At 63.3% G+C, this 114,086-nt stretch carries 105 protein-coding genes, 1 tRNA gene and 1 pseudogene (1 of these 107 running past the window's edge); 56 read left to right on the top strand and 51 right to left on the bottom strand.

What is annotated here, in order from left to right:
* The 8 genes from nuoG to IAE37_RS12940 all read right to left on the bottom strand — a co-directional run.
* A protein-coding gene (nuoG, locus tag IAE37_RS12975; protein ID WP_201174202.1) for an NADH-quinone oxidoreductase subunit NuoG crosses the window boundary here: on the bottom strand, positions 1-1,864 show its 5' portion. 851 nt of this gene lie to the left of the window's left edge; 1,864 of the gene's 2,715 nt are visible here — the first part of the coding sequence; the start codon lies at positions 1,862-1,864; its stop codon lies beyond the left edge, outside the window.
* A gap of 132 nt (positions 1,865-1,996) precedes the next feature.
* The gene (gene nuoF, locus IAE37_RS12970) at positions 1,997-3,358 is read right to left on the bottom strand and encodes an NADH-quinone oxidoreductase subunit NuoF (RefSeq protein ID WP_201174199.1); all 1,362 of its coding nucleotides are present in this window, start codon (positions 3,356-3,358) and stop codon (positions 1,997-1,999) included.
* On the bottom strand, positions 3,355-3,852 hold the full coding sequence (nuoE, locus tag IAE37_RS12965; RefSeq protein WP_003251433.1) for an NADH-quinone oxidoreductase subunit NuoE: 498 nt from the start codon (positions 3,850-3,852) through the stop codon (positions 3,355-3,357). The genes nuoF and nuoE overlap by 4 nt, the downstream gene beginning before the upstream one ends.
* A gap of 2 nt (positions 3,853-3,854) precedes the next feature.
* Positions 3,855-5,636 (bottom strand): NADH-quinone oxidoreductase subunit C/D, encoded by a 1,782-nt coding sequence (gene nuoC, locus IAE37_RS12960; protein ID WP_166883157.1) that lies wholly within the window; start codon positions 5,634-5,636, stop codon positions 3,855-3,857.
* Positions 5,637-5,714: 78 nt separating this feature from the next.
* Positions 5,715-6,392, bottom strand: a complete 678-nt coding sequence (locus tag IAE37_RS12955; RefSeq protein WP_201174197.1) for a NuoB/complex I 20 kDa subunit family protein — start codon at positions 6,390-6,392, stop codon at positions 5,715-5,717.
* A 9-nt stretch (positions 6,393-6,401) separates the two neighbouring features.
* Entirely contained in the window at positions 6,402-6,815 is a 414-nt protein-coding gene (locus IAE37_RS12950) for an NADH-quinone oxidoreductase subunit A (RefSeq protein ID WP_011534614.1), read from the bottom strand.
* Between the two features lie 726 nt (positions 6,816-7,541).
* Positions 7,542-8,867, bottom strand: a complete 1,326-nt coding sequence (gene aceA, locus IAE37_RS12945) for an isocitrate lyase (RefSeq protein ID WP_201174196.1) — start codon at positions 8,865-8,867, stop codon at positions 7,542-7,544.
* Between the two features lie 491 nt (positions 8,868-9,358).
* The gene (locus tag IAE37_RS12940; RefSeq protein WP_236409940.1) at positions 9,359-10,093 is read right to left on the bottom strand and encodes a secretin N-terminal domain-containing protein; all 735 of its coding nucleotides are present in this window, start codon (positions 10,091-10,093) and stop codon (positions 9,359-9,361) included.
* Positions 10,094-10,233: 140 nt separating this feature from the next.
* Here IAE37_RS12940 and IAE37_RS12935 point away from each other — a divergent pair, with 140 nt between their 5' ends.
* A complete protein-coding gene (locus tag IAE37_RS12935) occupies positions 10,234-11,403 on the top strand; it encodes a hypothetical protein (RefSeq protein ID WP_201174192.1) in 1,170 nt (389 codons plus the stop codon).
* 122 nt (positions 11,404-11,525) lie between these two features.
* Positions 11,526-12,968, top strand: coding sequence for a SulP family inorganic anion transporter (locus tag IAE37_RS12930; protein ID WP_201174190.1), 1,443 nt, complete (start codon positions 11,526-11,528; stop codon positions 12,966-12,968).
* Between the two features lie 111 nt (positions 12,969-13,079).
* Here the strand turns inward: IAE37_RS12930 and fusA are convergent, their stop codons facing one another.
* Together fusA and IAE37_RS12920 are read right to left on the bottom strand one after the other, a co-directional pair.
* Positions 13,080-15,191 carry an elongation factor G gene (gene fusA, locus IAE37_RS12925; RefSeq protein WP_201174188.1) on the bottom strand — a complete coding sequence of 704 codons (2,112 nt, stop codon included), beginning with the start codon at positions 15,189-15,191 and terminating at the stop codon, positions 13,080-13,082.
* Between the two features lie 74 nt (positions 15,192-15,265).
* Complete coding sequence (locus IAE37_RS12920; protein WP_201174253.1) at positions 15,266-15,691, bottom strand: hypothetical protein; 426 nt, start codon at positions 15,689-15,691, stop codon at positions 15,266-15,268.
* Between the two features lie 182 nt (positions 15,692-15,873).
* Between IAE37_RS12920 and IAE37_RS12915 the strand changes: the two genes are divergently transcribed.
* Positions 15,874-16,176 carry a hypothetical protein gene (locus tag IAE37_RS12915; protein WP_201174186.1) on the top strand — a complete coding sequence of 101 codons (303 nt, stop codon included), beginning with the start codon at positions 15,874-15,876 and terminating at the stop codon, positions 16,174-16,176.
* Between the two features lie 3 nt (positions 16,177-16,179).
* On the opposite strand, the gene IAE37_RS12910 is transcribed toward IAE37_RS12915, so the two are convergent.
* The gene (locus IAE37_RS12910; RefSeq protein WP_201174184.1) at positions 16,180-17,430 is read right to left on the bottom strand and encodes a 2-aminoadipate transaminase; all 1,251 of its coding nucleotides are present in this window, start codon (positions 17,428-17,430) and stop codon (positions 16,180-16,182) included.
* A gap of 135 nt (positions 17,431-17,565) precedes the next feature.
* Positions 17,566-18,462 (bottom strand): transcriptional regulator GcvA, encoded by an 897-nt coding sequence (gene gcvA, locus IAE37_RS12905; protein ID WP_201174182.1) that lies wholly within the window; start codon positions 18,460-18,462, stop codon positions 17,566-17,568.
* A 254-nt stretch (positions 18,463-18,716) separates the two neighbouring features.
* Between gcvA and IAE37_RS12900 the strand changes: the two genes are divergently transcribed.
* The 3 genes from IAE37_RS12900 to IAE37_RS12890 all read left to right on the top strand — a co-directional run bounded on the left by IAE37_RS12900 (position 18,717) and on the right by IAE37_RS12890 (position 21,434).
* The gene (locus IAE37_RS12900; RefSeq protein WP_201174180.1) at positions 18,717-20,099 is read left to right on the top strand and encodes an amino acid permease; all 1,383 of its coding nucleotides are present in this window, start codon (positions 18,717-18,719) and stop codon (positions 20,097-20,099) included.
* Between the two features lie 57 nt (positions 20,100-20,156).
* Positions 20,157-20,654, top strand: a complete 498-nt coding sequence (locus IAE37_RS12895) for a PaaI family thioesterase (protein WP_201174177.1) — start codon at positions 20,157-20,159, stop codon at positions 20,652-20,654.
* Between the two features lie 84 nt (positions 20,655-20,738).
* Positions 20,739-21,434: a glutathione S-transferase N-terminal domain-containing protein gene (locus IAE37_RS12890; RefSeq protein ID WP_201174175.1), complete on the top strand. Its 696-nt coding sequence runs from the start codon at positions 20,739-20,741 to the stop codon at positions 21,432-21,434.
* A 56-nt stretch (positions 21,435-21,490) separates the two neighbouring features.
* On the opposite strand, the gene IAE37_RS12885 is transcribed toward IAE37_RS12890, so the two are convergent.
* Positions 21,491-21,874, bottom strand: coding sequence for a hypothetical protein (locus tag IAE37_RS12885; RefSeq protein WP_201174173.1), 384 nt, complete (start codon positions 21,872-21,874; stop codon positions 21,491-21,493).
* 100 nt (positions 21,875-21,974) lie between these two features.
* Positions 21,975-23,591, bottom strand: a complete 1,617-nt coding sequence (locus tag IAE37_RS12880) for an inorganic phosphate transporter (protein WP_201174171.1) — start codon at positions 23,589-23,591, stop codon at positions 21,975-21,977.
* Positions 23,592-23,718: 127 nt separating this feature from the next.
* On the opposite strand from IAE37_RS12880, the gene IAE37_RS12875 reads away from it, so the two are divergent.
* The 7 genes from IAE37_RS12875 to IAE37_RS12845 all read left to right on the top strand — a co-directional run bounded on the left by IAE37_RS12875 (position 23,719) and on the right by IAE37_RS12845 (position 28,338).
* Positions 23,719-24,105, top strand: a complete 387-nt coding sequence (locus IAE37_RS12875) for a DUF488 domain-containing protein (RefSeq protein ID WP_201174169.1) — start codon at positions 23,719-23,721, stop codon at positions 24,103-24,105.
* Positions 24,106-24,141: 36 nt separating this feature from the next.
* Positions 24,142-24,612 carry a GNAT family N-acetyltransferase gene (locus tag IAE37_RS12870; RefSeq protein WP_201174167.1) on the top strand — a complete coding sequence of 157 codons (471 nt, stop codon included), beginning with the start codon at positions 24,142-24,144 and terminating at the stop codon, positions 24,610-24,612.
* Between the two features lie 75 nt (positions 24,613-24,687).
* Positions 24,688-25,044, top strand: coding sequence for a helix-turn-helix domain-containing protein (locus IAE37_RS12865; RefSeq protein ID WP_201174165.1), 357 nt, complete (start codon positions 24,688-24,690; stop codon positions 25,042-25,044).
* A gap of 96 nt (positions 25,045-25,140) precedes the next feature.
* Positions 25,141-25,779: a response regulator transcription factor GacA gene (gene gacA / locus IAE37_RS12860; protein WP_027916239.1), complete on the top strand. Its 639-nt coding sequence runs from the start codon at positions 25,141-25,143 to the stop codon at positions 25,777-25,779.
* Between the two features lie 3 nt (positions 25,780-25,782).
* Positions 25,783-27,606 carry an excinuclease ABC subunit UvrC gene (uvrC, locus tag IAE37_RS12855; RefSeq protein WP_201174163.1) on the top strand — a complete coding sequence of 608 codons (1,824 nt, stop codon included), beginning with the start codon at positions 25,783-25,785 and terminating at the stop codon, positions 27,604-27,606.
* Positions 27,607-27,639: 33 nt separating this feature from the next.
* Complete coding sequence (gene pgsA / locus IAE37_RS12850) at positions 27,640-28,200, top strand: CDP-diacylglycerol--glycerol-3-phosphate 3-phosphatidyltransferase (protein WP_201174161.1); 561 nt, start codon at positions 27,640-27,642, stop codon at positions 28,198-28,200.
* A gap of 62 nt (positions 28,201-28,262) precedes the next feature.
* Positions 28,263-28,338: transfer RNA gene (locus IAE37_RS12845), tRNA-Gly, on the top strand.
* A 284-nt stretch (positions 28,339-28,622) separates the two neighbouring features.
* Here the strand turns inward: IAE37_RS12845 and IAE37_RS12840 are convergent.
* The 8 genes and pseudogenes from IAE37_RS12840 to tssG all read right to left on the bottom strand — a co-directional run.
* Entirely contained in the window at positions 28,623-28,886 is a 264-nt protein-coding gene (locus tag IAE37_RS12840; RefSeq protein ID WP_201174159.1) for a PAAR domain-containing protein, read from the bottom strand.
* A complete protein-coding gene (locus IAE37_RS12835) occupies positions 28,883-29,620 on the bottom strand; it encodes a hypothetical protein (RefSeq protein WP_201174157.1) in 738 nt (245 codons plus the stop codon). The genes IAE37_RS12840 and IAE37_RS12835 overlap by 4 nt, the downstream gene beginning before the upstream one ends.
* Before the next feature lie 276 nt (positions 29,621-29,896).
* Positions 29,897-30,616 (bottom strand): hypothetical protein, encoded by a 720-nt coding sequence (locus IAE37_RS12830; RefSeq protein WP_201174155.1) that lies wholly within the window; start codon positions 30,614-30,616, stop codon positions 29,897-29,899.
* A complete protein-coding gene (locus IAE37_RS29075) occupies positions 30,613-31,749 on the bottom strand; it encodes an RHS repeat domain-containing protein (RefSeq protein WP_328822727.1) in 1,137 nt (378 codons plus the stop codon). Before IAE37_RS29075 ends, IAE37_RS12830 begins: the two co-directional genes overlap by 4 nt.
* A 49-nt stretch (positions 31,750-31,798) precedes the next feature.
* Positions 31,799-32,062, bottom strand: a complete 264-nt coding sequence (locus IAE37_RS12820; RefSeq protein ID WP_201174152.1) for a PAAR domain-containing protein — start codon at positions 32,060-32,062, stop codon at positions 31,799-31,801.
* A 12-nt stretch (positions 32,063-32,074) separates the two neighbouring features.
* Positions 32,075-32,542, bottom strand: a complete 468-nt coding sequence (locus IAE37_RS12815; RefSeq protein ID WP_201174149.1) for a hypothetical protein — start codon at positions 32,540-32,542, stop codon at positions 32,075-32,077.
* Positions 32,543-32,667: 125 nt separating this feature from the next.
* Positions 32,668-33,582, bottom strand: a complete 915-nt coding sequence (locus IAE37_RS12810; RefSeq protein ID WP_236409938.1) for an RHS repeat-associated core domain-containing protein — start codon at positions 33,580-33,582, stop codon at positions 32,668-32,670.
* A gap of 145 nt (positions 33,583-33,727) precedes the next feature.
* A pseudogene (gene tssG / locus IAE37_RS12805) lies at positions 33,728-34,381 on the bottom strand (type VI secretion system baseplate subunit TssG); the annotation flags it as partial.
* 469 nt (positions 34,382-34,850) lie between these two features.
* Between tssG and IAE37_RS12800 the strand changes: the two are divergent.
* The 12 genes from IAE37_RS12800 to IAE37_RS12745 all read left to right on the top strand — a co-directional run bounded on the left by IAE37_RS12800 (position 34,851) and on the right by IAE37_RS12745 (position 52,279).
* Positions 34,851-36,002, top strand: coding sequence for an MFS transporter (locus tag IAE37_RS12800; protein WP_201174146.1), 1,152 nt, complete (start codon positions 34,851-34,853; stop codon positions 36,000-36,002).
* A gap of 23 nt (positions 36,003-36,025) precedes the next feature.
* Positions 36,026-37,135 carry a class II histone deacetylase gene (locus IAE37_RS12795; protein ID WP_201174144.1) on the top strand — a complete coding sequence of 370 codons (1,110 nt, stop codon included), beginning with the start codon at positions 36,026-36,028 and terminating at the stop codon, positions 37,133-37,135.
* A gap of 157 nt (positions 37,136-37,292) precedes the next feature.
* Positions 37,293-38,273 carry a helix-turn-helix transcriptional regulator gene (locus IAE37_RS12790; RefSeq protein WP_201174142.1) on the top strand — a complete coding sequence of 327 codons (981 nt, stop codon included), beginning with the start codon at positions 37,293-37,295 and terminating at the stop codon, positions 38,271-38,273.
* Between the two features lie 88 nt (positions 38,274-38,361).
* Positions 38,362-40,014: an arylsulfatase gene (locus IAE37_RS12785; RefSeq protein WP_201174140.1), complete on the top strand. Its 1,653-nt coding sequence runs from the start codon at positions 38,362-38,364 to the stop codon at positions 40,012-40,014.
* Positions 40,015-40,071: 57 nt separating this feature from the next.
* Positions 40,072-41,394 carry a hypothetical protein gene (locus tag IAE37_RS12780; RefSeq protein ID WP_201174138.1) on the top strand — a complete coding sequence of 441 codons (1,323 nt, stop codon included), beginning with the start codon at positions 40,072-40,074 and terminating at the stop codon, positions 41,392-41,394.
* The gene (locus tag IAE37_RS12775; protein WP_201174136.1) at positions 41,394-43,415 is read left to right on the top strand and encodes a multiheme c-type cytochrome; all 2,022 of its coding nucleotides are present in this window, start codon (positions 41,394-41,396) and stop codon (positions 43,413-43,415) included. The genes IAE37_RS12780 and IAE37_RS12775 overlap by 1 nt, the downstream gene beginning before the upstream one ends.
* A 292-nt stretch (positions 43,416-43,707) precedes the next feature.
* Positions 43,708-44,595, top strand: a complete 888-nt coding sequence (locus tag IAE37_RS12770) for a LysR substrate-binding domain-containing protein (RefSeq protein ID WP_201174134.1) — start codon at positions 43,708-43,710, stop codon at positions 44,593-44,595.
* 148 nt (positions 44,596-44,743) lie between these two features.
* Positions 44,744-47,422: an aconitate hydratase AcnA gene (acnA, locus tag IAE37_RS12765; RefSeq protein ID WP_201174133.1), complete on the top strand. Its 2,679-nt coding sequence runs from the start codon at positions 44,744-44,746 to the stop codon at positions 47,420-47,422.
* 254 nt (positions 47,423-47,676) lie between these two features.
* Positions 47,677-48,729, top strand: a complete 1,053-nt coding sequence (locus IAE37_RS12760) for a lactonase family protein (protein WP_201174247.1) — start codon at positions 47,677-47,679, stop codon at positions 48,727-48,729.
* 62 nt (positions 48,730-48,791) lie between these two features.
* Positions 48,792-50,108, top strand: a complete 1,317-nt coding sequence (locus IAE37_RS12755) for an MFS transporter (protein ID WP_201174131.1) — start codon at positions 48,792-48,794, stop codon at positions 50,106-50,108.
* A 113-nt stretch (positions 50,109-50,221) separates the two neighbouring features.
* Positions 50,222-51,475 carry an OprD family porin gene (locus tag IAE37_RS12750; protein ID WP_201174128.1) on the top strand — a complete coding sequence of 418 codons (1,254 nt, stop codon included), beginning with the start codon at positions 50,222-50,224 and terminating at the stop codon, positions 51,473-51,475.
* Positions 51,476-51,550: 75 nt separating this feature from the next.
* A complete protein-coding gene (locus IAE37_RS12745; RefSeq protein WP_201174126.1) occupies positions 51,551-52,279 on the top strand; it encodes a transporter substrate-binding domain-containing protein in 729 nt (242 codons plus the stop codon).
* Positions 52,280-52,386: 107 nt separating this feature from the next.
* Here the strand turns inward: IAE37_RS12745 and IAE37_RS12740 are convergent, their stop codons facing one another.
* From IAE37_RS12740 to IAE37_RS12730, 3 genes are all read right to left on the bottom strand, one after another.
* A complete protein-coding gene (locus IAE37_RS12740) occupies positions 52,387-53,253 on the bottom strand; it encodes an amidohydrolase family protein (protein ID WP_328822725.1) in 867 nt (288 codons plus the stop codon).
* A gap of 130 nt (positions 53,254-53,383) precedes the next feature.
* Positions 53,384-54,733, bottom strand: coding sequence for a 2-hydroxycarboxylate transporter family protein (locus IAE37_RS12735; protein WP_201174121.1), 1,350 nt, complete (start codon positions 54,731-54,733; stop codon positions 53,384-53,386).
* Positions 54,734-54,797: 64 nt separating this feature from the next.
* Positions 54,798-55,661 (bottom strand): HpcH/HpaI aldolase/citrate lyase family protein, encoded by an 864-nt coding sequence (locus IAE37_RS12730; protein WP_201174118.1) that lies wholly within the window; start codon positions 55,659-55,661, stop codon positions 54,798-54,800.
* A 186-nt stretch (positions 55,662-55,847) separates the two neighbouring features.
* On the opposite strand from IAE37_RS12730, the gene IAE37_RS12725 reads away from it, so the two are divergent.
* Positions 55,848-56,723: a LysR family transcriptional regulator gene (locus tag IAE37_RS12725; RefSeq protein WP_201174115.1), complete on the top strand. Its 876-nt coding sequence runs from the start codon at positions 55,848-55,850 to the stop codon at positions 56,721-56,723.
* A 137-nt stretch (positions 56,724-56,860) separates the two neighbouring features.
* A complete protein-coding gene (locus tag IAE37_RS12720; RefSeq protein WP_201174114.1) occupies positions 56,861-58,066 on the top strand; it encodes a CaiB/BaiF CoA transferase family protein in 1,206 nt (401 codons plus the stop codon).
* A gap of 302 nt (positions 58,067-58,368) precedes the next feature.
* On the opposite strand, the gene IAE37_RS12715 is transcribed toward IAE37_RS12720, so the two are convergent.
* On the bottom strand, positions 58,369-59,769 hold the full coding sequence (locus tag IAE37_RS12715; RefSeq protein WP_201174113.1) for an aminotransferase-like domain-containing protein: 1,401 nt from the start codon (positions 59,767-59,769) through the stop codon (positions 58,369-58,371).
* A gap of 103 nt (positions 59,770-59,872) precedes the next feature.
* Between IAE37_RS12715 and IAE37_RS12710 the strand changes: the two genes are divergently transcribed.
* The 3 genes from IAE37_RS12710 to IAE37_RS12700 are packed head-to-tail and all read left to right on the top strand — an operon-like array spanning position 59,873 to position 62,223.
* Positions 59,873-61,087 carry an NAD(P)/FAD-dependent oxidoreductase gene (locus IAE37_RS12710; RefSeq protein ID WP_201174112.1) on the top strand — a complete coding sequence of 405 codons (1,215 nt, stop codon included), beginning with the start codon at positions 59,873-59,875 and terminating at the stop codon, positions 61,085-61,087.
* Between the two features lie 22 nt (positions 61,088-61,109).
* Entirely contained in the window at positions 61,110-61,427 is a 318-nt protein-coding gene (gene nirD, locus IAE37_RS12705) for a nitrite reductase small subunit NirD (RefSeq protein ID WP_201174111.1), read from the top strand.
* 28 nt (positions 61,428-61,455) lie between these two features.
* Entirely contained in the window at positions 61,456-62,223 is a 768-nt protein-coding gene (locus IAE37_RS12700) for a hypothetical protein (protein ID WP_201174110.1), read from the top strand.
* Here the strand turns inward: IAE37_RS12700 and IAE37_RS12695 are convergent.
* From IAE37_RS12695 to IAE37_RS12685, 3 genes are all read right to left on the bottom strand, one after another.
* Positions 62,210-63,538, bottom strand: coding sequence for an MFS transporter (locus IAE37_RS12695; protein WP_201174108.1), 1,329 nt, complete (start codon positions 63,536-63,538; stop codon positions 62,210-62,212). The two genes, IAE37_RS12700 and IAE37_RS12695, sit on opposite strands and share 14 nt — an antisense overlap.
* A gap of 72 nt (positions 63,539-63,610) precedes the next feature.
* Positions 63,611-64,411, bottom strand: a complete 801-nt coding sequence (locus IAE37_RS12690) for an IclR family transcriptional regulator (RefSeq protein WP_201174104.1) — start codon at positions 64,409-64,411, stop codon at positions 63,611-63,613.
* Between the two features lie 147 nt (positions 64,412-64,558).
* Positions 64,559-64,942: a RidA family protein gene (locus IAE37_RS12685; RefSeq protein WP_201174101.1), complete on the bottom strand. Its 384-nt coding sequence runs from the start codon at positions 64,940-64,942 to the stop codon at positions 64,559-64,561.
* 170 nt (positions 64,943-65,112) lie between these two features.
* Between IAE37_RS12685 and IAE37_RS12680 the strand changes: the two genes are divergently transcribed.
* Genes IAE37_RS12680 through hpaI form a run of 4 tightly spaced genes read left to right on the top strand, consistent with a single transcriptional unit; the run spans position 65,113 to position 68,502 of the window.
* Positions 65,113-66,000, top strand: coding sequence for an amidohydrolase family protein (locus tag IAE37_RS12680; protein WP_201174098.1), 888 nt, complete (start codon positions 65,113-65,115; stop codon positions 65,998-66,000).
* Positions 65,997-66,863 carry a fumarylacetoacetate hydrolase family protein gene (locus tag IAE37_RS12675; RefSeq protein ID WP_201174095.1) on the top strand — a complete coding sequence of 289 codons (867 nt, stop codon included), beginning with the start codon at positions 65,997-65,999 and terminating at the stop codon, positions 66,861-66,863. Before IAE37_RS12680 ends, IAE37_RS12675 begins: the two co-directional genes overlap by 4 nt.
* Entirely contained in the window at positions 66,860-67,678 is an 819-nt protein-coding gene (gene hpaH / locus IAE37_RS12670) for a 2-oxo-hept-4-ene-1,7-dioate hydratase (RefSeq protein WP_201174092.1), read from the top strand. The genes IAE37_RS12675 and hpaH overlap by 4 nt, the downstream gene beginning before the upstream one ends.
* A gap of 32 nt (positions 67,679-67,710) precedes the next feature.
* Positions 67,711-68,502, top strand: a complete 792-nt coding sequence (hpaI, locus tag IAE37_RS12665; RefSeq protein WP_201174089.1) for a 4-hydroxy-2-oxoheptanedioate aldolase — start codon at positions 67,711-67,713, stop codon at positions 68,500-68,502.
* A gap of 8 nt (positions 68,503-68,510) precedes the next feature.
* Here the strand turns inward: hpaI and IAE37_RS12660 are convergent, their stop codons facing one another.
* The gene (locus IAE37_RS12660) at positions 68,511-69,113 is read right to left on the bottom strand and encodes a TetR/AcrR family transcriptional regulator (protein ID WP_201174086.1); all 603 of its coding nucleotides are present in this window, start codon (positions 69,111-69,113) and stop codon (positions 68,511-68,513) included.
* A 36-nt stretch (positions 69,114-69,149) separates the two neighbouring features.
* Entirely contained in the window at positions 69,150-69,806 is a 657-nt protein-coding gene (locus IAE37_RS12655) for a helix-turn-helix domain-containing protein (RefSeq protein ID WP_201174083.1), read from the bottom strand.
* 337 nt (positions 69,807-70,143) lie between these two features.
* Here IAE37_RS12655 and IAE37_RS12650 point away from each other — a divergent pair, with 337 nt between their 5' ends.
* From IAE37_RS12650 to IAE37_RS12620, 7 genes are all read left to right on the top strand, one after another.
* Entirely contained in the window at positions 70,144-71,205 is a 1,062-nt protein-coding gene (locus IAE37_RS12650; RefSeq protein WP_201174080.1) for an ABC transporter substrate-binding protein, read from the top strand.
* Between the two features lie 48 nt (positions 71,206-71,253).
* On the top strand, positions 71,254-72,081 hold the full coding sequence (locus tag IAE37_RS12645; protein WP_201174077.1) for an ABC transporter permease: 828 nt from the start codon (positions 71,254-71,256) through the stop codon (positions 72,079-72,081).
* Positions 72,081-72,902, top strand: coding sequence for an ABC transporter permease (locus tag IAE37_RS12640; RefSeq protein ID WP_201174075.1), 822 nt, complete (start codon positions 72,081-72,083; stop codon positions 72,900-72,902). The genes IAE37_RS12645 and IAE37_RS12640 overlap by 1 nt, the downstream gene beginning before the upstream one ends.
* A gap of 32 nt (positions 72,903-72,934) precedes the next feature.
* A complete protein-coding gene (locus IAE37_RS12635; protein ID WP_201174074.1) occupies positions 72,935-74,074 on the top strand; it encodes an ABC transporter ATP-binding protein in 1,140 nt (379 codons plus the stop codon).
* A gap of 2 nt (positions 74,075-74,076) precedes the next feature.
* A complete protein-coding gene (locus IAE37_RS12630; RefSeq protein ID WP_201174073.1) occupies positions 74,077-74,976 on the top strand; it encodes a dihydrodipicolinate synthase family protein in 900 nt (299 codons plus the stop codon).
* Positions 74,977-75,046: 70 nt separating this feature from the next.
* Positions 75,047-76,468 carry an FAD-binding oxidoreductase gene (locus IAE37_RS12625; protein WP_201174072.1) on the top strand — a complete coding sequence of 474 codons (1,422 nt, stop codon included), beginning with the start codon at positions 75,047-75,049 and terminating at the stop codon, positions 76,466-76,468.
* A 13-nt stretch (positions 76,469-76,481) separates the two neighbouring features.
* Positions 76,482-77,651 (top strand): alpha-hydroxy acid oxidase, encoded by a 1,170-nt coding sequence (locus IAE37_RS12620; protein ID WP_201174071.1) that lies wholly within the window; start codon positions 76,482-76,484, stop codon positions 77,649-77,651.
* On the opposite strand, the gene IAE37_RS12615 is transcribed toward IAE37_RS12620, so the two are convergent.
* Positions 77,638-78,252 (bottom strand): helix-turn-helix domain-containing protein, encoded by a 615-nt coding sequence (locus IAE37_RS12615; RefSeq protein WP_201174070.1) that lies wholly within the window; start codon positions 78,250-78,252, stop codon positions 77,638-77,640. The two genes, IAE37_RS12620 and IAE37_RS12615, sit on opposite strands and share 14 nt — an antisense overlap.
* Positions 78,253-78,467: 215 nt before the next feature.
* Here IAE37_RS12615 and IAE37_RS12610 point away from each other — a divergent pair, with 215 nt between their 5' ends.
* The 6 genes from IAE37_RS12610 to IAE37_RS12585 all read left to right on the top strand — a co-directional run bounded on the left by IAE37_RS12610 (position 78,468) and on the right by IAE37_RS12585 (position 83,942).
* Complete coding sequence (locus IAE37_RS12610) at positions 78,468-79,265, top strand: substrate-binding periplasmic protein (protein ID WP_201174068.1); 798 nt, start codon at positions 78,468-78,470, stop codon at positions 79,263-79,265.
* Between the two features lie 41 nt (positions 79,266-79,306).
* Positions 79,307-80,212 carry a dihydrodipicolinate synthase family protein gene (locus IAE37_RS12605; protein ID WP_201174067.1) on the top strand — a complete coding sequence of 302 codons (906 nt, stop codon included), beginning with the start codon at positions 79,307-79,309 and terminating at the stop codon, positions 80,210-80,212.
* A gap of 9 nt (positions 80,213-80,221) precedes the next feature.
* Positions 80,222-80,947 (top strand): amino acid ABC transporter permease, encoded by a 726-nt coding sequence (locus IAE37_RS12600; protein WP_201174065.1) that lies wholly within the window; start codon positions 80,222-80,224, stop codon positions 80,945-80,947.
* Positions 80,940-81,752 (top strand): amino acid ABC transporter ATP-binding protein, encoded by an 813-nt coding sequence (locus IAE37_RS12595; protein WP_201174064.1) that lies wholly within the window; start codon positions 80,940-80,942, stop codon positions 81,750-81,752. The genes IAE37_RS12600 and IAE37_RS12595 overlap by 8 nt, the downstream gene beginning before the upstream one ends.
* Positions 81,742-82,548: a pyrroline-5-carboxylate reductase family protein gene (locus IAE37_RS12590; protein WP_201174062.1), complete on the top strand. Its 807-nt coding sequence runs from the start codon at positions 81,742-81,744 to the stop codon at positions 82,546-82,548. Before IAE37_RS12595 ends, IAE37_RS12590 begins: the two co-directional genes overlap by 11 nt.
* A gap of 161 nt (positions 82,549-82,709) precedes the next feature.
* A complete protein-coding gene (locus IAE37_RS12585; RefSeq protein WP_328822724.1) occupies positions 82,710-83,942 on the top strand; it encodes an OprD family porin in 1,233 nt (410 codons plus the stop codon).
* Positions 83,943-83,985: 43 nt separating this feature from the next.
* Here the strand turns inward: IAE37_RS12585 and IAE37_RS12580 are convergent, their stop codons facing one another.
* From IAE37_RS12580 to IAE37_RS12545, 8 genes are all read right to left on the bottom strand, one after another.
* The gene (locus tag IAE37_RS12580) at positions 83,986-85,950 is read right to left on the bottom strand and encodes a DNA topoisomerase III (RefSeq protein WP_201174245.1); all 1,965 of its coding nucleotides are present in this window, start codon (positions 85,948-85,950) and stop codon (positions 83,986-83,988) included.
* 199 nt (positions 85,951-86,149) lie between these two features.
* Positions 86,150-86,578 carry a GNAT family N-acetyltransferase gene (locus IAE37_RS12575; RefSeq protein ID WP_201174059.1) on the bottom strand — a complete coding sequence of 143 codons (429 nt, stop codon included), beginning with the start codon at positions 86,576-86,578 and terminating at the stop codon, positions 86,150-86,152.
* Positions 86,571-87,737, bottom strand: coding sequence for a ribosomal protein uL16 3-hydroxylase (locus IAE37_RS12570; RefSeq protein ID WP_201174057.1), 1,167 nt, complete (start codon positions 87,735-87,737; stop codon positions 86,571-86,573). The genes IAE37_RS12575 and IAE37_RS12570 overlap by 8 nt, the downstream gene beginning before the upstream one ends.
* 81 nt (positions 87,738-87,818) lie before the next feature.
* A complete protein-coding gene (gene purB / locus IAE37_RS12565; RefSeq protein ID WP_201174055.1) occupies positions 87,819-89,189 on the bottom strand; it encodes an adenylosuccinate lyase in 1,371 nt (456 codons plus the stop codon).
* Positions 89,190-89,390: 201 nt separating this feature from the next.
* A complete protein-coding gene (gene hflD / locus IAE37_RS12560) occupies positions 89,391-90,017 on the bottom strand; it encodes a high frequency lysogenization protein HflD (RefSeq protein WP_201174052.1) in 627 nt (208 codons plus the stop codon).
* The gene (mnmA, locus tag IAE37_RS12555) at positions 90,014-91,138 is read right to left on the bottom strand and encodes a tRNA 2-thiouridine(34) synthase MnmA (RefSeq protein WP_201174050.1); all 1,125 of its coding nucleotides are present in this window, start codon (positions 91,136-91,138) and stop codon (positions 90,014-90,016) included. Before mnmA ends, hflD begins: the two co-directional genes overlap by 4 nt.
* Before the next feature lie 59 nt (positions 91,139-91,197).
* Entirely contained in the window at positions 91,198-91,638 is a 441-nt protein-coding gene (locus IAE37_RS12550; protein WP_201174047.1) for an NUDIX hydrolase, read from the bottom strand.
* Between the two features lie 196 nt (positions 91,639-91,834).
* Positions 91,835-94,060 (bottom strand): NADP-dependent isocitrate dehydrogenase, encoded by a 2,226-nt coding sequence (locus IAE37_RS12545; RefSeq protein WP_201174044.1) that lies wholly within the window; start codon positions 94,058-94,060, stop codon positions 91,835-91,837.
* Between the two features lie 426 nt (positions 94,061-94,486).
* Here IAE37_RS12545 and icd point away from each other — a divergent pair, with 426 nt between their 5' ends.
* A complete protein-coding gene (icd, locus tag IAE37_RS12540) occupies positions 94,487-95,743 on the top strand; it encodes an NADP-dependent isocitrate dehydrogenase (RefSeq protein WP_201174041.1) in 1,257 nt (418 codons plus the stop codon).
* A 66-nt stretch (positions 95,744-95,809) separates the two neighbouring features.
* Here the strand turns inward: icd and cspD are convergent, their stop codons facing one another.
* On the bottom strand, positions 95,810-96,076 hold the full coding sequence (gene cspD / locus IAE37_RS12535) for a cold shock domain-containing protein CspD (protein WP_201174040.1): 267 nt from the start codon (positions 96,074-96,076) through the stop codon (positions 95,810-95,812).
* A gap of 230 nt (positions 96,077-96,306) precedes the next feature.
* Between cspD and clpS the strand changes: the two genes are divergently transcribed.
* Both clpS and clpA read left to right on the top strand, forming a co-directional pair.
* A complete protein-coding gene (gene clpS / locus IAE37_RS12530; protein WP_003251220.1) occupies positions 96,307-96,669 on the top strand; it encodes an ATP-dependent Clp protease adapter ClpS in 363 nt (120 codons plus the stop codon).
* Between the two features lie 30 nt (positions 96,670-96,699).
* Entirely contained in the window at positions 96,700-98,970 is a 2,271-nt protein-coding gene (gene clpA / locus IAE37_RS12525; protein ID WP_201174039.1) for an ATP-dependent Clp protease ATP-binding subunit ClpA, read from the top strand.
* Positions 98,971-99,050: 80 nt separating this feature from the next.
* Here clpA and infA read toward each other — a convergent pair whose 3' ends face one another.
* The 3 genes from infA to aat all read right to left on the bottom strand — a co-directional run bounded on the left by infA (position 99,051) and on the right by aat (position 100,819).
* On the bottom strand, positions 99,051-99,269 hold the full coding sequence (gene infA / locus IAE37_RS12520) for a translation initiation factor IF-1 (protein ID WP_002553999.1): 219 nt from the start codon (positions 99,267-99,269) through the stop codon (positions 99,051-99,053).
* 104 nt (positions 99,270-99,373) lie between these two features.
* Positions 99,374-100,081 (bottom strand): arginyltransferase, encoded by a 708-nt coding sequence (locus IAE37_RS12515; protein WP_201174038.1) that lies wholly within the window; start codon positions 100,079-100,081, stop codon positions 99,374-99,376.
* 57 nt (positions 100,082-100,138) lie between these two features.
* The gene (aat, locus tag IAE37_RS12510; RefSeq protein ID WP_201174036.1) at positions 100,139-100,819 is read right to left on the bottom strand and encodes a leucyl/phenylalanyl-tRNA--protein transferase; all 681 of its coding nucleotides are present in this window, start codon (positions 100,817-100,819) and stop codon (positions 100,139-100,141) included.
* Between the two features lie 304 nt (positions 100,820-101,123).
* On the opposite strand from aat, the gene IAE37_RS12505 reads away from it, so the two are divergent.
* The 6 genes from IAE37_RS12505 to cysG all read left to right on the top strand — a co-directional run bounded on the left by IAE37_RS12505 (position 101,124) and on the right by cysG (position 108,779).
* Positions 101,124-103,682: a DNA translocase FtsK gene (locus IAE37_RS12505; RefSeq protein WP_442967817.1), complete on the top strand. Its 2,559-nt coding sequence runs from the start codon at positions 101,124-101,126 to the stop codon at positions 103,680-103,682.
* A gap of 61 nt (positions 103,683-103,743) precedes the next feature.
* Positions 103,744-104,367 (top strand): outer membrane lipoprotein chaperone LolA, encoded by a 624-nt coding sequence (gene lolA / locus IAE37_RS12500; protein ID WP_201174031.1) that lies wholly within the window; start codon positions 103,744-103,746, stop codon positions 104,365-104,367.
* 12 nt (positions 104,368-104,379) lie between these two features.
* Positions 104,380-105,705, top strand: a complete 1,326-nt coding sequence (locus tag IAE37_RS12495; protein WP_201174028.1) for a replication-associated recombination protein A — start codon at positions 104,380-104,382, stop codon at positions 105,703-105,705.
* A complete protein-coding gene (gene crcB, locus IAE37_RS12490) occupies positions 105,702-106,076 on the top strand; it encodes a fluoride efflux transporter CrcB (RefSeq protein WP_201174026.1) in 375 nt (124 codons plus the stop codon). The genes IAE37_RS12495 and crcB overlap by 4 nt, the downstream gene beginning before the upstream one ends.
* A gap of 30 nt (positions 106,077-106,106) precedes the next feature.
* Positions 106,107-107,387 (top strand): serine--tRNA ligase, encoded by a 1,281-nt coding sequence (serS, locus tag IAE37_RS12485; RefSeq protein WP_201174024.1) that lies wholly within the window; start codon positions 106,107-106,109, stop codon positions 107,385-107,387.
* Complete coding sequence (cysG, locus tag IAE37_RS12480) at positions 107,388-108,779, top strand: siroheme synthase CysG (protein WP_201174023.1); 1,392 nt, start codon at positions 107,388-107,390, stop codon at positions 108,777-108,779. It abuts the gene before it with no gap.
* Between the two features lie 136 nt (positions 108,780-108,915).
* Here cysG and IAE37_RS12475 read toward each other — a convergent pair whose 3' ends face one another.
* The 7 genes from IAE37_RS12475 to IAE37_RS12445 all read right to left on the bottom strand — a co-directional run bounded on the left by IAE37_RS12475 (position 108,916) and on the right by IAE37_RS12445 (position 113,819).
* Positions 108,916-109,875, bottom strand: a complete 960-nt coding sequence (locus tag IAE37_RS12475) for a glutathione S-transferase family protein (protein ID WP_201174022.1) — start codon at positions 109,873-109,875, stop codon at positions 108,916-108,918.
* Between the two features lie 94 nt (positions 109,876-109,969).
* Positions 109,970-110,974 carry a glycosyl transferase family protein gene (locus IAE37_RS12470; RefSeq protein ID WP_201174021.1) on the bottom strand — a complete coding sequence of 335 codons (1,005 nt, stop codon included), beginning with the start codon at positions 110,972-110,974 and terminating at the stop codon, positions 109,970-109,972.
* Complete coding sequence (locus IAE37_RS12465; RefSeq protein ID WP_201174020.1) at positions 110,971-111,306, bottom strand: TusE/DsrC/DsvC family sulfur relay protein; 336 nt, start codon at positions 111,304-111,306, stop codon at positions 110,971-110,973. Before IAE37_RS12465 ends, IAE37_RS12470 begins: the two co-directional genes overlap by 4 nt.
* The gene (gene tusB, locus IAE37_RS12460) at positions 111,303-111,599 is read right to left on the bottom strand and encodes a sulfurtransferase complex subunit TusB (RefSeq protein ID WP_201174019.1); all 297 of its coding nucleotides are present in this window, start codon (positions 111,597-111,599) and stop codon (positions 111,303-111,305) included. The genes IAE37_RS12465 and tusB overlap by 4 nt, the downstream gene beginning before the upstream one ends.
* Entirely contained in the window at positions 111,599-111,958 is a 360-nt protein-coding gene (tusC, locus tag IAE37_RS12455; protein ID WP_201174016.1) for a sulfurtransferase complex subunit TusC, read from the bottom strand. The genes tusB and tusC overlap by 1 nt, the downstream gene beginning before the upstream one ends.
* A 1-nt stretch (position 111,959) precedes the next feature.
* The gene (gene tusD, locus IAE37_RS12450; protein ID WP_201174013.1) at positions 111,960-112,352 is read right to left on the bottom strand and encodes a sulfurtransferase complex subunit TusD; all 393 of its coding nucleotides are present in this window, start codon (positions 112,350-112,352) and stop codon (positions 111,960-111,962) included.
* An 87-nt stretch (positions 112,353-112,439) separates the two neighbouring features.
* Positions 112,440-113,819: a nucleobase:cation symporter-2 family protein gene (locus tag IAE37_RS12445; RefSeq protein WP_201174010.1), complete on the bottom strand. Its 1,380-nt coding sequence runs from the start codon at positions 113,817-113,819 to the stop codon at positions 112,440-112,442.
* Positions 113,820-114,086: the final 267 nt, after the last annotated feature.

Genomic DNA, 114,086 nt, shown 5'->3' with positions numbered 1-114,086 from the left:
GGCCTTCCTGGCTGATCAGGGTGCCGTCGCCTTCGGCGAACGAGGCCGCTGGCAGCACCAGGTGGGCGCGGTCGACGGTCGGGGTCTTGGAGTGGTCGGCAACGATCACCACCTTGGCCGCGGCCAGGGCAGCGTCGACCTTGGCGGCCGGTACGCGGGCGTACAGGTCGTTCTCCAGCACCACGATGGCGTCGGCTTTGCCGCTGATCACCGCGTCCAGCGCGGCATCCACCGACTCGCCACCCATCATGGCCATGCCCAGGCTGTTGGCCTCGGGGACCACCAGGCTCAGCGAGCCGTTCTTCTCGCGCAGCTTCAGGGCCTTGGCGATGTTGGCGGCGGCTTCGATCAAGGCCGGGTCGGCCAGGGAGGTACCGGCGATCACCAGTGGGCGCTTGGCCGCGACCAGGGCATCGGCGATGCGCTGGGCCAGGGCCTTGGCCTCTGCGTCCAGGCCTTCGACGGCCGGGGCGCTTGGATCGATGGCGTTGGCTACGGCGAAACCGATACGGGCGAGGTCGGCCGGGGCGGCGTGCACGCATTCTTCGGCGACGTCGTCGAGCTTGGTTTCAGCCAGCGAAGCGATGAACAGCGGGTACAGCGCGTGCTGGCCGATGTTCTTCACCGCGGCGTCGAGCCACGGTTGTACCTTCATGCCTTCGGCCATGGCCGCGGCCTTGCCCTTGGTGGCCTGGCGTACGGCCAGGGCGACGCGGGCGGCGGTCTGGGTCAGGTCTTCGCCGAGCACGAACACCGCGTCGTGGTCTTCGATGTCGCGCAGGGTCGGCACCGGCAGCGGGCTGTTGTTCAGTACGTCGAGCACCAGGCGTACGCGGGCCAGTTCACCGGCCTCCATGCCCGAGTAGAAGTACTCGGCGCCGACCAGTTCACGCAGGCCATAGTTGCTCTCGAGGCTGGCGCGAGGCGAACCGATGCCGACGATGGTACGGCCGCGCAGCAGGTCGGCGGCCTTGTCCAGGGCAGCGTCCAGGCTCAGCTTGGTGCCGTCGGCCAGCAGCGGCTGGCGTGGGCGGTCCTTGCGGTTGACGTAGCCATAGCCGAAACGGCCACGGTCGCACAGGAAGTACTGGTTGACCGAGCCGTTGAAGCGGTTCTCGATACGACGCAGTTCGCCGTACCGCTCACCCGGGCTGATGTTGCAGCCGCTGGAGCAGCCGTGGCAGATGCTCGGGGCGAACTGCATGTCCCACTTGCGGTTGTAGCGCTCGGAGTGGGTCTTGTCGGTGAACACGCCGGTCGGGCAGACCTCGGTCAGGTTGCCGGAGAACTCGCTCTCCAGCACGCCGTCCTCGACGCGGCCGAAGTACACGTTGTCGTGGGCGCCGTATACGCCCAGGTCGGTGCCACCGGCATAGTCCTTGTAGTAGCGCACGCAGCGGTAGCAGGCGATGCAGCGGTTCATCTCGTGGGCGATGAACGGGCCGAGGTCCTGGTTCTGGTGGGTACGCTTGGTGAAACGGTAGCGGCGCTCGTTGTGGCCGGTCATCACCGTCATGTCCTGCAGGTGGCAGTGACCGCCTTCCTCGCACACCGGGCAGTCGTGCGGGTGGTTGGTCATCAGCCATTCGACGACGCTGGCGCGGAACGCCTTGGACTCGTCATCGTCGATGGAGATCCAGGTGCCGTCGGAGGCAGGGGTCATGCAGGACATGACGATACGACCACGGGTGTCGTTCTCGTCGGTGTACTGCTTGACCGCACACTGCCGGCAGGCACCGACGCTACCGAGCGCCGGGTGCCAGCAGAAATAGGGGATATCGAGGCCTAGTGACAGACATGCCTGTAACAGGTTGTCCGCACCGTTGACTTCGAGCGCTTTGCCGTCTACGTGGATAGTGGCCATTGTTCAAAGTTCTTCGTTGGCCCGCGTGAGCGGGCGTGGCTAATGGAAATCTGTAAGCCTGCGGCACGCCACGCGTCATGCGGGCCGGCCGGCAGGCTGGCGGGTGGCACGGACCACCCGCGCTGCATCTTGTTATGCGCCTACCACAATGGGCTTCGCCAGGTTCGGGCGCAGGGTGCCAGCGCTTTCAGGCGCCACACCGGCCTCGAACTCCGAGCGGAAGTACTTGATGGCACTGCCCAACGGCTCTACCGCCCCCGGTGCATGAGCACAGAAGGTACGGCCTGGGCCGAGGAAGTTGACCAGCCCCAGCAGCGTCTCGATGTCTTCGGCGCGGCCCTGGCCTTTCTCCAGTGCGCGCAGCATCTTCACGCTCCACGGCAAACCGTCGCGGCATGGGGTGCACCAACCGCACGACTCGCGGGCGAAGAACTCTTCCATGTTGCGCAGCAGCGAGACCATGTTGATGCTGTCGTCGACCGCCATGGCCAGGCCAGTGCCCATCCGGGTGCCGACCTTGGCGATGCCACCGGCGTACATCTGGGCGTCGAGGTGCTCGGGCAGCAGGAAGCCGGTACCGGCACCACCAGGCTGCCAGCACTTGAGCTTGAAGCCGTCGCGCATGCCGCCGGCGTAGTCCTCGAACAGCTCGCGGGCGGTCACGCCGAATGGCAGCTCCCACAGGCCCGGGTTCTTCACCTTGCCAGAGAAGCCCATCAGCTTGGTGCCGTGGTCCTCGCTGCCTTCGCGGGCCAGCGACTTGTACCAATCGTTGCCGTTGGCGACGATGGCCGGCACGTTGCACAGCGTCTCGACGTTGTTCACGCAGGTCGGCTTGCCCCACACGCCCACGGCGGCAGGGAAGGGCGGCTTGGAACGCGGGTTGGCGCGGCGGCCTTCCAGCGAGTTGATCAGTGCGGTTTCTTCACCGCAGATGTAGCGCCCGGCACCGGTGTGAACGAACAGCTCGAAGTCGAAGCCCGAACCGAGGATGTTCTTGCCCAGCAGGCCCGCAGCCTTGGCTTCATCGATGGCGCGATTGAGGTTCTTCGCCGCGGTGGTGTACTCGCCACGCAGGAAGATGTAGCCACGGTAGGCCTTCAGGGCGCGGGCGCTGATCAGCATGCCCTCGACCAGCAGATGGGGCTGTTGCTCCATCAGCATGCGGTCCTTCCAGGTGTTGGGCTCCATTTCGTCCGCGTTGCACAGCAGGTAGCGGATGTTCATGGATTCGTCTTTGGGCATCAGGCCCCACTTCACACCAGTGGGGAAGCCTGCACCGCCCCGGCCCTTGAGGCCGGAATCCTTGACGCTCTGCACGATGTCGTCGGCGGACATGTCTGCCAGTGCCTTGCGGGCAGCGGCGTAGCCGTTCTTCGACTCGTACTCGGCGAGCCACACCGGCTCGCCGTCGTCACGCAGGCGCCAGGTCAGCGGGTGGGTTTCGGCCGTCCGCGCGATGCGGTTGGCCGGGCCGAAGGAAGTAATGGTCATACGTAACCCTCCAGCAGCTTGGAGACGCCAGCGGGCTGCACGTCACCAAAGGTATCGTCGTCGATCATCAGCGCCGGGGCCTTGTCGCAGTTGCCCAGGCAGCACACCGGCAGCAGGGTGAAACGCCCGTCCGCGGTGGTCTGGCCGAGGCCGATGCCCAGCTCGCTCTGGATCTGGCTGACCACCGATTCGTGGCCGCCGATGTAGCAGACCATGCTGTCGCACACGCGGATGATGTGACGGCCAACGGGCTGGCGGAAGATCTGGCTGTAGAAGGTGGCGACACCCTCGACGTCGCTGGCCGGGATGCCCAGCACTTCGCCGATGGCGTGGATGGCGCCGTCCGGCACCCATCCACGTTCCTTCTGGACGATCTTCAAGGCTTCGATGGACGCCGCGCGCGGGTCCTCGTAGTGATGCATTTCGTGCTCGATGGCCGAGCGCTCGGTCTCGCTCAGGGCGAAACGGTCTGTCTGGATAAGCGTGCTGTTCATGCTTAGCGGTCCACGTCAGCCATAACGAAGTCGATACTGCCCAGGTACGCAATGAGGTCGGCGACCATGCTGCCTTTGATCACCGAAGGGATCTGCTGCAGGTGCGGGTAGCTCGGGGTACGGATCCGGGTGCGGTAGCTCATGGTGCCGCCATCGCTCGTCAGGTAGTAACTGTTGATGCCCTTGGTCGCCTCGATCATCTGGAACGACTCGTTGGCCGGCATGACCGGGCCCCACGAGACTTGCAGGAAGTGCGTGATCAGGGTCTCGATGTGCTGCAGGGTGCGCTCTTTCGGTGGCGGCGTGGTCAGCGGGTGGTCCGCCTTGTACGGGCCTTCCGGCATGTTGCGCAGGCACTGGTCGATGATGCGGATACTCTGGCGCATCTCTTCGACACGGACCATGCAGCGATCGTAGGCATCGCCGTTGTGGGCCAGTGGTACTTCGAACTCGAAGTTCTCGTAGCCGGAGTACGGGCGCGCTTTACGCAGGTCGAAGTCGCAACCGGTGGCACGCAGGCCGGCACCGGTGGTACCCCATTCCAGGGCTTCCTTGGTGTTGTACGCGGCGACGCCGATGGTACGACCCTTGAGGATGCTGTTCTGCAAGGCAGCCTTGGTGTACTCGTCGAGGCGCTTGGGCAGCCATTCGACGAAGTCCTTGACCAGCTTGTCCCAGCCGCGCGGCAGGTCGTGGGCGACGCCACCGATGCGATACCAGGCCGGGTGCAGGCGGAAGCCGGTGATCGCCTCGATCACGGTGTAGGCGCGCTGGCGGTCGGTGAAGGTGAAGAACACCGGGGTCATGGCGCCGACGTCCTGGATGTAGGTACCCAGGAACAGCAGGTGGCTGGTGATGCGGAAGAACTCGGCCAGCATGATGCGGATCACGTCGACCTTCTGCGGCACCTGGATGCCAGCCAGCTTCTCGACCGCGAGTACGTACGGCAGGTTGTTCATCACCCCGCCGAGGTAGTCGATACGGTCGGTGTAGGGGATGAAGCTGTGCCAGGACTGGCGCTCGGCCATTTTCTCGGCGCCACGGTGGTGGTAGCCGATGTCCGGTACGCAGTCGACGATCTCTTCACCGTCCAGCTGCAGGACGATACGGAAGGCACCGTGAGCCGACGGGTGGTTGGGGCCGAGGTTGAGGAACATGTAGTCCTCGTTGGCGCCCTGGCGCTTCATGCCCCAGGCTTCAGGGTTGAAGCGTGCCGATTCCTCTTCGAGCTGCTGCTTGGCCAGGGTCAGGCTGTAGGGGTCGAACTCGGTGGCTCGGGCCGGGTAGTCCTTGCGCAGCGGGTGACCTTCCCAGGTCGGCGGCATCATGATGCGGCTGAGGTGCGGGTGGCCGGCGAAGTCGATGCCGAACATGTCCCAGACTTCGCGCTCGTACCAGTTGGCGTTCGGCCAGATGCCGGTCACCGATGGCAGGTTCAGGTCGCCTTCGCTGAGCGACACCTTGATCATCACGTCGCTGTTACGCTCGATCGACAGCAGGTGGTAGAACACACTGAAGTCGGCGGCCGGCAGGCCACGGCGCTGGGTGCGCAGGCGTTCGTCGACGCCGTGCAGGTCGTACAGCATGCTGTACGGCTTGGCGACGCCACGCAGGAAGCTGAGCACTTCCTTCAGTTGGGCGCGCTTGACCCACAGCACGGGCATGCCGGTGCGGGTTTCCTGGGCGACGAATGCGTCGGCGCCAAAACGGTTATGCAGTTCGACGACCACATCCTGGTCGTCTGCCTTGTAGGGCGGAATGAAAATAGCGTTGTCCGCTGTCATGGTCTCGGTCGCTTTGGGTCAGCGTTAAGAATGAAGCCAGGCCGCCGGCTCCTTCGGGAGCGGCGGCAGGTCGCTGGATCAGACTTCGTCGGGGCTGCGCAGGTTGGTTACCGCAATGCGCTGTTCACGACGCAAGTCCTTCTGGGCAGGCATCTCGGCACGGTAGATGCCTTGATCACCAACCACCCAGGAGAGCGGGCGTCGTTCTTGGCCGATCGATTCCTGCAACAGCATCAAGCCTTGCAGGAATGCCTCGGGGCGCGGCGGGCAGCCAGGCACGTAGACGTCCACGGGGAGGAACTTGTCGACCCCCTGAACGACCGAGTAGATGTCGTACATGCCGCCGGAGTTGGCGCACGAACCCATGGAGATGACCCATTTCGGCTCGAGCATCTGCTCGTACAGGCGCTGGATGATCGGCGCCATCTTCACGAAGCAGGTACCGGCGATGACCATGAAGTCGGCCTGACGCGGCGAGGCCCGGATGACTTCGGCGCCGAAGCGGGCGATGTCGTGGGGTGCCGTGAAGGCCGTGGTCATTTCCACGTAGCAGCAGGACAGGCCGAAGTTGTACGGCCAGAGGGAGTTCTTGCGACCCCAGTTGACCGCGCCACTGAGCACATCTTCGAGCTTACCCATGAAGATGTTCTTGTGGACCTGGTCCTCTAGCAGTTGATCGGTGACGGTTTCCCGTTCACCGATCGGGTACTGCTCGTTGGGCGCATCCGGATCGATTCTGGTGAGATTGTATTGCATGCCAAAGCCTCATTGTTTCAGCTTCGCTTGCCGCTTGCGGCGACCTTCGGGAGCCCAGTCAAGGGCCCCGACGCGCCATAGGTAGACAAGACCTGCCAACAGAATTGCTATGAAAACGAGAGCTTCGACGAATCCGGTCCAGCCGCTTTCGCGGACGGACACAGACCATGCATACAGGAATAGGGCTTCGATATCGAAGATCACGAACAGCATCGCGACCAGATAGAATTTGGCGGACAGGCGCAGGCGGGCGCTGCCGACGGGCAGCATGCCGGATTCGAAGGGTTCGTTCTTGGCGCGACCCCAGGCCTTGCTACCGAGCAGGCTGGAGAGGCCGAGCATGAAGGCGCACAGGCCGACGACACCCAGGAGGAAGATGGCAAAGCCCCAGTTGTGGGCGATGAGTCCTGCCGAATCGGACATGCTAGAAATCCTTATACAGAGACCCAGCTCTGCAGTCTGAAATAAGTAGAGCGGCGACGTGGTGTCGCAGGTGCAGTGACCAAATGTCGCAGCTGAATCAATCGCGCTGATTTTATGGGTAAACCCGAAGCAAGTAAAATTTCTGTGGCAACTTTATTCGTAGGATTAAGAACAAAAACCGCGCCTAACTGGCTGAAACCCTTGAGTTTCGGGGATTGCGTACGGTTTTGTTAATTATGTTTCTTGCCCGCCGTAACGAAATGCAAGTTTCGGAATGATAATTAATATCATTTGAGGGTGCCGGTTTAAGTTGGATATTCGGCGGGGTAATGAAGTTCATGCACGTACCTCCCTACTTGCAAATGAGAAAAACTCTCGTTCTACCAGCATGCGACAGGGAGCGTACGGTCCTGGATCAATGTTTTGTCGATCAAGAGGGTGCGCGTGCCTATATAAGGAAGGCCGGCGGGTGTGAAGGGGCAGGTGGCTTGGACTAGGCATGGGCGGTCCTTGCTGCTGTGCTGTGACAAGCATAGACCTGATCTGCAGGATTGCCGTCAACCTCGCGGGCCCTTTCGCGGGCAAGCCCGCTCCTACAGGATCTGCACCGTAGCTGATGTCGGTGCGGTACCTGTGGGAGCGGGCTTGTCCCGCGAAGAGGCCCGCGCAGAAATAAAAAAAGCCCGGGGCTCTGTCGAACCCCGGGCCTCGCTCAGCACCCCACTATCAGTGGAACTGCTCTTCCTCGGTCGAACCCGTCAGCGCAGTCACCGACGAAGCCCCACCCTGAATCACGGTGGTCATGTCGTCGAAGTAGCCAGTGCCCACTTCCTGCTGGTGCGCCACGAAGGTGTAGCCCTTGCTGGCGTCGGCGAATTCCTGCTCCTGCAGCTTCACGTAGGCGGTCATGTCGTTGCGGGCGTAGTCGTGCGCCAGGTTGAACATGCCGTGCCACATGTTGTGGATGCCGGCCAGGGTGATGAACTGGTGCTTGTAGCCCATGGCCGACAGCTCGCGCTGGAACTTGGCGATGGTCGCGTCGTCCAGGTTCTTCTTCCAGTTGAAGGAAGGCGAGCAGTTGTACGACAGCAGTTGGTCCGGGTACTCCTTCTTGATCGCCTCGGCGAAGCGACGGGCTTCGTCCAGGTCCGGTTTGGCGGTTTCACACCAGATCAGGTCGGCGTACGGCGCGTAGGCCAGGCCGCGGGCGATGGCCTGGTCGAGGCCGGCACGCACTTTATAGAAGCCTTCGCGGGTACGGTCGCCAATCACGAACGGCTGGTCGTATGGGTCGCAGTCGCTGGTCAACAAGTCGGCGGCGTTGGCGTCGGTGCGGGCCAGGATGATGGTCGGCACGCCCGCCACGTCAGCTGCCAGGCGCGCGGCCACCAGCTTCTGTACGGCTTCCTGGGTCGGTACCAGTACCTTGCCGCCCATGTGGCCGCATTTTTTCACCGAGGCCAGCTGGTCTTCGAAGTGCACGCCGGCGGCGCCTGCTTCGATCATGTTCTTCATCAGTTCGTAGGCGTTGAGTACGCCACCGAAGCCGGCTTCGGCGTCGGCCACGATCGGCGCGAAGTAGTCGATGTAGCCGTCGTCACCCGGGTTCTTGCCGGCCTTCCACTGGATCTGGTCGGCGCGGCGGAACGAGTTGTTGATGCGCTTGACCACGGTCGGGACCGAGTCCACCGGGTACAGCGATTGGTCGGGGTACATCGACTCGGCCGAGTTGTTGTCGGCGGCAACCTGCCAGCCGGACAGGTAGATGGCCTGGATGCCAGCTTTTACCTGCTGTACCGCCTGGCCCCCAGTCAGGGCGCCCATGCAGTTGACGAAATCTTTTTCTGGGCGGAAGGAGGGGTGGGCACCTTGGGTGACCAGCTTCCACAGTTTTTCTGCGCCTTGGCGAGCCAGGGTGTGCTCTGGCTGCAGGGAGCCACGCAGGCGAACGACATCGGCGGCGGTGTAGGTACGGGTCACGCCTTTCCAGCGCGGGTTCTCGGCCCAGTCTTTTTCGAGGGCTGCAATTTGCTGTTCGCGTGTCAGTGCCATGGAAATAAACCTCGTCGCATCGATCTTGGGTTAATTGTGCTGATGCTCGGAATGCCGATCAGGGTGCCAGGCGGCTGTCCTGTTCGCAGGCTTGCGGTGCGACGTGAAGGCTCGAAGGGGAAGGAGGTACAGACTCGGCCAGGGTGTGCCCGTGCAGGTCGGCTCGTGGTTGCCTTGCTGCGGTGCGACGCGATTGCCGGTGCTGTAGTGATGCGCTTCCGTCCCTCGGGACAACTTCTTCGTTGCAGTCGCAATCCCGTCGAACCGCCTTGTGGGCCGTATAGACACGAGGCGCCTCCAGGGGTGGGAGGAGGGCGCTTCGAAGGCCCTTGCCAGGGCCCCTGATTAGCGGGAGCGAGGCCATCATGCCCTCGGTAAAAAGACCCTGTCAAATGTTTTGTAGTGCTTTTTTAGTCGTACTACATATTTGTTCCAATGCGACTTGCCGGTCAGTTTCGAGGCCCTTGGTCGAGGCCTCGGATTGCCTGGGATCAGTCCAGAAGGTCGACTTTTACCCGCAAAGTCATGTTCTCACCCCGTTGGGTGCTGTAGGTGAGGGTGGAAGAGGCCTGGTCGGCCTGGCTCTGCTGGTTGTAACCGGCCAGGGTGATCCACTCGCCGAGCTCTCCCGTGATTGTCGTGTCGGTACTTTGCACTTTCACTACATCTGCGCGTTCGTTGCTGATCCTATCGTTATTGCTGCTTATTTGCAGACGAACGGTGTTTCCGCTCAGGCTCGGCGTGACGTAGAAACCTTGGGTGACATTACGGTATTCGGTGTTGCTCTGGATGCGCCCGTAGCCGTCGGTGCTGGTACTGGTGATGGGGATGCTCTGCCCGACCTGGATCAATGCCGGCTGACCCTCGCTGGCCTGGATCTGCTGCAGGCCGCCGTCGCGATTGGAGGTGCCGTAGTTGATGATTCGCGCGTTACCGCGGTTGTCCTGGAAGTTGCTGTCACTGTTGTCGACGCTGATCAGCAGGCGCTTCGGCGCGGTATCGAGCTGTTGCAGCAGGGCGCGCAAGTCGTCGATGCGTTCGGGGCTGGCATTGACGATCAGCTTGTTCTCGAAGGCACTGACCGTGCCGTCCTTGCCCAGGAAGCCCTGGGCGGTCGGCAGCAGTTCGGCGCTGGTACGGTGCTGCAGGGGCAGCACCTCGGTGGCGGCCTGGGTCACCAGGCTGGTCGCCAACAGCAGGGCGGCGACGAGAGGGCGTAGCGGCATGGGGGGGATCTCCGCGGGTAGAATCATCATGATGGCAAATTTGTCGGGCTCGTGCCGGCTGTGCATCACAGGCTGTCTTTTATCTTCGATTATCCTATAGGCTATAAATTATAGTGATGCAGATAAACGAGGATATTGACATGACTCCATCACGCCCGATGTTTCGCCGCGAGCAGTTGGCTCAGGCCCTGGCGCGCGACTTGGCTGGCGAGTCGCTGGTCGACTTCAGCTCCGGCATGTTCCTCGCGGCGCCCCGGCGTACCGGCAAGAGCACCTTCCTCAACAACGACTTCATTCCCGAGTGCGTGCGGCGCGGCTGGCTGCCGGTGTATGTCGATCTGTGGTCGGACCGTGACGCCGACCCGGCGACGTTGATCAGTGGCGCTATCGGCACTGCATTGGCGGGTTTCGAGAGCGCACTGGCGCGCACCGCGAAGAAGGCTGGCATCGACAAGATCAACCTGTTGCGCACCCTGAGCTGGGATTTTACCCGGCCACAACTGCCGGCCGGCACCACCCTGGCCCAGGCGCTCGCCGTGCTGCACCAGGTGTGTGGGCAGATGCTGGTGCTGATCGTCGACGAAGCCCAGCATGCGCTGAACAGCGAGGAAGGGGTCAATGCCATGTTCGCCCTCAAGGCCGCGCGCGACCACCTCAATCGGGGCGATCGGCCCGATGGCCTGCGCCTGGTGTTCACCGGGTCCAGCCGCGACAAGCTGGCCAACCTGGTACTCAAGAGCAAGCAGCCGTTCTATGGCGCCAGCATCACCCCGTTTCCGCTGCTGGGCCGGGATTTCGTCGAATTCATCACCGCGTTGTGGAACGGCCGCCTGGCCGCCAGCAACCAGTTCAAGGTCGAGGACCTGGAGTACGCCTTCGAGCGCGTCGGCCGGCGCCCGGAAATGCTCGGCAAGTTGCTCACCGAAGTGAGCCTTGGCCTGGGCGAGGCCGGCAACCTGGGTGAACTGTTGCGTACCGGCGCGCTCAATCACCAGGCGGGCGTATGGAGCGACTACGAAAGTGCCTGGAACGACCTGTCGCCCCTGCAGCAGGCCGTACTCCAGGTGATGGCCGAGCGTACCCTGGGGCGCCAGCCGTTCTCGCCGTTTACCGAGCACACCCTGCTTGCGGTCAACCGCAGGCTGGAGCAGGCCCAGGCGCAAGCCACTGCCAGCACCGCCAATGTGCAGAAGGCCCTGGATGCCCTGCGGGACAAGGAGCTGATATGGAAGGCCAACCGTGGCGAGTACGCCCTGGAGGATGGGGCCATGGCCGAGTGGCTGGGCCGGGACGGGCGCTCGGGGTCATAGCGGTGGTGGCTGTTAGACAAATTCCGTAACATCTCGCCCTTCGATTTTTATCCGGTTCCCGGACCCGACCCTGTGCGCGCAGTCGCACAGGGCCTCGGGGCGGGTGTCGTCACAGGAAGCCCATGAAAACAGCCAGACTCCGCGCCGACCTGCTCGCCGGTCTCACCACGTCCTTCGCCCTGGTGCCCGAGTGCATCGCCTTTGCCCTGGTGGCGCACCTCAATCCACTGATGGGCTTGTATGGCGCTTTCATCATCTGCACGCTCACCGCGCTGTTCGGCGGCCGTCCAGGGATGATCTCGGGTGCCGCTGGCTCCATGGCTGTGGTGATCGTCGCCCTGGTGGTGCAGCACGGCGTCCAGTACCTGCTGGCCACGGTGCTCCTCGGCGGGGTGGTGATGATCCTGTTTGGCGCCTTGCGCCTGGGCAAGCTGGTGCGCCTGGTGCCTTATCCGGTGATGCTCGGCTTCGTCAATGGCTTGGCGATCGTCATCGCCATGGCCCAGCTCGAACACTTCAAGGACGGTCAAGCCTGGCTCAGTGGCACGCCGCTGTACCTGATGATCGGCCTGGTGGCCCTGACCATGCTGGTGGTGTATGTGCTGCCCAGGCTCACCCGTGCGGTGCCACCGGCACTGGTGGCGATCCTCGGCGTGGGGTTGCTGGTGTACCTGCTGGGCCTGCCGACGCGCACCCTGGGCGACATGGCGCACATTGCCGGCGGCCTGCCGCAGTTGGCCCTGCCCGAGGTGCCCTGGAGCCTCGAGACGCTGAAGGTCATTGCGCCATACGCATTTTTGATGGCCATGGTCGGCCTGCTGGAAACCCTGCTCACCCTCAACCTTACCGACGAGATCACCGAGAGCCGCGGTTTTCCCGATCGAGAATGCGTGGCCTTGGGGGCCGCCAACATGGTCTCGGGCCTGTGCGGCGGCATGGGTGGCTGCGCGATGATCGGCCAGACCGTGATCAACCTCAGCTCCAATGGCCGTGGGCGGCTGTCGGGCGTGGTCGCTGGCGTGATGATCCTGCTGTTCGTGCTGTTTTTGTCGCCGCTGATCGAGCGCATTCCGCTGGCGGCGCTGGTCGGGGTGATGTTCGTGGTGGCGCAGCAGACCTTCGCCTGGGCCTCGCTGCGGGTGCTGCACAAGGTGCCGGCCAGCGACGTGCTGGCTATCATCGCCGTGACCGTGGTCACGGTGTTCACCGACTTGGCCACAGCGGTGCTGTTCGGCATCGTCATCGCCGCAGTGAACTTTGCCTGGCAGCATGCGCGCGAGCTGTACGCCGACAGCCATGAAGACGCCGAGGGCAGCAAGCACTACCAGGTGCATGGCACCTTGTTCTTCGCCTCGACCACGCCGTTTCTCAACCAGTTCGACCCCGCCAGCGATCCGGCCAAAGTGACCCTGGACTGCCAACACCTGCGCTTCGTCGATTATTCGGCGATCGCGGCGTTGAAGACCCTGCGTGAGCGCTATGCCAAGGCGGGCAAGCAGCTGCGCGTGGTGCATCTGTCGGAGCGCTGCAAGAAGCTGTTGCGCAGGGCAGGGGAGCAGCACTGAAGTTGCTTGCTGCCTGTGCCGGCCTCTTCGCGGGTAAACCCGCTCCTACAGGTTTCACCGCCCCCTGTAGGAGCGGGTTTACCCGCGAAGAGGCCGGCACAGGGTTATCGCTTACTCCCCGCGGCTTTTCTTCACGATCGAATCGGCAATGCTGGCCGGGGCCTCGGCATAGCGGGTGAACTCCATCGAGAAGCTGGCCCGTCCCTGGGTCATCGAGCGCATCGAGGTGGCATAGCCAAACATCTCGCCCAGCGGCACCTCGGCACGGATCACCTTGCCCGCCGGCGTCTCGTCGCCATCCTGGATGATCCCCCGGCGCCGGCTCAGGTCGCCGAGAATATCGCCCTGGTACTCCTCGGGCGTCACCACCTCGACCTTCATCACCGGCTCCAGCAACACCGCGCCACCTTTCTGCGACAGCTGCTTGGTGGCCATGGATGCAGCGATCTTGTAGGCCATTTCGTTGGAGTCGACGTCGTGGTAGGAGCCGTCGAACACCGCGGCCTTGAGGTTGATCAGCGGGTAGCCGGCGAGCACGCCGTTCTTCATCTGCTCCTCGATGCCTTTCTGGATGGCCGGGATGTACTCGCGAGGCACCACGCCGCCGACGATCTCGTTGATGAACTCCAGGCCTTCCTTGCCCTCGTCACCCGGGGCGAAGCGGATCCAGCAATGGCCATACTGGCCGCGCCCGCCGGACTGGCGGACGAAGCGGCCTTCGATCTCGCAGGTGTTGCGGATCTTCTCGCGGTAGGCCACCTGCGGTTTGCCGATATTGGCTTCGACGTTGAACTCGCGGCGCATGCGGTCGACGATGATGTCCAGGTGCAGCTCGCCCATGCCGGAGATGATCGTCTGGCCGGTTTCTTCGTCGGTGCGCACCCGGAACGAGGGGTCCTCCTGGGCCAGTTTGCCCAGGGCGATGCCCATCTTTTCCTGGTCGGCCTTGGTCTTGGGTTCCACCGCTACAGAGATCACCGGATCGGGGAAGTCCATGCGTTCGAGGATGATCGGTTTTTCGATGTCGCAGAGGGTGTCGCCAGTGGTGACGTCCTTCATGCCGATCAGTGCGGCGATATCGCCGGCGCACACGTCCTTGATCTCGGCGCGCTGGTTGGCGTGCATCTGCACCATGCGGCCAATGCGCTCCTTCTTGCCCTTGACCGAGTTGAGCACGGCATTGCCGGAACTGAGCACGCCGGAGTACACACGGGCGAAGGTCAGGGTGCCGACGAAGGGGTCGGTGGCTATCTTGAAGGCCAGCGCCGAGAACGGCTCGTTGTCGTCGGCGTGGCGCTCCAGGTGCTTGTCTTCGTGGTTCGGGTCGGTGCCCTTGATCGCTGGGATTTCCGACGGTGCGGGCAGGTAGTCGATCACCGCGTCGAGCATCAGCGGCACGCCTTTGTTCTTGAACGACGAGCCGAGGATGGTCGGGACGATTTCGTTGGCGATGGTGCGTTGGCGCAAGGCGGCCTTGATTTCATCGACGCTCAGCTCCTCGCCTTCGAGAAACTTCATGGTCAGCTCATCATTGGCCTCGGCGGCGGCCTCGATCATGTGCGCTCGCCATTCGTCGGCCAGCGCCTGCAGTTCGGCGGGAATCTCTTCTTCGCGGTAGCTGGTGCCCTGGTCGTTCTCGTTCCAGTAGATGGCCTTCATCTTCACCAGGTCGATCTGGCCGATGAAGTTTTCCTCGCTGCCGATGGCCAGCTGGATCGGCACCGGATGGTGGCCCAGGCGCTGGTCGATCTGCTTCACCACGCGCAGGAAGTCGGCACCCTGGCGGTCCATCTTGTTGACGTAGGCCAGGCGCGGCACATGGTACTTGTTGGCCTGGCGCCACACCGTCTCGGATTGCGGCTCGACGCCGTCGGCGCCGCTGAACACCACCACCGCGCCATCGAGCACGCGTAGCGAGCGTTCCACCTCGATGGTGAAGTCGACGTGGCCAGGGGTATCGATGATGTTGAAGCGGTACTTGTCGGCGAACTGCTTGGTCGAGCCTTGCCAGAAGGCCGTGGTCGCCGCCGAGGTGATGGTGATGCCGCGTTCCTGCTCCTGGGCCATCCAGTCCATGGTCGCGGCGCCATCGTGGACCTCGCCCATCTTGTGGTTGACCCCGGTGTAGAACAGGATGCGCTCGGTGGTGGTGGTCTTGCCGGCGTCCACGTGGGCGACGATGCCGATGTTGCGGTACAGCTCGATAGGTGTTGTGCGGGCCATGGTCGACTACCTGTGGCGGTGCGGGGATTCTCCCAAGGTAGCAGACCGGGAAAATCCTGCCGCGCCGCCGGGCGTCAGTCAGCCTGGGCTTGCAGCATCCATTGGCCGTCCACTTCGCGGGCCAGCCCGCTGGCCGGCAACAGGGCCAGCAAGCGCGGATGCAGGGCGGCTTCGGTGAAGGTCTTGAGGGTGGCCAGGTCGAGCGTGCCGACCGGGTTGAGGTCGGCCTTGGTGTACGACAACCAGGCTTTTTTCAGTGCCTGCAGCACATCGCTGCCGGCGGTGCTGGCGAAGCGGCGGTGCAGCTGGCGGCCTTCGAGGGTGAAGCTGTGCTGATGGCTGTAGCTGGCCGGGTCAGTGCCTTCGCTGCAGCGGTGGCAGGTGCACGGGCCGTCGCCGAAGGCGTTGCGCAGGTAGTTGTTGAAGTCCACGACAGGCTTGAGGGTCAGGCGTTTGTCGACCTCGAACAGGTCGGCGATCAGGGGTTCTTCGGCGCTCACTCGGGTGTCCTCGTGTGGTGTGGCGTACATCGGCGGGCACCCTAACAGATCGGGGCATCTTTTGCAGGCCCGGCCTCCTCGCGGGACAAGTCGGGTCGCGAAGAGGCCAGTAGAGACAACAGAGACCGCCTACCGTACTCTACGCGCCCATATACCCAGACACCCTTTTGAGGTAACCCCGCTTGAGCACCAAGTACCCGTACACCGCCACCGTCACCATCAGCGCCGAAGACCGTGGCGGCGACACCGAAGCCTCGGAAAATCCGAGCATGCGTGTCGGCCTCGAGGCGGTGACCGAAACCCTGAAGAAGGTGCATTTCGTCGGTACGCTCGCGGCCCCGGAGAAGTCCGCCACGCACATCTGCGTGACCCTGGAGAACGGCCTGACCTACTACGGCCCGATCGTCAACGGCCACGCCGAGCTCGAAGGTGGCTGGATCGCCTTCGAGTCCGACATGCTCACCCCCGAGGAGCTGGGTCTGTAAGGCTCACTCCAGCTCCGCCAGGCACTGCTCGAGGATATCCAGGCCTTCCTCGAGCACCTCGGCCTCGATGGTCAGGGGCGCCAACAGGCGGATGATGTGGCGGGCCTTGCCGCTGGGCATCAACAGCAGGCCTTTGCCGCGCGCCGCTTCCAATACCTTGGCCAGTTGCGCTGGCGCGGGACTGCCGTCGGCATTGACGAACTCGATGCCGCGCATGGCGCCGACACCGGTCAGGCGGCCGATGAACGCGCTCAGCCCGCCTGCTTTCCAGCGCGCATGGCGGCGGACGATGGCCTGCTCCTGGCGTTCACCCCAGGTGGCGATGTTCTCGTCGCTCATCTGCGCCAGGCTGGCCAGCGCCGCCGCGCAGGCGATCGGGTTGCCTGAGTAGGTACCGCCCAGGCCACCCTTGGGCAACGCGCCCATCAGCGCCTTGCGACCGACCACCGCACCGAGCGGCATGCCGCCGGCAATGCTCTTGGCCAGCAGCAGCAGGTCCGGCTCGATGCCCAGGCGTGGGAAGGCGAAGCGCTGGCCGGTGCGGCCGAAGCCAGACTGGATCTCGTCGACGATCAGCAGGATCCCGTGCTCGTCGCAGAAGCGCCGCAGAGCCTGGGCGAAGCCCCGGTCCAGGGCCAGGAAGCCGCCTTCGCCCTGCACCGGTTCGAGGATGAACGCCGCCACGTCCTCCACCGCCAACTCCACGCTGAACAGGCGGTCCATGGCCCGGAGCGCCTGCTCGCAGGTAATGCCGGTGTCGGCGCTGGGGTAGGGCAGGTGGTACACCGGCCCTGGCAGGTCGCCGACACGCTGCTTGTACGGAGCGACCTTGCCGTTGAGGTTCAGGGTGGCCAGGGTGCGGCCATGAAAGCCGCCGTCGAAGGCGATGATCGCGCGCTTGCCTGTTGCGCCTCGGGCCACCTTCAGGGCGTTTTCCGCAGCTTCCGCGCCGCTGTTGGTGAGCATGCCGGCCAGTGGGTAGCTGACCGGCACGAACTGACCCAGGCGTTCCATCAGCTCCAGGTACGGGCCATGGGGCGCGGCATTGAAGGCGTAATGGGTGAGGCGGTTGGCCTGGGCCTGGATGGCCGCGACCACGGCCGGGTTGCAATGGCCCAGGTTGAGTACGCCGATGCCGCCGACGAAGTCTATGTAACGTTGGCCGTCGGTATCCCAGACTTCGGCATTGCGGCCATGGGAAAGTGTGATCGGGTGAACGATGGCGATGGACTGACTGATACTTTCCTGATTCATGGGCACGCGTGACCTTGTTCGAGTTTCTTAATATCCAAGCGCGCCGGGGGATTATTCCGCAAACGAATTATTGGATTGCAATCATTCCCTGGATTCATGAAGTTGCCAGGATTTTTATCTGCCGTACAGGCGCCATCAATTGCCTTCGGCCACCCGCTCGCGGATCCACTGCACGAACGCCCGGACCTTGGGCACCTCCGCCGCATGCTCGGCATGGGCGATGAAATGCCGGCCGTTGCTCGCCACCGGGTGGTCCCAGGCCACCACCAGCTTGCCCTCGCTCAGCTCCTCGGCCACCAGGTAGCGCGGGATCAGGGCGATCCCGCAGCCGGCGATGGCTGCGCGGATGCACAGATAGAACGTGTCGAAGCGCGGCCCGTGATAGCTGTTCTGGCTGTGCAACCCGAGGCCGAGAAACCACTCGTGCCAGGCCTCGGGCCGCGACGCGCATTGCAGCAGCCGGTGCTCGGTGAGCGCTTCGGCACTGTCGAAGCGGTACTGCGCCTGCAATTGCGGGGCGCACACCGGAACCACCTCCTCGCTGAACAGCTCGATGCAGGTCGCCCCCGGCCAGGTGCCTTGGCCGAAGAAGAAGGCGACATCGGCCTTGGCCTGCACCAGGTCGAACGGCTCCAGTTCGTTGCGGATGTCGAGGTGGATGCGTGGGTAGCGTTCGCCGAAACCCTTGAGCCGGGGCACCAGCCAACGGGCGCCGAATGTGGGCTGGGTAGCGATGCGCAGCACCTCGGTTTCGTCGCCGTAGCTGAGGATGTAGCGGCTGGAGATGTCGATCTGGGTGAGGATCTTGTTCACCTCGGCCAGGTACAGCGCGCCTGCCGGTGTCAGGTGCAGGCGCCGGCGAATCCGCTGGAACAGCGAGTGCGAGAGCATTTCCTCGAGCTGCGCCACCTGCTTGCTGACGGCGCTCTGGGTCAGGTGCAGCTCTTGCGCCGCACGGGTGAAGCTCAAGTGGCGGGCAGCGGCTTCGAAGCACTGCAAGGCCGTTGTGGAGGGCATCAAGCGTTTGGACATGGCGGGCGCGTACCGAGCAAAAAAGTCAGGAGTTCATTCCGTATTGGAATCATGTGCGTCGAAAAGGTCGTTTGTTGAGCCGGGCCTATAGATTAATACTGACCTCGATCAATGATTACAACCGGTGTTGCGAAGTAGCAGGAAAGTGCGCATCACCGCGATCAGAACAACAAAAAGAGCAACAAGACTTACCCGTATTCTGCTCCAACTCTTCAGCCGTCCAAGGTGGCGGCCGACCCATTCGAGGGTTCTCCATGGCTTCGCTAGACAATAAGAAACAGCGTTCCCTGCAGCACGGCCTTACCTCCCGTCAGGTCTCCATGATTTCCATCGCCGGCATCATTGGCGCCGGGCTGTTCATCGGCTCGTCGAACGCCATCGCCACCGCCGGCCCGGCCATTCTCATCTCCTATGCCATGACCGGCTTGCTGGTGCTGCTGGTGATGCGCATGCTTGGCGAAATGGCCATCGCCAACCCCAACAGCGGTTCGTTCTCGACTTACGCCAGCGAGGCCATCGGCCCTTGGGCGGGCTTTACCATCGGCTGGTTGTACTGGTGGTTCTGGGTGCTGATCATCCCGGTCGAGGCCATCGCCGGCGCCGATATCCTGCATGCGTACTTCCCGGCGGTGCCGTCCTGGCTGTTCGCCTTCCTGATCATGCTGGTGCTGTCGGGCACCAACCTGGTCAGCGTGAAGAACTTCGGCGCGTTCGAATACTGGTTCGCGCTGGTCAAGGTCATCGCGATCCTGGCCTTCATCATCGTCTGCAGCCTGGCCGTGTTCGGCGTCTGGCCGCTGGCCGAGGTGTCCGGGGTGAGCCGCCTGTGGGACAGCGGCGGCTTCATGCCCAATGGCTTCGGCACCGTGCTCGGCGGCGTGCTGATCACCATCTTCTCGTTCTTCGGCGCCGAGATCGTCACCATCGCCGCCGACGAGACCGCCAACCCCAAGGACAAGATCCGCCGGGCCACCAACCTGGTGGTATACCGCATCGCCATCTTCTACCTGGCGTCGATCTTCCTGGTGGTGTCGCTGGTGGCCTGGAACGACCCGGGCCTGAAAGCGGTGGGTTCGTTCCAGCGCGTTCTGGAGGTACTCAACGTGCCGGGCGCCAAGCTGCTGGTCGACCTGGTGGTGCTGGTGGCGGTCACCAGCTGCATGAACTCGGGCCTGTATACCGCCTCGCGCATGCTGTATTCGCTCGGTGCCCGCGGCCAGGCGCTGAGCATGACCAAACGGATCTCTGGCGCTGGCGTGCCCACCGTGGCGGTGATCCTCTCCACCCTGGCAGGCTTCGTCGGCTGCTTCGTCAACTACGTGTTGCCGGGCAAGGTGTTCGGCTTCCTGCTCTCGACAACAGGCGCCATCGCCTTGCTGGTGTATCTGGTGATCGCCGTGTCGCAACTGCGCATGCGCGCCCGCGCCGAGCGCGAAGGCCGGATGCTGGAGCTGAAGATGTGGCTGTTCCCCTGGCTGACCTGGCTGGTGATCGGCACTATCGTGATGGTCCTGGGCTACATGCTGTTCAGCCCCGCCTACCGGTACGAAACGCTGATGACCGCCGGGGTGACCCTGTTCATCCTGCTGGTCTCGCTGACCCAGCGTGGCACCAAGGTGGTTGCCCAGCCGGCCTGAGGTTTCTGCTTTAATGGGGGCGTTTCGAGCCCCCATTCCAATAAGCACAGGCAGCGTATGAACGACCAGACCCTTTCCCTCCAGGCGCTCGCCGCCCCCGAAGGTGCCTGCTACGGCTGTGGCATTGCCCACCCCAGCGGCCTGCACCTGCAAAGCCACTGGGATGCCGATGGCGTTCACCTGGTGTGCCGCCATGCCCCCGACAGCACCTTCATCGGCTGGCCCGGCCTGGTCTACGGCGGCCTCCTGGCGATGTTGGTCGACTGCCACTCCAACTGGACCGCCATGGCCTACCACTACCGCGCCGAAGGCCGTGAGCCGGGGAGCCTGCCACGCATCGACTGCGTCACCGGCACGCTCGGCATCACCTACCTCAAGCCCACGCCCATGGGGGTCGAGTTACTGCTCAAGGCGCGGGTGGAGGGCGAGGTCGGGCGCAAGAGCCGGGTGATCTGCGAGGTCTGGGCCGGCGCCGTGCTCACGGTGAGCGCCGATTCGGTGTTCGTGCGGGTCGACACCGAGAAGCTCAAGCTCAAGGCGCACGGGCAGGCCTAGTGTGGTGATCGGTCGCTGAGCAGTGATGGCCAGGATGCGCCATTGTCCTTAAAGTGACGGTTCACTCACTGACTAGGCGAGCCCATGAGCGATCTTTCCGCATTTCCGATCACCCGCAAATGGCCAGCGCAACACCCCGAGCGCCTGCAACTGTATTCGCTGCCCACCCCCAACGGCGTCAAGGTCTCGATCATGCTCGAAGAGATCGGCCTGGCCTATGAGGCGCACAAGGTCAGCTTCGACAGCAATGACCAGCTCAGCCCCGAGTTCATCTCGCTCAGCGCCAACAACAAGATCCCGGCGATCCTCGACCCGGATGGGCCAGGTGGCGAGCCGCTGCCGTTGTTCGAATCGGGAGCGATCTTGCAGTACCTGGCCGAGAAGAGCGGGCAGTTGTTGAGCCAGGATCCTGCCCAGCGTTACCAGACCCTGCAGTGGTTGATGTTCCAGATGGGCGGCATCGGGCCGATGTTCGGCCAGGTCGGCTTCTTCCACTTCTTCGCTGGCAAGGAATACGAGGACAAGCGTCCGCGTGACCGCTACGTCAATGAGTCCAAGCGCTTGCTCGGTGTGCTCGACCGTCACCTGGAAGGGCGCCAGTGGATGGTCGATGAGTACAGCATCGCCGACATCGCCATCTTCCCCTGGGTGCGCAACCTGGTGGAGCGCTACAACGCCCGAGAGCTTGTGGGGTTCGATGCGTTCAAGGAAGTTCAGCGCGTGCTGGCCAGCTTCCTCGCGCGGCCGGCGGTGCAGCGTGGGCTGAAGATTCCAGGCTGAAGGCGGTAGGGGGCGAGGCCGGGCAGGGTAGCCGCCTGGCCTCGACCTGCGCTGGCTCAGTGCAGCTCGTCGGTCGCGAAACCCAGGCAGTTCACGCTCAACTGCTGGGTACCGCGGCTGCAGCTGAAGTTGAATTCGCCTGATAACCAATGAAAGCGGTAATTGATGTGGGTGAGCAGGAAATCGCCTTCATCTATGGGCTCGGCTTGCTGGTCACGGGCACCGAATTCGACCTGTAAGCGGTTATCCCAGTCGTCGTCGCTTTCCAGTATGTAGAAACCGGGCTCAGGGCCCTGTTGCCCGATCAGGTGCATCCAATAGCCCATGCCTTCGGCTTCAATGCGAAAACCGTCGCTCCACCATTCCTGGCGGCGAACCTTGAGGCTTCCAGGCGATGTGCCCGCGTGGGTGTCGATCGTGAGTCGAATTTCGTTGAGCATCCTTTCCCTCCCTACTGGCGCTTCACTGCGCGAAGGGCCATCACGCTAGGGCGGAAATGGACAACCGTCTACTGGTAAAAATGATAGGTAACGGCCGTAGTCAAAAGACGTGACTCAGTAGCCAATAAAGGCTGCCCGCCAGCAACATGGCGGCCGGCAGAGTCAATACCCAGGCCAGCAGCAAGTTGATCAACGTGCGCTTCTGAATGCCCGATCCATTGGCAACCATGGTCCCGGCCACACCTGAGCTGAGCACATGGGTGGTCGAGACCGGCAGCCCGAACATATCCGCTGCGCCGATGGTGCACATCGCCACTACTTCGGCAGAGGCGCCCTGGGCGTAGCTCAGGTGGGTCTTGCCGATCTTCTCGCCCACCGTCACCACGATGCGCTTCCAACCGACCATGGTGCCCAGGCCCAGGGCGATGGCCACCGCCACCTTGACCCACAGAGGAATGTAGCGGGTGGCGTCGTCGAGCTCGTCCTTGAACGACGACAGTTGGCTACGGGTGCCGGCGTCGAACACCAGCAGGCGGTGCTTTTCGATCAAGCGAATGGACTCGCTGGCCAGGTACATGTCGTTACGCACGTTGGCCATCGCTTCGCCAGGCACGGCCTTGAGCGAGCCGTATCCCTCCACCTGCGCGCCAATCTCGCCGGTCAGTTGGGCCAGGGCAGGGAGCAATTCGGGGCCGGCTTTGGGCGCGGCAATGAACACGGTCAGCGTCTGGCGCACGTCAGCCGGCGGTGCCTGCGGGGCGCTGCGCACCAGCGCTTGCCGTGTGGCTTCGGCCACGGAGGAAAACTGCAGCGCCTGTTCGTTGGGCATGGTCTTGTTCAGCGCGTAGGCCATGGGCAGCGTGCCCACCAGAATCAGCATGATCAGGCCCATGCCTTTCTGGCCGTCGTTGGAACCATGGGCGAACGATACACCGGTGCAGGTCAGGATCAGCACGCCGCGGATCCACCAGGGTGGCGGGGTTCGGTCCTCCGGCGCCTGATACAGCTCCCTGCGTTTTACCAGTGCCCGCAGCGCCAGCAGCAACAGGGCCGCGCAGGCGAAACCGACTACGGGCGACAGCAGCAAGGCGTAGCCGACCTTGCTGGCCTGGCTCCAGTCGACCCCGCTGGTGCCTTCGCGCCCGTGCATCAGCGCATTGGCCACGCCCACACCGATGATCGAGCCGATCAACGTATGCGAGGAGGAGGCGGGCAAGCCCAGCCACCAGGTACCGAGGTTCCAGATGATCGCTGCCAGCAGGAGGGCGAAGACCATGGCGAAGCCGGCCGAAGAGCCGACCTTGAGGATCAGCTCGACCGGTAGCAGGGCGATGATGCCGAAGGCCACCGCGCCGCTGGAGAGCAGCACACCGAGGAAGTTGCACAACCCCGACCACACCACCGCGACCGGCGCCGGCAGCGAGTGGGTGTAGATCACCGTGGCGACGGCGTTGGCCGTGTCGTGGAAGCCGTTGACGAACTCGAAGCCCAGGGCGATCAGCAAGGCCAGGCCGAGCAGCAGGAATGGCGTGACCGTGGTGACCACCGTGCCGCTGGCGCTGACGTCCTGCTTGAGGCTCCAGGCGGTGTAGGCGATGCCGGCCAGCAACAGGCCAACGAACATGAAGAGCGTGGCACGCCCGGGTTTGTGCGAGAGTTCCGGGCGGGAATCACGTTCGGCCAGCTGTTGCTGGCTGGCCAGTGACGGGGTTGCCATGATGGCTCCGAGTGACGGTGGCAAAGGTGCCAAGGGCCTTGAGCATAGAAACAATTGCCCGCCGCGGCGTGACCTCGGTCAATGAATTGCCTAGTCTCAAGACAGGCGGTCAGGAGGAAAAACCAGCATGATCCGATGCAAACGTGTCTACCAAGCGGCAGAGCTGAGTGATGGCCAGCGCGTGCTGGTCGACCGCCTGTGGCCGCGCAACCTGCGCAAGGAAGCCCTGGACGGGGAGTGGCTGCGCGAAGTGGCGCCGTCGTCCGAACTGCGTAAGGCGTTCCACCACGGCGAAGTGGATTTCGCCGGCTTCACCCAGCGCTACCACGCCGAGCTGGCCGCGCATCCCGAGCACTGGTACCCGCTGCTGGACCTGGCGGCCAAGGGTAATCTGACCCTGCTTTACGCTGGCAAGGACACCGAGCACAACAACGCCCGGGTGCTCGCCGACTGGCTGGAGGATGAGCAGGAGCGGCGTGGGCCCGGTAGTTCGCCAGTATGTTATGGGCAATGACCGGCCCCTTATCTGTCAACCTGAGCCCCACACGCGATGCCAATTGCCCTTCTGCCTGCAGACCTTAGCCACCGCACCTTCGCCCGGGACCTCACCCGTCGGGCCATGCTGCCTTACTACCGCGAGTTCGACCTGCTGTGGATCGAAGAGGCCTTCGATGAGGCCTGGGGCTGGCGAGAACAGTGGCTGGTGACCGAAGGTGACACGCTGTTGGGGTATTGCAGCCTGAGCCAGGACCGCCAGGCCCTGTTCATCCGTGAACTGCACCTGTTGCCCGAGCACCGCGGCCGTGGCGTCGGCGGCTGGGTGTTGGAGCAGCTGGCGCAATGGGCGCAGCAGCGCCGGCTGCCGCTGGTCAGGTTGATGGTGTTCAGCAGCAATCCCGCCCGGCGCCTGTACCTGCGCCACGGCTTCGTGGAAATGGGCACCGATGCTTGTTTCGTGCGTATGCAACGCGACCTCGGCAAGCCTGGTGGCGTAATAGTGGCTTGCGACGGACAGTCTTGATCGGCATAGTGGCCGATGATCGCCCACTGGACAGTGGGCCAGCCCGACGTCGCAGCAAGCTAGGAGAGGTTTGGTATGAATGGACTCGGTTCACGCCTGAGGGAGGAGCGTGAGCGCCTGGGGATGACCCAACGGGTGTTTGGCGATATCGGCGGCGTCGAACCCAATGCCCAGGGCAAATACGAAAGCGGCGAGCGCACGCCCCGGCTCGATTACCTGGCAGCCCTGGCCCAGCGTGGCGTCGATGCACTCTATGTGCTCAGTGGTGCGCGTACTCCGATACCGCTGGGTAACCTTTCCGATGAGGAAGTAGGCCTGTTGGGCGCGTTCCGCCAGTTGCCGGCAGCGGACCAGGCCGCGTTGCTGCATGTGTCCGCACGCTTGGCCGGCGAGGGTGAGAGCGCTCAAGTACCGTGCTTGCAACGGGTTTGATGTCAGACGTTTCTGAAGGCAGCATTGCGCTAGGCCGATCCTGAAAAATTTTGTTAAGGTGGCGGGATCCAATCGCCCTGTTGACGAGGTGTCTGTTTGATTAGGGTCCTAGTGGTCGACGATCACGATCTGGTACGAACCGGTATTACCCGCATGCTCGCCGACATCGATGGCCTGCAGGTGGTGGGCGAGGGAGACTCGGGGGAATCGGCGCTCAAGCTGGCCCGTGAACTCAAGCCGGATGTCGTGCTGATGGACGTCAAGATGCCTGGGATCGGTGGCTTGGAGGCGACCCGCAAATTGCTGCGCAGCCATCCGGACATCAAGGTGGTGGCCGTCACCGTGTGCGAGGAAGACCCGTTCCCCACCCGATTGTTGCAGGCGGGTGCTGCCGGCTACCTGACCAAGGGCGCCGGCCTCGACGAGATGGTCCAGGCCATCCGCCTGGCCTTCGCCGGCCAGCGCTACATCAGCCCGCAGATCGCCCAGCAGCTCGCGCTGAAATCGTTCCAGCCACAGGGTTCGCCGTTCGATGCATTGTCGGAGCGGGAAATCCAGATCGCCCTGATGATCGTCGGCTGCCAGAAAGTGCAGATCATCTCCGACAAGTTGTGTCTGTCGCCCAAGACCGTCAATACTTACCGTTATCGGATCTTCGAAAAACTCTCGGTTACCAGCGACGTCGAGCTGACGTTGCTGGCCGTTCGCCACGGTATGGTCGACGCAAGCCTCTAATTCATGTCCCAAGCTTTCGATGCCAGCGCTTTCCTGGCGACCTGCAGCGGCCGTCCAGGCGTCTACCGGATGTTCGATGCCGAGGCGCGGCTGCTCTATGTCGGCAAGGCCAAGAACCTCAAGAAGCGCCTGGCCAGCTATTTTCGCAAGACCGGGCTGGCGCCCAAGACCGCCGCACTGGTGGCCCGCATCGCCCAGGTCGAGACGACCATCACCGGTAACGAGACCGAGGCCCTGCTGCTCGAGCAGACGCTGATCAAGGAATGGCGTCCGCCCTACAATATCCTGCTGCGCGACGACAAATCCTACCCCTACGTGTTTCTTTCCGATGGTCAGTTTCCGCGGCTGGGTATTCACCGTGGCGCCAAGAAGGCCAAGGGGCGCTACTTCGGCCCCTATCCCAGCGCCGGTGCCATTCGCGAGAGCCTGAGCCTGCTGCAGAAGGCGTTTTCGGTGCGCCAGTGCGAGGACAGCTACTACGCCAACCGCACTCGGCCCTGCCTGCAATACCAGATCAAGCGCTGCAAGGGGCCGTGCACCGACCTGGTCTCGGCCGAGGAATATGCCGAGGACGTGCGCCACTCGGTGATGTTCCTCGAAGGCCGCAGCCAGCAACTGGGCAATGAGCTCAACGCCGAGATGGAAAAGGCCGCCATGGCCCTGAACTTCGAGAAGGCCGCCGAGCTGCGCGACCAGATCGCCCTGCTGCGCCGTGTGCAGGACCAGCAATACATGGAAGGCGGGTCGGGCGATGTCGATGTGGTCGCGGCCTTCGTCAACCCAGGCGGCGCCTGCGTGCACCTGATCAGCGTGCGCGGCGGCCGCGTGCTGGGCAGCAAGAACTTCTTCCCACAGGTGGGCATCGAGGAGGAGGTGAGCGAAGTCATGGCCGCGTTCCTCTCCCAGTACTACCTGGGCAATGCCGAGCGCGAGCTGCCGGGCGAGCTGATCGTCAACGTGGTCCACGAAGACTTCGCCGCCCTCAGCGAGGCGGTGCAGACCCTGCGCGGCCGCGAACTGCAGATCAGCCACCGGGTACGCGGCACCCGCGCACGCTGGCAGCAATTGGCCGTGACCAACGCCGAGCAGGCGCTCAACGCGCGCCTGGCCAACCGTCAGCACATGGCGGCGCGCTTCGAGGCGCTGGCCGAGGTCCTGGGCCTGGACGAGGTTCCGCAGCGCCTGGAGTGCTACGACATCAGCCATTCCAGCGGCGAGGCCACGGTGGCCAGTTGCGTGGTGTTCGGCCCTGAGGGGCCGATCAAGTCCGACTACCGCCGCTTCAATATCGAAGGCGTCACCGCTGGCGACGACTACGCCGCCATGCACCAAGCGCTGACGCGCCGCTATGGGCGGATCAAGGACGGCGAGGGCAAGCTGCCCGATGTGCTGCTGGTGGACGGCGGCAAGGGCCAGCTGAACATGGCCCGCGAAGTGATGCAGGAGCTGGCCTTCACCGACCTGACCCTGCTCGGGGTGGCCAAGGGCGTGACCCGCAAGGCCGGCTTCGAAACCCTGTACCTCAACGACGTGGCCCACGAGTTCACCCTCAAGGGCGACAACCCGGCACTGCACCTGATCCAGCAGATCCGCGACGAGGCCCACCGCTTCGCCATCACCGGCCACCGCGCGCGCCGCGGCAAGGCCCGGCGCGTGTCGAGCCTGGAGGATGTGGCGGGGGTCGGGCCCAAGCGCCGGCGTGACCTGCTCAAGCACTTCGGCGGCCTGCAAGAGCTCAACCGCGCCAGCATCGACGAGATCGCCAAGGCGCCGGGGATCAGTAAAAAGCTTGCCGAGTCGATTTATGCCAGCCTGCATAGCGAGTAGAATGTCGGGTTCAACCTGCAGCCAGTCGTGCCGATGAATATTCCAAACCTGCTCACCGTACTACGCGTCCTGCTCATTCCGATCTTCATCCTGCTGTTCTATATGCCCTACCACTGGAGCTACATGGCTGCCAGCAGCGTGTTCGCCATCGCCGCCGCGACCGACTGGCTGGATGGCTACCTGGCTCGTCGGCTACAGCAGAGCACCCCGTTCGGCGCCTTCCTCGACCCGGTCGCCGACAAGCTGATGGTGGCCGTTGCCTTGGTCCTGCTGGTGCAGGTGCACGCCAACTTCTGGCTGACCTTGCCGGCGGCGGTGATCATCGGCCGCGAGATCGTGGTTTCGGCGCTGCGCGAGTGGATGGCCGAACTTGGGGCGAGGGCGCATGTGGCCGTATCGAACCTGGGTAAATGGAAAACCGCGGCGCAGATGCTGGCGCTGGTGATCCTGCTGGCCAATCCGCCGCTGCTGACCTTCTGGGTTGTGCTGGGTTACGGCCTGCTGCTGGTGGCGGCGGCGCTGACCTTGTGGTCGATGTTCCACTATCTGCTTGCTGCCTGGCCGCACCTGCGTGAAGGCTCCGAACAGAAATAAAGTTTTTTGAATCAAGGGGTTGACGTCGTTTGCCAGATCGCTAGAATGGCACCCATCACGACGCGGGAATAGCTCAGTTGGTAGAGCACGACCTTGCCAAGGTCGGGGTCGCGAGTTCGAGTCTCGTTTCCCGCTCCAAATATAGATCTACAGAGTTCAATGGAAGTCTGTAAATCGTCGAAAAAGGGCCTTCGGGCCCTTTTTTCGTTTCTGTGGGCGTACTGGGTTTGGTTCTCCAGAGGGGCCATGGTCTTGATGATGTTGCCGCGTTGATCGTAGTCGTACGCCCACAAACCGCCCTCGGTGTCGTGTGTCTTGAAGCGGTGGCTCTGATCATCATTGGCATGGTCAATCGTAGAGAGGCGGCTGTGGGCATTCGTAGCGATGCCCGGTGCGTGCCTGCTCCTCGCAATGTCATGATTTCAACGATGAACGCTGCCGTGTGAGGCACTGGCGATCAAGCTGGCCCCGCAGGCGGTTTTCATGCCGTCGAGTGCAACAGGCACGCCGTTGACTTGGTAGGTGGCGCTACCCTCCGTGATTGGAAAAGTCCCTTTGCATAAGGGACAAAAAACCATGCATCCTTTGCCGGCTATCGGCCGGCCATTAAGGCTTGTGTGCGCTATAGCATCAATCACTTGCCCGCCATGGTTGGTTGTGTCGCCTATTCGCACAATCGCTTTCATGAATTCCCCTGTGCTTGTTGTTCAACGGTATCTCGTAAAGTCAGGCCTGCTGTAATCTGGTTTATGAACTCTGAATGAGAGTCGGGGAGTTGAAGCGACTTCAATGTTAGGTGATCAATGATTGCATTAGTCTCTTGTTGGTTGCATATAAAATTCGTACTTCCGATAAATGATAGCAGTGGAAAATAATCGAGAACATCAAGTACAATATTTTCAAGTGCGTCCTCTATTCCGTCAAACATGAGTGGGTTGTGCATTTTCTTTGTCCAGCTTGAGGCATCTTTGAAAATACTATCCAATGCCCACTGGTTGTTGATTGATGAGTGAGTATATATATGATTCTCATGCAGTTTTTCTATGGCGCTATAAATTGTCGGGTTTGATATCACGCTACCTAATATCAGGGTTTGATCGATTAGTTTGGCAAAGCAAACATTGATTGGTTCTAGGATTTTATTTTCTGTATCAAATAGGTCTAGCATGGTGGTGATGTAAGAAATGGCAGTTGGGTGTAGTGAGTCTTTTCGTATGCCTGAAGTTAGGCGTGCTTTTGACAGACTTAATCGTTCTGTGCTGAGGTCTGTTTTATAGTAGTTTTCGTGCCCTTTTAATATGGCTAATATTTCTTGTTTTGCACAAGTTGATATCTGTTTGTGCAGTTTGGCGGAGGACTTGGGCAGCATGCAAGCTACAAAATAGTCCAGGCTTAGTGAAAACAAAAACTTGTCAAGCATGACATCGGGCTCCGGATGGTTTCTGAGACTACTCGGTTCTGTCTATAGAGAGTCCTGGGTTTCGATATAGTTGCCGCGCTGATCGTAGTCGTACTTCTACAGCCAACCTTCGGCGTCGGGTGTCTTGTAGCGTTGGCCATCAGCATTGGGTAGTTTCTGCATATAGCAACCCGTGTGAAGTGAAGCGGCTTAGTGTGCGAATTTAGTAGCGTATTAATTTTTGCAAAAGACCTTAATTTCTTCGGTTGCATAGAACATCTACTGCGCTTCACTTAGTTATACTTCGTTAATTAATGCATCTATCTTTGCGGCTGCGGCTGCATTTGCGTTGTCAAGCTCATGGTGTGCCTCAGTCTGGATGAATTTTTTAATGTGGGAAAATTTTTTATGCCCGAGATGAGCGCTCCACTTGCGAAGAAAGTCAAGATGAAATAAATTTTCCTTTAATTTCAGAAATGTCAGATAGGGGGCTTCATCTATCCCGTCCATAAGCGACATTATGTATAGGTCCCACTCGGATTTGCTTTCAAGCCATACATCCTGCCATGAAAGCTGAGGGTGCTCGACATCAAGTCCGAGATGCTCAATTTCAGCTATTAGTTCTACTAGTTCCAATGTGACCGGTGTGTTGAAATCGTCGATCGCAAGCCAATAGAGTCTACTTGCAATTGAGTTGATTACATAGGAGGCAGTGTTTAAATCGTCGGTGCTGCCTTTAAGAGTTTCACGGAGATTTACTATTGTTTTTAACGTTTGCTTGGAAACGCTGCTTTCTTTTATGGCTTGAAGGAAGTTGTTCTCGGTTTCTTGTATTCTGTGGCTGGAGAAATTTGCGAAAATGTAATAATTGTTGCCGCCATTAATGATTGTAGGGATGGTTCTGCGTGCTATTTTCTTTATCTCAAGGCAGTCGCTATCTGATGTGTTAGCAAGTATTTCTCCGCAAAAACAGTCTGTGCTCAGAAGAAAAATTATGTCGTCAAAAATTGGCTTCATTCTTGCTCTCTCGCGGGGCTGGATGGGATCTCTAATGTGGCAATGTTGCGTATTGAGGCAGGTATTTTATAGTGCTTATTGCAACCTTGCTTATCGAATTCGAGGATGTTTTTCTTTAGGCCTGATTGTAGATCGGTGGCCGCCTTTTCGTGGCCGGCCCAAGACCCCTTGCCTGCTAGTTGGCCATGAGACTTTGCTTCATCCATTTCGCGAGCGAATATGTACAAGTTGTGCTTGTCCTCATGCATGTCTTCTACTCTTTCCAAAAGACCTCGATTTCCGGAAGATGCTTTTCGTGCCGTTGATTTGGCATAAATTTTTGCGATCAAAGCTTTACATTTTTCCTTGGCTTGTAATGGCTCGCACGGAGAAAGTCCGAAAGGGTCAATCCACTCTATTGGGTTTTTTGCAAATTGATAAACATTTAACCCTCCATTGAAACCGATAGGGTCTTTGGTGGTGAATCGACCAGTTGCGGGATCATAGTATCGATGGCGGTTGTAATGTAGTCTCGACTCGACATCAAAGTATTGTCCTTGGAAGCGTAGCGGGTTCCAACTATCCGCTTTCTTCGCGGTCTCACTACGCTTCTCTTTCATCAATCCCCATGCTCTATAAATCTCACGGCAAGCCAACTTTCCGTGTCTGTCCATAATCTCCTGAGGGGTACCTAAATGATCGCATTGATACCAAGTAACCGTATCAAACCAGCACACTGAATTCGTCTCAATGTCATCCGGGGAGTCATACTTCGGCTGAGGCAGCATCTCCTCAATATAATTCATCACCCCTTGCGCAACGGGGACAAAGGTCCCCGGTTCGAAGACATAATGCGTAGTCCGCCCCTTACCATCCCGACCCTTTTGCTCAAACGCCAGCGTATCCCCATCCCAGATGAACAACGTCAGATCACACCCCAACTGTTCGTCCAGGGCGCGCTTGGCGTTCTCATTCCACACCGGCCCGGCTTGAACGCGGTTGCGGTACTTGGAATGCGAGTCTTTGTAGACCCGTCGGCCTATCGCGTCATAGCCAAACTCGACAACCAGTCGGTCATCTTCGTAACGCCGCAGTCGGTCGTACAGGTCCCAAGTGAACTTGCCCGTCTTGCCGTTTTCGATCCGCTCCAACAAGTTGCCGCGTTCGTCATACCGGTACTGCGTACTCCAATGCCGAGTCGGCTCAGCTAAGGACGCTGCCGTGTGATGCGCTGGCGATCAAGCTTGCCCCGCACGCAGTCTTCATGCCATCGAGTGCGACGGACACTCCGTTGACGCGATAGGTATCACTGCCCTCTATGATGGGGAATTCGCCTTTGCATAGAGGGCAGAAAACCATGTTACCTTTACCGGCCATTGGTTTTCCGTTGAGATTTGTATGTGGGATGCCTTCAACCACATACCCTCCATGATCTGATTTATCGCCAAGACGAACAATGTGGTCCATAAGAGTTCGCCTTTAGGATGTTTGTATCTTTAAGCGTCCGGCTTCAAATCCATTCGCAGAAATATTTGGAGCTAAAAGTAGGTAGCCCATGCCTCCTGCGAACAGGCCTCTATGGTCTGGGAATAGTGTGTCAAGGTCGTATTCGTCAATTTGCATGAAGTAAAACAAACCGTTGCTTTCATCATCTTGTATCCAGCATGGTATCCCCCCTATTTTCGATATTCCATTCGCGCTGCTGTCTTGCTCGTCTGTTTCCTGAGCCCCAATAGGCATTGCCTTGAGGGGGGAGGGGTGTTCATTTCTTTCAGTAGTTGCGGCTAAGTATGCAATGGCAACGCCGTCTTCATTCATTGCTTTGTCGATGTGGTTTAGAGGGTTGATATCGAAGGGGGTGAATACAGAAATTGTAAGCTCGTTGTTTACTGAAATGTCACGGCTATTGTGGTTAACAAAGCTTGCGGATAGGCTGATTAGGTGCATTAGTGGGGCCCCTTGGGAGTCATGTGGCCATGCTATGTTTTGGGGGAGGCGCGGACTTCCTCCTAGGAATGCTTCATGTTTTTTGGAGGTGGGTAATAATGTTATTTTTCTCAAAATAAAAACTCCTATGAGCAGGAACAGTCGCAGTTAATGAATTGATTGGCTTGGGCCCTCAGTTTTCTTGCCTGTGATGCTGGGACGCCTGCTTGCCTGAGGGCTCCTTGCCAAACATCCATTTGTCGCTTGCTGGGTGTTCCAGATCTGTTGAAATCGAATTGATTGATTCCTAGGTTTAAATGTCTATCAGCCAGTACGGCCTCATTTCTGTGTGCGGCAGTATGCATGGAGCGGGGAATAGCTATGGCCGGATTGTTTGGGTTTCGAGTAGCGGAAGACGTTATTCCCATCTGCCTGAGAGCTTGATGTCGTATGAATTCATGTGCATCTAAGCTGTCTCCTTCATGGCCTTGTCCAGTAAGGTCAGTATACCTCCCCAACTGGCAATTTCGCGCTAGTCCAAGTGGATCAATCCATTCTGTAGGATTTGGAGCGTAGGTGTATACATTGATGTCGCCTAGAAATCCAATAGGATCCTTGGTGATGTATCTGCCTGTACTCGGATTGTAGTATCTGTGGCGGTTATAGTGCAGGCCTGTTTCGATGTCAAAATACTGACCTTGGAAACGCAATGGGCTATCGCGCATCTCGCCGTTGGGACTGTCGCTAAAACCTGTAATTGTTTGCCCCCATGCCTTGTGGTTGCTGCTCCAAACAATGTATCCAACATCATTGCTGAGTTCTATAGGTGTTCCAAGTTGATCGCATTGATACCACTCAACCTTCTCAACAGGCCTTGATGCCGATTGATGTTGCCAGACCGGATCCTGGTTCATGTCATATGGGAAGTCATAGTCTGGCTGATGCAGCATTTCCTCAATATAACTCATCACGCCTTGCGCTACCGGAATGAAGGTCCCCGGTTCAAACACGTAATGCGTGGTCCGCCCCTTGCCATCTCGCCCTCGCTGCTCGAACGCCAATGTATCACCGTCCCAGATGAATACCGTCAGATCGCATCCCAGCTCCTCATCCAGCGCACGCCTTGCGTTCTCATTCCATACCGGACCAGCCTGTACGCGGTTGCGGTACTTGGAGCGTGAATCCTTGTAAACACGGCGGCCTAATCAGCACCGTGCGCTCGTCGAATTCTCGAATGAATACCTGCCTGAGGTCGAAGCAGTGCGCAATCATGCCGGCCACCATGCCGGGGGACCGGCTGCGACTGGCGATCATCCCCACGAAACTGAGCAGCCGGCTCCACGGCAGCGGCGTCGCGCCACGCAGTTCTGCGTCATCCAGGCCGATCAAGGCGAAGATGTAGCGCGAGAAGCCATCTGTGGCGCCGGGTTGGAAGCGCCGGTAGTAGCGGTACTTGCGCCAGCCCTGATGCAGTAGGGTATGCAAGCGGTGGTTGAAGAAGTTGAAGTACGCCGGGCGAACACCGATGTCTTGGGCGTGCTCATAGGCCAGTTGGTCGAGGTAGTAGCCGGGCAGTGGTGAGTCGGTGCCATGCAGGCCCAGAAAAGAGGCTTGGATACAGTAGCGGTCATCCTTCAGGCGGCTGGCGCTCAGCACATCAGCGACGGGAAAGGACAAGCTTGGAGAGACCTCCAGGCGCAACCTCCTGCGTGCCTCATCGGAAAGGGGACGTTGCTCAAGATCATCCCCATGGAGCTGGTGCATCAGTTCCAGGAGTTGGAAGTACGAATAGCGGTGGGCATCCTGCGTTATGAGGTCCGCTTTGTGACGGACTCTGGATTCTTCTGATTCATCGTCCATGTCAAATTCTCAGGTGGTGGATTGAGGGTGGCTTATATGGGTGATTTTGTAGGAATAGTTACCGCCAAGATCAGATTCATTAAATAAATCGCACCACGGGATTCATTTCCAAAAGAAAGACCTTGCAGTAAGAAGGGGCTTGTGGTCGAGGTGCGAAGTGTAAGCGGATGTTTGCGAAAAGTTGATTGCCGCTCTATTGCGCAGGTAGCAGCTTTTCCATATGCAACCTATATCTGCTGCGTGAGGGTGTTGATGGTCGGCGTAACGGTTCTCGAACTGCTGTCGGTGCGCATCAAGTTCATGAGTTGCGCAAATATTCAAAAGATCCCGCGGGCGATAAGCACGAGCACTGCAGGCGAACCTCCTGAACACTTAGCCAAGTATTCAGGACCTTATGGTACATCTGTGGGATACCACCGCATCGCTGCGTTGTGAAAACTGGCTCCCTGAACCCGTGGAGCCAGGGCACATGCCTACTACCCCCATAGATGCGACCCGTGATCTTTCTTCCGCCGCCTGCCTTAGAATGGCGGCAGTGGTGGTGTTCGCGGCACTCAGCCCAGCACTGCTGATGACTGCACCTGCCGTGGCAGGGCAACTGGCCAGCCAACTCGTGCTATCCCCCGTGCAGATCGGCCAGTTGTTCAGTGTCGAACTTGGCGCGATGAGCCTGGCGACGGTCCCGGCCTGGTTTTGGCTCAAGCGCGTGCCGCCAAATCGCGCGGCATTGCTGGCGGCGGTGATATTCATTGCCGGCAACATCGCGTCGGCGACTTTCGTCAGCTACCCGGCCCTGCTCGTGCTGCGTTTCATGACAGCGCTGGGCGCAGGTTCGCTGATGATCCTGTGCATGGTCAGTGCTGCCAGCCTGGGCCAGGGCAGCCGCGTCTATGGCCTGTGGTTGCTGGGCCAACTGGTGCTCGGCGCCATCGGCTTGCAGGTCTTGCCGGGGTTGTTCGCGCACTACGGCCTGAGCGCCTGCTACCTGAGCCTCGCCCTGCTGGCGAGCCTGGCCTTGCCGTTGACCCGTGCCTTCCCTGCTCGGTTGGCCAACACGCAACGCCAGTCTGCTCCATCCTTGCCCCGCGCCAAGGCCGTGACAGGCCTGCTGGCGATCCTGTGCTTCTACCTGAGCTTGAGTGGCGTCTGGACCTTCATTGGCGAACTCGCCCAGGCTGCCGGAATCGACGCTGCGCTCAGTGCGCAAGTGCTGGCGATCGCCACGCTGATGGGCATCCTCGGTGCTGCGCTGGCGACGTTCCTCGGCACGCGCCTGCCCCGGGCCATCTTGATCGTCGCCGGTCTCGGCCTGATGGCGGTAGCGATCCTGCTCCTGCAAGGTCAGCCGAGCCTGGCACGCTTCGCGGTCGCGGCGATGGCCTTCAAGGCCATGTGGACCTTCGTGCTGCCGCTGGTGCTGGCCTGCGTGGCCGAGCTCGACCCCAGCGGCCGACTGATGAATGCCACCAACCTGGTGATCGGCGCGGGCCTGGCCGCTGGTCCCGCGCTTGCCGGTCAGCTGCTGCAAGACCATGGCCAAAGCCGGCCACTGCTGTTCGCCGCGGCTGCTCTGGCCCTGCTGGTATTGCCCCTGATCCTGTGCAGCCGCACACGCGGTTGACCCACCCTTGCAGAGTGAATTCCATGACCTCACGCACCGCCTTTTTCTTCGACGAACTGAGCCTCTGGCACAGCGCCGGCCCCCACGCCCTGACCTTGCCTGTCGGCGGCTGGGTGCAGCCTCCGGCCGGTGCCGGGCACGCCGAATCCCCGGAAACCAAACGTCGCCTGAAGAACCTGATGGATGTCAGCGGCCTGACCCGTCAGTTGCAGGTGCGCAGCGCTACTCCCGCCACCCACGAGCAACTGCTGCGCGTACACAGCGCCGAGTACCTGGCACGCTTCAAGGCCATGAGCGATGCCGGTGGCGGCTCGCTGGGCCAGGATGCGCCCATCGGCCCAGGCAGCTACGAGATCGCCGCGCTATCGGCCGGCCTGGCCATCGCGGCGGTCGACGCAGTGCTGCGAGGGGAGGTGGACAACGCCTACTCGCTATCGCGTCCGCCGGGCCATCACTGCCTGGCCGACCAGGCCATGGGGTTCTGCTTTCTCAACAATATCGCCGTGGCCATCGAGGCGGCCAAGGCCCGTCACGGTCTGGGCAAGGTGGCGGTGCTGGATTGGGATGTACACCATGGTAACGGCACCCAGTCGATTTTCTACTCGCGCGACGATGTCTTCACCCTCTCGCTACACCAGGAGGGCTGCTTCCCTCCTGGGTACAGTGGCGCCGAAGATCGTGGCGAAGGCCCAGGGCTTGGCTGCAACCTGAACATCCCGCTGCTGCCTGGGGCTGGCCACGATGCCTATCTGTACGCGCTGGAGCAGTTGGTGATTCCGGCGCTGGAACACTTCGAGCCCGAACTGATCATCGTCGCCAGCGGCTACGACGCCAACGCCGTCGACCCCCTGGCGCGCATGCAACTGCACAGTGATTCGTTCCGCGAGATGACCGCTCGTCTCAAGGAGGTCGCCGAGCGTCTGTGTCACGGCCGCCTGGTGTTGGTCCACGAGGGTGGATACGCCGAGGCCTACGTGCCGTTTTGTGGCCTGGCGACCCTGGAAGCGCTCAGCGGACTGCGCACCGAAGTGTGCGACCCGATGCGGGACTTCATCGAACTGCAGCAGCCAAGCCCGGCGTTCCAGGCCTTCCAGCGCGAACTGCTCGACGTCCAGCGACAACGCATCGGCTGAGCCGTGCATCGGCCATCCTGCATCTGTAGGATGGCCATACGTCAGAACGCCACCGAGACTGAGCCCAAGATCGGCCACTGCCCACGCCACCTCGGCGCGGCCCCCATCCTTGCGTGACCTGTAGAACAACAATAAAACATATCCTGAGGTAATCAGCATGAGCAGCGAGTCCCCGGCTCATCAAGCACAGTGCACCGAACTGCTGGGCCAGTTCAGCAACACCGTGCTGGACATCCAGCGCCTGGCTCAGGCCCGGCCGATCGAACAGTTCCACCCGCAGATGTTCCAGCGCCTGCAGGCGCTGCTGCCGTTCGACAAGGCCTGGTGGGGCCGCTCGGCACAGGTCGACGGCCAGTTGTGCGAACACAGCAGCGCGGTGTTCAACCTGCCGGCCGACTACGTCGCCGACTGGCAGTCGATACGCCACGACGACATCACCGTCGAGCAAGTCCACGCAGCCCCGGGCCGGGCGGTGGTCATCGACCTGGCCAGCACCCCGGGACTGCACTGGCTCGGTGTTCGCCACGACATCCGTGAGCTCATGTGCATCATCGTGGTCGACCCGGTGACACGCCTGTCCGAGCACCTGACGCTGTACCGAAGCCCGGCGCTGCCGCGCTTCTCGCGGTTCGACTGCGAGCTGCTGACCTGCCTGATGCCGCATTTGGCCGCCGCCATGTCGAACAACCAGATCCGCGCCATGCTGGCCATGCGCGAAACCCTGGCCGACCCCCATGCCCTGGGGCTGGCCGTCTGTGACCGACATGGCATCCTGCAGCATGCCGAGAGTGGTTTCATCGAGTTGCTGCACAGTCATTGGCCACGCTGGAGCGGCCCGGTGCTGCCGATGCCGGTGCGTGCCGGCCTGCTGGAGCTGGCCGACCTGCGCATCGAAATGACCGCGGTGGGCGCCAGCTACGTGCTGATCGGCCGAGCCCGCAGCCCCTTGCAACGCCTGAGCCCGCGGGAATATGACGTCGCCCGCAGCTTCGGCAAGGGCCAGACCTATAAAGAGATTGCGCGCGACCTTGGCCTGGCGCCGAACACGGTGCGCCATCACATCCGCACCATCTACGCCAAGCTCGGGGTCAACGACAAGGCTCGGGTCGCGCACCTGCTGCACTCGGCCTCCGGCTGACCTCACCCGTTTTCCCTGACCCTGACCGTCTTGCGCCTGTCGGCGTGGCTCGGTCGCGCCCGAAAATCCTCTCGCAAAAGGAATCCCTATGCGTGCACTCTTGACTCTGGCCATCGGCGCTCTGCTCAGTTGGCAGGCCCAGGCTGCCCCTAAGCAGCCGAACATACTGTTGATCGTCGCCGACGATCTCGGCTACTCGGATATCCAGCCCTTCGGTGGCGAGATCCATACGCCCTCCTTGCAAGCTCTCGCCGACCAGGGCGCGCGTCTGACCAACTTCTATGCCGGCCCCACCTGCTCGGTCACCCGCTCGATGCTGATGTCCGGCGTAGACAGCCACCAGGCAGGGCTGGGCACCATGGCTGAAGGCATGCAGCCGGAACAGAAGGGCAAACCCGGCTATGAGGGCTACCTGAACTTCCGGGTGGCGTCGATTGCCGAACTGCTCGGCAGCGCCGGCTACGACACCTACATGACAGGCAAATGGCACCTCGGCGGTGGCCAGGGGCAGACCCCGGCCTCACGCGGCTTCCAGCAGTCGTTCATCCTGGTCCAGGGCGGCGCCAGCCATGTCGACCTCTCGGAGATGTTCCCCGGCTACGCCGCCCGCTACCTGGACAATGGCAAACCCGCGCAGATGCCTGAGCAGTTCTTTTCCTCGGACCTGTTCACCGATCGCATGCTCGGCTACCTCAAGCGCGGCGAGGGCGACGGCAAGCCATTCTTCGCCTACCTGGCCTATACCGCACCCCACTGGCCGCTGCAGGCCCCGGACGCCTACCGCGACAAATACAAGGGCCAGTACGACAAGGGTTATGAAGCCATTCGTCAGGCGCGCCTGACGCGCATGCAGGCCCTGGGCCTGCTGGCACCCGGCACCACCGCCAACGTGCCGATGCGCGCGGCGCTACCGACTTGGGAAGAGCTGACGCCGGCCCAGCGCCAGGAGCAGGCGCGCACCATGGAGATCTATGCGGCGATGGTCGACAACCTCGACCACAACATCGGCCGGGTGCTCGACTACCTGCAGCGCACGGGCGAGCTGGACAACACCTTCATCCTGTTCATGTCCGACAACGGCGCCGAAGGCACCACGCCCAAAGGCCTGGAGATCGCCGACTGGGTTAGCGCCAACTTCGACAACCGTCTGCAGAACATGGGCCGCAAGGGCTCTTACCTGACCCAGGGTCCGCAGTGGGGCCAGGTCAGCGCCACGCCGAATCCCTACTTCAAAGGGTTTACCGCCCGTGGTGGCATCAACGTCCCGGCTATCGTGCGCTACCCGAAGGTGGTCAAGCCCGGTGCGATCAACACCCAGCTGTTCCATGCCATGGACCTGATGCCCTCGGTGCTGGAACTGGCCGGGGCGCAGTACCCGGCCACCTTCGCCGACCGGACGTTGCTCCCGCTGCAAGGCCGCTCGATGCTCAGCGGCCTTGCAGCACCGCATGCACGCCAGGAGCGAGAACTGGGCTGGGAGCTGTATGGCCGGCGCTCGCTGCGCAAAGGCGACTGGAGCATCCAGATGCAAGCGCCGCCCTACGGCAGCGGGCAATGGGAACTGTACGACCTGGCCCAGGATCCGACCGCCCAGCATGACCTGGCCGCGCGCTATCCGCGCAAGACCCGTGAGCTGGCCGCCGACTGGCAGCGCTATGCCCAGGACAACGGCGTGGTCGATGCGCCGGTGCGCTACAAGTACACCTACGAGAACTGCCTCTACGACCACTGCGTGAAGTGACCACCTCGCGCTCGCCCGGTGCCGGACGAGCGCCCACATCTGCCCTGGAGGCTCTCGATGCCACGCCCTTCCTCGCGCCGCCTGCTGGCCGGCGTGCTGCTTTACTGTGCCTGCGATGTCCAGGCACAGGAGCTGTACCGTGACGATCGGAATCAGCTGAATCTCGACCTGCAACTGGCCTGGTCGTGGCTGCACAGCGACCACAACTATGTAGCCGGCCCACAAAGCCCCGGCAGCTCCACCTGGCAGGAAAGCTACATCCGCTATGGCCTGAGCGGCGTGCATCGCCTGGCCAATGGCGATGCCAGTGTGTATGGCGCGTTCAACCTGGCCAGCTACGGCACCTTCGGCGACGGCGACGCAGCGCAGTACACCGACGGCAGCGAACGCGAAACCGCCTTGGACAAGGCCTACCTGGGCTGGCGCTCCGGTACCCTGTTCCCGGCCCTCGGGCAGGACGGTGTGGACCTGTCCTTCGGCAGCCAGAAAGTGCCCTTGGGCGATGGCTTCATCATCAACGGTGACGGCACCATGATGGGCGACAGTTTTGCCGGTGGCCTCTACGACCGTGGTGGCACCTATTACCTGGCTGCACGCAACGCGTTTCGCCGCACGGCCGTGGCTCGCATCGGCGGCAACCGCGGCTGGCGCAGCGATCTGCTGTGGCTCAAGTCCGACAACCCGTTTCGCAGCAAGATGGAGCTGGGGGCCGCCACCCTCGAGCATGTCGGCCCCAGCACCACGGTGGGCCTGACCGCGGTCAAGGTGCTGGACATCGACGAACGATACGCCCTGAGCGCTGCCCAGCGCGACCGCGACGACCTGCGCACCTGGAGCCTGCGCGGCAAGACCGATGCCGGTATCGATGGGCTGTTCCTGTCCGCCGAGCATGCCTGGCAAGAAAAGCGCAGCGGCGACGAAAGCGCCTGGTATGCCGAAGCGGGCTGGACCTCCAGCCAACTGCCCTGGCAGCCTTACGTGTCGGCGCGCCACACCCGTTACTCGGCCAACTACGATCCGCTGTTTTCCGGCTGGAGCCGCGGCCCAGGCACCTGGCAGCAAGGCTCGACCGCCACCAACTTCGCCGGCCCGTTCAAGCGCAACGCCGCGATCGACATGCTCAATCTGACGCTCGCCCCCCACCAGGCGCTCAAGCTGGGCGCCCAATATTTCCGCTTCCGTACCCTGGATAAAACCGTGGGTGACTATAGCGGCCAGGAACTGGACTTCTACATGATCTGGAACATCGACCCCCATCTGACGCTGTTCCCCATGCTCAGCGCCTACAAACCTGAGCGTTCGGCAGCCGATGGCGGGCTGCAACTGGGCGATGCGGACCTCGCCCTGTTCAGCCAACTGACGCTGTTCTACAGCTTCTGATGGCACGCCTGCTGCTGGCACTGCTCGCCTGGATGGCGAACCCGGCCCATGCCGCGCAGTGGGTCGACGAGTCGGCCTGCGCGGGCTGTCATGCCGTCGAGGCGCAGGCCTGGCAAGGTTCGCATCACCAGTTGGCGATGCAGGTAGCCGCTGTCGGCAGCGTTGAAGGCGACTTCAACGACGTGCGTTTCCAGGGCGAACGCGAGGCGGTGCGGTTCTTTCGCCGCGACGGTGGCTGGTGGGTGAATGCGGTCGGGGCTGACGGCAAGGCGGCGGATTTTCGGGTCGCCTACACCTTCGGTGTCGAGCCGTTGCAGCAATATCTGGTGGCCCTGCCCGACGGTCGCCTCCAGGCCTTGGGCGTGGCCTGGGACACCCGGCGCAAACGCTGGTTCGAGCTGTATCCCGGCCAAGGGGTCGACTTCAACGATCCCTTGCACTGGAGCCAACCCGGACAGAACGCCAACTTCATGTGCATCGAGTGCCATACCACCGGCTATCGACGAAATTACCAGCCCGAAACCGACCGTTTCGCCGGTCATTGGCAGGGCCTGGGCATCACCTGCCAGGCCTGCCATGGACCCGCCTCAGAGCATCTGGACTGGGTCGCCCGCCCGGATGCCCGCCTTCATGCCGGCTTCGCCAGCGCCCTGGTCGGTGGCGACAACCGCATACAGGTCGAAACCTGCGCCCGCTGCCATTCGCGGCGAGTGCCGCTGGCCGACGGTGACCAGCCTGGCGCGCCGCTGCTCGATCGCTACCTGCCAACCACCCTGTTGCCTGGCCTGTACGAGGACGATGGCAAGATCAAGGACGAAGTGTTCGAATACGGGGCTTTCGTGCAAAGCCGCATGTATGCCAAGGGTGTACGCTGCTCCAATTGCCATGATCCGCATAGTGCCGAACTCAAAGCCCCTGCAGACGGCGTCTGCCTGCAATGCCACAACCCGACGGGGCGCAGCAACGATGCCGGGGTCGATGGCAGCGGCCTGCAGGCCAAGGATTACGACAGCCCGGCGCACCACAAGGTCGCAGGCTCGAGCTGCATCGGCTGCCACATGCCGGGGCGCCTGTACATGGTCAACGACCTGCGCCACGACCACGGCTTCACCCTCCCGCGCCCCGGCCAGAAAGTCAGCGAACTGTTCAACCTGTGGGAGGCGGCCCGTCCTGGCAGCTATGCGGCTGACATGCCGCGCATCCGCCAGGGGCATGCAGATGCCAGCGCCGCCTTGTCGAGGCAATTGAACGATCCCGCCCAGCCCCCCATTCGGATCGCGACGCTCCTGGGCGAACTTCCTGTCTATCCAAGCGCTGAAGGCCTTGAGCGGGCCATACAAGCCCTCGATGACGCCGACCCACAGGTACGCGTTGCCGCTATCCAGGCCGTGGATCGCATGGTGCCAGGTCGCTGGGCACTGCTCGGGCCACGCTTGCAGGACCCGATAAAGGCCGTACGCCTGGCGGCCGTCGGGCAATTGCTCGATGCCCCGAGCGATCCGACCTGGCATGCAGCCTGGTCGAAAAGCAGCCAGGAATACGAACAGACCCAAATGGCGCTGGCCGAGCGTGCCGAAGCCCACGTCAATCTGGCCCGCCTCTACAAGGCACGGGGGCAAGATACGAAAGTGGAGGCGCAGTTGCGCCTGGCGATCGAGCGCGACCGACATTTCCTGCCGGCTTCGACCATCCTGGCTGACTGGCTGCAAACCCACGGCCGCCCCGCGCAAGCCCGACAGGTATTGCAGACAGCGATCCTCGCGCATCCGGAGGCGGCCGAACTGCAGTATGCCTTTGGGCTGCTATGCGTGCGCCAAGCGGATCCCCAGGCAGCGTTCGGAGCCTTGAACGAGGCCGTGCGACTAGCGCCAGGCAACGCCGGGTATGCTTATGCCCTGGCCTTGGCGAAACTGGAACGCAACGACGTGGCCGGCGCGCGTGACCTGTTGGCGCAATATCCTCAGTTTCCTCCAGCGCTGCTTTTGCTCGAGCGCTTAACGATGAATGATCATCGACGCTAACTTTGAACCGCGAGAGGGAGGCCCTACCTTGCGGCAATCTGCTTGCCTACCTTTGGTAATGTGTCCAGTATTAAGGCTGCCCGTGTTTCGGGGGCGGCTGAAAACCTATTAATTTCAACAGCTTGCAAGATTGATGCGTGTCTCGTCTCGCGCTCCGCTCATAGAGCTGCAGTGATTCGCCCTATCACTCGCGCCTGCTCGTCTGCGACTGTCTGTGCAGATAGCGCGAATCGAGTACGAACTGTTGGCGGCGTCATCAGCGTGCTGCGGCACAGCCCTCAAGGATTACTTCGTGCGTTACGACCTCACCAGCCTGGACCTTTTCATCACCGTCGCCCAGGAGCGCAACCTCACGCGTGCCGGGCGGATCAAGCATGTCGCGGTGTCGGCGATCAGCAAGCGGATCAGTGAACTGGAAGCGCAGATCGGCTCGCCGCTGCTGCTGCGCAATGCGCGCGGCGTGGAGCTGACCCCTGCGGGGCAATCCTTGTTGTTCTACGCCCGTCAGTTGAAGCAGACCATGGCCCAGCTGGACAGCGAGCTCAGTGGTTACGCCAGTGGTGTGAAGGGGCATATCCGGGTGCATGCCATCACCTCGGCATTGTCCCAGTTCCTACCCCAGGATGTGGCGGAGTTCGCTGCGCTGTACCCACAGATCAAGTTCGACATCGAGGAGCGTGTGGGTTCGGCGGTGATTCGCGCGGTCGCCGACGGTCGAGCAGACTTGGGCATCATCGCTGAGCAGACCGCTGCCGAAGGTCTCGAGACCTTTGCCTACCGGCACGATGAGTTGACCTTGGTAGTGCCCGGTGGGCATGCGTTGGCGACACGCAAGTCGATCGGTTTCAAAGAGGTGCTGGAGCACGAGTTCGTCGGCCCGCACCTGGAAAGCTCGATGAATACCTTGCTGACCAGTGAGGCCGACAAGCTGGGCATGGCCCTCAAGCTGCGCATCCGCATCAGCAGCTTCGACTGCATGTGTCGCATGGTCTCAAATGGTCTGGGGATCGCCGTGCTGCCGCGCAGCGTTATCAATCAGTACTTGCGCAGCCATAAGCTGAAGGCAGTCACGCTCAGCGAGCCTTGGGCGCGGCGCACGCTGATGCTGGTGTTGCGTAAGTACGACGCCGCATCCCCCACGTTGAAGACCTTCATCGACCATCTCAGGCTGCCCGGCTGACGTTTCTCAGCGTTCTCGTTTGGAGAACGCTGCTATGGCGATTGACCAATTTTCATCCAGCCTGCCTGCTCGTAGTATCGGCTCATCCCCAGTGCCGCCTGCCTTGCGCAGGGCCTGTGAACATTATAAGAAGCCGAGCGATTCCAGCATGACCGAGACTGCCTGCGACCTCTTCAGCCCCCTGGTGATCAACGACGACGTCTTCACCATCGTCGACCTGAGCAAGATGCTCGATCACAGCCAACTGACCAAGCTGCCGTACTCCCTGCGCATTCTGCTGGAGAACGTCGCGCGCTGCTCGCCCCAGGCATTGCCGTCGGTGCTGGCGCGGGCCATTGGCCAGGGCCCAGATTGCGAAGTGCCTTTCCAGCCGAACCGGCTGATGTTCCACGACACCACCTGCCTGCCGGCACTGGCCGACTTCGCCGGCATGCGTGATGTGGTCGCCGAGCTGGGTGGCGACCCGCAGGCGATGAACCCCCTGATCCCAGCAGTGCTGACCATCGACCACTCGGTGATCGTCGAGCGTTTCGCCGAGGCCGATGCGGTCGAGCAGAACCTGGACATCGATTTCCGTCGCAACAGCGAGCGCTATCGTTTCATCAAGTGGGCGCAGAAGAGCCTGGACAACTTCGGGGTGATCCCGCCGGGCACCGGTATCATTCACCAGATGAACATGGAGGCCCTGGCCCAGGTGGTCTGGGAAACCCCGGGCGAAAACGGTGAGCGCCTGCTGCACCCGGACGACATGGTCGCCACCGACAGCCATACCCCGATGATCAATGCCATTGGCGTATTGGGCTGGGGCGTCGGCGGCCTGGAAGGGCAGGCGGCGATGGTGGGTGAGCCGGTGCCGATCAGCTTCCCCAAGGTGATCGGCATTCGTGTCACCAATGCCCTGCGCCCAGGTGTGACTGCCACCGACCTGTCGCTGCACGTGGCCGAGATCCTGCGTCAGCGTTCGGTGGTCGGCAAGTTCGTCGAGTTCACCGGCCCTGGCCTTTCCACCCTGAGCTGGGCCGCCCGCGGCACCGTGTCGAACATGGCCCCGGAGTACGGCGCCACAGTGGTGTTCTTCCCGTTCGACGACGAAACCCTGGCCTACCTGGAACTCAGCGGCCGCTCGGCGAAACTGCGCGAGCAGGTGGTCAGCTACATGCGTGCCCAGCCGCTGTGGCGCCGAGACGACTTGCCCGAGCCGCAGTTCGACGAGCTGATCGAGCTCGACCTGGCCAGCATCGAACCCAGCGTCGCCGGCCCGCACCAGCCGCACCAGCGTCAGCCGCTGTCCAGGGCTGGCGCGTCCTTCCATGAAGAAGTGCTCGGCGCTGGCAAGCTGATCGATGCGCCGCAGGAGCAGCGCTTCTTCGAGCCTTCGTTCGGTCAGCCAATCACTCACGGGGCCGTGGTGATGTCCGCCATCACCAGTTGCACCAATACCGCCAACCCGGCGCAGATGATCCAGGCCGGCCTGGTGGCCCGTAAAGCCCGCAGCCTGGGCCTGCAGCGCAAGCCCTGGGTCAAGACGTCGCTATCGCCTGGTTCCCGGGTGGTGGCGGACTACCTGGCCGAGGCCGGGTTGCTGGAGGACTTCTCCGCGCTGGGCTTCGACCTGGCCGGTTTCGGCTGCATGACCTGCATCGGCAACTCCGGCAAGCTCGAAGAGCCTGTCGAGGCGTTCGCCGACCAGGGCCTCAAAGGTGTGGTGGTGCTGTCGGGCAATCGGAACTTCGAAGGCCGGGTCAACCCCAAGGTGCCGGCCGGTTACCTGGCTTCGCCCGCCCTATGCGTGGCCTATGCCATCGCCGGCAGCATCGATATCGACCTGACCACGCAGCCGTTGGCCACCGATGCCGAGGGCCAACCGGTGTACCTGCACGACCTGATGCCATCGGATACCGAGATCGCCGCGCAGGTCGCTCGTGTGGTCAAGCCCGAGTTCTTCCAGCAGCGCCTGGCCACCGTCTGGAACGGCACCCACCACTGGCAGGCTCTGTCGGCCGAGGGCAGCGTGCAGTTCCCGTGGAGCTCACAATCGACCTACCTGCGTCGCCCGCAATACCTGGCCGGTATCCAGGCCGAACCCAAGGCGTCCCTGGCGATCAGCGGTGCCCGTGCACTGATGGTGCTGGGCGACAACGTCACCACCGACCATATTTCACCGGCGGGGGCCATTCCGGCCAACAGCCTGGCCGGCCAATGGCTGCTGGAGCGCGGTGAAGACCCGCAGGACCTCAACCAGTACTCCACCCGCCGCAGCAACCACGAAGTCATGCTGCGCGGCGCCTTCACCAACAAGTCGGTGAAGAACCGTCTGCTCGGGGAATCGCAGCCAGGGCAGGGCGCCTGGGCCTGGAATGCCGATCACAGCGAGTGCCTGCCGTTGTACGAGGCGGCCAAGAGCTACGCCGCCCAGCACACGCCCATGGTGGTGTTCGCCGGGATCAACTATGGCGCCGGCTCCAGCCGCGACTGGGCGGCCAAGGCCCAGGCCCTGCTTGGGGTCAAGGCGGTGGTGGCGCAGAGCATCGAGCGTATCCACCGCAGCAACCTGATCGGCATGGGCGTGCTGCCACTGGTGTTCCAGCCAGGTCAGAGCGTCGAGGATCTGCATCTGGACGGCTCAGAAGCGTTCGATTTCGTCGGCCTCGACGAGTTGGTGGTGGGTCAGAACGAGATCGGCCTGATCATTCGCCGGGCTGATGGCCGCCGCGACCCGTTCAAGGTCATCGCCCGTATCGATTCACAGCAGGAAGTGCGCTACTTGAGCAACGGCGGCGTGCTGCCCTTCGTGATTCGCAAGGTGGTCGCGCGCACCCGGCGCTGACACCCACGGCCCCGATACCTGGGGCCACCTGAAAACAACAACAAAAGGGACAACCCATGCACCGCGAACAACCCTCTGTTGTCGCGCCCGATGCCGTGAGCGCAGAGCACACGGACGTGGGCCGACGCATCATCCTCAAACGACTGGGCGCCGCCACCGGGCTGGGCCTGTTGGGCGCGATGTTGCCTGCTGGCATGGTCAGTGCGGCAAGCGCCTTGTCTTCGAATCATTCTGCAAGCGGGAGAAACACCCCTATGTTCGCGTATGTCGGATCGCGCACCACCCGGGAGCGCAATGCGCGTGGTGATGGCATCACCGTCTACCGGCTCGACCAGCAGGCGGGCACGCTGGAAAAGGTCCAGGTGGTCGGTGACCTGGTCAACCCTTCCTTCCTGGCCTTGAACCGCGCTGGCGACCGCTTGTACAGCGTGCACGGTGACCGCAGCGAAGTCAGTGCCTTCACGGTCGACAAGCAAAGCGGCAAGCTCAGCCTGCTCAACCGGACCAGCTGCGAAGGCAAGAACCCCGTGCACCTGGCACTGGACCCGAGCGAACGCTTCATGGTGGTGTCCAACCACATCACGGGCTCGCTGGCCGTCCTCAACGTTGGCGAAGACGGGGCCCTGGGCAGCGTCAATCAACTGGTGAAGCTGGAAGGCCCGCTGGGCCCGCACCGTGTCGAGCAACCTTTCGCCAAGCCGCATTTCAACCCGTTCGACGCCTCGGGCAACTTCGTGCTGGTGCCGGACAAGGGCTTGGATCGGGTCTTCAGCTTCCGTTTCGACAATGGCAAGCTGCACCCGGCCGAGCAACCGTTCGCCGTGACCCGCGAGGGTTCCGGCCCACGTCACATCGCCATGCACCCGAAGGCCGGCTTCGCCTATGTGATCAACGAACTGGACTCGACCGTCACCAGCTACCGCTTCGACGCGGCCAGCGGTGCACTGAGCCCGCTGCAGGTGTTGTCGTCGCTGCCTGCGACTTTCACCGGCAACAGCCGCGCCTCGGAGATCGAGGTCGACCGCAGTGGCCGCTTCCTGTACGCCTCCAACCGTGGCTACGACAGTATCGCGGTGTTCGCCATCGACCAGGGCAGTGGCCTGCTCAGTCCGGTCGAGTACGTACCGAGCGAAGGCAAGACGCCGCGCTTCTTCTCCCTGACCCCCAACCAGCGCTTCATGTTCGCCCTCAACGAGGACAGCGACAGCATCGTCTCGTTTGCAGTGGACCGGCAAACCGGCGCGCTGAAAAAGACCGGCTTTTCGGCTTCGACCGGCAGTCCGGTGTGCATGATCTTTTCTGCCTGATGTTCCGTTGCATCGATAACAATTAAAGGGGCAAGCCACGGCTTGCCCTCGATGAGGTACTTATGAACAACAACAAAACTGTCGACGAACAGGCTACGGTGCGCAAAGTCACCCTGCGCATCATCCCCTTCATGTTCCTGCTCTATATCGTTTCTTACCTTGACCGCGCCAACATCGGTTACGCCGCCCTGGAAATGAACAAGGAACTCGCCCTGACCAGCGAGGCGTTCGGTTTCATCTCCGGGATCTTCTTCATCGGCTACTTCCTGTTCGAAGTACCGAGCAACGTCATGCTCAACAAGTACGGTGCGCGGGTCTGGATCGCCCGCATCCTGGTGACCTGGGGGGCGATTGCCGCCGCCACCGCGTTTGCCCAGACGGCCAACCAGCTGTACGTGCTGCGGTTCTTCCTCGGCGTGGCCGAAGCCGGCTTCTTCCCAGGCGTGATCGTCTACCTGACCTACTGGTTCCGCGCCAAGGAACTGGCCACCACCGTGGCACTGTTCACCGCCGCGATTCCGGTCAGCTACATCATCGGTGCACCGCTTTCCACCTGGATCATGGACAACATCAAGTGGTTCGACTGGAGCGGCTGGCGCTGGATGCTGTTCCTCGAGGGCGTGCCGGCCGTCTTCCTCGGCATCGCCTGCTTCCTGTTCCTGACCGACAAGCCCGAGCAGGCCAAATGGCTGACCCAGCAGGAAAAGGACTGGCTGCTGGCCGAACTCGAGCGCGACCGCCAGAGCCGCAAGAACGTCAAGCGGTTGGGCGTGTTGCAAACCATGGTCAACAAGAAGGTGCTGTACCTGGCCTTCATCTACTTCGTCTACCAGTGCGGCAGCCTGGGCGTCGGTTACTGGATGCCGCAGATCATCAAGGGCTTCTCCAGCGACCTGAGCCATACCCAGATCGGCCTGATTGCCATGGTCCCGTACATTGTCGCCACCGCTGTGATGATCATCTGGTCGCGTAGTTCGGACCGGCGCAACGAGCGCAAGATGCACTCGGCCATTCCGCTGGCGGTCGCCGCACTTGGCCTGATCGGTGCCGGCATGCTGCCCAGCGCTTTGGCCTCGATGGCCATGATCTGTGTGGCGCTGTCTGGCCTGTACAGCTTCAAGTCGCCGTTCTGGGCACTGCCCACGCTGTTCCTCGACCGTGCCACTGCCGCAGTGTCGATTGCCGTGATCAACTCCATCGGCAACCTTGGCGGTTTTGTCGGGCCGTCGATGATCGGGGTGGTCAAAGGCAGCAGCCAGAGTGCCGCCACCGGTTTGCTGTTTCTCAGCGCACTGCTGGTCATCGCCTTCCTGATGACGGCACTGATGCGCGTCACCAATAAAGACCCCGATCAGCCAGTGGCCGCCTCGGCCCACTGATCCTGAAGGGGGCCGCAACCTGGCCCCCTCACTGACCCGTTCCGTTTCCTTTCACTGCCCGGTGCCATGCCCCGGGCCGGGCAGTCTCGTGCCAATCAGATGGAAATCGCCAGATGCACAACAACAAGAACATCCTGCGTACTCTTGTCACCCTGTCTCCTTGCGTGATCGTTGGCGCTGCCAGTGCAGAGGGCTTCGTCGAAGACAGCAAGCTCGACCTGCAGATGCAGAACTATTACCTGAACCGCGATTTTCGCGATGGCAGCGGGCAATCCACACGTGAAGAATGGGCCCAGGGTTTCCTGCTGGACTTTCGCTCCGGCTACACACCGGGCACCGTCGGCTTCGGCCTGGATGCGCTGGGTATGCTCGGCATCAAGCTCGATTCCAGCCCAGATCGCGCTGGCACCGGCCTGTTGCCGGTCCACGATGACGGCCGTGCAGCGGACGAATTCAGCCGCCTGGGCCTGACCGCCAAGGTCAAGGTGTCGCAGAGCGAGCTCAAGTACGGCACCTTGATCCCCAAACTGCCCACCGTGCAGGCCAACACCGGGCGCATCCTGCCGCAGACCTTCGAGGGCGGCCTGCTGACCAGCAGCGAAATCGAAGGCCTGACCCTGACCGGCGCACGCTTCAACCGCATGACCGACCGCGACTCCACCGATGCGCAGAAGATCACCCTCAACAACAAGAACCGGCGCTTTGCCGGTGCCGTGGAAGGGGATGACTACTGGGTCGGCGGCGCCGACTATGCGCTGAGCAAGACGCTCACCCTGAGCTACCAGTACGCCGAGCTGCAGGACGTTTACCGGCAGAACTTCTTCGGCATCAATCACAGCTGGAGCATCGGCCCGGGCAAGCTCAAGAGCGACCTGCGCTACATGCTCAGCGACGATGCCGGCAACGCCCGGGCCGGTGCCATCGAAAGCGGCGCATTGAGCGGCATGTTCACCTACAGCCTGGGGGGCCACGCCTTTGGTCTGGGGCTGCAGAAAATGAATGGCGATACGTCGATGCCGTTCCTCAACGGTACTGACCCCTACCTCGCCAACTACATCCAGCTCAACGACTTCGCCGAGCCTGGCGAGCGTTCCTGGCAGTTGCGCTACGACTACAACTTCGCCGCGATCGGCATCCCCGGCCTAACCTTCATGACCCGCTACGTCAAGGGGGACCACGCCGACCCCGCCACCAGCGACGAAGAAGGTCGCGAGTGGGAACGCAACACCGATATCGCCTACGTGTTCCAGTCGGGGGCATTGAAGAACGTGGGCATTCGCTGGCGTAATGCGGCGTACCGCTCCAACTTCGCCCGCGGCACCGACGAGAACCGCCTGATCGTGTCCTACACCTTACCCATCTGGTGAGGCCTCGCTCCTACGCGGTCCCTGTAGGAGCGGCTTCAGCCGCGAAGAGGCCCTCACAGAAAACCGGAGATCCAAATGTCCACCTCGATCACCCCAGCCCTCCTGGCCGAACTGGCCCCCAACGGCATCCTCACCGCCGCCATCAACTTCGGCAACCCCGTCCTCGCCCAACGCGGACCCGACGGCGAGCCCCAGGGCGTCTCGGTCGCCCTGGCCAAGGCACTGGCCGAAGAACTCGGCGTCACCCTGAACATGCGTACCTTCGATGCCGCCGGCAAAGTCTTCGCGGCGCTGGAGGAGGGTGCCTGGAGCCTGGCCTTCCTGGCCATCGAACCGGTTCGCGAAGCGCAGATCTTCTTCAGTGAGCCCTATGTGCTGATCGAGGGTACTTACCTGGTCAAGCAGGAGGCGCCGTTCGCCAGCGTCGATCAGTTGGACGCTGCAGGCCTGCGCCTGGCCGTTGGCAAAGGGGCGGCTTACGACCTGTACCTGAGCCGCACGCTTGAGCATGCCGAACTGGTGCGCGCCGAAACCTCGGCCGGGGCCGTCGACCTGTTCATCGAGCAAGGCCTGGATGCGGCGGCTGGTGTTCGCCAGCCCCTGCAGAAAGTGGCGGACGCGGACGCGCGCTATCGGGTGCTCGATGGCGCCTTCACGGCTATCCGCCAAGCCATGGCGGTGCCCAGGGGCAATGATGCAGCCGCCGCGTACGTGCGTGATTTCGTCGAGCGCAGCCTGCGCAGTGGTTTTGTCCGGGGGGCGTTACTGGCTACCGGGCAGACCGATGTCAGTGCCCCGCGCTGACTGACCCGATCACCCGCTTGCGGTCGAATGCGATCACGGCCAGGGCCATGGCCGTGATCGCCAAGGCCTGGTCAGATCCTCGACAACCGGTTGGATCCCGCCATTTTTCAATGGAAGCCATACAAGGCTTGCGGGTTCTCGATCAGTATGCGCTGGGTCTCGGCGGTACTCGCCCAACCACTGATCAGGTCGAGCAGCAGCGAATCGTCAGGCTTATGCCGTTGTTCGGTGATATGCGGCCAGTCACTGCCCCACACCAGGCGTTCGGGGGCCGCCTTGACGAATGCCCGTGCAACGCGTGAGGCGTCGGCGTATCCAGGGCCGCCTTCGGCGGTATTGAGGTAGGCCCCGGACAACTTCACCCAGGCACGGTCAGCGTCGAGCCAGCGTCCGATCATGGCGAACGCAGGGTGCGCGGTCCCTTGGGCGGGCGGCAGGCGCCCCATGTGATCGAAGACCATCGGTACCTTGACCTTGTCGAGCAGGGCCTGGTGTTGGACGATCTGGTCGCCGGACAGGTGCAACTGGATATGCCAACCCAATGCAGCGATACGCTCGGCCAAGGGCAGGATCATCTCGGGCGTGGTCACCGTGTCCTTGGGATTCCACAGGCTGAAGCGCAAGCCACGAATGCCGCCGGCAGCCAGCCGCTCCAGTTCGGCCTCGCTGATGGACGGGTGAACCACCGCGATACCGCGAGCCTGACCGTCGAAGCGCGCGACGGCGTCCAGGGTGCAACGGTTGTCGGTCCCGTAGTATTTGGGTTGGACGATCACGACACGGGTCGTGCCATTGCTGCGCTGGAGCTGACGATAGTCGTCGACCGACATGCCAGCGACCGCGGGGGTACCGGCGACGGCAGGTGCGAAGCCCGGGTCGATGATATGAATATGTGCGTCGCAGGCGCCTGCCTGCACACGCAGACGGGGGCGCTGCGATGCGCTGGAGTTGGGGATGCTGGCGGCGGCTGGCACTGGCGTTCCTGCGAGTACGCGTTCGGAAACCAACCATAGAGCGGCCGCGCAGGTGCCTGACAGAAAATTTCGACGACTGGTATTGGCGGTCATGGGTATGTCCTCAAGGTAATCAAGGCAGTGGCAGGCATCAGGGCCCAACGTGGGCGAAGATCAGCAGCGCTGCCATGACCGTGATCGCCCCGCCGATGCGCGTGGCGATCTGGGCGAACGGCATCAGTTCCATGCGCCCGGCAGCGGTGAGGATGGCGACGTCGCCGGTGCCACCCAGGCCGCTGTGGCAGCCGTTGACGATACCGGCCTCGACCGGGTGCAGCCCCAGGCGGCGGGCCATGGCGAAACCGACCAGAATCAACGTCAGCACCGTGGTGAAGATCGCCAGCAGGTTGGCGACATGGAACGCCGAGATCAGCTCGTGCCAATGGGTGACCGCAATCGAGTTGGCGAACAGCAGCGGGTAGGTGACGCAAGCCATGAAGAACTTGAACAGCGTGCGCGAGCCTTCTTCCAGGCGCTTCGGTACGCCGTTGCACAGCTTCAGCAGCACCGCCAGGAACAGCATGCAGACAGGCCCAGGCAGCCCGAACAACTGGTGCAGCAAGACACCGGCCAGGTACAGCGTGACCGCGCTCATGCCGGCGGCGATCACCCACTCGATGTTCAGCCCTTGTTGCGGCGCCTCGGCTTTCGTCGCCAGTTCCGGGCCGCTTTCACCCACCTGCAAGCGGCCGTTACCGGTCAGGTGCGGGAAGCGCTTGCCCACCGCGCTCATGACGCCGCACAGGACGATGGCGAACAGGTTGGCCAGCAGGATGATTGGCAGCACCTGCGCGAGGACCTTGCCAGACTCGATGCCCATGACTTCCCCGTAGCCCACCGAGAGCGGGATCGCACCTTCACCGAGGCCGCCGCCCATCACCGGTACGCTGACGAAGAACAGCACCTGCTTCAGGTCCAGGCCCGCCGCCATGCCGACCAGGCCACCGGTGACGAATGCCAGGATCGAACCCACCATCAACGGCAGGAAGATCTTCGCGAAGCCCTTGATGATCATGTCGCGGTCCATGGTGAAGATGCTGCCGACCACCACGGAAGAGACGAACAGGTAGATGAAGTTGCTCGACTTGGTGAAGCTGGTGACAGAGGTGGTGACCGCATCCGGTACCCAGCCAATGCTCACCAGGTACGACGGCAGGAAAGCAGAGATGATAGCTGCACCGCCGATCTTGTTGAGGTAGGGAATACGCTTGCCGATTTCCGCGCAGGTAGCGCCGCCCAGGCCGATGATGGCGATCATCGTCATCAGGTCGGTACCGACCTTGCCGACGGCAACGATGCTTGCAACCAGCACGCACAGCACGATGTAGACCGGAAGCGGAATGAAGCTGACATGGATCTGGAACAGCCTATGCCACAGGCCGCTTTCAGGAGTGGTTTCAATGGGCACAGCGCGCTTCGCGATATCCGGGGTCATGGACATGGTGAAACCTCATTATTGTTGTAGGTTCGGGATCTATCTGCTCGCTCGTGGGCGGGCCTCGGTTTCAGTGTTGAAGCAGCCCTGCCTGGCGGGCTTGCAGCAGGATTTGCTCGGCACGGACCACGAATGGCCCGTCGACCATCTGGCCATCGACCTGGTAGGCGCCCATGCCGTCGGCTGCGGCCTGTTCTGCGGCGGCAACGATGCGTCGGGCTTTTTCGATTTCGGCGTCCGAAGGCAGGAACGCTTCGTTGGCCATCTCGATTTGGGTGGGGTGGATACAGGATTTGCCGGTGAAGCCCAGTTGCCTGGCATAGCGCGCCTCGGCGGCGTATAGGGCCGGATCCTTGATGGAGGGGTAAGCCGCATCGTAGGCGGCAATGCCGGCTTCACCGGCTGCCAGCCGCACCGTCAGCTGGATGGCTTGAATCAGGCGCGGTTCATGACGATCGATTCCCAGGGGTTCGAGCAAATCGGCAAAGCCCAGTTGCAGCCCCATGACACGTGGATGGGCCGCCGCGATCTCGCTGGCCAGGCGCAGGCCGCGCGGGGATTCGATGTTGGCCAGGATCTTCAGCGGTGAGGTGCGTCGGCATTGCGCCTCGAGCTGCTGCAGGTCTTCGGCCAGGCGGATGATCTGTTCGGCCGACTCGACCTTGGGCAGGTTGACGATATCGATGTTGCAATTGACCAGCGCTCTCAGATCGTCGGCGTAATACGCCGTGTCTTGCGCGTTGATTCTAACGATCAGGGTCTTGTCGGTCAGGCGCGGGCGGCTCAGATAATCACGCAGCTGTTCGCGAGCCTGAACTTTCGAACCCGCAGCCACGGCATCTTCAAGATCGAAACTGAGGGCGTCAGCGGCGCAGCCCATGGCTTTATCGAATAGCTCAGGGCGCGAACCCGGAACAAAGAGTTTGCTGCGCATTGTGGGCATCTCACTATTGGCCAGCCTGACGCCTGGAACGTCATGCCGGGCTGAAGGATGGGGCAGTCATCTTCAGCGTTGTTGTTGGTAACCAGCGCTTCAGATGGCTGGCGACCGTATGTTGCAAAAAACAAAAATGCAGTTAAAGTAGTTTTTCTTATCTTCAAAATCCAACAAAAGTTCACTATGGACACTCGCTATCTAGACAGTTTCCTGCAAGTCGCCGAGCTCGGCTCCACCGCTGCGGCGGCTCGCAAGCTGAACCTGACGCCGACCGCAGTCGCTCAGCGAATCAAGGCGCTGGAGAACGAACTGGGGCAGCCGATCCTGACCCGTGCAGGCAGGCGCATGCAGCTCACCGGTGCCGGTCAGGCGTTGTTGGAGCCGGCCAGGGAGCTGCTGGCGAGGGCAGGGGAGCTACGGGCGATCGCTGCCCTGGATAGCGTCGTGGGCGAATTGCGGATCGGCTGCATTACCACGGCGTTGAGTTACCTGGTGCCCAACGTGCTGGCCAACCTCATCCAGAACTACGCTCATCTGCACCCGCACCTCGAGCCGGCGTTCTCGACCGAGCTGTATCAGAAAGTGGTGTCGGGCCAGATCGATATCGCCTTGCTGGTCAAGCCACAGTTCGAGTTGCCCAAGGAGTTCACCTGGCAGCCGGTCAGCGACGAGCCTTTCGTGGTGCTGGCACCCAGGGAGTTGGCGAACGTCGACCCCCACGAATTGCTGGCTACACAGCCATTCATCCGTTACCACCGCAGTTCCTGGGGCGGAGTGATGGCCGCGAAGTACCTGTTGCAGGCCGGTATCCAACCCCATGAGCGCTTCGAGATCGATGCGCTCGACGCCATTGCCGCCATGGTTCGTGGCAACCTTGGGGTGTCATTGGTGCCGCGCTGGCGGCCCCTGCATGCAGGCCTCGATGAGCTGGCGCAAATCCCCTTGCCGGCACCTGGCCTATCTCGACCCATCGGGCTTTTATGGAAGCGCAACACCGCCAAGGCGCGGCTGATCGACGTCCTTCGCCATGAGTTGGCGTTGCAAATGCAATCGGTATGAGTCCAGTTTTTATTGATTTTGAATATATTAAAAAGCCATTTTATTTAACTCTTGGCCTCCGCAAAATGGTCCGACTCACCACGGCAGCGGCGTGAGCGCTGCCCGCCGTGCAGCCATAACAAGATCGGAGAAGCCAAGTGAAACCAGCCCTGAACGTCGATCACTCCACCCCTGCCGGGCCGCTTGCCGGTATCACCGTCCTGGATCTCAGTGCGTACATCGCCGGCCCTTACGGTTGCTCGTTGCTGGCGGACCAGGGCGCAACGGTAATCAAGATCGAGCCGCCGCTGGGCGATAATCTGCGTCGATACCCCTCCACACTCGCCAACGAGAGCCGCGCCTTCCTGGGTGTCAACCGCAGCAAAGTGGGCATCGCGCTCGACCTGAAAACCGCCGAAGGGCTGGAGGTCCTATACAGGCTGGTGCGCAGCGCCGACGTCCTGGTCCACAACTTTCGCCCAGCGGTGCCGGCGCGCCTGGGTATCGGCTATGCCGACTTGAGCCGTATCAATCCGCGCCTGGTGTACTGCGCGGTGAGTGGCTACGGCGATACCGGCCCGTTGCAGAACAAGGCCGGATACGACCAAGTGCTGCAGACCATGACCGGCATGTGCTCGGCCCAGGCCAAGCCAGGTTGCCCGCCGGAAATCCTCTATGGTTCGGTCGTCGACTACTACGCGGCGGCGATGGTGGCCGGCGCGGTGTCCTCTGCACTGTACGAGCGCGAGCGCTCGGGCAAGGGGCAGGAAGTTGGCGTTTCGCTGCTGCGCAGCGCCCTGGCGATGCAGTCTGCCCGGTTGGTATGGGCTGAAGGCGAAGCGCAGGAAATCGACCGCGACATGCGCTCGGGCGGCATTACCGGCATTCATCCTACCCGCGAAGGACACCTCTACATCTCCGCCAATACGCCGCATTTCTGGCAGGCGCTGTGTGAGAAGACCGGTTTGCAACACCTGTTCCACGACGCCCGTTTCGACACGGTGCGCAAGCGGGCCGAACAGGTCGAGGTGATCGTGCCCCAATTGCACGAGGCGCTTGCCCAGCATTCGGCGCTGGAGTGGGAAGTCATTTTTGGCGAGCAGGTGCCATGCGCCGCTGCGCGTCGAGTAGACGAGATGTTCGACCATCCGCAATGCCAGTCCGAAGCGCTCGTCGCGGATTTCGAGCACCCGGAGCTTGGCCGCTACAGGGGCTTCACCCGTGCAACCACTTTCAGTCGTACCCCTGGCCGAGTGCCGTATGCTGCACCGCAATTCGGCGCTGATTCCGACCGGGTGCTGGCAGCGGCAGGTTTCAATTGCGAGCAGGTTGCTGGTCTGCGGCTGAGAGGCGCAGTGTTGTGAAACTCCTCCCGCCTCCGATGCTACGTCCAGCCGCAGCAAGTACAACCATGCGGCAGGGTTGCAACGGATGAGCGCGGCGGGTGTCCAGTGCGTGACCCGTGAGAGGGTGGTCTTCGAATCGTTGCGCAGTGCCGGCCATGAGAGCTTCCGGAGTATCAGCAAGGCTTTCCTCGCTGGCGAGCAGCCTTGACCCTGTTTCTACTCGGTTTCGCCATGACAACCCATCAATGACCGCTCCTCTTGAGCGGTTTGGTCGAAGGCTTGGCATGCGCATTGTTGAGTGGACGGGCGTCAACTCACGCTCACTCCTGGCGGTCGAACACCCGCTCGACGAGTCGCTGCAGTTTCTCGATGCGTTCAGCCGTCCAGGGCGCCGAGAAATTCAGCGCCATGAAGTTCGAAAACGACCCCGCGGGCGAAAAGAAAGGTCCAGGTATGAAATCGAAGAGGTCATGGCTCGCAGTCGTGGCCAGCTTCATCGAGTCGAAACCTCGTGGCCCTCTGACCCAGCACATGTAACCGCCATCCGGGGAGGAGACGACAACCCTTCCCGCCGACGAGGCCTTGAGCAACTCGATACCCTGGCTCATCCGCTGCTTCAGCTTCAGGCAGGTGTCGCGCAGGTCGCGCTCGATCTTGCGCCCCTTCAGGTATTCGGCGAGTGCCCCCTGCAGTGCCGGGTGCGGCAAGTGGGTGGCGCCAAGATGGCGGTTGGTGCTCAGTTGGCGGGTGTGCCTGCCCGCCATGACCCAGCCGATCTCGAAAGCAGACGACAGGTACGAAGTGGTGCCACCGAACTGCACGATCCGGCCATCGCTGTCGAACTCGCCAAGCGAGGGGCTGCGTAGCTCGCCGTAGCCCAGTTCCGCAGTCATGTCGTTTTCGATGATCACAGCGTCGTGCTGGCGGGCGGCGCGCACCAGTCGCTCCAGGGTGTCCCGCGTGTAGGTCACGCCGGTGGGGAAGCGGTTGCAGCCCATCAATACGCAGCGCTTCACGCCCGTGGTCTTGAGGATGTGCTCGAACTGTTCAGGGTCGATGCCCTGTTGCGGGTGCGAGTAGATTTCCAGCGCCTTGATGCCACGGTGGCGCAGGCTTTCCAGCACCGGGTGGAACGAGGGGCTTTCGACCAGGACGGGGCCGGCGTCTTGCACCAGGCTGTCGAGGCAGAGATTGAACCCCTCCATCGCCGAGCGGGTGAGGATCACCTGTTCGGGCCCTGGGTAGAGCTCTCTCCGCCCGGCCCGTTGCAGGATCGCCGTGATCAGTTCCGGGTCGCCATCAGGCGCGTGGTCCAGCGGCGAGTGGGCGCGCAGCAACGTGCGGCGCAGCAACTTGTTCAGGCCCTGCATGGCGACGAGGTCGGCGGCGGGCAATGTGGCTGCCGCTGCCCGGGCGTGAAAGTGCCGGCCGGCAACTGCCCCATCCAGTGCCCGGACGGTGTCTGCCGGCATCACCGGCATGTCCTTGGCGAAGCGCTGAACGCTGGCTTTGGTCGGACCACACAGGTAGAAACCGGAGCGGTCGCGGGACTGGCACAGGCCCTGCGACTCGAGCAGCTCGTAGGCGCGGTACACGGTGACGACGCTGCAGCCGGTGTCGCTGGCGAGTCGACGCAAGGAGGGCAGCTTGTCGCCTGGGGCAATCAGGCCGGTATCGATACGTTTGCGCAGCAGCTCGGCGATCTCTCTGAATCGCGGCATCTCGACTCCCAATCTGTACTACTTGTAATCGTGAAAATGTGTGCATTGTAGTACAGGAGACCGCCCGTTAGAGTCCCTCCATCAGCGATCTCGGGAGGGTGCCATGGAGCAGTTCGTCATCGTCGGCGGCGGGCCGGCCGGCCATCGAGCGGCCAGAAGCCTGCTGGCCGCCAAGCCGCAGGCGCGGCTTGCCATGGTCAGCAACGAGCGGCAACTGCCGTATGACCGGCCGCACCTGTCCAAGCGCTTTCTGCTTGGCGACGATTCATCGCCGAGCCTGCTCGCGGACCTGGGCTTGCGCACCGAGTCGCGTATCGAGTGGATCAGCGGCGCAGCGGTGGGCGAGATCGACCGCGAGGCAGCGCGCCTGCACCTCGATACCGGCCAGTCACTGGCCTATGACAAGCTGGTGATCGCCACCGGCTCCCGGGTCAGGAAGCTGTCTGCCGAGGTAGCCCAGGCGCCTGTCCACTATCTGAGAACCTTCGAAGATGCGCTGGCGCTACGCAGCGTGCTGGCCAGCCATGCCCATGTGGTGATCATCGGCGGCGGCTTCATCGGCCTTGAAGTCGCAGCTGCCGCTCGCCAGCGCGGCTGCCGGGTGACGGTCCTCGAGGCGCAGCCGCAGCTGCTCGCCCGCACGGGGTGCCAGGCGCTGAGCCGCTGGGCGCAAGCGCTGCACACCGGTAACGGGGTGGAGCTTCAGTTGCAAGTGAATGTCAACGCGATCGAACGTGGCGCTGCCGGAAAAACCCTGGTGCAGACGTCTGCCGGCCCGGTGCTCGCCGATGTGGTAGTGGTGGGCATCGGGGTTCAGCCGAACGCGGAACTCGCCGGCACCTGCGGCCTGGACGTCGATGATGGTGTCGTTGTCGACAGAAACTGCGCGACCCAGGATCCCAACATCTTTGCGGCGGGGGAGGTGACCCGCTACCCGGTGACGCAGCTCGGCGTGCACACCCGCTCCGAGTCCTGGACCGCGGCCGGGGAGCAGGGCGGGGTGGCCGGTAGCGCCGCTGCGGGAGATCGCTCGGCTGCCTATGGCGAGATGCCCTGGTTATCGTCCGACCAATACACCAGCGCCATCCAGTGCCTGGGCATCCCACAGCTGGCCAGCAAGTACGCCTACCTGGGCGATGTCCACACCGACCAGTGGCTGGCGATGGGCTGGAGCAGCGACGATCGATTGGTGTGCGCCATTGGCGCGAACCGCAACAGGGACATCTCGGCGATCAGGCGGGCGATGAAGCGTAACGAGCCCCTGGCTGAAATCTACGCTTCGGCCCTGAAGTCGGCGCAAACAACAACAGGGAAATGATCCCGGGAAGGAGGGTTGTCTGATGGAAGCTGTCTGGGCCAAAGTCTGCGATGCCGAACAGGTGCCGCCCGATACTGCGTTTGCCTGCGAAGTCGATGGCAGGATGATCGCCGTGTACCGAGTCGATGATCGTTACTTCGCCACCGAGAATGTCTGCCCTCATGCCTATGCGCTGTTGTCGGACGGTTGGCTGGAAGGGACCGAGATCGAATGCCCGCTGCATGGCGCCCGTTTCGATATCCAGACCGGTGCCGTGCTGGAGGGGCCGGCCGAATGCGCCCTGAAAACCTATGCCGTGCGCGTCGAGGCCGGTGAAGTCCAATGCATCATCCCGGCCTGAGTCGAACATCCACCCGCGAGGAACCCGTATGCATGTGATCGACGCGTTGAGAACCGATTTCTACGAGGTCGAGCTGGACGGCAAGCCCGCCGGCAGTGGTGATGTGTTCGCCAACTGGGCTGCCCATGATCGCCTGGGCATCCTGATCTACGAGCCGCTGGCCGCACTCGGCGCGACTCACCTGATCCAGCTGGCGTGCATGTGCTTCTACGATTCGAAGCCGGTTCGCAGGAGCGAACGCAAGGTCTATCCAGAGATCTTCGCCATCCACGTGGGCGGTTGGTGGGGAGGGCACGGTAACTTCGATTTCTGGCCTGCCCGGCGCGAGGTGCAGGTGCCCGCCGACCCTTGTGAAGTGCTCGGTGCCCTGAATGATTTCGGCATCACCCGCCTGGCGCTGCCGGAGCGCCCGGTGCGTGATATCACCCACCGGCGCAAGGAGGAAGACTGCGCGCTGGATCGGCTCGTCACGGCGGTGATGTACAGCCCGAACGGCCGGATGGCCGCGCCGGACTTCACCATCAGAAGCAATGACCGACGCAGCGAGCGTGATGTGCAGCGCATCATCCACCCGACCCAACTGTCCGAGCAGAGTATCGCCCAGCTGCAAAAGACGGCGGTGCCGGTCAAGGAGACGGATGCCGATTTCATGCCCCGCCAGATAGCGCTGAACATCAACATCAGCGAGGCCATGCGCGAGCAGGCCGAGCGCGATCGTGCCGCGCTCAAGATCGATGGGCGGGTCACCGAATCCTACCGTTTCGCCGATCTGCAGAGCTCGCTCAAGCGCTTGTGATCGGCTGCTTGCCCCGCCTGACCAGCACCACCACGGCGCCGAGGAGCATGGTCACGGCCAGCAGGTAGACCCCAGCGGCGTAGTACCCGGTAACGCTTTTCGACCAGCCGATGACGACCGGGCCGATCATGCCGGCGAAGTTGGCCAGTGCGCTGATCGCTGCAATGCCCACGGCCGTGGCTTTCTTGCTCAGTACCGAGGCCGGGATGCTCCAGAACACCGGCATCGAGCCGTAGGTGAAGAAGGCTGCAAGGCTCAGCACCGCGTAGGCCGCCATGCCCGATACCGCTTGCGAAGCGATGACGGCGTAGGTCAGTGCCCCGGCGATCAGCGATGCGCCAACGAAGGCGCGGCGCAGCATGAAGCGGTCCGACAGCCAACCCAGCACCAGCATGCCGATCGCCCCCACGGCATACAGGCCGGCGGAGTACCAGGCGATGTCGCGGGTGCTGCCGCCGATGGACTCCTTGATGAACGAAGGCGCCCAGTAGTTGAGCACGACCATCGACATGACGATGGAGAAGTACACGAAACCCAGCGACAAGGTGATCGGGGAACGCAGGGTGGCGAGCAGTTTGACCGGACCCTCCGGGGCGCCGGGTTTTACCACGTGCTCGGCTTCGATCGCCTTGTTCAGCAGGCTTTTCTCTTCGGCCGAGAGGCGCTTGGAGGTGGCGGGGCGGTCATCGAGCATGAACCACGCCAGCAGGCCCACGAACACGGTGATGCCCCCTTCGATGATGAACATCCATTTCCAGCCGCTGAGCCCATGCCAACCGTCGAAGTGGGTCATCAGGAAGCCCGACAGCGGGCTGCCGATCACCCCGGCCACCGGGATGCCAAGGGTGAACCACGAGGTGATGCGCCCACGCCGTGAGGCGGGAAACCAGTAGCTGAGGTAGAGAATCATGCCGGGCAGGAAACCTGCTTCGGCGATACCTAGCAGGATGCGCGCGAGGTAGAACGCGCCGACACTCTGCACCAGCATGAACCCTGCGGTGACCAGTCCCCAGAGCACCATGATGCGGGTGAGCGTGACCCGTGCGCCGAAGCGTTCGAGCATCATGTTGCTGGGCACTTCGAAAAGGATGTAGCCAATGAAGAACAATGAGGCACCAAGGCCGTATTGCGCGGCGCTCAGGCCGATCTCGGCACTGAACTGCAAATGCGCGATGGCGACGTTGGAGCGGTCGATGTTGCACAGCACGTAGCTGATGAACAGAAATGGCAGGATGCGCCAGGCGACCTTTTTCAGGACATCCTCGGACCCGGCCAGGGTCGGTTGGGCGATAGCGTGACGTGTGTCGGCGCTCATGTTTCAGTTCCTCTTATTCTTGTGTGGAACAATCTGTATGACGGTGGCCAGAGGGGCGCTCGAAGCGGTGAGTCAGTGCCCAAGCGCCTTGAGCCGTTTGCTGATCTGCAAGGCCTGTTCGCTGAGCACCGCAGCCGTGGCGGCGACATCGTCCTGCGTCAGGTTGCCGGCAACCGCAGCGACGCTGAGTGCGGCGACGATGTCCCCGGCTGTGCCGTAGATCGGTACCGACAGGGCGGCTGTGCCCTTGGTCACGCCCTGGGAGGTGTAGGCGAATCCTTTCTCGCGGGCGGCCGCGAGCCTGGCCTTGACCTCATCGATGGTCAGGTTGCAGGCCTGCAGGCGTGCCTCGTTCAGCTGCAGCAGGTAGGCCGCTTCGTCGTCCGGCAAGCCGCACAGCAGCATCACGCCGGCGACTCCCACGCCCAGCGGGCGGCGGGTGCCGACGTCGATGGACATGACCTTGATCGGGAACGTCCCGAGTCGACGGTCCAGGCATACCGAGTCCCTGCCGCTTCGCACGGTAATGAACACGGTGTCGCCCAGCTGATCGCTCAGGTACTGCAGGTGCGGCTCGGCCAGCTTGCGCAGGGGCGAGCGTGATGGCCGCGCCAGGGCCAGCATGGAGATTTCACTGCCTACCCGGTAACGCCGGGTGCCTGGGTCCTGTTCGACGGCACCTTCGTCCATCAACGCATGCAGCAGGCGATGCACCGTTGGCCGAGACAGCTGGGTGTGCCGCACCACGTCGACCAGACGCATGCCTTGCTCTTGCCCGAGGGCGAGAATGCGCAGCACCTGGAAGGCGCGGCTCAATGCCCTCACGGTCGATGTACCGTTGTCGCTGGCTAGGTTGTTGTCGGTGTCGTTCATCGGCGTCTCGCAGTGCGGTGTACAGCTGGAAGTTCAGCTGGGATCGGGCCGGCTTCGATAGTGGTCTGTTGCCAGTACGGGAGACAATCACCTCGGGGTGTTTCGTTCCATTGCATGGACTTTTTCGGGTGTTGCCGCCTTCCTGGCTCAGTCCACCCAGGCGGTGATATCGCACTGGATCAGGAACTTCGAAGGCGTCGCGGCCTGGACGGCGTGGCGAGCAGGGCGGTTGTCGGCATCGGGGAACATTTCCAGCCAATGCTCATTGAGTGGGCCTCGACGGTCGCGATCCTGCATCCACACCGTCATCTTCACGATGTGCTCGCAAGTTGCGCCAGCGGCGGCCAGGATGCTGCGAACATGCGCGAACATATTGCCGGTCTGTGACTCCAGGTCAGGCGGTAGCTCCCCGGTCTGCGGGTCGTTGCCATTGATGATACCGCTCATCAACAGTGGGCCGCGGCGGCACGCTGCGGGGATCGGATTGGTGTGGGCGAACTGCTCCAGGTGAATGGTCTGACGCGTGGTCATGGCGGGCTCCATCTGCGAAGGGGAGGCTTATTGTTAGCGACCCTGACCGCGGCAAAAAAGCCGGCCGAGCGCAAAGAGTCCACCTGGTGGAACGAACTGCGGCAGGGCGGTTGTTGGGGGGGCTCGGGCTTTTTAAAGTCTCGCCAAGCCTCACAACAAGAGCAGACCCCATGGCGAACTACCTACCCTTCGACCCCAATCCCCGGGCGCCGTCGCCGTTGCCGCCGGCATTGGCCTGCGACAGCCAGTTCCATGTGTTCGGCCCGCCCGAGCGCTACCCCGTGCAGCCAGATGCCGCCTACACCATGCCGTCGGCAACCTGGGAGGTGGCGCGCGACCTGCACCGCACCTTGGGTATCCAGCGCGGCGTGATCGTGCAGGCCACCACCTATGGCGCCGACCACAGCGTGGTGATCGATGCGCTCGAAGGTCTCAATGCCGGTCAGCCGGCCAAACGCTACCTGGGTTGCGCCAATGCCGCCGTGTTGCTCGAAGGCAACGAGGCCCAGTTGCAACGCTTGCAGGACGCCGGCGTACGTGGCGCACGGTTCAGCCGGGCAGGGCTGGGTATCAGCTTCACGCCGACGCAGCTCAAGCGCGCATTGGCTCTGGTCAAGGAACTGGGCTGGTACGTCAAGGTGCAACCTTCGGCGGACGGGATCGCCGCCCAGTTGAGCGACTTCGAGCAGCTGGACATCCCGGTGGTGCTCGATCACATGGGCCGACCCAAGCCCGCACTGGGGCGCCAGGACCCGAACCTGGACAAAGTGCTCGGCTTGCTGGGCGAGGGGAATTTCTGGGTGATGCTGTCGCTCAGCGAGAAGATCTCCACCCAGGGCGAGCCCTGGGATGACGTGGTGCCGCTGGCCCGCACGTTGATCGAGGCGGCGCCCGAGCGCTGCATCTGGGGCAGCGACTGGCCACATCCGATCTCCGTCAAGCAACCGCCCAACGAAGGCGCGCTGATGGAACTGCTGTACCGCTTCGCAGCCGATGCCGCCACCCTCGAACGCATCCTCGTGACCAATCCCGCTCAGCTATTTGGATTCGACGCATGAAACTCGTGACCTATACTTACCAAGACGCCACCTGCTGGGGCGCAGTCGTCAACGACGGCGTCATCGACCTGGGCAAGCGCTTGCCGCACATCGGCGGTGTAGCGCAACTGCTGGCTGCCAGTGCCGCCACCCGGGATCAGGCACGGCAGTTCGCCGAGGGCATCGGGGCCGACTACCCGTTGGCGGAGGTGGTGCTGCAATTGCCGATACCCGAGCCCAGGAAGATTTTCTGCATCGGCGTCAACTATGCCCAGCGCAATGCCGAGTACAAGGACGGCAGCGACCTGCCACGCTACCCGAGCATTTTCATGCGTGTCCCGGATTCGTTCGCCGCACCTGAGCAGGCGCTGTTGCAGCCGTTGGAGTCGCAGCAACTCGACTACGAAGGCGAAATCGGCATCGTGATCGGCAAGGGCGGCCGGCGCATCCCCAGGGAGCAGGCGCTCGAACACATCGGCGGGCTGACCTGCGTCAACGAGGGGACGATCCGTGACTGGGTGCACCACGCCAAGTTCAACGTAACCCAGGGCAAGAATTTCCACCGCTCCGGCGCCTATGGGCCCTGGGTGGTCAGCGCGGATGAGTTTACCGAGGGCTACGACGACCTGCGCGTGCAGACGCGGGTCAACGGTGAGGTTCGCCAGGACGACACGACGGCGCGCCTGATGTTCGACTTCCCCGCACTGATCGCCTACCTGTCGACCTTCACCACGCTCGAAACCGGCGACCTGATCGTCACCGGCACGCCGACCGGGGCCGGCATTCGCTTCGACCCGCCGCGGTTCCTGCAGCCAGGCGACGTGGTCGAGGTCGAGGTTCAGGGCGTAGGCATTCTGCGCAACGGCGTGGAGCAGGAGCGATGATCCCTTCATTGAGCCCCGAGCAATTGCACAACGCCGCGTTGAGCCTGGAGCAGGCCGAACGTGAACGCAGGCAATGCCGGCAGTTTTCCTTGCAGTACCCGCAGATGAACCTGGCCGATGCCTACGCGATCCAGTCCGCCTGGGTCGCTCACAAGGTGGCAGCCGGGCGGGTCATCAAGGGCCACAAGATCGGCCTCACCTCCAAGGCCATGCGGCGGGCGGTGAACATCGACGAGCCGGATTTCGGCGTATTGCTCGATGACATGTTGCATGCCGATGGCGCTCGTATCGCGACGGAAAAGTTCATCGAACTCAAGGTCGAGGCCGAGCTTGCCTTCATCCTGGCCAAGCCCTTGAGCGGGCCCGATTGCACCCTGTTCGACGTGCTGGATGCGACCGCCTACATCACCCCCGCGCTGGAACTGCTCGATGCCCGCATCCAGCGCCGCGACAGTGAAAGCGGCCGCACGCGAACCGTGCTCGACACCATTAGCGACAACGCAGCCAATGCGGCGCTGGTGCTTGGCGGGCGTGCATTCAAGCCAGACCTTGTCGATACCGATCTGCGCCGTATCGGTGCCATCGTCAGCAAGAACGGTGAGGTCGAGGAAACCGGGCTGGCGGCGGGGGTGCTCAATCACCCAGCCTATGGCGTGGCCTGGCTCGCCAACCGGCTGCACCGGCATGGCGTCACCTTGCAGCCCGGCCAGGTGGTCCTGGCGGGGTCGTTCATTCGCCCGATCGATGTCGTGCAAGGCGACACGGTCGTGGCCGACTTCGGCGAGTACGGCAGCGTCTCTTGCCACTTAGCCTGACCACCCGTTGCCTTCGATGAGCGAGACCCACCATGAACAACGCATTCAAGCGCAGGTTGCACGACCAGCAAGCGCAGATCGGCCTCTGGCTGGGGTTGGCTGACCCCTACTGCGCCGAGCTCGCGGCCAATGCCGGTTTCGACTGGCTGCTGATCGACGGCGAGCATGCGCCGAACGATTTGCGCAGCATCCTCGGGCAGCTTCAAGCCATTGCACCCTATGCATCCCAGCCCGTGGTCCGGCCCGCCACGGGGGATACCGCGACGATCAAGCAACTGCTCGACATCGGCGCCCAGACCCTGTTGATACCCATGGTCGAAACGGCCGAACAGGCACGCGAGCTGGTGCGCGCCGTGACCTATCCACCCCGTGGCATACGCGGTGTCGGCAGCGGCCTGGCGCGTGCCTCGCGGTGGAATACCCAGGCGGACTACCTGGACAGCGCAGACGAGCAGGTTTGCCTGCTGGTTCAGGTCGAGAGCCTGGAAGGGTTGCGCAACCTCGACGCGATCACCGCAGTCGAGGGGGTCGATGGTGTGTTCATCGGGCCTGCCGACCTGTCCGCCGCCATGGGCCATCGCGGTAACCCTGGCCATGCCGATGTGTTGTCGGCTATCGAACAGGCCATCACGTGTATCGTCGCGGCCGGCAAGGCCGCTGGCATCCTCACAGGCGATGATCGACTGGCGCGCCGCTGCCTCGAGTTGGGCGCGAGTTTCGTTGCCGTCGGGGTCGATACCACGGTGTTGATGCGCGGGTTGCAGGGGTTGGCGGGACGCTTCAAGACGAATGGCGCTTCGCTTGCCGGGGGTGGCGTGTACTGACCCCCGTCTCATCGATGGCCGGCAGGCGCTTGCACGGCTCGCTGGATGATCGCCAGGAGCTGCTCGACCCCCTCGCCGGCGGCCGGCCCCTGGCGCACCAGCGGCAATGCGCCTTGCATCATGCCCAGCACTGCCTGAGTCAGCATTTGCAGGTGCCTCGGGGAGTGCATCAACGTGGGTGCCAGGTTGGCAAGGATGCCTTGCAGGCAAGCCTGGTGAGCCTGGCGCAGCTGGTCGATACGCGCCTGCTGAATGGCCGAAAGGTGGCAGGTTTCCCGTTCGAGCAACCGCAGGCTATGGTCCTGGCTGGCCTGAACGTTCATCCACGCCAACACGAATCGCCGCAGGCGCAACTGCGGCCGCGCGGGATCCTTCAACGCCCGCCGGGTCTCGCTCAGCAGGCACTCCAGCGCCTCTTCCAGCAATTCGAAGAGCAGCGCCTGCTTGCTTTCGATGTGGTGGTACAGCGAGCCTGCCTGCACCCCCAGGTCGCGGGCCAGGTCACGCAGGCTGGTCCCCTGGTAACCCTTGGCGCAGAACATGGCCAGTGCCGCTTCACGCAGCCGTTGGTAGGTGTCGGGGTGTCGCGCGGCGGCATTCGGCGCAGGCATCGCTGGGCTCCGGTGGTGGCGTGCTGGCTGGGCCGGTCACGCGCGCTGGTCGCTGATCAACCACAGCACCACCGCGTCCTCGGGGCCCTTGGTGGTCCAGATGTGCTCGGTGCTGGCGTCGTAGTACATCGCATCGCCTTCGCCCAGTTCGATCGGCTGGTACAGGCGGCTGTTCACCACCAGCGTGCCTTTGACCACGAACAGGAAGATCTCGGCGTCGGTGCGCGGCCAGGTGCTGTAGTCGTCGACCGAGCGGGCGCTGACGGTGGTGCACAACGGGGTCATGCGCTTGTGCTTCAGGTCGTGGCACATCACCTCGTTGATGCAGGTCGGCGACCGGTGAACGCTGCCGGTGCGCGCGCGGGTGATGCTGCGCCGCCCCAGCAGCCGGGGTGACTCCTGCTGGCCGGCCAGCAACTGGATCACGTCCAGGTCGAAACCGCCGGCGATCTTCTGCAGCGTGGTGATGGTCGGCGACAGGTCGCCGCGCTCGATCTTCGACAAGGTCGAGGCCGACACGCCGCTGGCCTCGGCAGCCTCCTTCAAGGTCCAGCCGCGCTGCTGGCGCAAGCTGGCAATCCGTCGCTCGAGGGCAGGGGCCGCGTCGAACGGGTCGGCGTCGGGGCTATGCAGAGGGTGGCCGTGGGGCAGGTTCATCGGATCAGGTTCCTGGGTCGCTTGGGTGGCCATCATGGCCCGCGCCTTTTGCAGGACATCCTACGCTCGATATTATTTTTCTGAAAGGACTAAAAATTTCGCATACGAAAAAAAGTGTCGTATGTGCATTGACATCGTCGCGGAACAGATTAACGTAGAAAGCACGCCGCTAGACACGCGTCGGCCACCGGCAAAAACCCGCCGAAGCTTCAAGCAAGCCTCGCGCCAGCCTTGGCCCGAACAGCGAATGCGGTCGCGCTGCACGTTCATTGGAGGTCGTTCGAGCATTCTGCACACCAGCCGGTCTTTGCCCAGCTGTGGTACCGGGGCAAGGCCCGCTCGCTGCAATTCAACGTTACAGCAGGGGAACGCGATGAAAGAGATAAGAATAAGCCGTCGTCATTTGCTCGCACTGGCGAGCGCCACTGCCATAGGCGCCATGGCCGCGCCCTATGTTCGCGCCAGCCAGCCGGCGAAAAAGACCAACGAACTGGTGCTGGTGACCTGGGGCGGCAACTACCGCCAGGGCATGGAGGAGGGGCTGGTCAAGCCTTTCATGAAGGAAACCGGGATCAACGTCACCATCCTCGACACCCCGGATATCGCCAAGGTCAAGGCCCAGGCCATGACCGGCAACGTGCAGTGGGATGTCTTCGACGCGCCCGGCTCGATGGGTGCCAGTGGCGCCAACCACGGTTACTGGGAGGAGCTGCCGCCAGGTCTGTTCGACGAAAGCGACCTGTTGTTGCCCAGCCAGAAGTACCTGGTGCCGTTCTTCACCTTCGCCGGTGGTATCGCCTACGACGAAGCCCGTACCCCGGATGGCAAGCATCCGAAAACCTTCGCCGACTACTTCGACCCCAAGGCTTATCCGGGCCGGCGCACCTTGCGCACCCGGGCCATGGAAACCCTGGAAATCGCCCTGCTCGGCGATGGCGTGGCGCCCAAGGATCTCTATCCGCTGGACGTCGACCGCGCCTTCGCCGTACTGGAGCGGATCAAGCCGCACATCAGCAAGTGGATCGAAGCCACGCCGCAAAGCGTCACCCTGCTGCAGACCGGGGAGGCCGATTTCAGTTTCACCTACGCCAACCGTATCCAGGCCAGCAATCGCGACCAGGGCGTGAAGCTGGGTTTTTCCTTCGACCAGAACCTCAACGGCGTGGAGTACCTCGCCGTGCTGAAGAACGCGCCGAACAAGGAAAACGCCTTCAAGTTCCTGTCCTTCGCCATGCGCCCGGAGTACCAGGCCTCGTGCATGGAGGCCAAGGGCGGCGCGCCGATCAGCCGCAAGGCCTACGAGTTGCTCAAGCCCGAGTCGCTCGCCTGGCTGCCCAAGCTGGATGCGCCGAACAACGCCTACATCAACGATGCCTGGTGGGCTGACAACCTCGAAAAGCTCGAGCGCCGCTTCAAGGAATGGCTCCTGAGCTGAGGCATTGCGCAGCTGTCGTCTTTTGGCACATGCCCAAGGAAATCCAAGGTGAATACAACAAATCACGGCCCGTGGCCTTTCATCGCGCCGGCGGCGATTCTTGCCCTGCTGGTGGCGTTGGTACCGCTTCTGTTCATCGTCTACAACAGCACCTTCGGCGGTGCTTCCAGCGAAGCCTTCCAGACCGTGGCCAGCAGCTCGCTGTTTCGTCGCGCACTGGCTACTACGGTGCAGGTGGCGGTGCTCGCCAGCCTGATCAGCCTGGTGCTCGGCTACCTGGTGGCGCTGCATCTGGTACGCCAGCCGCCGCGCAAGCGCGCGCTGCTCATGGTGCTGGTACTGCTGCCGTTCTGGACCAGCATCCTAGTCAAGAGCTATGCCTTCACCATCATTCTGGGGCGCGAGGGCATCATCAATGGCTTGCTGTCCTGGTTGACGGGCGGGCCGGTGGAGCTGCCGCTGATCTTCAACCGCGTCGGCGTGCTGATCGGCATGACCAACTACCTCACGCCACTGGTGGTGTTCCCGATCCTGGCCAGCCTGCTGGCGATCGACCCGGCGCTGTACCGCGCCGCCGAGATCATGGGGGCCCGGCCGACCCGCATCTTCTTCACCATCACCTTGCCACTGAGCACGCCGGGGGTGGTCGCCGGGGTGCTCAGCGCGGCCGTGGTGTCGCTGGGCTTCTTCATCGTCCCGGCGCTGCTGGGCGGCAAGCAGGACATGATGCTGGCCAACCTGGTGGACTTCTATACCCGTGAAGTCCTGGACTGGAACGTGGCCAGCGCCGTGGGCGTGATCCTGTTCCTGCTGATCGCCATTTTCGCGGTGCCGGCGATGATCCTGCGCCGCCGCAAGCAGCTGGGGGTGTCCTGATGACCGCTCGCACACAACCGATCAAGGACCTGCGCAAGCGCAGCGCGCGCTGGGGCGGCACGCTCCTGGCTTCGCTGGTGTACCTGTTCCTGCTGGCGCCGAGCCTGATCGTGATCCCGGTGTCGTTCGGCTCGCGCTACGAGCTGCAGTTTCCACCGGCCAGCTACTCGCTGGAGCTGTTCGACATGCTGTTCTCCTCCAGCGCCTGGACCCAGCCGCTGTGGCTGAGCCTGCGCATCGCGCTGATCACCACGGCGCTGACCACGGTGATCGCGGTGCCGGCCGCCTATGCCATCGTGCGCTTCAGCTTCTTCGGCAGGAACCTGCTCAACGGCTTGATCATGAGCCCGCTGGTGACGCCTTCGGTGGTCTTCGCGCTGGGCATCTACCTGTACTTCTCGCACCTGCGGCTGACCGGCACCGTCACCGGGCTGATCCTGGCCCACACCATGTTCACCTTGCCCTACGCCCTGGTGATCATCAGTGCCGGGGTGAAGAAGCTCGACCCCAACCTGGAGTTCGGCGCGATGCTCATGGGGGCGGGGCGCTGGCGCATGTTGCTGACGGTGGTGCTGCCGCAACTGTACCCGTCGATCTCCGCCGGGGCGCTGTTCGCCTTCCTGATCTCCTTCGATGAAGTGGTGATTTCGTGGTTCCTCGCCGGGCCGACCACCACCACGTTGCCGGTGAAGATGTTCAGTGCCATCCAGTGGGAGATCTCCCCGGTGATCGCCGCCGTCTCCACCGTGCTGACCGTGATCTCGCTGGTGGTCTGCCTGGTGAACGTCGCCTTGCAGAAAAAAGACCCGAATCAGCAGTGAGCGCCTGGCTACAGGCGCCAAGGACCCCAAACATGACAGACCGTGACCGCAACATGATCGAGTTGCAGGACATCTCCAAGACGTTCCTGCAGTTCGTCGCCCTCAAGCCCACCACCCTGACCATTCGCCAGGGTGAGTTCCTCACCCTGCTGGGGCCGTCGGGCTCGGGCAAGAGCACCTTGCTCAACCTGATTTCCGGCGCCTATGAGGCCAGCAGCGGCAAGATCCTGCTCAAGGGCAAGGACATCACCAGCGCACCGCCGCGTGACCGGGAGATCGGCATGGTGTTCCAGAACTACGCATTGATGCCGCACATGACCGCCTTCGACAACGTCGCCTACCCGCTGAAGATTCGCGGCGTGCCCAAGCAACAGATCCGCGAACGGGTGATGGACGCCCTGGCCCGGGTCGGCCTCGCCGGCTTCGAGCAGCGCAAGCCCAAGCAGCTTTCCGGCGGCCAGCAGCAGCGGGTGGGCATCGCCCGCTGCATCGTCTATTCGCCGTCGATCATCATGATGGACGAGCCGCTGGGCGCGCTGGACAAGAACATGCGTGAACAGATGCAGGACGAGATCAAGACCCTGCACCGGGAAATCGGCACCACCTTCATCTACGTCACCCACGACCAGGAAGAAGCGCTGAACATGTCGGACCGCATCTGCCTGATGAACGAAGGTGGCATCGTCCAGCTGGGTACCCCGGACGAGCTGTACTTCCGCCCGGTCAACCGCTTCGCCGCAGGCTTCATCGGTGAGTCCAACCTGCTGTCCGGCAAGGCCGAAGCGCCGGACCGCCTGCGCATGGCCAGCGGCCACAGCCTGGCCCTGGCCGGGCAGAACCTGGTCGCTGGGCAGGACTACGAGGTGATGCTGCGCCCCGAGCGCATTCGCATCGCCAGCGCCGGGGAGCTGCCCCAGGCCTCGGGCCGGGTGGCCAACGTCGCCTTCGTCGGCAGCCTCACCACTGTGACCACGGTCTTGCCCGATGGCACCGAGCTGAAACTCAAGACCACCTCGTTGCCGTCCCAGGACCGCCCGCAGGTGGGCGACAGCATCGCACTGCGCTGGGCGCCCGAGGACTTCATCGTCCTGGGCGACGAGCGCCCGACTCCGACGCGCCACACCCGTTCGCACGGCGCCCTTCATCACTCCTCCGAGGCTTCCCGAGCATGAGCATGAGCATCAAGAACCTTTCCGGCATCGTCACCGCCACGCCCACACCGATCACCGACGGCCAGGTGGATGTCGCCTCGGCCCAGGAACTGGCGCGCTACCTGATCGCCAACGGCACCTCGGCCCTGGCGCCCATCGGCGGCACCGGCGAATACATTTCTCTGAGCGAGCGGCAGAAGGTGGACATGGTCCGCGCCACCCTCGAAGCCGCCGACGGCAAGGTGCCGACCATCGCCGGCCTGCTGGCGCCCGGCCTGAGCGATGCCCTGGGCTCTGGCCGCAAGCTCATCGAGGCCGGTGCCCATGGTCTGCTGGTGACCACGCCGTTCTATGTGCGCCCGACCCAGGAGGGTGTGGTGGACTATTTCAAGGCCTTGTCCGATACCCTCGATAGCGATTTGGTGCTGTACGAGTTCCCCTACCGCACCAACGTCTCGCTGACGGCCGAAACCGTGCAGCAGTTGGCCGAGACGACGCGGGTGGTGGCGATGAAAGCCTGCAACCCCGACACCGGCCTGCAACTGCGCGTGCTGGAGGCGGCCGGCGACAAGATCTCGATTCTGTCGGGTGATGAGGATGTGTTTCCGCTGCATATCGCCGCCGGTGCCCGCGGTGGCTTGATCGCCTCGTCCTGCATCATCCCCAAGGTCTGGAAGCGCATCACCGCGCTGGTGCAGGGCAACCAGATGAACGAGGCGCTGGCCCTGCACGGGCAGATCCGGCCGTTCCTCAAGCTGCTGTTCAGCGAGCACAACCCGATACCGCTCAAGGCCGCGCTACGCCTGCTCGAACGCCCGGCCGGCGAGCCACTGACCCCACTGCGCCCGGCCAGTAGCGAAACCGAAGCCCAGCTGGCACGCATGCTGCCACAGATGCTGGCACTGGAAGCGTCGATGCCGTGAGGCCTGTGCACCGGCGCCGCTGGGCCGCCGGTGCCTCTTTGCCAACCACCACAAGCGGAACAACTACAAGATGGACGCTGACAACCCGATAGTGGCCGAGCTCAAGGCTCGGCTAGGCGACAAATACGTCCGCACCGGCAGCGATGCCGAGGGGCATCTGGAGGATTTCTGGGGCAGGGCACGGGGCAAGGCCCTGTGCGTGGCTTTGCCGGGTAATACCGAGGAAGTGGCGGCGGTACTGAAGATCTGTCAGCGGCACCAGCTGGCGGTGTTCCCCCAGGGCGGCAACACCAGCACCTGTCTGGGCGCCGTACCGGACGCGAAGGGCCAGTCGATCGTCCTGGCCCTGGGCAGGATGAACCGCATCCTTGCACTGCAGCCTGAGGATTTCTCGCTGGTGGCCGAAGCCGGTTGCGTGCTGGCCGACATCCAGCAGGCTGCCAGCCAGGCCGGCCTGCTGTTCCCGTTGAGCCTGGGCGCGGAGGGCAGTTGCCAGATCGGCGGCAATGTCGCGACCAACGCCGGCGGCACGGCAGTGCTGCGCTATGGCAACACCCGCGACCTGGTGCTGGGCATCGAGGCGGTGCTACCGGACGGGCAGGTGTGGAACGGCCTGCGCACCCTGCGCAAGGACAACACCGGCTACGACCTCAAGCACCTGTTCATCGGCGGCGAGGGCACCCTCGGGGTGATCACCAAAGTCGCCCTCAAACTGTTTCCCCAGCCCCCGCAGACCACCACCGTGCTGATCGCGTTCGACGACATCGCGCACCTGGCCGGCTTCACCCAACCCCTGCGCCGCGCCTTCGACACGGCGATCGGTGCCATGGAGCTGATTTCCGGCAGCGAGGTGCGCATCGTCAAGGCCATCTACCCAGACCTCAACGTGCCCTACGACCCGGCCACCCCCTGGTTCCTGCTGGTGGACATCGCCTGCGAGCAACAGGATGAGGTCAACGAGCGCTTGCAGCAGGTGCTCGGCGATGCCCTGGAAAACGGCCATGTCAGCGACGTGCTGGTCGCCCACAGCGAAGCCCACCGCGCGGCGATCTGGCGCTTGCGGCACACGGTCACCGAGGCGCACAAGAAGTACGGCATGGGCATGTCTCACGATGTGGCCATTCCACTGATGCATATTGCCGGCTTCATCCAGCAGGCCGGTGCCATCGTCGCCAGCCGCTTCCCACAGGCCGAGATCGCCCTGGTCGGGCATGTGGGCGATGGCAACCTGCACTACAACGTGATGTTCGAGCAGCGAGTGTGGGAAGCGATCGAGGACCAGGCGGCGACGCGCAAGGCGGTGTACCGCGCCATCTACGACCTGGCGGCGAAGCTCGACGGCACCTTCAGCGCCGAGCACGGCATCGGTGCCCTGCATGTGGCAGAGATGGCCCAGTACAAGCCCCCGGTCGAGCTGCAACTGATGCGTGGCATCAAGGCCTTGCTCGACCCGGACAATCGCATGAACCCCGGGCGCGTGCTGCCGGGCTAGGAGGGTGCGGGCCATGCTGATGAATTTCTTCGACTACCGCCTGCGCGCCCGGCGCAGATTGCCGCGCTTCCTGTTCGAGTACATCGACCGTGGCTGCGAGGATGAAGTCGCCCTGGCGCGTCTACGCCAGAGCCTCGACCGGCTGACGCTGCGCCCGGCCATGCTCAGCGGCCATGCCACGCCCGACCTGGGTAGCGAACTGTTCGGCCAGGCCTGCGCCATGCCGGTGATCATCGCGCCAACGGCCATGGCCGGGCTGGTGGCGCATGACGGCGAGGTCAAGCTGGCGCGAGCGGCCGCCCGGGCTGGCATCCCGCTGTGCATCTCGACCCAGTCGATCAGTTCGGTGGCGCAGGTGCGCGCCGCCGTGCCCGACGCCAACCTGTGGTTCCAGTTGTATTTCTGGAAGGACCGCAGCCTCACCGAGCGGTTGCTGGACACTGTGGCCGGGCAAGGTGTCGAGACGCTGGTGATCACCGTCGATACTCCCGCGGTGCCCAAGCGTGAATACAACGCCCGCAATGGCCTGAGCATGCCCATGAAGCCCGGCCTCAAGCTCGCGCGCGATGTGCTGCTGCGCCCAGGCTGGTTGACCACGGTGTTGCTGCGTTACCTGCGCGAGGGCGGCATGCCGTGCTATGGCAATTATCCCCCGGGGTTTCGCACCGGGGCGGGCAAGTCGCCGGTGCATGAGGCGGTGAAGCTCGATGCTGCGCTGGGCTGGCGCGATATCGAGCAGGTCCGCCAGCGCTGGGCCGGGCAGTTGCTGATCAAGGGGGTGCTGAGCGTCGAGGATGCCTTGCGCGCGCAAGCAGCGGGCGCCCAGGGCATCGTCGTGTCCGCCCACGGCGGGCGCAACCTGGATTGCTCACCGATGACGGCGGAGGTCTTGCCTGGCATTTGCGCGGCGGTGGGCAAGCAGATGTGCGTGATCGCCGACAGCGGTGTCGCCCGGGGCAGCGATGTGCTGCGTTATCGCGCCCTCGGCGCCCAGGCGGTGATGGTCGGGCGCTTGCCGCTCTGGGGGCTGGCGTGTGGCGGGGAGGCCGGTGCCGACGGCATCCTGCGGATGCTGCGCGAGGAGCTGGAGCTTACCCTGCAACTGCTGGGCAGGGCCGACCTGGAGGGGCTGGAGGCGGTGCTGGCCCAGGCCGGCACCCAGCACGACCTCAGTTGTTGCTGATCATCCAGAGGATCTGCGCGTCTTCGGCACCCTTGCTGGTCCACAGGTGCTCGGTGCTGGCGTCGTAGTACATCGAGTCGCCTTCGTGCAGTTCGATGGGCTCGTACAGGCGGCTATTGACCACCAGGGTGCCCTTGATCACATACAGGAAGATCTCTGCATCGCTCTTGGGCCAGGACGAGTAGTCGTCGATCGAGCGGGCGCCGATGGTGGTGTAGAGCGGGGTCATGCGCTTGTGCTTGAGGTCGTGGCACAGCACTTCGTTGATGCAGGTCTTGGTGGGGTGCACGCTGCCCTGGCCTGCGCGGGTGATGCTGCGCCGGCCGGCCAGTTTCTGCGGCTGTTCCTGGTTGGACAGCAGCTGGATCACGTCCAGGCCAAAGCCGCTGGCGATCTTCTGCAGGGTCGAGATGGTCGGTGACAGCTCCTGGCGCTCGATCTTCGACAAGGTCGAGGAGGCGACGCCGGTGGCTTGCGCGGCATCCTTCAAGGTCCATTGCCGGTCGCGGCGCAGCTCGGCGATTTTCTTCGCGATGTCAGCCGTCGACTCAGGGCCTTCTGTCTTCGCCTGTGCGCCAGGCGCTGCAACGGTTTGCTCCATAAATCCTCATCAGCCTGTGGCACCGGTACGGGCGCCGTTGCGCGGCGCTTCTGGGCGACATCCTACTCTCCGGCAAGGTTTTCCGAAAGACCTGAATAATTTCGTATAGTGGATTTAATTTCCGATAAGCATTGACAATGCCGTTGTCGAGATCCATCTTGGTTGCACGGAACACAGGCCAACCCACAACAACAGCCCCTCCGGAGACCTCTCAGATGAAGCTCAAGGCCCTTGCCTCGACCGTCGTTTCTGCAGCATGTGGTTTCATGATCTTCCTCCCCTTGGCGCATGCGGCGCAGCCGCTGCGGGTCGGCACCTCGCTGACCCAGATGCCCTGGGGCTTCTACGACGCGCAGCAGCAGCCCACCGGGATCGATGTCGCGATGTGCGGCGCCATCGCCCGACACATGGGCGCCGAGGCGCAGTTCACCAACCTCGACTACAAGGGCCTGGTGCCCGCCCTGCAGGCCGGGCGCTTCGACATGCTCTGCGCCGCCATGTACATCACCCCCGAGCGGCAAGCCGTCATCTCCATGGTGCCGTACCTCACTGCCAGCCAAGCGGTGCTGGCCCAGCACGACAGCACCCTCGCTGGGCTCGCCGACCTGTGCGGGCAACGCGTCAGCGTGTTGCAGGGCTCGGGTTCGCTCAAAGTGCTGGAGCAGGCCAGCGGTGCGTGCAGCGCAGCCGGCAAGCCGGCCATCGCCATCCAGTCGTTCGATACCCAGCCGGTCGCCATCCGCGCCCTGGAAAACCGCAGCGTCGATGCGTTCATCGCCACCGACTCGCTGGTCTCGTACTACCTCCAGCGCAATCCACGGTTGAAGAAGATCGCCACCGGGATCAGCCCGATGACCTTGGGTATCGGCCTGCCCCGCAGCGACCCGGCCCGGGCCCAGCAGGTGCGCCAGGCGCTGGCCGAGGTGCAGGCCAGTGGCGAGTACCGCGCCATTCTCAAACAGTGGGGAATCGAGGCGGCCGGCATCGACGCCGGTCAGCAGGCGGCCCCCTGAGCACCAGCATCACCACTCGAACCGAAAGGAAGGTCGCCCAAATGAAACAACAACTCTCTGGCATCCTCAGTGCCATCGTCACCCCCTTCAACCAGGGCGGTAGCTCGGTCGACGAGGGCCGCTACGCCGAGCTGATCCGCTCGCAGATCGATGCGGGCATCCATGGCGTGGTCGCCAGTGGCTCCACCGGCGAGCACCCGGCGCTGTCGTTATCCGAGCGCCGACGCTTGTTCGAAATCGCCGTGCAAACCGCCTCCAGCCAGATCGACGTGATTGCCCATGTCGGCTCCAGCAACCTGCGCGACAGCCTGGAGCTGGCCCGTCACGCTCGCAGCCTTGGGGTCGACCAGATGCTGGTGCTGACCCCGTACTTCGATCGCCTGGCCTTCGACGATGTGCGGCGCTTCCTCAACCAGGTGGTGGAGATCGCCGGCGGCGCGATCATCTACTACGACACACCCGGCATCACCGGCCTGCACATTTCCGAGCAGCAGATGGTCACGCTCAAGGCCGAAGGCCTGGTGTCGCACGTCAAGGACAGCCCGCAGAGCTTTGCCCGCACCATGCGCCTGCTGAGCAACCCCGATGCCCCGACCGTGCTGGCCGGCTCCGACCCGGCCCTGCTGGCGGCACTGATGCATGGCGCGCCGGGTTCGATCATCGGCGCCTCGACCTTCGTGCCCGAGCTGTGCGTGGCCCTGTACGAAGCGGTGCGGGTGCACCGTGACTATCCGCAGGCCCTGGCGATCTGGGACAAGCTGTGGCCGATCCTCGATTTCATGCTGCAGAACGGCTACGTACCCCTGGCCAAGGCGGGCTCCGCCGCGCGCGGGCTGGATGTGGGGGAACCGCGCGAACCGGTCAGGGCGTCGGAGCCGGCGTTGAAGGCGCGCTTTGCGCAGTTGCTCGAACAACTCGGCGTACAACCGCTCGCCCTTGGGGCATAGGAGGCCGGCATGACAGTCTGGGACTGGCAGGTGTTCTTCCACAACCTGGTGCATCCGGCGATTCTGCAAGGGCTGTGGACTACGGTGTGGTTGACCTTTTCGACACTGTTCCTGGCCATCGTGCTGGGCACCTTGGTGGCGCTGGTGGGGCGTATCGACCACCTGTTGGCGCGGGGTTTCTACCAGGGCTACGTGGCGTTCTTCCGGGCTACGCCGCTGCTGGTGCAGCTGGTGTTCCTGTACAGCGCCTTGCCGCAGATGGGCATCAGCCTCTCGGTGCTGGAGGCGGCGGTGATCGGCTTGATGCTTTCGGAAAGCCCCTACGTGGCCGAGATCGTGCGCTCGTCGCTGTCGGCGGTGCCTGGGGCGCAGTGGGAGGCGGCGCGGGCGATCGGCATGCGCCCGGCGGCGATCATGCGGGCAATCATCTTTCCCCAGGCGTTTCGCATCGCGATTCCACCGCTGGGCAACGAGTTCGTCAGGCAGCTGAAAAACACCTCGCTGGTCTCGATCATTTCCATGACCGAGCTGTTCCGCGCCACCGACAGCCTGACCCAGACCAACTTCCGCGTGCTCGAAGGGCTGGCGGTGGCCACGTTGTACTACCTGGCGCTGATGATCATCTGGACCTGGCTGCAGAACGGCCTGGAGCGGCGCAATTCACGCTGGTTCGCCGAGGCCGCGCAGGGCGCGCCCAAGGCCACCGCCATCAAGGGGGTAGCGCGTCATGCATAAGCCTGCGTTGTTGGAAGTGGAAGGGCTGGTCAAGCACTTCGGCGACTTCACCGCCTTGCGGGGCGTGTCGTTGAGCGTGGCCAAGGGCGAGGCGATCGCCCTGATCGGCCCCAGTGGTTCGGGCAAGAGCACCTTGCTGCGCTGCATCAATGTGCTGGAGACCATCAGCGCCGGCTCGATCAAGGTGCAGGGCCAGCCGATCGGCTACCGCGTTGCGGCCAATGGCCCGGTGCGCCTGGGCGAGCAGGTGCTGGCTCGCCAGCGCGAGGACGTCGGCATGGTGTTCCAGAGTTTCAACCTGTTCCCGCACATGAGCGCGCTGGACAACGTTACCGCCGGGCCGCGCCTGGTCCGGGGGCAGAGCGCCCAGCAGGCGGCGCGCCAGGGCATGGACCTGTTGGCGCGGGTGGGCCTGGCCGACAAGGCCGGGCACTTCCCCCGCCAGCTCTCCGGCGGGCAGCAGCAGCGGGTGGCGATCGCCCGGGCACTGGCCATGGAGCCGAAGGTGATGCTGTTCGACGAACCCACCTCGGCGCTGGACCCGGAAACCGTACAGGAAGTGCTCAACGTGATCCGCGATGTCAGCGCCTCGGGCATGACCACGCTGATCGCCACCCACGAGATGGAATTCGCCCGGCGGGTATCGCACCGCACGGTCTTCATGGAAGCGGGGCAGATCGTCGAGCAGGGGCCTTCGGCCCATGTGCTCGGCAACCCGAGCAGCGAACGCTGCCGGCAGTTTCTCAAGGGCCTGACCGGCCATTCGGACATCTCAAATGTAGAGGGTACGCAACATGCAGATTGAACAACGCATCGGCATCATCGGCGGCAACGGCTGGCTGGGCAGCGCCATCGCCGTGTCGGCGATCAATACCGGGGTCGTACCAACGGCGCGCCTCTTGTTGTCTGGCCGCACGCACAAGGCGCTGGACGAGACCCTGGCCGATGTCCAGGTGCTGCGTGACAACCAGCAACTGGTCGAACGCAGCGATGTGATCGTGCTGTCGGTTCGCCCCGACCAGTTCGGTGATGTGGTGATCGACGCCAAAGGCAAACTGGTGATTTCGGTCATGGCCGGCGTGCCGGCGGCCTATATCGCCGAGCGCACCGGGGCCAGCGAGGTGGTGCGGGCCATCCCCAACGCGGCGGCCAGCCTCGGGCAGTCGTTCACCCCCTGGTACGCTACCGAACCGGTATCGGCGCAGAGCAAGGGTGTCGTTCAAGCGTTGTTCGACGCCTGTGGCGAAGCCGCGCAAGTGCCGGAGGAACGCTTCATCGACTATTGCGTGGGTATGACCGGCTCGGGCGCGGCGTTCCCGGCCCTGCTGGCCCAGGCTCTGGAAATGCACGCCGTGGCAGAGGGCCTGCCGGCTGAGTTCGCACGCCGTGCCGCACTCGGGGTAGTGGTGGCAGCCAGCCAGTTGCTGGCGGCTTCGGGCAGCAACCCAGCAAGCGTGGTGCAGGAAATGATCGACTACAAGGGCACCACCGCTGCCGCGCTCAGCAGCATGCTTGACCAAGGCTTCGCCCGCGCGGTCGGGACTGGGCTGCAAGCGGCATCGGCCAAGGCGAGCGCCATGTCGAAGGCCGTGACGGGCTGATCGCCATCCGGGCAGCCTTGACGTTGCCCCCCACCGTTGTATCGGGGCGTTGCGCCGATTTTCTTCGATAGCGCGCAGCGCCTTACCTCAACTCTATCGCACGCTCCCAGCCCCGGCCGGGGGCTGCGCGTGAACGCACAATAATAATGAGGGGCAGCGACATGAAGACGGCAGTAGTGGGTGTGGTTGCGGTACTGGGATATTCGGGGTTGGCCATGGGCTCGGAGCAGTCGGAGTCCAAAGGATTCGCCGAAGGCTCGTCGCTGGTGGTCAAGGCGCGTAATGTGTATTTCAATCGTGATCAGCGTGCCAGGGGGGCCGAGCAAAGCTACGGCGAGGAATGGGCGCAGGGTTTCATCGGCACGTTCCAGTCAGGGTTTACCACCGGCACCGTGGGGGTGGGCTTCGATGCCCTGGGCCTGGTCGGCCTGCGCCTGGATACCGGCGATGGCCGCACCGGTGGCGGGACCCGCTTGCTGGAACAAGACAGCAGCGGCGCCAAACCCTCGTACGGATCGCTGGGCGGGGCGGTGAAGCTGCGGGTGTCGAGTACCACCCTCAAGTACGGGACCCAGATCGTCAACACCCCGGTGCTGGGTATGTCCGACAGCCGCTTGCTGCCCGAAACCGTGCAGGGCCTGCTGGTCACCAGCAACGAGTTGCCTGGCCTGAAATTGCAGGCGGGGCACTTCACCGCCCTCAAGCTGCGCAACGACAGCGCCCATGACAGTGGCAACCTGCCGGGCATCGACCTGGCCGGTGCGGTGTACGATTTCAACCCCAACGTACAGGGCAGCCTGTACTACTCGGACGTCGAGGATTATTGGCGCAAGCAGTACGGCGGCCTGGTCTGGACCGTGCCGCTGAGCAGCCTGCAGGCTGTGAAGTTCGACGCCAACCTGTACCGCACCCGCAGCCAGGGCGAGGCGCTGGGCGGGGACCTGGACAACCGCATCTGGAGCTTGGCGGTGTCGTACAAGACCGGCGCGCACACCTTCATGCTGGCACGCCAGCAGGTGCACGGTCGTGGCGACTTCAAGTACGGCGTGGAGGGCAACAGCGCGATCTACGTGGCCAACTCGAGCCAGTATTCCGACTTCATCTACGAGGGCGAAAAATCCTGGCAGCTGCGTTACAACCTCGATGCCGCTCCCTACGGCATCCCTGGACTGGCGTTCATGGCTCGCTACATCCGAGGCAGCGACTTCACCACCGACACCGGGCGAGATGGCAAGGCCTGGGAACGCGATCTCGAGGTGCGCTATGTAGTGCAGTCGGGGGCGGCCAAGGACTTGAGCTTTCGCGTGCGTAGCGCCTTGTACCGCAGCTCGGACCGGGGCGGGGATATCAATGAGGTGGTGGTGACCACCGAATATCCGATCTCGATCTTCTGAGGCTAGGCTCAGCGTTCAAAGCTTGCTCGCCCCGGGCGCGTCGTCAGCTGCCGGCCTTGCGCCGCGGCTGACGTGGCTTCCTTGTCGCAGCCTTAGCGCCGTCGCCGGCTGACTTGCCCTTGCCGCCGCTCCGGCGCTTCTTCTTCCAGGCCGGCGCCTTGCCCACCGCCGGCCCGCTGATGCTCAGGCGCAGGCCGCTGCAACGCTCGACCAGCTTGCCCATCCACGCCGATTGGCGGGTGACGAACTCCTCCAGGCTCATCTCACCGCTCTGCACCATGTCCAGCGCCTGCTCCCAGATGGCGGTGGTACCGGGGTCGGCAATCGCTCGTGGTACGGCGTCGATCAGGCTGAACGCGGCGGGAGTGGCGGCCAGGGCCTTGCCGTTCTTCACCAGGTAGCCGCGATCGAGCAGGCCCTGGATGATGCTGGCGCGGGTCGCTTCGGTGCCGATGCCGGTGGTTTCCTTGAGTTTCTGCTTCAGGCGCGGGTCGTCCACGAGCTTGGCGACGTTCTTCATGGCCTTGATCAGGTCGCCCTCGGTGAACGGCTTGGGCGGTTGCGTCCACAGGTCCTTGAGCTGCAGCCCGCGCACCGAGCAGTCGTCACCCTTGCGCAGCGCCGGCAGAACCTGCGCGGGGGCGGCTTCGCGACCTTTGGCCGGGGTCAGCGCCTCGGGCAAGGCACGGCGCCAGCCGGGCTCGACGATCTGTTTGCCGACGGCGCGCAGGGCGTGGCCGGCGCAATCGAACTCGGCCTGGGTGCGGTCGTATTCGTGGTTGGGCAGGAACTGCGCCAGGTAGCGGGCGCGGATCAGGGTGTACACCGCCTTGTGCTTGGATGGCAGGCGCGCCGGGTCGCTCGCCGCGGCGGTGGGGATGATGCCGTGGTGGGCGCTGACCTTGGCGTCGTTCCAGGCCCGCGAGCGCCGCTGCGGTTCGAGGTAGGGCTGCAGCGGGGCCAGGCTGGTGTCGGCCCGCTGTAGCGCAGCGAGGATGGCTGGCGCTTCGCCGTGTTGGCTCAGGGGTAGGTAGCCGCAGTCGCTGCGCGGGTAGGTGATCAGCTTGTGGGTTTCGTACAGCGCCTGGGCGATGTCGAGGGTTTCCTGGGCGCCCAGGCCGAATTTCTTCGAGCACAGCTCCTGCAGGGTGCCGAGGTCGAAGGGCAGGGGAGCGGCTTCGCGCACGCGTTCGGTGGCGACCTCCAGTACCTGGGCACTACCGGCGCGACCGATGTCGGCGGCGGCCTGCTGAGCCAGCGCCTGGTTCAGGCAGCGGCCCTGGTCGTCACAGGCATCTTCCGGGGCGCGCCATTGGGCATTGAAGGCCTGGCCTGCGTGTTCGAGTTGTACCTCGATGGCCCAGAACGGCACCGGCACGAAGTCGGCGATGCTGCGGTCGCGGTCCACCACCAGGCGCAGGGTCGGGGTCTGCACCCGGCCCACTGGCAGCACGCCCTGGTAGCCGGACTGACGGCCGAGCAGGGTGAACAGGCGGCTCATGTTCATGCCGATCAGCCAGTCCGCGCGCGAGCGTCCCAGCGCCGAGTGGTAGAGGCTGAAGGTCTGCTGCCCAGGCAGCAGGCGCGCCAGGGCCTTGCGAATGGAGGCGTCGTCCAGTGCCGAAAGCCACAGGCGCTGGATCGGCCCACGGTAGCGACAATGTTCGACCAGCTCGCGGGCGATCATCTCGCCTTCGCGATCGGCGTCGGTGGCGATCACCAGCTCACGCGCCTCGCCGAGCAGGCGCTTGACTGCCTTGAACTGGCTGGCGGTCTTGGGCTTGACCAGCATCTTCCATTTTTCCGGAATGATCGGCAGGTCGGCGAGGTTCCAGCGCTTGTAGCGTTCGTCGTAGCTGTCGGGCGGGGCGGTTTCGAGCAGGTGGCCGATGCACCAGGTCACGCAGACATCGGTGCCTTGCCAACAGCCGTCGGCCTTGCGGGTGGCGCCGAGGACCTTGGCGATGTCTTTTGCCTGAGAGGGTTTTTCGCAGAGGAACAGGCGCATGGCCGGGAACGCTTCATCGGGGGTGATGGGCGTAAGGATGCGCAAGCGGGGGCGCGCAGGCAAGCTTTATCTGGATGGATGTACAGGTTTTTCGCTGGAGATATGTTTCTGGACCTGTGCCGGCCTCTTCGCGGGTAAACCCGCTCCTACAGGCCTGTAGGAGCGGTTTACCCGCGAAGAGGCCAGTACAGCTTACCGATCAGACGCGGGACTCGCGCACCATGTCCACATGCGGGATGCCGGCCTCGAGGAACTCCTCGCTCACCACGCGAAAGCCCAGCCGCTCGTAGAACGGCGTGGCATGCACCTGGGCGCTGAGCATCTGCTGGCTGAGGTCGCGGTCCTGCGCCTCGCGGATCACCGCGTTCATCAGCGCATCGCCGACCTTCAGGCCACGCCAGTCGCGCAGCACGGAGACCCGGCCAATGGTGCCGTCGGGCAGCAGGCGGGCGGTGCCGATCGGGTAGTCGCCTTCCAGAGCCAGGAAGTGCAGGGCGGTCGGGTCCTCGGCATCGAACTCCAGCTCCGGTGGCACATGCTGCTCGGCGACGAATACCGCACTGCGGATACGGTGGATATCGGCGTGGTCCTTGTGCCAGTCGGCGAGGCGAACGCTGATCTTATTCATTGGCAAATCCCAAGCTTCCTTGTTTGACCAGCTGGCAAACCAGCGTCAGGCCGTCTTCGTCTTCCAGCCACTCTACAAGGTTTTCGATGTGCAGTGCGTCGGCCGCGCAAATCAGTTTCAGCAGATCGCGCAGATGGCCCGGCAGCAAACGGCTCTGGCCGCTGGCGAACAGCAGCAGGTTGTCGTCGACTTCCGACCAGGCCATGCGCGCGCTCGGGTTGCGGATCAGGATGGCGCCCTGTTCCAGGCTGTCGATCAGCTCTTCCTCGCTCAGCTCCTCACCGGTGACCTGCTCGGGGTAGCGCGGTTCGGTCATGAACTGGCCGAACCAGGTCAGCAGCAGGCGTTCGTCACCCATGTGCTCGGCCAGCAACGCCTTGAGGCGGTCCAGGGCGTCGTGCTGGATCTGGTGCGGGTCGCTGACCGGCTGGGCGTCGGCGTCGCTGTAGCGCTCTTCGTCAGGCAGGAACTGGCCGAGGAAGTCGGTGAAGTGGGTCAGCACTTCAGCGGCGCTCGGGGCGCGGAAGCCGACCGAGTAGGTCAGGCAGTCGTCCTCGGCCACGCCGTAGTGGGCCAGGCGCGGTGGCAGGTAGAGCATGTCGCCCGGCTCCAGGGTCCACTCGCCGCTCTGTTCGAATTCGGCGAGGATGCGCAGGTCGGCATGCTCCAGCAGCGGGCTGTCGCTGTTGCACATCTGGCCGATCTTCCAGTTGCGCTTGCCGTGGCCTTGCAGCAGGAACACGTCGTAGTTGTCGAAGTGCGGACCGACGCTGCCACCTGGGGCGGCGAAGCTGATCATCACGTCGTCGATGCGCCAGCTCGGAAGGAAGCGGAAGTGCTCCAGCAACTCGGCGACTTCCGGCACGAACTGGTCGACGGCCTGCACCAGCAGGGTCCAGTCCTGCTCCGGCAGCTCGGCGAAGGTGTCTTCGGTGAACGGGCCGCGGCGCAGCTCCCACGGGTGCTCGCCATGCTCGAGTACCAGGCGCGACTCGACTTCCTCTTCCAGGGCCAGGCCGGCCAGTTCGTCGGGGTCGATCGGGCTGATGAAGTCCGGGAAGGCCTGGCGCACCAGCAGGGGCTTCTTCTGCCAGTAGTCGCGCATGAATTCGCGGGCCGAGATGCCGCCGAGCAGCTGCAGTGGAGTATCAGGATTCATGTTCAACCTATTGAAAAAACGTAATTTTCGTCCGGGAATAAAAACGCCCGGCTAAGCCGGGCGTTGAGCACGACGCTCAGCTTAGATGCGTTTGGCCTGGGCCGCGGCGTTACCGATGTAGGTCGCGGGGGTCAGCAGCTTGAGCTCGGCCTTGGCGTCGGCAGGCATGTCGAGACCGTCGATGAAGGTCAGCAGCGCTTCAGGAGTGATGCCCTTGCCACGGGTCAGCTCCTTGAGCTTCTCGTAGGGGTTCTCGATGTTGAAGCGGCGCATGACGGTCTGGATCGGCTCGGCGAGAACTTCCCAGCAGGCGTCCAGGTCGGCGGCGATACGGGCTTCGTTGACTTCCAGCTTGCCGATACCCTTGAGGCTGGCCTCGTAGGCGATGACGCTGTGGGCGAAACCGACGCCGAGGTTGCGCAGCACGGTGGAGTCGGTCAGGTCGCGCTGCCAGCGCGAGATCGGCAGCTTGCTGGCCAGGTGCTGGAACAGCGCGTTGGCGATGCCCAGGTTACCTTCGGAGTTTTCGAAGTCGATCGGGTTGACCTTGTGCGGCATGGTCGAGGAGCCGATTTCGCCGGCGACGGTCTTCTGCTTGAAGTAGCCCAGCGAGATGTAGCCCCAGACGTCACGGTCGAAGTCGATGAGGATGGTGTTGAAGCGAGCGATCGCGTCGAACAGCTCGGCGATGTAGTCGTGCGGCTCGATCTGGGTGGTGTACGGGTTGAACACCAGGCCCAGTTCGTCTTCGATGAAGGCGCGGGCGTTCTGCTCCCAGTCGATCTGCGAGTAGGCCGACAGGTGGGCGTTGTAGTTGCCCACGGCACCGTTGATCTTGCCCAGCAGCGGTACGGCCGCGACCTGGGCGATCTGGCGCTCCAGGCGGTACACGACGTTGGCCAGTTCCTTGCCCAGGGTGGTCGGCGACGCTGGCTGGCCGTGGGTGCGCGAGAGCATCGGCACGTCGGCGTGGGCGTGGGCCAGGGCGCGGATGGCGTCGGCGATCTGGCGCATCAGCGGCAGCAGCACTTCGTCACGGCCGGCGCGCAGCATCAGGGCGTGGGACAGGTTGTTGATGTCCTCGCTGGTGCAGGCGAAGTGGATGAACTCGCTGACCTTGGCCAGCTCAGGCAGCTTGGCGGCCTGCTCCTTGAGGAGGTATTCGATCGCCTTGACGTCGTGGTTGGTGGTGCGCTCGATTTCCTTGACGCGTTCGGCGTGCTCGAGCTTGAAGTCGGTGGCCAGGGTGTCCAGCAGGGCGTTGGCTTCGGCGGAGAACGCCGGCACTTCGCCAATCTGCGGGTGGGCGGCCAGGCGCTGCAGCCAGCGCACTTCGACCAGGGCGCGGAAACGGATCAGGCCGTATTCGCTGAAAATGGGGCGCAAGGCCTGGGTTTTGCCGGCGTAGCGGCCGTCTACAGGGGAAACCGCAGTGAGCGAAGAGAGCTGCATGGGGTGTTCTCGGACAGTCAGGCTTTTGGAAGGGCGCATATCATACATGAAAAATGCGTCCGGGTCGGGTGGCTGACCAAAGGTCGGGCCTATAACAGCAGGTCGAGGGCCCTGTAGGAGCGGGTTTACCCGCGAATGCGGCGGCGAGGCGAGCATCGCATTCGCGGGTAAACCCGCTCCTACAGGGCCTGCATAGCATCTTCAGGAAGGCGCGCGCATCATGTCGTACAGTTCGTTGAGCAGCTTGCGCCGGCTGAATACCAGTTGCCAGCGGTGCCCGCCCAGTTGCCGCCACAGGCGCGCAGCGCGGATGCCGGCCAGCAGCAGGGCGCGGATCTTCGAGGCATTGCTGGCCTGCTGCAGGAAGCGCATGTCGCCATGGACCTGGATACGTTGGCGCAAGGTGCTCAGGGTGTCCTGGTACAAGGCTCCGCTGGAAGCGATGACGTTTTCGTGAACCAGGCCGAAATGCTCGGCCTGGGACTGGATCTGCGGCAGGCGGTTGCCGATGGTGTCGAGCAGGTCGCCGCGCTTGTTCAGCTGGCGCTCCAGGCCGAGCATCGACAGGGCGTAGCGCAGCGGCTCGCGCTGCAGGCTGCTGGGGTCGCGTTCGAGGGCGCCGACCAGGGCGCGGTAGCCGTCGCGCAGGTTGAGATCGTCACCGCCGAACACCTGCAGGGTGTTGTCGGGGTCGCGCACCAGCAGGCTGCCGAGCATGCAGCCGATGTCGGCCTCGCTGGCCTGGCCGGTGCGGGCGATGCGGTCGACCAGCACGGCGGCCTGGAACACACCGCCGAGGGCGATCAACTGCTCCTGCAGGTTGCTCATGCGCGAGGGCTCCATGGCTCGGCGGTTTCGATCACGCCGCCGCCCAGGCACACTTCGCCGTCATAGAACACCACCGACTGGCCCGGGGTCACGGCGCGCTGCGGCTCGTCGAACACGGCGCGGTAGCCGCCTGCGGTGCGTTCCAGGGTGCACTGCTGGTCGGCCTGGCGGTAGCGCACCTTGGCCGTGAGCTGGCGCGGGCTGCTCAGGTCGATCGGGTTGACCCAGAAGATTTCCGAGGCCAGCAGCGCGCGGGAGAACAGCCATGGGTGTTCGTTGCCCTGGCCGACCACCAGCACGTTGCGGGTGAGGTCCTTGTGCAGCACGTACCACGGCTCGTCGCCGGCATCCTTCAGGCCGCCGATGCCCAGGCCCTGGCGCTGGCCGATGGTGTGGTACATCAGGCCGTGGTGGCGGCCGATCACTTCGCCCTCGGTGGTTTCGATGTCGCCTGGCTGGGCTGGCAGGTACTGCTTGAGGAAGTCGCTGAAGCGGCGCTCGCCGATGAAGCAGATGCCGGTGGAGTCCTTCTTCTTGGCCGTGGCCAGGCCGTGTTTCTCGGCGATGGCGCGTACCTCGGGCTTTTCCAGTTCGCCGACCGGGAACAGGGTGCGGGCGATTTCCTTGCCGCCGACGGCGTGCAGGAAGTAGCTCTGGTCCTTGTTCGGGTCCAGGCCCTTGAGCAGCTCGGTCAGCTCGCCGGTGTCGCGGCGGCGCACATAGTGGCCGGTGGCGATCAGGTCGGCACCCAGCGACAGGGCATAGTCGAGGAACGCCTTGAACTTGATCTCGCGGTTGCAGAGGATGTCCGGGTTCGGCGTGCGGCCGGCCTTGTATTCCTCGAGGAAGTGCTCGAACACGTTGTCCCAGTACTCGGCGGCGAAGTTGGCGGTGTGCAGCTTGATGCCGATGCGGTCGCACACGGCCTGGGCGTCGGCCAGGTCTTCACGGGCGGTGCAGTATTCGGTGCCGTCGTCCTCTTCCCAGTTCTTCATGAACAGACCTTCCACCTGGTAACCCTGCTCGATGAGCAGGAGGGCGGAGACGGAAGAGTCCACGCCGCCGGACATGCCGACGATGACGCGGGTCTTGGCGGGGTCTTTGAGTGCTGGGCTGGTCATGGCTACCGCTGAGTATCAAGGGGGAAAAACGCCGATTCTATCAAACCCGCGCCCGCGCGTCAGTCGCGCAACAGGTCGAGGCTGTGCAACGGGCCTTGGAGGTAGTCGTCGAGGCAGCGCGGTACCAGCTCGCTGCGCCAGCGCTCGGGGTCGGCGAGCAGCGCTTCGCGGGTCAGCCAGACGGCGCGCACGATATCGCTGTCCAGCGCCAGGTCGGGGTGGTGGCGCAGGGGGCGGGCGGCGAAGCAGATGCGTTGGTAGGTCACGCCGTTGCTGGGCGCGGTGTACAGGTAGATGCCGACCAGGCCGGTCAGCTCGACTTCCCAGGCGGTTTCCTCGAGGGTTTCGCGCAGGGCGGCCTGGGCCAGGGTCTCGTTGGCTTCGAGGTGGCCGGCGGGTTGGTTGAAGACGTGCTGGCCGGCCTTGAATTCCTCGACGAAGAGGAACTTGCCCTCGTGTTCGACGATGGTGGCGACGGTGATGTGCGGTTGCCAGGTCATGAGCAGCTCCATCAGGGCTTACGCGCACCCTGTAGGAGCGGGTTTACCCGCGAATGCGATGATGAATCCCCTGACGCATTCGCGGGTAAATCGCAGCGGCGAACCGCCGCTCCTACAGAGGCGCTGGAAATCATCTATGCAGAAAGCACAAACCCCGGTGCGTGGCCGGGGTTTGTGCTGTTACTTCAAGCGAACCTTACAGTGCGGCAATGGCGCTGTTCAGGGTCTGGCTCGGGCGCATCACCTTGGCGGTCAGCTCGGCATCCGGCGCGTAGTAGCCGCCGATGTCGGCCGGCTTGCCCTGGACAGCGTTGAGCTCGGCGACGATGGTCTCCTCGTTCTCGCTCAGGGTCTTGGCCAGCGGGGCGAAGCGTGCCTGCAGGGCGGCGTCGTCGCTCTGGGCAGCCAGGGCCTGGGCCCAGTACAGGGTCAGGTAGAAGTGGCTGCCGCGGTTGTCGATGCCGCCGACTTTGCGCGAAGGCGACTTGTTGGTGTCGAGGAACTTGCCGGTTGCTTGGTCCAGGGTGTTGGCCAGGACCTTGGCGCGCGGGTTGTCGTAGGTGTTGCCCAGGTGCTCCAGGGAAGCGGCCAGGGCCAGGAATTCACCCAGCGAGTCCCAACGCAGGAAGTTCTCTTCGACCAGCTGCTGCACGTGCTTGGGCGCCGAACCACCAGCACCGGTCTCGAACAGGCCACCGCCGTTCATCAGCGGGACGATCGACAGCATCTTGGCGCTGGTGCCCAGCTCCATGATCGGGAACAGGTCGGTCAGGTAGTCGCGCAGCACGTTGCCGGTCACCGAGATGGTGTCCTTGCCTTCGCGGATGCGGGCCAGGGAGAACTTGATGGCCTCGACCGGTGCCAGGACACGGATGTCCAGGCCGGTGGTGTCGTGGTCCTTCAGGTACTTCTGCACCTTCTCGATCATCACGCCGTCGTGGGCGCGAGCCGGGTCCAGCCAGAACACCGCCGGGGTGTTGCTCAGGCGGGCACGGTTGACGGCCAGCTTGACCCAGTCCTGGATCGGCGCGTCCTTGGTCTGGCACATGCGGAAGATGTCACCGGCTTCGACGTTCTGCTCCAGCAGGACCTTGCCCTTGCTGTCGACCACACGCACGACGCCGTCGGCCTTGATCTGGAAGGTCTTGTCGTGGGAGCCATACTCTTCGGCCTTCTGCGCCATCAGGCCAACGTTCGGCACGCTGCCCATGGTGGTCGGGTCGAAGGCACCGTTGACCTTGCAGTCTTCGATGGTGGCCTGGTAGATACCGGCGTAGCAGCGGTCCGGGATGACGGCCTTGGCGTCCTGCAGTTCACCGGCGGTGTTCCACATTTTGCCCGAGTCACGGATCATCGCTGGCATCGAGGCGTCGACGATGACGTCGCTCGGCACGTGCAGGTTGGTGATGCCTTTGTCGGAATTGACCATGGCCAGGGCCGGACGCTGGGCGTACAGGGCCTGGATGTCGGCTTCGATCTCGGCCTGCTTGTCGGCTGGCAGGTCCTTGATGCGGGCGTACAGGTCGCCGATGCCGTTGTTGGCGTTGAAGCCCACTTCGGCCAGTGCGGCGGCGTGCTTGGCCAGCACGTCGTTGTAGAACTCTTCGACGATGACGCCGAACATGATCGGGTCGGAGACCTTCATCATGGTGGCTTTCAGGTGCACCGACAGCAGCACGCCGGAGGCCTTGGCATCGGCGATCTGCTCGGCGATGAAGGCTTTCAGGGCCTTGCGGCTCATGGTGGCGCAGTCGATGACCTCGGCGGCCTTGACTGCGGTCTTTTCCTTCAGCACGGAGGTGGTGCCGTTGGCTTCGACCAGTTCGATGCGCAGGCTGTCGTCAGCCTCGATCAGGGCGGCTTTCTCGCTGCCGTAGAAGTCGCCTTGGGTCATGTGGGCAACGTGCGACTTGGAGTCGGCGGCCCAGGCGCCCATCTTGTGCGGGTGCTTGCGAGCGTAGTTCTTGACCGACAGCGGAGCGCGGCGGTCGGAGTTGCCTTCGCGCAGGACCGGGTTGACGGCGCTGCCCTTGATGCGGTCGTAGCGGGCGCGGGATTCTTTTTCCTCGGCGCTGCTCGGCTCGTCGGCGTAGTCAGGGATGTTGAAGCCCTTGCCTTGCAGTTCCTTGATCGCGGCCTTGAGCTGCGGTACCGAGGCGCTGATGTTAGGCAGCTTGATGATGTTGGCTTCAGGGGTGGTAGCCAGCTGGCCCAGTTCCGCCAGGTGATCGCCTACTTGCTTCTCTGCGCCCAGTTGCTCCGGGAAAGCCGCGAGGATACGGCCAGCCAGGGAGATGTCGCGAGTTTCGACGGCGATGTCAGCCGAAGCGGTGAAGGCTTCGATGATCGGCAGCAGCGAGTAGGTGGCGAGGGCAGGGGCTTCGTCGGTGAAGGTATAGATGATCTTGGAACGGGTGGGCATGCGGGTTAACTCTCTATGTGCTGAGCGTGCTCGAGTCTCGAGGTGCGCAGGGTAGGCGCATCGCCCAGGCAGCGCCATGAGCGGAAAGTCGAGAGGCTGCGAGCGGTGATGGTGGATGCATCAGTCGAGCGTCAATTGCTGGGCTGCGGTAACAGACCAGGCTTGGCGGCCAGGCTTAGTTGCCATTCTGGCCAAGGGCGAGCCGCATTTTTCCAAGGGTTCGCCCCGATGACCCTACGGTCGCGGCGCAGTATATCAAACCAATCGGGCTATTCAGCAAGGCGAAGTGACATCGGCCCATTTATAAGACCAAAGAAGTAGGGGCAATGTGGTCGGTTGTCGCAGGGCTTGCAGGGCCGTGGATGTGGTTTAGGCTGATTGCATCGCATGAAGTCCAACCACGACCCGCAAGCGGAGTAGTGCACCATGGGATACCAGAAAATCAAGGTTCCGACCGACGGTAGCAAGATCACCGTCAATGCCGACCACTCGCTCAACGTTCCCGACAACCCGATCATTCCCTTCATCGAGGGCGACGGCATCGGGGTGGACGTTTCGCCGGTGATGATCAAGGTCGTCGATGCCGCCGTGCACAAGGCCTACGGCGGCAAGCGCAAGATCGCCTGGATGGAGGTGTACGCCGGGGAAAAGGCCACCCAGGTGTACGACCAGGACACCTGGCTGCCACAGGAGACGCTCGATGCCGTGCGCGACTACGTGGTGTCGATCAAGGGGCCGTTGACCACCCCGGTCGGTGGCGGCATTCGCTCGCTCAACGTGGCCCTGCGCCAGCAGCTCGATCTGTATGTCTGCCTGCGCCCGGTGCTGTGGTTTCAGGGGGTGCCGAGCCCGGTCAAGAAGCCTGGCGATGTCGACATGGTGATCTTCCGCGAAAACTCCGAGGACATTTATGCCGGTATCGAGTGGAAGGCCGGCTCGCCGGAAGCCGACAAGGTGATCAGGTTCCTCAAGGAGGAAATGGGCGTCACCAAGATCCGTTTCGACCAGGACTGCGGCATCGGCGTCAAGCCGGTCTCCCGCGAAGGCACCAAGCGCCTGGTGCGCAAGGCCTTGCAGTATGTGGTGGACAACGACCGCGAGTCGCTGACGCTGGTGCACAAGGGCAACATCATGAAGTTCACCGAGGGGGCCTTCAAGGACTGGGGCTATGAAGTGGCGCGCGACGAATTCGGCGCCGAACTGCTCGATGGCGGGCCTTGGATGAAGTTCAAGAACCCGAAAAGCGGCCGCGAGGTAGTGGTCAAGGATGCCATCGCCGACGCCATGCTCCAGCAGATCTTGCTGCGCCCGGCCGAATACGATGTGATCGCCACCCTCAACCTCAATGGCGACTACCTGTCCGATGCCCTGGCGGCGGAGGTTGGCGGCATCGGCATCGCGCCAGGGGCCAACCTGTCCGATACCGTGGCCATGTTCGAGGCCACCCACGGCACCGCGCCCAAGTACGCCGGCCAGGACAAGGTCAACCCAGGGTCGGTGATCCTCTCGGCCGAGATGATGCTGCGGCACATGGGCTGGACCGAAGCCGCCGACCTGATCATCAAGGGCACCAACGGGGCCATCGGCGCCAAGACCGTCACCTACGACTTCGAGCGCCTGATGGACGGCGCCACGCTGGTGAGCAGTTCAGGCTTCGGTGAAGCGATGATCAAGCACATGTAAGGACACGACGAAACGGCCGCCTCGTAAAGAGGAGGCCGTTTCGTTCGTCTACCTGCTGGGGCCGGCTCAGGCTTCGACTTGAGCGGTCGCGGTCGACGTTTCGGCGGATGAACCGATACTTGCGTTGGCGCCGGCGCTGGAGATCGCCACCGCATGCAGCCCCTTAGGGCCTTGGACGATGTCGAAACTCACGGCCTGTCCGGCTTTGAGCGTCTTGTAACCGTCCATCTGGATAGCCGAATAGTGGGCGAACAGATCATCGGTCTTGCCGTCTTCATTGATGAATCCGTAGCCCTTGGCATTGTTGAACCACTTGACTTTGCCGCTTGCCATCCCTATGTCCCTCTGCAAAGGACTCCATCACTGGAGTATCATCCACTTCATCCGCATACGAACCATGCGAAAATTCTGGTTGACTGCGCGGATCTTTATCGACCACGGTGGGTTCCTATTGGTTGTAACACCGTTTTGCCGATAGTCAAGGTCAGGCGGCGCCCGCGCCAGCGAAGGCCTTAGCGGTCAACCCACAACCTTAACCTGTCGATCGTGATGAAATTCTTTCCATGCATGCACCTAGCGAGATTCGACTAACATTCAATCAGGATCGCCCGCAATCGAACGAGGACGATGGCTCTGGTCTCGCGGTTCAGGAAGCCAAGCCGATCCTGCAGGCGCCACCGATGTACAAGGTGGTTTTGTTCAACGATGACTACACACCGATGGATTTCGTCGTCGAAGTGCTCGAGACGTTCTTCAGTCTGAATCGCGAGCTGGCGACCAAGATCATGCTGACCGTCCATACCGAGGGGCGGGCAGTGTGCGGATTGTTTACCCGTGACATCGCCGAAACCAAGGCCATGCAGGTCAACCAATACGCCAGGGAAAGCCAGCATCCGCTACTCTGTGAAATCGAGAAGGACGGTTAATCGCCGACCACTTGGGTATGAGGTGAAGCTATGTTAAACCGCGAGCTCGAAGTCACCCTCAATCTTGCCTTCAAGGAGGCCCGTTCGAAGCGTCATGAGTTCATGACCGTCGAACATCTGCTCTTGGCACTCCTTGACAATGAGGCTGCCGCGACCGTTCTGCGCGCCTGTGGCGCCAATCTCGACAAACTCAAGCACGACCTGCAAGAGTTCATCGATTCCACCACCCCGCTGATCCCGGTCAATGATGAAGACCGCGAGACCCAGCCGACCTTGGGCTTCCAGCGCGTGCTGCAACGCGCCGTGTTCCACGTGCAAAGCTCCGGCAAGCGCGAAGTGACCGGCGCCAATGTGCTGGTGGCGATCTTCAGCGAACAGGAAAGCCAGGCCGTGTTCCTGCTCAAGCAGCAGAGCGTGGCCCGTATCGATGTGGTCAACTACATCGCCCATGGCATCTCCAAGGTACCGGGCCATGGCCCTAGTACCGAAGGCGATCAGGACATGCAGGACGAGGAGGGTGGCGAGGCGTCGTCCTCCAGCAATCCGCTCGATGCCTATGCCAGCAACCTCAACGAACTGGCCCGTGCCGGGCGTATCGACCCCCTGGTGGGGCGCGAGCAGGAAGTCGAGCGCGTGGCGCAGATCCTCGCTCGCCGGCGCAAGAACAACCCGCTGCTGGTCGGGGAGGCCGGCGTCGGCAAGACCGCCATCGCCGAGGGCCTGGCCAAGCGCATCGTCGACGGCCAGGTGCCCGACCTGCTGGCGCAGAGCGTGGTGTACTCGTTGGACCTCGGCGCGCTGCTGGCCGGTACCAAGTACCGCGGCGACTTCGAGAAGCGCTTCAAGGCGCTACTCGGTGAGCTGCGCAAGCGCCCGCAGGCCATCCTGTTCATCGACGAGATCCACACCATCATCGGTGCCGGTGCGGCGTCGGGCGGGGTGATGGATGCCTCCAACCTGCTCAAGCCGCTGTTGTCCTCGGGCGACATCCGCTGCATCGGCTCCACCACGTTCCAGGAGTTCCGCGGCATCTTCGAGAAGGACCGGGCCCTGGCGCGGCGCTTCCAGAAGGTCGACGTCACCGAACCGTCGGTGGAAGACACCGTGGGCATCCTGCGGGGCCTGAAGGGGCGCTTCGAAAGCCACCACAACATCGAGTACAGCGACGAAGCCCTGCGCGCAGCGGCCGAGCTGGCCTCGCGCTACATCAATGACCGCCACATGCCGGACAAGGCCATCGACGTGATCGACGAAGCCGGCGCCTACCAGCGCCTGCAGCCCGAGGCCAGCCGCGTCAAGCGTATCGAGGTGCCGCAGGTCGAGGACATCGTGGCCAAGATCGCGCGGATTCCACCGAAGCATGTCACCAGCTCCGACAAGGAGCTGCTGCGCAACCTCGAGCGCGACCTGAAGCTGACCGTGTTCGGCCAGGATGCCGCGATCGATTCGCTGGCTACCGCCATCAAGCTGTCGCGCGCCGGCCTCAAGGCACCGGACAAACCGGTCGGTTCGTTCCTGTTCGCCGGCCCCACCGGCGTCGGCAAGACCGAAGCGGCTCGGCAGTTGGCCAAGGCGCTGGGCGTCGAACTGGTACGCTTCGACATGTCCGAGTACATGGAGCGGCATACCGTATCGCGACTGATCGGTGCGCCACCTGGCTATGTCGGGTTCGACCAGGGTGGCCTGCTGACCGAGGCGATCACCAAGCAACCGCATTGTGTGCTGCTGCTCGACGAAATCGAGAAGGCCCACCCCGAAGTCTTCAACCTGCTGCTGCAGGTGATGGACCACGGGACCCTGACCGACAACAACGGGCGCAAGGCCGACTTCCGCAACGTGATCCTGATCATGACCACCAACGCCGGCGCCGAAACCGCCGCGCGGGCCTCGATCGGCTTCACCCATCAGGACCACGCGTCCGATGCCATGGAAGTCATTCGCAAGAGCTTCACGCCGGAGTTCCGCAACCGCCTGGACACCATCATCCAGTTCGGCCGCCTGAGCCACGAGACGATCAAGAGCATCGTCGACAAGTTCCTCATCGAACTGCAGGCGCAACTGGAAGACAAGCGTGTGCTGCTGGAAGTCAGCGACGATGCCCGCGGCTGGTTGGCGGCTTCGGGCTACGACGTGCAGATGGGCGCACGGCCGATGGCGCGGCTGATCCAAGACAAGATCAAGCGGCCGCTGGCCGAGGAGATCCTGTTCGGCGAGCTGGCCGAGCACGGCGGTGTGGTGCATGTCGACCTGCGCGATGGCGAACTGGTGTTCGACTTCGAGACCACGGCCGAGGTTGCGTGACAAGTGGGGCTGCGCAGCAGCCCCGGCTTTTGCGGCCACAAAAAAGCCCGGCACATGCCGGGCTTTTTCATGGCTGGAGCTTAGCGCGCACGGTAGGTGATGCGGCCCTTGCTCAGGTCGTACGGCGTCAGTTCGACGCGGACCTTGTCGCCAGTCAAAATACGAATGTAGTTCTTGCGCATCTTTCCGGAGATGTGCGCGGTTACGACGTGCCCGTTTTCCAACTCCACGCGGAACATGGTGTTGGGCAGGGTGTCGACGACAGTACCTTCCATTTCGAAGCTGTCTTCTTTCGACATGCAGTAGAGCCCTCGGTATCCAGTGTTAGCCCGACGCATAACCGCACCGGGCAAAAAAAGTGGCGTGGATTATGCCCGAAAATTGTGTGTCAAGCCAATGCCTTTCAGTTGAGGCTGACCCAGCGTTGGTTGATCAGCAGCTCGATGGGGCGGTACTGGGTCTTGTAGCTCATCTTCTTGCAGTTCTTGATCCAGTAGCCCAGGTACACCGCCTCGAGGTCCTGGCGCAGGGCTTCGGTGATCTGCCAGAGGATGGCGTAGCGGCCGAGGCTGCGGCGTTCTTCTTCAGGCTCGTAGAAGGTGTATACCGCCGACAGGCCGTTGGGCAGCAGGTCGCACACCGCCACTGCCAGCAGGCGGCCTTCGAGGCGGAACTCATAGAACCAGCAGAACGGCAGGTCGCGGACCAGGAAGGTGGAGAACTGGTCGCGGCTTGGGGGGTACATGTCGCCATCGGCGTGGCGGGTCTCGATGTAGCGGCGGTACAGGTCGAAGTACTCTTCCTTGAACGCTGGCCGCGCGGCCGTCACGGTCAGGTCGGCGTTGCGCTTGAGGATGCGCCGTTGCTGGCGGTTGGGGATGAAGCGGGCAGCCGGGATGCGCGCAGGCACGCAGGCATTGCAGTTCTGGCAATGGGGGCGGTAGAGGTGGTCGCCACTGCGCCGAAAGCCCATTTCCGAAAGATCGGCGTACACGTGCACGTCCATCGGCTGGCTAGGGTCGAGGAACAGGGTGGTCGCCTGCTCGTCCGGCAGATAGCTGCAGGAGTGGGGCTGAGTGGCATAGAACTTCAGCCGCGCCAGCTCTGTCATGATCAACCCCCCTCGGTGAGACTTTGCTTTAAGTGTAAGCCAGCTGGCAGAACTCGCCTAGGAAACCCAGGTAGCGCTGTTGGGCTGGTCGAGATGCTGGCGCAGGTACTCGGCGAACCGGGCGCGGCTGATGGCGCGGGCGCCGAGGCTGTGCAGGTGGTTGGTGGGCATCTGGCAGTCGATGAGTACGAAGCCGGCAGTGCGCAAATGTTCGACCAGGGTCACGAAACCGACCTTCGAGGCATTGTCGGCGCGGCTGAACATCGACTCGCCGAAAAATAGCTGGCCCATGGCCAGGCCATACAGGCCGCCGACCAGCTCGCCGTCCTGGCGCACCTCGACGCTGTGGGCGATGCCGCGCTGATGCAGCTGGCAATACGCGTCGCGCATGTTGTCGGTGATCCAGGTGCCGTCGGCGTAGTCGCGCGGCGCGGCGCAGGCGTCGATGACGGCGCGGAAGTCGCTGTCGAAGCTCACCTGGTAGCGGCCCTGGCGCATCAGCTTGGCCAGCGAGCGCGACACGTGCAGCTCGTCCGGGAACAGTACGGTGCGTGGGTCAGGCGACCACCAGAGGATCGGCTGGCCATCCTGGTACCAGGGGAAGCAGCCATGGCGATAGGCTCGCACCAGCCGCTCGGCGCTCAGGTCGCCACCGGCCGCGAGCAGACCATTGGGATCGTGCAGGGCCTTTTCCAGTGGTGGGAAGGTCAACGAGTCGCGGGTGAGCCAAGTGAGCATGGTCTATCGTGCGGTAGGGGAGGGGAGAGGGCAGCATGGCGCGTGCGGCTTTGCTGGTCAATGCAAGGGCCGGAACATCCCCCGCAAGATGTAATTTCCTACACATTAGGATGGCCACAGGCACCATCTGGCACATTTGCTGTCACACCTGTGCAAAAACACAGCATAAGCCTTTGTCACGAAAGAAAATGCATGCTCAAATTGCACTCATACGATAGTCGCCCCCACTCGAGCCCTTCATGGCGTGCCGCCATGGCGGCTGGCGGGCAGTAATGTTAAAAGTAGTGGTTCATTGGCCGTATGCCTGGCCGATCCCTATTGGACGCGCAGCACGCGCAGGAATAGACGCGTTTTGAAGAAATCCACCGCAACCCCAGCTCCATTGCCCGTGCCCTTGTGGCGGCAGCAGCTGCATTACCGCCTCAAGGAAGGCGCGTTGATCGCAGTCGGCGCCTTGTGCCTGTACCTGTGGATGGCGCTCATCACCTATTCGAAGGATGACCCGGCGTTCACCCAGACGAGCAACGTCGAGCAGGTGCAGAACGCAGCCGGCCGTGCCGGTGCCTGGTCTGCCGACATCATGTTCATGGTGCTGGGCTATTTCGCCTATATCTTCCCCTTGCTGCTGGCGATCAAGACCTGGCAGATCTTCCGCGAGCGCCACCAGCCCTGGCAATGGAGCGGCTGGCTGTTCTCCTGGCGGCTGATCGGGCTGGTGTTCCTGGTGCTGTCGGGCGCGGCCCTGGCGCATATCCACTTCCACCCGGCCACCGGCATACCGTTCTCCGCTGGCGGCGCCTTGGGCGAAAGCCTCGGCGACCTGGCGCGCAACCTGCTGAACGTGCAGGGCAGCACGCTGATGTTCATCGCCCTGTTCCTGTTCGGCCTGACTGTGTTCACCGACCTGTCGTGGTTCAAGGTGATGGACCTGACCGGCAAGATCACCCTCGACCTGTTCGAACTGGTGCAAGGGGCGGCCAACCGCTGGTGGGAAGCGCGCAACGAGCGCAAGCGCCTGGTGGCGCAGCTGCGTGAAGTCGACGAACCGGTGTTCGACCTGGGGCCGAAGGCCACCGACAAGCGCGAGCCGGCCAAGCCTGCCCTGCGTGAGCGCCTGTTCAAGCGTGAAGAAGCGCCGGCGCAGCCGGTCGAACCTCGCGAGCCGACCCTGGGCCGCGAGCCTGTGGTGCCGCGTGAACCCACGCTCGCCCGCGAGCCCGTGGTACCGCGTAACCCCGTGGTGCCCCGCGAGCAACCCGCTGCGGCCCCGACCATCGTACCTCCGGCCGCAGACCGGGTACCGGAGCAAAGCAAGCGGGTAATGAAGGAGAAGCAGGCGCCGCTGTTCGTAGACAGCGCCGTGGAAGGCACCTTGCCGTCGATCTCCATCCTCGACCCGGCCGAGCAGAAGAAGATCGAGTATTCGCCGGAGTCGCTGGCTGGTGTCGGCCAACTGCTGGAAATCAAGCTCAAGGAGTTTGGCGTCGAGGTCTCGGTGGACTCCATCCACCCTGGGCCGGTCATTACCCGGTACGAGATCCAGCCGGCTGCCGGCGTGAAGGTCAGCCGCATCGCCAACCTGGCCAAGGACCTGGCGCGCTCCCTGGCGGTGACCAGTGTGCGGGTGGTCGAAGTGATCCCCGGCAAGACCACCGTGGGTATCGAGATTCCCAACGAGAACCGGCAGATGGTGCGCTTCTCCGAAGTGCTCGCCACGCCCCAGTACGACGAGCAGAAGTCGCCGGTCACCCTGGCCCTGGGCCACGACATCGGCGGCAAGCCGGTGATCACCGACCTCGCCAAGATGCCGCACCTGCTGGTGGCGGGTACCACCGGTTCTGGTAAGTCGGTGGGTGTGAACGCGATGATCCTGTCGATCCTGTTCAAGTCCAGCCCGGAAGATGCGCGGCTGATCATGATCGACCCGAAGATGCTCGAACTGTCGATCTACGAAGGCATTCCGCACCTGCTGTGCCCGGTGGTCACCGACATGAAGGACGCCGCCAACGCCCTGCGCTGGAGCGTGGCCGAGATGGAGCGCCGCTACAAGCTGATGGCGGCCATGGGCGTGCGTAACCTGGCGGGCTTCAACCGCAAGGTCAAGGACGCCCAGGACGCTGGCGAGATCATCCACGATCCGCTGTACCGCCGCGAAAGCATGGACGACGAGCCGCCCGCGCTGAAGACCCTGCCGACCATCGTAGTGGTGGTCGATGAGTTCGCCGACATGATGATGATCGTCGGCAAGAAGGTCGAAGAGCTGATCGCCCGTATCGCCCAGAAAGCGCGGGCTGCCGGTATCCACCTGATCCTCGCCACGCAGCGCCCGTCGGTGGACGTGATCACCGGCCTGATCAAGGCCAACATCCCGACCCGCATGGCGTTCCAGGTGTCGAGCAAGATCGACTCGCGGACCATCATCGACCAGGGCGGCGCCGAACAGCTGCTCGGCCACGGCGACATGCTGTACATGCCTCCGGGCACCAGCCTGCCGATCCGCGTGCACGGCGCGTTCGTTTCCGATGACGAGGTGCACCGTGTGGTCGAGGCCTGGAAGCTGCGTGGCGCCCCTGACTACAACGACGACATCCTCAACGGCGTGGAAGAGGCCGGCAGCGGCTTCGAAGGTGGCGGTGGCGGTGGCGATGGTGAAGATTCGGAAAGCGACGCCCTGTATGATGAAGCCGTGCAGTTCGTGCTGGAAAGCCGCCGCGCCTCGATCTCGGCGGTGCAGCGCAAGCTGAAGATCGGCTACAACCGCGCCGCACGCATGATCGAAGCCATGGAGATGGCCGGCGTGGTCACCCCGATGAACAGCAACGGCTCGCGGGAAGTGATTGCCCCGGGCGGCCCGCGCGACTGATGGACACTTGCCGGGCGCCAACGGTGGCGCCCGGCCTATTCAATGCTCGATGAGGATTCCCATGCGCGCGATTCGCATGCTGTTGGTTTCTGCCCTGACCCTGGGCTCGGTTACTGCTTATGCCGGTGAGCAAGACGTACAGCGCCTGACCCAGTTGCTGGAAAAGTCGCAGACCATCCAGGCCAACTTCTCCCAGCTGACCCTCGACGCCGGCGGTACCAGCCTGCAGGAAACCTCTGGCAAGATGACCGTCAAGCGCCCGGGCCTGTTCTATTGGCACACCGATGCGCCGCAGGAGCAGGTGGTGGTGTCCGACGGCAAGAACGTCACCCTGTGGGACCCGGACCTCGAGCAGGCGACCATCAAGAAGCTCGACGTGCGCCTGAACCAGACCCCGGCGCTGCTGCTGTCCGGTGACGTGTCGAAGATCAGCCAGAGCTTCGACATCACCTCCAAGGAACAGGGCGATGTCATGGACTTCACCCTCAAGCCGAAAACCAAGGACACCCTGTTCGACTCGCTGCGCGTATCGTTCCGCAAGGGCCTGATCAACGACATGCAACTGGTCGACAGCGTTGGCCAGCGCACCAATATCCTGTTCAACGGGGTCAAGGCCAACACCGCAGTGCCTGACAGCACGTTCAAGTTCGATGTCCCGAAAGGCGCGGACATCATCCAGGAGTAACCCGAGGCCGTGATGGACCTGTTTCGAAGCGAACCCGTTGCCCAGCCCCTGGCTGCCCGCCTGCGTCCGTCCAACCTGGATGAGTACGTCGGCCAGGAGCACCTGCTGGCACGCGGCAAGCCGCTGCGCGAGGCGCTGGAGCAGGGTGCGCTGCACTCGATGATCTTCTGGGGCCCGCCAGGCGTGGGCAAGACCACCCTGGCGCGGCTGCTGGCGCAGTTCTGCGACGCTCACTTCGAAACCGTTTCGGCGGTACTGGCCGGGGTCAAGGAGATTCGCCAGGCGGTCGAGGTGGCCAAGCAGCAGGCCGGGCAGTACGGCCGGCGCACCATCCTGTTCGTCGACGAGGTGCACCGTTTCAACAAGTCGCAGCAGGATGCCTTCCTGCCCTATGTGGAAGACGGCACGCTGCTGTTCATCGGCGCCACTACCGAAAACCCGTCGTTCGAGCTGAACAACGCGCTGCTGTCGCGGGCCCGGGTATACGTGCTCAAGAGCCTGGACGAAGCGGCGCTGCGCAAGCTGGTCAACCGCGCGCTGAGCGAAGAGCGCGGCCTGGGCAAGCGCAACCTGCGGGTTGGCGACGATGCCTTCAAGATGTTGATGGCCGCCGCCGATGGCGATGGCCGGCGTATGCTCAACTTCCTGGAAAACGCCTCGGACCTGGCCGAGGACGGCAGCGAGATCGACGTCGAGATGCTGCAGAGCCTGCTGGGCGACAGCCGCCGTCGTTTCGACAAGGGCGGCGAAGCCTTCTACGACCAGATATCGGCGCTGCACAAATCGGTGCGTGGCTCCAATCCCGATGCCGCGCTGTACTGGTTCGCACGCATGCTCGACGGCGGTTGCGACCCGCTCTACATCGCCCGGCGCGTGGTGCGCATGGCCAGCGAGGACATCGGCAACGCCGACCCCCGGGCGTTGAGCCTGTGCCTGGCGGCCTGGGACGTGCAGGAGCGCCTGGGCAGCCCGGAGGGTGAGCTGGCGGTGGCTCAGGCCATCACCTACATCGCCTGCGCACCCAAGAGCAATGCCGTGTACACGGGCTTCAAGACCGCCCTGCGCGAGGCCGCCGAGCACGGCTCGCTGGAAGTGCCGCTGCATCTGCGCAACGCCCCGACCAAGCTGATGAAGCAGTTGGGCTATGGCGACGAATACCGCTACGCCCACGACGAGCCCGACGCCTACGCGGCGGGCGAGGACTACTTCCCCGATCAACTCGAGCCCCGCCAGTACTACCAACCGGTGCCGCGGGGTCTGGAGCTGAAGATCGGCGAGAAGCTGCGCCACCTGGCGGACCTCGACCGCAACAGCCCACGGCAACGGAGAAAACCGTGATCGCACTCATCCTGGCCGTCAGTGCCGGTGGCACCGCCGGTACCCTGTTGCGCTTCGCCACCTCCAACTGGGTCGTGGCGCGCTGGCCGCAGCACTATTATACCGGTACGCTGGCGGTCAACCTGGTGGGCTGCCTGCTCATTGGCCTGCTCTACGGGCTGTTCCTACACAAGCCGTTCGTGCCGGTGGAGCTGCGCGCCGGCCTGATCGTCGGTTTTTTCGGCGGTCTGACCACCTTTTCGTCCTTTTCGCTCGACACCGTGCGCCTGATGGAAAGCGGGCAAGTGCCACTGGCCTTGGGCTATACCACTATCAGCGTGGTGGGCGGGCTCCTGGCCACCTGGGCTGGCCTGTCCCTGACCCGTTTCTGAACCAACACCTACCTATAACGAGAGAACGATATGCTCGATTCCAAACTGTTACGCGGCCAACTTCAGGAAGTGGCGGATCGCCTGGCCTCCCGTGGCTTCAGCCTGGATGTCGCGCGCATCGAATCACTGGAAGAGCGCCGCAAGTCGGTGCAGACCCGCACCGAGCAACTGCAGGCCGAGCGTAACGCCCGTTCCAAGTCCATCGGCCAGGCCAAGGCCAAGGGCGAGGACATCGCGCCGCTGATGGCCGACGTCGAGCGCATGGCCAACGAACTGGCCGCTGGCAAGACCGAGCTGGACGCCATCCAGGCCGAGCTCGACGGCATCGTGCTGACCATCCCCAACCTGCCGGACGCCAGCGTGCCGGTGGGCGCGAGCGAAGACGACAACGTCGAAGTGCGCCGCTGGGGCACCCCGACAGCCTTCGATTTCGAGATCAAGGATCACGTCGCCCTGGGTGAGATCAGCGGCGGCCTGGACTTCGAGGCCGCGGCCAAGCTGTCCGGCGCCCGCTTCGCCGTGCTGCGTGGGCCAATCGCCCGTCTGCACCGTGCCCTGGCGCAGTTCATGATCAACCTGCACACCGCCGAGCACGGCTACGAAGAGGCCTACACCCCGTACCTGGTGCAAGCCCCGGCGCTGCAAGGCACCGGCCAGTTGCCGAAGTTCGAGGAAGACCTGTTCAAGATCAGCCGCGAAGGCGAGGCCGACTTCTACCTGATCCCGACCGCCGAAGTGTCGCTGACCAACCTGGTGGCGGGCGAGATCCTCGACGCCAAGCAGCTGCCGATCAAGTACGTCGCCCACACCCCGTGCTTCCGCAGCGAGGCCGGCGCCTCCGGCCGCGATACTCGCGGCATGATCCGCCAGCACCAGTTCGACAAGGTCGAGATGGTCCAGGTGGTCGAGCCGTCGAAGTCGATGGAAGCCCTGGAGGGCCTGACTGCCAACGCCGAGCGCGTATTGCAGGCCCTGGAGCTGCCGTACCGCGTGCTGGCCCTGTGCACCGGCGACATGGGCTTCAGCGCCGTGAAGACCTACGACCTGGAAGTGTGGGTGCCGAGCCAGGACAAATACCGCGAAATCAGCTCCTGCTCCAACTGCGGCGACTTCCAGGCCCGCCGCATGCAGGCCCGCTGGCGCAATCCGGAAACCGGCAAGCCCGAACTGGTGCATACCCTGAACGGTTCCGGCCTGGCCGTGGGTCGCACCCTGGTGGCGGTGCTGGAGAACTACCAGCAGGCCGATGGCTCGATTCGCGTGCCGGAGGTGCTCAAGCCGTACATGGGCGGTGTCGAGGTCATCCGCTAAATGGAATACCTGCCACTGTTTCACAAGCTGCAGGGCGGCCGCGTGCTGGTCGTCGGCGGCGGTGAGATCGCTCTGCGCAAGGCGCGCCTGCTGGCTGATGCCGGCGCGGCGCTGCGTGTGGTGGCGCCCGATGTGGATGGCCAGCTGGCCAGGCTGGCTCGCGAGGGCGGCGGTGAAGTGCTGGTGCGCGGCTACCGGGCCGGCGACCTGGAGGGTTGCCGCCTGGTCATCGCGGCCACCGACGACTCCGCGCTCAACGCCCAGGTCTCGGCGGACGCCCAGGCGCGCAGCCTGCCGGTCAACGTGGTGGATGCGCCGGCCCTGTGCACGGTGATCTTTCCGGCGATCGTCGACCGCTCACCCCTGGTGATCGCGGTGTCCAGCGGCGGTGATGCACCGGTGCTGGCGCGCCTGATCCGGGCCAAGCTCGAGGCCTGGATCCCTTCGGCCTATGGCGAACTGGCCGGGCTGGCTGCGCGCTTCCGGCGCCAGGTCAAAAGCCTGTACCCGGACGTCAACCAGCGCCGAGGCTTCTGGGAAGCCGTGTTCCAGGGGCCGGTTGCCGAACGCCAGTTGGCCGGGCAGGGTGCTGAAGCCGAGCGCCTGCTGCAGGCGATGGTCGATGGCGCACCGGTTCAGCAAGGCGGTGAGGTCTACCTGGTGGGTGCCGGGCCGGGTGATCCGGACCTGCTGACCTTCCGCGCCCTGCGCCTGATGCAGCAAGCCGACGTGGTGCTGTACGACCGCCTGGTTGCGCCTGCAATCATCGAGATGTGCCGGCGTGATGCCGAGCGCATCTATGTGGGCAAGCGCCGCGCCGACCATGCCGTGCCGCAAGAGCAGATCAACCGTCTGTTGGTCGACCTGGCCCAGCAGGGCAAGCGCGTGCTGCGCCTGAAGGGCGGCGATCCGTTCATCTTCGGCCGGGGTGGCGAAGAGATCGAGGAGCTGGCCGAGCAGGGTATTCCGTTCCAGGTGGTGCCAGGGATTACTGCGGCCAGCGGTTGCTCCGCCTACGGCGGGATTCCGCTGACCCACCGCGACTATGCCCAGTCGGTGCGTTTCGTCACCGGGCACCTGAAGGACGGCACCAGCAACCTGCCTTGGGACGATCTGGTGGCACCGGCGCAGACCTTGGTGTTCTACATGGGGCTGGTGGGCTTGCCGACCATCTGCGCCGAGCTGATCCGCCATGGGCGCGCCGCAAGCACGCCGGCGGCGCTGGTGCAGCAGGGCACCACGCGCAACCAGCGGGTGTTCACCGGTACGCTGGCAGACTTGCCAGATCTGGTCGCCCGGCACGAAGTACATGCGCCAACCCTGGTGATCGTCGGGGAAGTGGTGCAGTTGCGCGACAAGCTGGCCTGGTTCGAAGGGGCGCAGAACAGCTGAAATGGCTGGGGCCGCTTTGCGGCCCATTCGCGGGGCTAGCCCGCTCCCACAGGCTGGACGGTCCTCGAGACCGGTGAGCTTCCTGTGTGGGAGCGGGCTTACCCCGCGAATGGGCTGCAACGCAGCCCCAGCCATCTCAACCCCGCCAGATCCCTTTCCCCGCCAACCGCTCCCGGTCATGCGGCAGATTGAAATCCTGCAGCGGCCCCTTGGGCACGATCCCATTCGGGTTGATGGTCTTGTGGCTCATGTAGTAGTGCTTCTGGATGTGCTCCATGTTCACCGTCTGCGCCACCCCTGGCCACTGGTACAGCTCACGCAGCCAGTTGGACAGGTTCGGGTAATCGCTCAAGCGTCGCAGGTTGCACTTGAAGTGGCCGTGATACACCGCATCGAAGCGCACCAGCGTGGTGAACAGCCGCACATCGGCCTCGGTCAGGTACTCGCCGGCCAGGTAGCGGTTGCGGCCCAGCAGGTCTTCCAGGTAGTCCAGCTCGTTGAACACATCGTCGAACGCCGCCTCGTAGGCATCCTGCGTGGTGGCGAAGCCTGCGCGGTACACGCCGTTGTTCACCGCCGGGTAGATCCGCTCGTTGAGCGCTTCGATGGTCGGGCGCAAGGGTTTGGGGTACAGGTCCAGGCGGTTGCCGGTCAGCTCGTCGAAGGCGCTGTTGAAGATGCGGATGATCTCCGACGACTCGTTGTTGACGATGCGTTTCTCTTTCTTGTCCCACAGCACCGGTACGGTGACGCGCCCGGTGTAGTGCGGGTCGTCCTGAGTGTAGCGCTGGTGCAGGTACTGCAGGGCGTCCAGGTGATCGCCGCTGGAGCCTTGCTGAGTATCGAAGGTCCAGCCATGGTCCTGCATCAACCAGCTGACCACGGACACGTCGATCAATGAATCCAGGCCCTTGAGGGCGCGCAGGATCAGGGTGCGGTGGGCCCATGGGCAGGCCAGCGACACATACAGGTGATAACGGCCGGCCTCGGCAGCAGGCAGTGGGTTGCGGCGCTGGGCATTCTCACGCTTGAACGTGCCGTCCTTGCCGTTTTCATACCACTGGTCGTGCCAGCGGCCATCGATCAAAAGGCCCATGCTGAGCTCCTCGGAAACATAAGTTGTTTGTCGTTGGAGCCCAGTCTAGAGAAAAACGTTCGAATAAATAGCGCAAATACCGCGCCAGAATTATCTACTTGTTCGATCGGTTGCGTTGGCTCCAGTAGCCGCGCGCCTGCTCGAATGCCTGCTCCTGCGTATTGCCCAGGCCACGCAAGGCAAGGGCCATGGTCGCGATCACGGCCATCTCGCCATAGCTGTCCTCGGCCTCGCCGCGCCACACTGCCAGCAGTCGCTCAGGTTCGAGGCTCGCCGGTTTCACATGGCGCCGTTCGCTCATTGCCGGCCATTCTTCGTCCCAGGCCTGACCAGCGGTGGTGCCATAGAGGTGGCTGATGGTATCGGGGTTGACCTCGATTTCGCCGCCATCGCCCTTGATCACGATGGCATGGTCGCCGAGCAGCTGGCTGGCTTCGCGATGCACGGCCTGGTAGCCGGGGTGGAAGATGCTTTGCAGGCCGCAGCGTGCGCCCAGCGGGTTGAGCACCCGGGCCAGGGAATGGATCGGCGAGCGCAGGCCGAGGGTGTTGCGCAGGTCGATCATGCGCTGCAGCTGCGGTGCCCAGTCCTGCAGCGGGAAGAACGCCAGCTGCTGTTGCTCCAGGGCCTCGCCGACTTGCTGCCAGTTGCGGCACAGCGGGATCTGCAGCAACCCGAGCACTTGCTCGGTGTACAGCCGGCCGGCGGTGTGCGCGCCGGCGCCGTGCAGCAGGATACGCACGCCATTGGCGGCCAGGCACTTGGCCGCCAGCAGGTACCACGGCAGGTGCCGGCGCTTGCCGGCATAGGTCGGCCAGTCGATGTCCACGGCGATGCTCGGCGCGTCGAGGTACTTGCGCAGGGCCTCGGTGAAGCCTGCCAGCTCTTCGGCGCTTTCCTCCTTGTGCCGCAGCAGCATGAGGAAGGCGCCCAGCTGGGTGTCCTCGACCTTGCCCTCGAGCAGCAGGGTCATGGCTGCCCGGGCTTCCTCGCGAGTCAGGCCACGGGCACCGCGCTTGCCTTTGCCAAGGATGCGCACGAATTCGGCGAATGGGTGTTCGGCCGGGGTTTGCAGGGTCAGCGGAAGCGGTTCGGTCATATGCAGTTGGTCGGCTTGGGCAGGCCCGCCAGCTTGGCGGCGAGTTTGGCGGGGGTGCCGTTGAACAGGCGGTTCAGGTGCGGGCTATTGCCCTTTTCCACGCCCAGCTTGAGCGCGGTGTACTTGATGAGAGGCCGGGTGGCCGGCGACAGCTGGTACTCGGCATAGAACTGGCGCAGCAGTTCGAGGACTTCCCAGTGGTCGGGGGTCAGGGCGATGGCCTCGCGGGCAGCGAGCGCCTCGGCCACGGCGGGTGACCAGTCTTGCAGGTCGACCAGGAAACCGTCCTTGTCCAAAGCGATGGCGTTGTCGCCGACAGTCAGGGTGCTCATAGCCAGCTGTTGACCTTGTCGTAGTGCAGCGACAGTGTGACGAAAGCCGGATAGTCCACGGCCTTGGCCAGGTCGCTGCTGATGGCGCGGGCGTGCAGGTCTTCCTCCAGGGCGAACAGGCGCTGTTCGAGCCCGGCGGCCTGCAGTTGGCGCAGGGTATCGGTGCCGGCGCGCAGGGCGTAGACGGCATCGCCGCTCAACAGCAGGCCATCGTCGGCACCCAGCAGGCGCAGGCAGCTGCCCAGCCGCTCATCACTGAAAGGGGAGTGGGATAACAGGTGCAGGGTTGCCATCAGAGCGTCACCACTTGGTCGAAACGGGCAATCAGGGCCTTCAGCGCGGCGTCGTCCAGCACTTGCACCGGCAGCTCCAGGTTGTCTGCGGCCAGGCCGCGGCGGGCCAGGCTGTACTGGCAGGCGAACAATTCGTCGACGCCGAACATCGGCAGGGCCTGCAGGTTGGCAGCGAGGTTCTTCTGCTCCACGGCGGCTGGCTGTTGGCCGGGCGCCAACTGGAGCACGCCATCATCGAGGAACAGCATGCCCAGGGGCAGGTCGAAGGCGCCGCCAGCCAGGGCGATATCCAGTGCCTCACGGGCGGATGGGCCGTTCCACGGCGCCTGGCGGCTGATGATCAACAGGGATTTGGCCATTTCAGTCGCCTCCGAAGCAGACCAGGCGGTCCGCGGTTTGCGCGGCCTCGTGCAGCTGGCCCAGGCCAGACAGCTCCCAAGGCTTGGGCAGGTTCACCGCCGGGCGCTGGTAGCGATTGGCTTCGGCTTCGTCGAGTACGCCGCGGCGCAGGGCAGCTGCGATACAGACCACCGCGTCGAGCTTGTTGATCTCGATGAAGGCGCGCCACTGGGCAGCGATGTCCTGTTCATCCTGGGGCGTGACCACGTTGGCCGAGGCGCTGTGCACGCCGTCTTGGTAGAAGAACAGCCGGGCAATCTCATGCCCGCCCGCCAGCACCGCCTCGGCAAAGCGCAGGGCGCGACGCGAGGAGGGCGCATGGGCCGGGGAAAAAACCGCGATAGCGAATTTCATGGGCAACTCGTGCAAAGGAATGCCGCCATGATAAAGCAAAAAGCCCGCGCAAGTGGGCGCGGGCTTGGTCGGCAAGGCAAGCGCGGATCAGGCGTTTTCCTTGCTCTCCGGCAGGAACCAGTTCAGCACCAGCGCACAGATACCCCCAGTCGCCACGCCCGATTCCAGCACATTGCGAATCGCTGCCGGCATGTGCGCCAGGAACTCCGGCACCTGGGCCACACCCAGCCCCAGAGCCAGCGACACCGCGATGATCAGCAGCGCACGGCGGTCCAGCCGGGTACTGGCCAGGATATTGATCCCCGAAGCCGCCACCGCACCGAACATCACCATCGCTGCACCACCCAGCACCGGCTCCGGCACGGCCTGGATCACCCCGGCAACGCTCGGGAACAGGCCCAGCAGCACCAGCATCAGCGCAATCCATACGCCGATATGGCGGCTGGCGATACCGGTCAGCTGGATCACCCCATTGTTCTGGGCGAAGATCGAGCTAGGGAAGGTATTGAACAGCCCGGCCAGCAGCGAGTTGGCGCCGTTGACCAGCACGCCGCCCTTGATCCGCTGCATCCACACCGGCCCCTCGACCGGCTGGCGCGACACCTTGCTGGTGGCGGTCACGTCACCAATGGCTTCCAGCGAGGTCACCAGGTAGATGACCAGCATCGGAATGAACAACGCCCAGGAGAAGCCCAGGCCGAAGTGCAGCGGCGTCGGCACCTGGAACAGCGCCGCCTCGTGCATGCCGGTGAAGTCCAGGCGCCCCAGGTAGCCCGCCAGCGCGTAACCCACGGCCAGGGCGATGACGATGGCGCAACTGCGCATCCACACCACCGGAATCCGGTTGAGGATGACGATGATCGCCAGCACCACGCCCGACAGCAGCAGGTTCTCGCCATTGGCGAAGGTGCCATTGGCCATGGCACCGAAGCCGCCACCCATGCTGATCAGGCCGACCTTGATCAAGGTCAGGCCGATCATGAGTACCACGATGCCGGTCACCAGTGGAGTGATCAGGCGTTTGACGAACGGCAGGATGCGCGACACGCCCATCTCGACGAACGAGCCAGCAATCACCACCCCGAAGATCGCGGCCATCACGCCTTCCACCGGCGTGCCTTGCTTGACCATCAGCGCACCACCGGCGATCAGCGGGCCGACGAAGTTGAAGCTGGTGCCCTGCACGATCAGCAGCCCGGCGCCGAACGGCCCGAAGCGCTTGCACTGGATGAAGGTGGCGATACCGGAAATCACCAACGACATGGACACGATCAGGTTGGTATCGCGTGCGGAAACCCCCAGCGCCTGGCAGATCAGCAGCCCCGGGGTGACGATCGGCACGATGATCGCCAGCAGGTGTTGCAGCGCCGCCAGCAGGCCGATCAGCAGTCGCGGTTTGTCCTCGAGGCCAAGCACCAGTTCATTGGCAGGCGCCGCCGCGCCTGGGCTGTGTTCGTGTGTGCTCATCGAAGAAGCTGTCCGGCAAGAAAAAAGGGAGCGCATTCTACGGGGTGGCGCGCGATTGCGGTAGTGGCAGGCACGATCCCGGCAAGATCGCCGGCTATTCGTTCAATAAGCTGACTTTCAGGTCAATTCGCGGCCGTGGAGCAAGGATGAATGAAGGATCTTCACTGATTATCGGGGGAAGGTTTACTGGTAGTGATGGGGCGCCTATGAAATCGAGCGCCGCCCGCGCGGCGCATCGCGAGCTGCGCTCGCTCCTACGCTTGTTTC

This window comes from Pseudomonas sp. S31, from assembly GCF_016648105.1.
In the GTDB taxonomy this organism is placed as follows: Bacteria; Pseudomonadota; Gammaproteobacteria; order Pseudomonadales; family Pseudomonadaceae; genus Aquipseudomonas.
Note: the sequence above shows the minus strand (reverse complement) of the source record. Positions and strands in the feature narration are given on the sequence as shown.

Coding starts and splice junctions, on each gene's coding strand:
- IAE37_RS12890 (WP_201174175.1), top strand. CDS start 20,739: ATGAGCGATCTTTCCGCATTTCCGATCACCCGCAAATGGCCAGCGCAA.
- aat (WP_201174036.1), bottom strand. CDS start 100,819: ATGCTCACTTGGCTCACCCGCGACTCGTTGACCTTCCCACCACTGGAA.
- IAE37_RS12895 (WP_201174177.1), top strand. CDS start 20,157: ATGAACGACCAGACCCTTTCCCTCCAGGCGCTCGCCGCCCCCGAAGGT.
- IAE37_RS12910 (WP_201174184.1), bottom strand. CDS start 17,430: ATGAATCAGGAAAGTATCAGTCAGTCCATCGCCATCGTTCACCCGATC.
- IAE37_RS12475 (WP_201174022.1), bottom strand. CDS start 109,875: ATGGGCCTTTTGATCGATGGCCGCTGGCACGACCAGTGGTATGAAAAC.
- nuoF (WP_201174199.1), bottom strand. CDS start 3,358: ATGACCATTACTTCCTTCGGCCCGGCCAACCGCATCGCGCGGACGGCC.
- IAE37_RS12870 (WP_201174167.1), top strand. CDS start 24,142: ATGCCAATTGCCCTTCTGCCTGCAGACCTTAGCCACCGCACCTTCGCC.
- purB (WP_201174055.1), bottom strand. CDS start 89,189: ATGCAGCTCTCTTCGCTCACTGCGGTTTCCCCTGTAGACGGCCGCTAC.
- IAE37_RS12470 (WP_201174021.1), bottom strand. CDS start 110,974: ATGACCGAACCGCTTCCGCTGACCCTGCAAACCCCGGCCGAACACCCA.
- IAE37_RS12865 (WP_201174165.1), top strand. CDS start 24,688: ATGAATGGACTCGGTTCACGCCTGAGGGAGGAGCGTGAGCGCCTGGGG.
- IAE37_RS12590 (WP_201174062.1), top strand. CDS start 81,742: ATGCAGATTGAACAACGCATCGGCATCATCGGCGGCAACGGCTGGCTG.
- mnmA (WP_201174050.1), bottom strand. CDS start 91,138: ATGACCAGCCCAGCACTCAAAGACCCCGCCAAGACCCGCGTCATCGTC.
- IAE37_RS12695 (WP_201174108.1), bottom strand. CDS start 63,538: ATGAGCGCCGACACACGTCACGCTATCGCCCAACCGACCCTGGCCGGG.
- IAE37_RS12775 (WP_201174136.1), top strand. CDS start 41,394: ATGGCACGCCTGCTGCTGGCACTGCTCGCCTGGATGGCGAACCCGGCC.
- IAE37_RS12685 (WP_201174101.1), bottom strand. CDS start 64,942: ATGACCACGCGTCAGACCATTCACCTGGAGCAGTTCGCCCACACCAAT.
- IAE37_RS12785 (WP_201174140.1), top strand. CDS start 38,362: ATGCGTGCACTCTTGACTCTGGCCATCGGCGCTCTGCTCAGTTGGCAG.
- IAE37_RS12835 (WP_201174157.1), bottom strand. CDS start 29,620: ATGCTTGACAAGTTTTTGTTTTCACTAAGCCTGGACTATTTTGTAGCT.
- clpS (WP_003251220.1), top strand. CDS start 96,307: ATGCATGCACCTAGCGAGATTCGACTAACATTCAATCAGGATCGCCCG.
- IAE37_RS12745 (WP_201174126.1), top strand. CDS start 51,551: ATGTCCACCTCGATCACCCCAGCCCTCCTGGCCGAACTGGCCCCCAAC.
- gcvA (WP_201174182.1), bottom strand. CDS start 18,462: ATGTCCAAACGCTTGATGCCCTCCACAACGGCCTTGCAGTGCTTCGAA.
- cysG (WP_201174023.1), top strand. CDS start 107,388: ATGGAATACCTGCCACTGTTTCACAAGCTGCAGGGCGGCCGCGTGCTG.
- IAE37_RS12875 (WP_201174169.1), top strand. CDS start 23,719: ATGATCCGATGCAAACGTGTCTACCAAGCGGCAGAGCTGAGTGATGGC.
- IAE37_RS12700 (WP_201174110.1), top strand. CDS start 61,456: ATGCATGTGATCGACGCGTTGAGAACCGATTTCTACGAGGTCGAGCTG.
- IAE37_RS12680 (WP_201174098.1), top strand. CDS start 65,113: ATGGCGAACTACCTACCCTTCGACCCCAATCCCCGGGCGCCGTCGCCG.
- IAE37_RS12880 (WP_201174171.1), bottom strand. CDS start 23,591: ATGGCAACCCCGTCACTGGCCAGCCAGCAACAGCTGGCCGAACGTGAT.
- nirD (WP_201174111.1), top strand. CDS start 61,110: ATGGAAGCTGTCTGGGCCAAAGTCTGCGATGCCGAACAGGTGCCGCCC.
- tusD (WP_201174013.1), bottom strand. CDS start 112,352: ATGAAATTCGCTATCGCGGTTTTTTCCCCGGCCCATGCGCCCTCCTCG.
- nuoC (WP_166883157.1), bottom strand. CDS start 5,636: ATGACAGCGGACAACGCTATTTTCATTCCGCCCTACAAGGCAGACGAC.
- IAE37_RS12630 (WP_201174073.1), top strand. CDS start 74,077: ATGAGCATCAAGAACCTTTCCGGCATCGTCACCGCCACGCCCACACCG.
- IAE37_RS12815 (WP_201174149.1), bottom strand. CDS start 32,542: ATGCACCTAATCAGCCTATCCGCAAGCTTTGTTAACCACAATAGCCGT.
- IAE37_RS12675 (WP_201174095.1), top strand. CDS start 65,997: ATGAAACTCGTGACCTATACTTACCAAGACGCCACCTGCTGGGGCGCA.
- IAE37_RS12750 (WP_201174128.1), top strand. CDS start 50,222: ATGCACAACAACAAGAACATCCTGCGTACTCTTGTCACCCTGTCTCCT.
- IAE37_RS12570 (WP_201174057.1), bottom strand. CDS start 87,737: ATGAATCCTGATACTCCACTGCAGCTGCTCGGCGGCATCTCGGCCCGC.
- IAE37_RS12660 (WP_201174086.1), bottom strand. CDS start 69,113: ATGCCTGCGCCGAATGCCGCCGCGCGACACCCCGACACCTACCAACGG.
- IAE37_RS12930 (WP_201174190.1), top strand. CDS start 11,526: ATGAAAACAGCCAGACTCCGCGCCGACCTGCTCGCCGGTCTCACCACG.
- IAE37_RS12940 (WP_236409940.1), bottom strand. CDS start 10,093: ATGCCGCTACGCCCTCTCGTCGCCGCCCTGCTGTTGGCGACCAGCCTG.
- IAE37_RS12465 (WP_201174020.1), bottom strand. CDS start 111,306: ATGAGCACCCTGACTGTCGGCGACAACGCCATCGCTTTGGACAAGGAC.
- acnA (WP_201174133.1), top strand. CDS start 44,744: ATGACCGAGACTGCCTGCGACCTCTTCAGCCCCCTGGTGATCAACGAC.
- IAE37_RS12730 (WP_201174118.1), bottom strand. CDS start 55,661: ATGCGCAGCAAACTCTTTGTTCCGGGTTCGCGCCCTGAGCTATTCGAT.
- IAE37_RS12780 (WP_201174138.1), top strand. CDS start 40,072: ATGCCACGCCCTTCCTCGCGCCGCCTGCTGGCCGGCGTGCTGCTTTAC.
- hflD (WP_201174052.1), bottom strand. CDS start 90,017: ATGAGCAACCTGCAGGAGCAGTTGATCGCCCTCGGCGGTGTGTTCCAG.
- fusA (WP_201174188.1), bottom strand. CDS start 15,191: ATGGCCCGCACAACACCTATCGAGCTGTACCGCAACATCGGCATCGTC.
- serS (WP_201174024.1), top strand. CDS start 106,107: ATGCTCGATTCCAAACTGTTACGCGGCCAACTTCAGGAAGTGGCGGAT.
- IAE37_RS12690 (WP_201174104.1), bottom strand. CDS start 64,411: ATGAACGACACCGACAACAACCTAGCCAGCGACAACGGTACATCGACC.
- IAE37_RS12655 (WP_201174083.1), bottom strand. CDS start 69,806: ATGATGGCCACCCAAGCGACCCAGGAACCTGATCCGATGAACCTGCCC.
- clpA (WP_201174039.1), top strand. CDS start 96,700: ATGTTAAACCGCGAGCTCGAAGTCACCCTCAATCTTGCCTTCAAGGAG.
- aceA (WP_201174196.1), bottom strand. CDS start 8,867: ATGGCACTGACACGCGAACAGCAAATTGCAGCCCTCGAAAAAGACTGG.
- IAE37_RS12820 (WP_201174152.1), bottom strand. CDS start 32,062: ATGGACCACATTGTTCGTCTTGGCGATAAATCAGATCATGGAGGGTAT.
- IAE37_RS12495 (WP_201174028.1), top strand. CDS start 104,380: ATGGACCTGTTTCGAAGCGAACCCGTTGCCCAGCCCCTGGCTGCCCGC.
- IAE37_RS12710 (WP_201174112.1), top strand. CDS start 59,873: ATGGAGCAGTTCGTCATCGTCGGCGGCGGGCCGGCCGGCCATCGAGCG.
- icd (WP_201174041.1), top strand. CDS start 94,487: ATGGGATACCAGAAAATCAAGGTTCCGACCGACGGTAGCAAGATCACC.
- IAE37_RS12605 (WP_201174067.1), top strand. CDS start 79,307: ATGAAACAACAACTCTCTGGCATCCTCAGTGCCATCGTCACCCCCTTC.
- IAE37_RS12640 (WP_201174075.1), top strand. CDS start 72,081: ATGACCGCTCGCACACAACCGATCAAGGACCTGCGCAAGCGCAGCGCG.
- IAE37_RS12585 (WP_328822724.1), top strand. CDS start 82,710: ATGAAGACGGCAGTAGTGGGTGTGGTTGCGGTACTGGGATATTCGGGG.
- cspD (WP_201174040.1), bottom strand. CDS start 96,076: ATGGCAAGCGGCAAAGTCAAGTGGTTCAACAATGCCAAGGGCTACGGA.
- IAE37_RS12755 (WP_201174131.1), top strand. CDS start 48,792: ATGAACAACAACAAAACTGTCGACGAACAGGCTACGGTGCGCAAAGTC.
- pgsA (WP_201174161.1), top strand. CDS start 27,640: ATGAATATTCCAAACCTGCTCACCGTACTACGCGTCCTGCTCATTCCG.
- IAE37_RS12650 (WP_201174080.1), top strand. CDS start 70,144: ATGAAAGAGATAAGAATAAGCCGTCGTCATTTGCTCGCACTGGCGAGC.
- hpaI (WP_201174089.1), top strand. CDS start 67,711: ATGAACAACGCATTCAAGCGCAGGTTGCACGACCAGCAAGCGCAGATC.
- IAE37_RS12445 (WP_201174010.1), bottom strand. CDS start 113,819: ATGAGCACACACGAACACAGCCCAGGCGCGGCGGCGCCTGCCAATGAA.
- lolA (WP_201174031.1), top strand. CDS start 103,744: ATGCGCGCGATTCGCATGCTGTTGGTTTCTGCCCTGACCCTGGGCTCG.
- IAE37_RS12600 (WP_201174065.1), top strand. CDS start 80,222: ATGACAGTCTGGGACTGGCAGGTGTTCTTCCACAACCTGGTGCATCCG.
- IAE37_RS12955 (WP_201174197.1), bottom strand. CDS start 6,392: ATGCAATACAATCTCACCAGAATCGATCCGGATGCGCCCAACGAGCAG.
- infA (WP_002553999.1), bottom strand. CDS start 99,269: ATGTCGAAAGAAGACAGCTTCGAAATGGAAGGTACTGTCGTCGACACC.
- IAE37_RS12790 (WP_201174142.1), top strand. CDS start 37,293: ATGAGCAGCGAGTCCCCGGCTCATCAAGCACAGTGCACCGAACTGCTG.
- IAE37_RS12575 (WP_201174059.1), bottom strand. CDS start 86,578: ATGAATAAGATCAGCGTTCGCCTCGCCGACTGGCACAAGGACCACGCC.
- IAE37_RS12615 (WP_201174070.1), bottom strand. CDS start 78,252: ATGGAGCAAACCGTTGCAGCGCCTGGCGCACAGGCGAAGACAGAAGGC.
- IAE37_RS12620 (WP_201174071.1), top strand. CDS start 76,482: ATGCTGATGAATTTCTTCGACTACCGCCTGCGCGCCCGGCGCAGATTG.
- IAE37_RS12515 (WP_201174038.1), bottom strand. CDS start 100,081: ATGACAGAGCTGGCGCGGCTGAAGTTCTATGCCACTCAGCCCCACTCC.
- hpaH (WP_201174092.1), top strand. CDS start 66,860: ATGATCCCTTCATTGAGCCCCGAGCAATTGCACAACGCCGCGTTGAGC.
- IAE37_RS12550 (WP_201174047.1), bottom strand. CDS start 91,638: ATGACCTGGCAACCGCACATCACCGTCGCCACCATCGTCGAACACGAG.
- tusB (WP_201174019.1), bottom strand. CDS start 111,599: ATGGCAACCCTGCACCTGTTATCCCACTCCCCTTTCAGTGATGAGCGG.
- IAE37_RS12840 (WP_201174159.1), bottom strand. CDS start 28,886: ATGAAAGCGATTGTGCGAATAGGCGACACAACCAACCATGGCGGGCAA.
- IAE37_RS12635 (WP_201174074.1), top strand. CDS start 72,935: ATGACAGACCGTGACCGCAACATGATCGAGTTGCAGGACATCTCCAAG.
- IAE37_RS12935 (WP_201174192.1), top strand. CDS start 10,234: ATGACTCCATCACGCCCGATGTTTCGCCGCGAGCAGTTGGCTCAGGCC.
- IAE37_RS12760 (WP_201174247.1), top strand. CDS start 47,677: ATGTTCGCGTATGTCGGATCGCGCACCACCCGGGAGCGCAATGCGCGT.
- IAE37_RS12715 (WP_201174113.1), bottom strand. CDS start 59,769: ATGCCGCGATTCAGAGAGATCGCCGAGCTGCTGCGCAAACGTATCGAT.
- IAE37_RS12725 (WP_201174115.1), top strand. CDS start 55,848: ATGGACACTCGCTATCTAGACAGTTTCCTGCAAGTCGCCGAGCTCGGC.
- IAE37_RS12625 (WP_201174072.1), top strand. CDS start 75,047: ATGGACGCTGACAACCCGATAGTGGCCGAGCTCAAGGCTCGGCTAGGC.
- IAE37_RS12545 (WP_201174044.1), bottom strand. CDS start 94,060: ATGCCCACCCGTTCCAAGATCATCTATACCTTCACCGACGAAGCCCCT.
- IAE37_RS12885 (WP_201174173.1), bottom strand. CDS start 21,874: ATGCTCAACGAAATTCGACTCACGATCGACACCCACGCGGGCACATCG.
- uvrC (WP_201174163.1), top strand. CDS start 25,783: ATGTCCCAAGCTTTCGATGCCAGCGCTTTCCTGGCGACCTGCAGCGGC.
- IAE37_RS12830 (WP_201174155.1), bottom strand. CDS start 30,616: ATGAAGCCAATTTTTGACGACATAATTTTTCTTCTGAGCACAGACTGT.
- IAE37_RS12580 (WP_201174245.1), bottom strand. CDS start 85,950: ATGCGCCTGTTCCTCTGCGAAAAACCCTCTCAGGCAAAAGACATCGCC.
- IAE37_RS12610 (WP_201174068.1), top strand. CDS start 78,468: ATGAAGCTCAAGGCCCTTGCCTCGACCGTCGTTTCTGCAGCATGTGGT.
- IAE37_RS12900 (WP_201174180.1), top strand. CDS start 18,717: ATGGCTTCGCTAGACAATAAGAAACAGCGTTCCCTGCAGCACGGCCTT.
- nuoE (WP_003251433.1), bottom strand. CDS start 3,852: ATGAACAGCACGCTTATCCAGACAGACCGTTTCGCCCTGAGCGAGACC.
- IAE37_RS12800 (WP_201174146.1), top strand. CDS start 34,851: ATGCCTACTACCCCCATAGATGCGACCCGTGATCTTTCTTCCGCCGCC.
- IAE37_RS12950 (WP_011534614.1), bottom strand. CDS start 6,815: ATGTCCGATTCGGCAGGACTCATCGCCCACAACTGGGGCTTTGCCATC.
- IAE37_RS12795 (WP_201174144.1), top strand. CDS start 36,026: ATGACCTCACGCACCGCCTTTTTCTTCGACGAACTGAGCCTCTGGCAC.
- IAE37_RS12595 (WP_201174064.1), top strand. CDS start 80,940: ATGCATAAGCCTGCGTTGTTGGAAGTGGAAGGGCTGGTCAAGCACTTC.
- tusC (WP_201174016.1), bottom strand. CDS start 111,958: ATGGCCAAATCCCTGTTGATCATCAGCCGCCAGGCGCCGTGGAACGGC.
- IAE37_RS12735 (WP_201174121.1), bottom strand. CDS start 54,733: ATGTCCATGACCCCGGATATCGCGAAGCGCGCTGTGCCCATTGAAACC.